Below are 115343 nucleotides of genomic sequence, written 5' to 3' on the forward strand. Positions count from 1 at the left end.
AAATCGGCGAAATGGTTGTCGGATGCTGAAAAAGCGCTGATCGAACAGGATTTGCAAAAAGACCAGCTTGATAAAGTAGCGGCGAATGCGGGAATGCCGCAGCACAGCCTGTCTGCCATGTTCCGCAACCGGTTCGTCTGGCTGCTGGCACTGATCTTCTTCAGCTTCAATATCGGCTATTACGGCATTAACTTCTGGTTGCCATCGATCATTAAAAGCTCCGGCGTACAGGATGATTTTGCTATCGGCCTGCTGGCGGCGGTGCCGTATATCTTCGGCGCGGTCTGCATGTTGTGGAACAGCCGTCACTCGGACCTGAAGCAGGAGCGCCGTTGGCACATTGCCATTCCGGCGATAGTCGGTGCGATTGGCCTGACGTTTAGCGCCCTCAATGAAGGCTCCACGTTCTGGATGATGGCATGGATTTGTGTCGCGATGTCCGGAACGTTATCGCTGATTCCAACCTATATCAGCCTGCCAGGGACGCTGCTCTCGGGTACTGCTGCAGCAGCAGGCATCGCGTTAGTGAACTCCATCGGCAACCTGGCCGGGTTCTTTGGTCCGACCGTACTGGGCTGGCTGAAAGACACCACCGGCAGCACCAGTAGCGGGCTGTATATTCTGGCGGGATTCCTGGTGCTCTGCGCACCGCTGATCTTCCTCATCCCGGCACGCCTGATTAACCCCCGCGATCGAAAAGCGACGACACAGGCAGAAAGCAGTGTATTAACGAAAAGAGGTCATATATGAGCAGTTGTGGCAGCGGATGCGCAGGTTGTGGTGGCGAACACTTCAACCCGATCCTCAGCGGTGATGACGGCGCCTTAAAACGTGCCCTGTATAAATCAATGGGACATACCGACGAGCAACTTCGCCGGCCAGTGATTGCCGTCGTCAACAGTTATACCAATGCAACGGCAGGGCATGCCAACCTGAATGAACTCACGACACATGTGCTAAAGGGCATTGATGAAGCGGGTGGCGTAGGCATGGTGTTTGGTACCATCGCTCCTTGTGACGGTATTGCAGAAGGGCATCTGGGCATGCGCTACATCCTGGCGGCGCGGGAAATTATCGCCAGCTCGATCGAAGTGATGATGCGTGCCCACCGCTTCGACGGCATGGTGCTATTGGGGTCATGTGACAAAATTGTCCCCGCCATGTTGATGGCGGCGGCTCGACTTGATATTCCGGCCATTCTGGTCAACGGTGGGCCAATGTATCCTGCTGAATACAAAGGTAAGCATTGGGACGGCAATATTGTCACTGAGGCAATAGGCTGGAAACGTCGCGGGGAAATCGATGAGGCAGAGTTCCGGCACATTGAAGATATTGCCGAACCAGGGCACGGATCCTGCACGATGTACGGAACGGCCAATACAATGTGCTGTATTGCTGAGGTTTTGGGTATGAGCCTGCCGGGGAGCAGTACGCTGCCCGCGATTTCACGCGAACGCCGTGATTGCGCCTATGCGACAGGAATGACCGCAGTGGACCTGGTAAAGCGCGGCGTGAATGCGCGGCAGATCATTACCCGCGACGCGATCCGCAATGCGATGACCTATCTGTTGGCTACGGGGGGCTCAACCAACGCAATTCTGCACCTGCAAGCTATTTACTATGAGGCGGAACTGGGACATCTGCCGCTGGCTGAGTTTGATGCTCTGAGTCATCAGGTACCGCTGGTGGCTTCGCTCTATCCGGCATCGGAATACGACATGATCGACTTCTGGGAAGCGGGGGGCGTCGCTGCGGTGGAAAAAGAGATCGCCAACCTGTTGGAACTCAATTGCCTGACGGTCAATGGACAGAAAAAAGGGGAGTGGCTAATGGATGTTCCTGCCACTCGTCGCCCGGAAGTGATTCATACGCTGGCGATCCCGGTACGCAATGAATCCGGTGTCGCGGTGCTGCATGGCAATTTGTCGCCTATGGGGTGTGTGGTGAAACCCGCTGCGGTTCCGGAGCATTTGATGGTCTTTACCGGACCTGCCGTGGTGTTTAACAGCGAGGATGAGGCCGTCGAGTCGATCCTCTCCGGTGATATTCAACCCGGCAGCGTGTTGGTTCTGCGTTACGAAGGACCGAAGGGGGGGCCGGGCATGCCAGAGATGTATAAGCCGATGAAATTCCTCGAAGGGATGAATCTCTCGGACTCGTGTGCGCTGATAACCGATGGGCGTTTTTCCGGTTCAAATCGGGGGCTATTCGTTGGGCATATTTCGCCAGAAGCCAGCGATGGCGGCGTGCTGGCACTGGTTGAAACGGGGGACACTATCAGCATTGATATTCCGCAGCGGACATTAACGCTGAATGTGGCGGATGCCGTACTGGCAGAGCGTCAAAAAGTCTGCCAACTGGTGCATAAAGAGGTGCCACGTGGATTCTTGCGGCTGTATCGTCGTTGGGCGCTACCTGCGGCGCAAGGGGCTGTACTGGCCGATAGGGAGGATCTCTGATGTCATCAGTCGCAATGATCCAGGGCGTCAATCCCATCGTCGCCATGCCGTTTACCGCACAGGGTGAGGTCGATTTTACGAGTTTTCGTCGGCTGGTGGCTCACCTTTCCGGTCTCGGTGTGAATGGTTTAACGTTGTTTGGTATTGCCAGCGAGTTTCCCAAGCTGGACGATGGCGAACGGTTGCAATTGGCAGAAATCTATCTTGATGAATTGTCGGGGAAGCGACTGTTTCGCGCACTGTCGATTACCGATCATAGCACCGACCTTGCAGTACGGCGGGCGCGGCTGTACCAAAGCATGGGGGCTGACGCGTTGATGTTGCTCCCGCCATTTTTCCTGCAACCGTCACTGGCAGCTGTACAGGCGCACATCTCTGCCGTACTTGAGGCGGTAACTATTCCGGTGATGGTGCAGTACGCGCCAGGCGAAACAGGATTCCCGGTTACGCCACATCAACTGGCCGAGGTCGCAAAACGCTATCCACATGCGGTGTTTAAGATTGAATGTAATCCGCCTGTGGATTACACGCGTGAATTCCTGCAACAGGCTCCAGACGCTCACGTTCTCAACGGTTACGCAGGTCTCTATATGCTGCATATGCTGGACGTGGGCGGAAAAGGCGTGATGCCAGGCTGCTCGTTTAGCGAAATTTATGTGCGTATATATCAACACTGGCTGGCGGGGGAACATCAGCAGGCGGTGCAATTACACAACGCGCTGTTGCCGTATATTCAGCACTGGATGCAGCACTGCGAATATATTATCCAGATTGAAAAAACGATATTGCAGCGACGCGGGATCATCGCCGATGACTATTGTCGTAAACCCGGTTGGCAATTAGCGGATGAGGATTTAAAAACCATCGATAGTTTTATTTCACAGTTCAATTTGTCGGTCTGAGTCATCTCCAGCAAGTGGATCGGGTATGGCACATCCATACCCGATTAAACACCTGTTCGTACTGGCGTTCTATAGCGCGCAGCATGCGAGGTTAACATGCAAAATGATATTCATGATTCAACGATTAAGAGAGTGAACAAACGGCTTATTCCCTTCCTGATGTTGCTGTATCTTATTGCTTATATTGACCGTTCTAACATTTCAGTCGCCGCATTACAGATGAACGCCGATCTTGCGCTAACCGCTGAAATGTATGGTATTGCTGCTGGTATTTTTTATATTGCTTATATTCTTTTTGAAGTGCCCAGCAATGTCATTCTGACGCGCGTTGGCGCGAAACTGTGGATCGCCAGGATTATGGTGACCTGGGGCATGATTGCTGCGGGTATGAGTCTGGTGCAGACGCCAACGCAGCTATATATTATGCGTTTTTTACTCGGTGTCGCGGAGGCGGGATTTACCCCCGGAATTATTTATTATCTTTCCTGTTGGTACCCGCGAAATAACCGGGCACATGCCATGTCCATGTTTTATATCGGCGCTGCGCTGGCATCAGTCATTGGCTTACCAATTTCCGGCTCTATTTTAAATATGCATGGTTTTTTCGATATTGCGGGCTGGCGTTGGCTGTTTTTATTAGAAGGTATTCCGGCGGTTATCCTCGGTGTGGTCGTTTGGTTTTATCTTGATGATTCTCCCGCTCAGGCGCGTTGGCTCAGTGTACAGGAACGAGACTGGTTACAACGGAAACTCTCGTCCGAAGCCGGGGCAGACAATCATCACCATCAGTGGCATCAGGCTCTCACCAGTAAAAAGGTATGGTTGCTGAGTGCCATCTGGTTGCTGCAGGCCTTTGGTACGATAGGCATTACGTTGTTCCTGCCGCTGATCGTTAAAGGTGTCGTCACGGAGCAAAGTAACCTGATTGTCAGCTTACTCTCCGCGGTACCTTTTTTGTTCGCATGTCTGTTTATGTGGCTCAATGGTCGCCATTCTGACCGTAGTGGAGAGCGACGTCTGCACCTTGCAATCCCGCTGATGTTAGCCGGCGGATTACTCCTTGTCGCGGTTTATACCCAGTATCTGCTGCTGGCATACCTTCTGCTGGTGGTAACGGTCGGTCTGAACTGGGCAATTACCCCAATATTCTGGGCGGCAACCACTGAATCCTTAACCGGGGTCGCAGGCGCAGCGGCCATCGCACTGATCAATGCTGTTGCCAACGTGGCAGGCCTGGTGTTTCCGCCGCTCATGGGACGGTTGAAAGATCTGACAGGAAATTATGATGCGTCTTTGGTGATTGTTGCGTTTGCCCTGGTGAGTGGCGGTGGGTTGGCACTGTACGTTCTGTCAATATCTCCCACGCGTAACTCGCGAGTTGCTGGAAAAGAAGAAAGCCTGCGTTAAGTCAAAAATCGTCGTTTCCACTGGTGCGTACCTGGGCATAAACGCCAACCAGGTGCGCACCAGCCATCTCATCCCGCCAACGCTGAAAATCTCTCGTAACTCACTCTATGTGTAAAATAAATGTTAGCAAACTGAGTCATATCCCCGTCCATTCAGGAACGTGATGTGCGATTTGTTTTAACAAATATGCGACAAAATCACTATACATATAACTTAATATCTTTTATACATTAATTGTTCAACCCTGCGACTATTCCACAAAAGAGAAAGAAATATGGAACAGACACCTGATAAGAAAAACGATAATTTTCAAAAAGATGGCAAAGAACAGTTCAACCGCTCGATCGGGCTTATTTCAAATTTTGCGTTGGGTTTTACCTACCTGTCGCCGCTTACCGCTGTTTATTCGCTGTTCGCGTTGGCAGTGACGTTGGCAGGACCACCCGCAGTGTGGTGGATTTTGATCGTCGCGTGTGGGCAGTTGTTAGTCGCCCTGGTGTTTGGTGAGGTTGCGTCTCAATATCCGATCACCGGGGGACTGTATCCCTGGGCGAGAAGGTTGTGGGGTAAGAAATATGCGTGGATCGCCGCCTGGATCTACCTGTGGGCGCTGGTGGTGACCATTACCTCGATCGCGGAATACACATCAACATTTGTTGAATCACTCTTTCATTATGGCCAGACACCCGCCACCATGCTGGTGACTTCCGTTTTGCTGCTGCTCTTGATGATGGCCGTCAATATGTCCGGGACCAGGAATCTGGCCAGGGTCGCCAAAATTGGTTTCTGGTGTGAAATCGTCAGCGTGATTGCGCTGGGTATTTACCTGCTGATTTTCCACCGTTCACAGCCTTTCTCCGTCATCTTTGATTCGATGGGGGTACTGGCGCATGACGGAAGTTATTCCACCGCCTTTATGTCCGCCGCGCTGATGGGCCTGTTTATGTTCTTTGGCTTCGAGGCGTGCGGTAACGTGGCAGAGGAAGTGCAAAATCCAAGCAAAAAAATCCCGGTAGCCATGATTTTAAGTATCGTGTTTGGCGCGATCTCCGCCATTATCTCCGTCATGGGCTACCTGCTGGCGTCACCGAACCTGGTGAGTATCGTGAATGGTAAAACCGCCGATCCGATCCCGGCAATCCTTAATGAAGCGCTGGGGGAAACCGGTGCGACGGTCTTTATTATTGTCGCTATTATCGCGATGCTGTCGTGCATTTTGTCTCTGCAAGCAGCATTAAGTCGTCTTATCTTTTCTTTCTCCCGCGACAGAATGCTGCCGGGCAGTGAGTGGATGGCCAAAATTTCTAAAAATGGTGTCCCGGATAATGCCATGGTCGTCAGCTGTGTGTTGCCCGTTATCATTTGTGTCTGGGTCTATTTCCAGCCAGATAACTTATCGCGTATCACCGCATTTGCTGTTATCGGTATTTATATTTCATTCCAGATGGTGGTACTGGCCGCGCTGCGTCAACGCCTGAAAGGCTGGAAACCCGCCGGAGAGTGGACGATTGGTGGTTGGGGTGTGATTGTCAACGTGCTGGCGTTAGCTTACGGTCTGTGTGGGATCTGGTTACTGGCACAGCCTGCTGACAGCAGTGATTTCATCGACCGTTGGACAGTACTGTTTGGTCTGGCGATTGTGGTAGGTTCAGGATTGATCTACATGTTCCTTACCCGACCCTTTGGCCGCTCGGCTGCACCGGAAAACGATGCCATTGCCTACGCCACGAAACTCAATATGGGGCAGGATAACTAAAACTAAGGGCCTTCGGGCCCTTAGTTTCGACCGTTTTACGCGCCGGATACGACGCTGGCATCCTTATCCGGTAACGCTCAGCCTTGAATTGACTATTTCTGGTAGTGATAAAGGATAAAGTAGTCGCTTTGATACACCACCGTGCTGTGCGCAGGTGACAATAATTCACCGACGCGAAAGCGCGGCCAACTGGAAAAGATGATCCGGTTTTCCAGATTGGTCAGAATGACATAATCAGGGTGAGGGCAGGAGAGCAGTTCGGCTTCTATCTGACTGACCAGCAGATCGACGGCGGCGACGCCGAGAAACTGATCATGATAGTAAACTGGCACCGCTGAGGTTAGGGTATAGGAGATGTTACAGATATAGTCGACATACGGGCCATGGATATACGCTTCACCTGCCGGAGGCGAATGCTTAAACCACTCAAAGGTTCTGAAATCCAGCCGCTGTTGCGTCGCCTGATCCAAATCCAGATGTGCCTGACTCAATCCATTATCTTTCTTATACCACCATTCCAGCAGCCAATATTCTTTGGTGGTTTCTGTACTCCCAATATGGCTGGCGAAACCTGCGCCCGAACAGTAGTGGTTGTTGTTCAGTGTGCTCTTGATGTGTTGTTGAACCGTTGATCTGACAGCAGGGTCGAGGACAACTTCGGCTGAAGCTTTTTGCACACCAGCAATGGCCTCGTGAATGCTCCTCGCCAGCGCAACGGTAGACTCTACGGTAGAGGCGGTAATATCATCAATTTTACGGATTAATGCGCTTAAGGATGTCGAAGAGCTCATGGTCTGTCCTGCCTTCACTGATTGTCAGTTCGAGTTATATTTCAGCTTTTTTTCAATAAGGTAATAGGTAAACGTGTCGATGATCTGCGTGGCGTACTGGACTGACTCGGTCTCGTTATGGGCGGCGAGCGCGTCGGCCAGCGCCGAATAAAGCGCAATAATTTCCGCATGAATATTGTCGGCGCGATAGAGTATTGCCACCAGTGATGCCCACTCGGCCTGGACCTGAAGCTCCTGGTTGGCCAGCCGTGCTGAATGAGAGCTGGCCGCAATTGCCAGCAAACAACGCATATCGGCCTGAGTCATCAGTTCAGGTGAATCGGCTTTCCTCAGTACGTCTACAAACTCGCGAAATTTGGCAATGTCCGCCCCGGTCATGCGTCTGGAGGCTAACCTGGCGCTGTGGCTGATAATGGCGCAATGCATTTCGCCTAAATCCGAAAGGTAATCGGTACTGATCGATTTAAACGGATGCAGGGCGCTATTTTTGCCATCAATATTCTCGCAAACGAAGCTCCCGCCATTACGGCCACGAACCGTATGGATAAGATTATTAGCCCGAAGCGTGTTGAGCGCTTCTCTGATAGTGATATGTGAGACACCCATCATCTTTGCCAAATCGGTTTCATTGGGCAGCTGTTCTTTTGGCTCCAGCAACCCGGTAATAATGGCGTTTGAAAGGCGCTGCACTATCTGGTCTGAACGACTGACCTGCCCGATAGGCGCAAATATGACCGCATGAGTAATCATAATCTTTTCTGCACTCAATTCCCTGAAACAACGACCATTTTTAACACATGCCCGCGGGGCACGAAAGGTCAGAATGGCCGCGTTATTTTACCAGCCCACGCGCAACATCGCTGCACAGGCGGATGTGTGTCCCGATAGCGTCAAAACGCATTCCGCGCTGACGATAAATAACCTTACCCTGAAAATGTAAAATTTAAGTTAAAAGTGCGAGGCTTATCATAGTGTCAATGTTGCGCATTTGAAAAATTTTTACAATATATATATTACATAAGCTTCTTTATGTATTAATTGGCGGGAGAAAGGCATGAGAACCCTGAAGCATTTTATAAACGGGCAATATGTAGCGGGTAACACAGAAGACACGTTTGAGTTGGTGAGCCCGGTTGACGGTGAAACGTACGCGTTATCGCCTAATGCCGGTGCGACTGAGGTGGCGCTTGCCTACTCGGCGGCCGCGGCGGCATTTAACATATGGAAAAAATCGACACCTGCCCAGCGACAAAAAGCACTGCTGCAACTGGCGGATGAGATAGAAAAAAATGTTGAACGACTGGTCAACGCGCAAAGCCAGGAAACCGGTCAATTGCGTCATTTTATCGAGAAAGAAGAGATCGCTGCGTCGTGCGATGCGATCCGTTTTTTTGCCGGCGCAGCACGTTGTCTGGAAGGGAAGGCCGCCGGAGAATATTCCGCCGGGTTCACCTCAACGATTCGTCGTGAGCCGTTGGGCATTGTGGGACAAGTCACACCGTGGAATTACCCGTTTATGATGGCGGTATGGAAGATTGCACCGGCGCTTGCCGCTGGCAATACGGTGGTTTTAAAGCCGAGCGATACCACCCCGGTAAGTACGCTGCTCCTGGCTGAACTGGCGGCACCCTTATTTCCGCGAGGGGCGTTTAACGTCGTGTTGGGCAAGGCCAGTACTGGCTCGCTGGTGGTTTCTAACCCGACGGCTTCATTGGTGTCGATTACCGGTTCGGTACGCGCTGGTCTGCAGGTTGCGGCATCAGCAGCAGCTAACCTGACAAAGGCCCATCTTGAACTGGGTGGCAAAGCGCCCGCCGTCGTATTCGCTGATGCCGATATGGACAAGGCGATTACTGCTATCACTACCGCAGGATTTTTCAATGGCGGACAGGATTGTACTGCCGCCACGCGCATCCTGGTGGAAGATTCTGTCTATGCGACGTTCCTGGAAAAACTGATCCAAAAAACGAAAAGTATCAAGTTTGGTCCTCCGCAGGATCAGGATGCGTTATATGGCGCGCTGAATAGCAAAAATCAGCTTGAGCAGGTGAAGGGGTTTATTGAGCGTTTACCTGCACATGCGAAAATTGAAACCGGTGGTCATGCGGGGCCTGGGCCGGGTTTCTACTTTGAACCGACGATAATTTCCGGCCTGCATCAACACGATGAAGCCATTCAACACGAAGTGTTTGGCCCGGTAATGACCATTCAGTCGTTTTCTGGTGATGAAGAAGCGTTGCGCAAGGCGAACGATGTGGAATATGGCCTGGCCGCGAGCGTCTGGACCAGCAATCACAGTCGCGCGCAGCGTTTCAGTATTGATCTCGATTTCGGCACAGTTTGGATTAACAGTCATATTCCTCTGTGCGCCGAAATGCCACACGGTGGATTCAAAAAATCCGGCTACGGAAAAGATCTCTCCTCTTATTCGCTCGATGAGTATACCCGGGTGAAACATATCATGTGTGATATCTCCGAATAACAGGTAATACGATGAAAACATTAAAAATAGCCGTACTTTCATTGGTGATGTTCTCAGGATTCAGCCTGGCAGAAAGCTCACCGCTGAACACGGTAAAAGCGTATATGGCAGCATGGAATGCGCATAATGCGCCGCTGGCAGCCCAGTACCTGGCGGACGATGCCGTTTATTACGATGCCGCTGCAGGGGAGCCGGTAAACGGGCGGGAAAAAGCTGAAAAAGATGTGATCGGTGCATTTATTAAGGCGGTCCCGGATCTGACCTGGAAAATGGTCGGTAAACCTGTTGCTGATGAAGATACTGTGGCATTTCGTTGGGAATTCTCGGGTAAAAATAGCGGCGAATGGGCGGGAAGCCCGCCGACAAATAATCCGATCAAATTTGAAGGTGTCAGCTATATTCATGTTAAGGCAGGAAAAATCACCTGGCAGGGTGATTATTATGACGCTAAAAAACTGGATGAAGAGCTGAAGCCAGTGAAGTAGTCGGCGGTGTCCTCCTTGTATCTACGAGGGGGAACCTCTCATTTGTAGTGTTTTTTAGGACAATGTGTCAGTGGCAAAAGGACAAAGTTAATGGCAATTACCCGACGTGATTTTCTCAACGGCGTGGCGGTGACGATCGCTGCGGGACTGACCCCTCTGGATCTGGTCAGAGCGGCAGGAAAGGGGCACGAATTTATTGATGGAAGTTATTATCCGCCGGCGTTAACGGGGCTACGCGGCAACCATCCGGGTTCGTTTGAAATGGCCCATGCGTTAGGCCGTGAACATAAGCACTTTGATTTAAGCGCTCTGCCCGTAGAGGAAGAGTACGATCTGGTGATTGTGGGCGGCGGTATCAGCGGACTGGCCGCAGGTTGTTTCTGGCATGAACTGGCCGGGAAAAACAGCAAGGTGCTGATCCTTGATAACCATGATGATTTTGGTGGTCACGCCAAACGCAACGAATTCACCTCCGCAGGCAAAAAACTTATCGGATATGGCGGGAGTGAAGCCTTTCAATCACCCGCGCATAACTTCAGCCCCGAAGTGAATAAGCTGATGGAAACTGTCGGCGTAAGCGTCACGCGGTTGAAAAAGAGTTTTGACGTTAATTTCTACCCCGACTGGCAGCTTAGTCGCGGCGTCTTCTTCGATAAAAAGAATTTTGGTGAGACGAAAATAGTCAGCGGTGATCCGGGTCGTGCGGTATCCGATGATATTCCGCCAGATCGGCTCAATGGCCGTAATATCGAAGACTTTATCAATGACTTCCCATTGAGTGAGGAAGATCGTAAAGCGCTAATCGATCTGCACGTACGTCCGGTTGATTATCTTCCAGGGATGACGGTTGATGAGAAAACGGAATGGCTGGATACCCACAGCTATAGTGAGTTTCTTGCCACCAGGGTTGGTTTAAGCAAAATGGCGCTGCTCTATTTTCAGCAGCGTTCCAACGATTTCTTTGCCATCGGTATTGAAGGCATATCCGGTAGTGATGCTCGTGCGTGCGCATTGCCGGGAATGGAAGCGTTAGGGCTGCCGCCGCTGGACGGTGAATCGCTGGCCGACCTCGAAGAGCCCTATGTCTATCATTTCCCGGATGGCAATGCGGGTCTGGCACGGTTGCTGGTCAGACACATGGTACCGGACGCGCTGCCGGGCAATACCATGGAAGATTCTGTCCTCGCCAGACTGCATTATGAAAAGCTCGACCTGCCGGAAAACGCCACGCGTTTGCGCCTGAACAGCACGGTGATTAATGCGGCGAACGTGGAGGGGGGCGTTGCCGTCACGTATCTTTGCGACGGCAAAATGCATCGCGTGCGCGGTAAGAACGCCATTATGGCGGGCTATAACATGATGATCCCGTATCTGGTACCGGAAACGCCAGAGCAGCAGCAGGCCGATCTCAAACTGAACGTGAAGGCGCCGCTGGTGTACACCAATGTGGTGGTCAAAAACTGGCAAGCATTTAAGCAATTGGGGGTTCATGAGTTTTATTCACCGGCCGCGCCTTATAGCCGAATCAAGCTCGACTATCCGGTCAGTATCGGTGGATACCAACACCCGGCCTCGCCGGACGAGCCCATGGTGATTCATATGGTCTATGTGCCCACGTATCCTGGCAGTAATCTGTCCGCGAGGGAGCAGTTCCGTTTGGGGCGTGCTTATCTGCTGGGGACCACGTTTGCCGCACATGAAGAGATGATCCGTTCTCAGTTGCAGGAAATGTTTGGCTCAACCGGTTTTGACAATCAGCGGGATATCGCGGCCATTACTGTTAACCGTTGGGCGCATGGTTATGCGTATTACGCTAATTCACTGTTCGACGATATGGAAAAAATGCCGGAGATTATTGAGCGGGCGCGTAAACCTATCGGACGTATTGCCATCGCTAACTCTGATGCTGACTGGAGCGCTTATGCTCATGCTGCTATCGATCAGGCATGGCGCGCGGTCAATGAACTCAAGGATATGGGGTGATCTATGCGTAATGTAACCGTTCTAATCGCCTGCCTGTTTACTGCTTCTGTCTCTGCCGCTGAATCTAACGGTGAGTACATCGCGAGGATCTCCGACTGCGTGGCATGCCATACCGCGGAAGGCGGAGCGGCGATGGCGGGAGGCAAGAAGTTCCCCACGCCGGTTGGTGATATCTATTCGACGAATATTACCCCGGATAAGACTCACGGTATCGGCAACTATTCTTACGATGATTTTGAGAAGGCCGTGCGCCAGGGGATTGCCAAAGACGGTCATCCCCTGTATCCGGCGATGCCTTATCCTTCTTACTCGAAACTGTCCGACGCAGATGTTCAGGCGCTGTATAGCTACTTCATGCATGATGTTAAGCCGTCAGCAGAGCCCAATAAAGAGAACGCCATTCCCTGGCTTGTCTCGGCCCGCTGGCCGCTGCATATCTGGAATTGGTTGTTTACCGATGCGCCGACTGCCGCTGTTGAAGATAACAAAGCGGATGATACGGCAGCACGGGTAAAACGGGGTGCTTATCTGGTGGAAGGTCCGGGTCACTGCGGGTCATGCCATACCCCGAGAGGGATGGCGATGAACGAAAAAGCCTATACCAATGCCGATGCTGAGTACCTGAGCGGGGCGATGATCGACGGCTGGTATGCGCCATCGCTACGGGGAACCGGGATGTCTGAGCAGGAGTTAACGTCATTGCTGCTGACGGGGAAAAGCAAACATGCTGCAGTATCGGGATCGATGTCTGAAGTCGTCAGCCAGAGCACACAGTATCTGACGGACGAAGATGCCACGGCGATTGCACAATATCTGTTGAGCCTGAAAAGTGAGAAGACGGAACCGGCACGTACGGTAGCTGCCACGGCCTCCTGGTCGAATTCGCCTGAAGCGGGTAAAGTGACTTACAACCGCTACTGCTCGACCTGTCATGGTCTGGAAGGGAAAGGAACCGATGATAATGCACCTTCGCTCATTCACAACCCGTTAGTGATGGTAGACGACCCAACGCCGTTGTTCAGGGTGATTGCCCACGGCGCAGAAACACCGACGACACGGGGGAATGTCTCCTTTAAGATGCCAGCCTATGGTGGGTTGCTCAGCGACAGCGAAATGCGCGACGTGATCAATTACGTGCGTAAAAGCTGGGGTGAGGGTAATGGTGAGGTAAGCCAGGACGATCTGTCCGGGATTAAAAAAGCCTCACATTAATCGGTGCGATGATGCCGGATGGCGCTGCGCTTAGCCGGCCTACAAAAATGCGTAATTAGTAGGCCGGATAAGGTGCTTGCACCGCCATCCGGCAGTGCTTACTCGGTGTTTATTCTGATAATACCTGCCAGTCGGGTAAACGCCGCAGCCATCTCATGTTCTTCAATACTGGCAAAGCCCAGTAGCAGACCGCTGCGTTTTTCTTCTTTCACGTAGTAGCGCGAAAGTGGGCGAACCAGAAGACCTTGTGCGTTGGCCTGTTGGGCAATGGCGCTATCATCAGTACCCGCAGGTAGCTGTAAAATCAGATGTAGCCCGGCGTTGCTGCTGTAAGGCCCCAGATAATCCTCACCAAGCTGGCTGACAATGAGCTCTACCAACGTATGTCGTCGGCGGCTATATAACTGGCGCATTTTACGGATGTGCGCCGCATAGTAACCCTCACGAATAAACTCAGCCAGCGCCGCCTGAATCAGGAGATGCCCACCACGATAGAGATCGTTATGTACCTTCATCAGTGGGGCGGCAAGCGGTTTAGGTATCACAACGTACCCGAGCCGCAGTGCCGGATAGAGGGTTTTGCTGAAGGTGCCGATATAGATAACCGGAGCATCTTCTTCCAGTCCCTGCAATGACGGGATGGGTTGGCCGGAAAAACGAAACTCGCTGTCGTAGTCATCTTCCACAATCCAGCTGTGCGTTTCACGTGCCTGATAGAGTAGCTGCCGCCGTCGACCAAGGCTCATTACCGGGCCAAGCGGATATTGATGTGACGGTGTCACAAAAATGAGTTTCGGTGCCGGGTCGACGCAAGCAGGCGGAACCATGCCTTGTTCATCCACCGGGATGGCAGAAAAGTTGACCGCATTGATGCGCAGAATGTTTTTTATTCCCCAGTAACCGGGTTCTTCGATCCACGTATTATCACCAGGATTACATAAAGAGCGAGTTACCAGATCCAACGCCTGGTGAATGCCCTCGGTAATCAATATTTGATCTGGCGTACAGCGTACGCCGCGTGCGGTGCGCAGATAGTCCGCCAGCGCTTCTTTCAGTTCAATCAAACCACCCGTGGCATCGTAGGTGAGAAACTCCGGGCGTAGCCGCCTTGCCAACCGATCCTGAATCTTTTTCAGCGTGCGATGCGGGAAAGAATGCACGTCCGGTACACCAGGAATAAAAGCCCCCCACTGGCGGGGACTGGCGCTGGCATGCCCTAGCAGTTCAAGGCTACGGGTGGACAAACTGGTGTGATCTTCATGTGTCGCAGGTGAAACCAGTTGTTTATTAGGGGCCTGGCCGAGATTGTCCAGCACGCTGTCGGTCACAAATGTGCCGCTGCTGGTGCGCGCGGAGATATAGCCTTCGGCCTGCAACTGCTCGTAAACCCGCAGGACAGTATTCCGTGATAACGCCAACTCACTCGCCAGATCGCGTGAAGGAGGCATGCGGGTAGCGGGTTTCAGGTTCCCCTCAAGGATGCAGCTACAGATGGCGGCATACAGGCGACGATGCAGCTTCTCGTCCGTCTGCTGGCTAAATGCATGCTTGATCACATCTCCGGCAAGTGAACGCATTTGGATCCTTAAAATAAAACGATTTGGCTCTCGATTAAAGTACCAGATGGCGTCTAAATTTAAAGGGTAATTCAACCAATTGTGTTTATGGACAAGGTGTAGAGAATGAACAATAAAAACCTGCAACAACGTCGTCTGGATGCCACCCCACGTGGCGTGGGTGTGATGTGTGATTTTTATGCCCAGTCGGCTGAAAACAGCACGATTACCGATATAGAAGGCAATCAGTATATCGATTTCGCCGCCGGGATTGCCGTGCTGAACACCGGGCACCGCCATCCTCGTCTGGTGCAGGCCGTTGAAGCGCAACTGCAAGCCTTTACCCATACGGCTTATCAGATTGTTCCCTACGAAAGCTATGTGTCGCTGGCGGAGAAAATCAACGCCGTGGCGCCAATTGACGGTAAGCGTAAAACGACATTCTTTACTACCGGGGCTGAGGCCGTGGAAAATGCGGTTAAAATTGCCCGCGCTCACACCGGTCGCCCTGGCGTTATCGCCTTTGGCGGTGGTTTCCACGGGCGGACATACATGACGATGGCATTAACCGGCAAAGTGGCGCCATACAAAAAAGGCTTCGGCCCGTTCCCGGGGTCCGTTTACCATGCGCCGTATCCTTCTGCGCTGCAGGGGATTTCAACTGCAGACTCGATTAAAGCGATAGAACGTTTGTTTAAAGCGGATATCGATCCGAGCCAGGTCGCTGCGATTATCTTCGAACCCGTCCAGGGTGAAGGCGGCTTTGTTGTCGCACCGGCGGAGTTTGTCGCGGCAATTCGCCGTATCTGCGATGAGCATGGCATCGTGATGATTGCCGATGAGGTGCAAAGTGGTTTCGCCCGTACTGGGGAGCTGTTTGCGATGGATCACTATGCGGATAAAGCAGACCTGATGACCATGGCGAAAAGCCTTGCGGGTGGGATGCCGTTATCGGGTGTGGTAGGCAAAGCCGATATTATGGATGCGCCTGCGCCGGGTGGACTGGGGGGTACTTACGCCGGGAACCCGCTATCGATTGCGGCAGCTCATGCGGTGCTGGATATTATTCGTGATGAAAAGCTGTGCCAGCGTGCAGCAGCGCTTGGCGAGCAACTGCGTGCTGTGCTGACCGATGCGCGTGCAGCGTGTCCTGAACTTGCTGAAGTGCGGGGATTAGGCTCGATGATTGCCGCTGAATTCTGCGATGCAGCCACGGGTGAACCCAGTGCCACCGCCGCACAGCGCGTGCAGAAAAAAGCGCTTGAACAGGGGCTGCTGCTGTTAACGTGCGGTCAGTATGGCAACGTGATCCGCTTCCTGTACCCACTGACTATTCCGCAGGATCAGTTTGCAAAAGCGTTAGAGATAATCAAAACGTCGATGAAGTAATCTCGTTCAAAACCGATCGTGTGTAAAGCCGACAGTAGCCATTACCGTCGGCTTTTTTGTTGTCAGCCATTCGCCAATCCCTTTCGTTATATATTTACATATATATCGATTAAGCCTATTCTATTCATCATACAAATATAATAAACGTGCCCCGCAAGAGAAGGCGCTTGTGTTAGCGACCGCCAGTCTTTCTATCTAACGAATTGAATCAACACATGTTAAATTGCAAAATCACCCCAATTGCCTCCGGGTTGCTGACTTTTTCTTGTCTTGCTGCCCCCCTGTCGGCCCATGCTGATGACACCATTACCGTGACTGCCTCCGCGCCTGCTCAATCTTCGTTTCCCGAGCAGGAGCCTGCGGCGGCTGAAAAAAAGGCGACGATCGGTAGCCTGGGCCAGCGAGAGTTAATCGATGTTCCGTGGTCGGTACAAACACTGTCGAAAAAGGTGATTGATCAGCAACAAATCAAAGATGTTAAGGATGTTTATCGCTACATACCGTCCGTTCAGGGAGAGGGTGTTCGCCCACAAACCCGTGGCATGCAAGGGAGCGTGGTGCAAAACCATATGATTGATGGGCTGAATGCCGTTTCCACCACCGAATATCCGACAGAGCAGTTCCAGAATATAGACGTACTGAGCGGTATTGCGGGTTCACTGTACGGGCCAGCCAACCCGGCGGGGATGTTTAATCTGGTCTCGAAACGCCCTCTGGATACGCCACTGCATCGGGTTACCGTAGGGCAAGGTACAGGGTCAGGAACGCTGGCATCAATGGATTTCAGCGGGCCTGTCGACGAGGGAGACAGAGTGAAGTACCGCCTCAACCTGATGAATGATGAAGGGCACAGTTACACCACCGATAGTCATGTTCGTCGGCAGTACGCGGGGTTGGGCCTGGATTTTCAGTTGACCGAGAAAACCGTGCTGGAGAGTAATTTCAGCTATTACCATTATTACGAAAAAGGCATGCCGGGCAGCTTTGCGCTGGCAAAAGGCGTGCAGTTTCCTTCGGCATTCGATCCGACTAACAGTAAATATGGTCAGTCGTATGCAGGTCATGATGATGAAACGACCACCGCGGACATGCACATCAAGCATGATTTTGACGGTAACTGGATGCTGGATCTGGGGGCCTTGCACCAGGTGGCTGACCGCGAATCGACGGCGGTAACCAATACCCTGACGGATAATCGGGGTCACTACACCACCACGACCTCGAATTCAGCGGCCAGTCGTTTTACGATCAACAGCTATTTAGCGAACCTGACCGGCAGCATTGATTCCGGCTGGTTGACGCAGGATATCGCGACCGGAATGCGCGGATTTGTATGGAAAAACTATAACCCGAGAAATGGGGGAACCTTTACGCTGGGGCATTCTTCACTTGATCAACATCCCGACTATCCACGCCCGCCTTATCCTGACTTTACTCATCGCTATCATTCGGCGACCACTACGCAGCATGCATTTCTGTTAAGCGATACGCTGCATTTCACTCCGCAATGGAGTTTGTTGCTGTCAGGTAGCGAAAACCTGTTTACCGTCAGCAACTATAACAAATCCGGTCATGAAACCAGTCGCCAAAAGGATAACGGCATGAGCGGCTCCACCAGCCTGATGTATAAACCGGTTGAGAACGTCACGTTGTACACCACCTGGGCTGACAGTTTGCAGCAGGGGGATACCGCACCGGCCGGGGCCAGCAACGCAGGACACGTACTGGATCCGTATCGCAGCCATCAGGTGGAGGTGGGGGCAAAATATGCGCCCGTCAAAGATCTGCTGCTCACCGCTGCACTATTTGAAGCAAAACGTCCCTTTGCTTATACCAACGACAACGGTGAATTTGCTCAGGACGGTACGCAGAAAAACCGCGGGCTGGAACTGATGGCTGATGGGCATATCACGGAAAATTTACGGGTGTTAGGGGGAGCCGCCTGGTTGGACCCCATGCTGCACAACACTGCCGCCAGTAATGCAGATGGTAAGCAGGTTGTCGGCTTGCCACGCTTTACCTCGAATGTGCTGGCAGTCTATAGCATTGAACAGGTTCAGGGACTGGATGTGGATGCCAACGTGCATTACGTCGGACGTCGGGCTACCGATAACGCGAATGATACCTGGGTAGGCAGTTATACCACGGTGGATATTGGTAGCCGTTATGCCACCAGACTGTGGAACACACCCACGACTTTCCGGTTTGATATCACTAACCTGACTGACCGCCGCTACTGGACCAACATTGTCCCCGGCGCGTTGACGGGTTATACGGGGGCCGGGGCGGCCAGCGCGCAACTTGGCGCCCCACGTCAGGCGCAGATTTCTGTTCAGGTTGATTTTTAAGGATTGCTGATGAAAACGTGCCACACATGGCTGCTCTGTGTGTGGCTGGCGTTTCCCGCCCTGGCCACGCGTCAGGTTGTGGATGATGCCGGTCACACTGTCACCGTCCCCACACAGGTTCAACGTATTGCGGATAGCTGGTTTGCCCATCACTCGGTGCTGATGACGCTGGGGGCGGGACGTCAGATTGTCGCCACCGTCAACCACCCACAGAGCCAGCCGTGGATGTTCAAAATAAACCCATCGCTTAATCAGGCCTTACAAATTCACGGGACGTCATTCAATAGCGAGGCCCTGCTGGCTCTGCATACCGACGTTCTGTTTGTCGCAAAGGGCAAGGGGGATGCGCAGAGCTACAACCAGGCGGGTATCCCGACGCTGGAAATGGCATTTACTGATTATCCGTCGATGGAAAAGTCGGTCACGACCACGGCGGACGTGTTGGGTACGGACCAGGCGCGCGCCAGGGCGGTGGCATATAATCAATTTTTAACCCGCACTATTGCGGATGTTCGCGCTAAAACGGCGACGTTAGCGGAAAATCAGCGCCCGCGGGTTCTGCACATTCAGTCGCTAAACCCACTGAAAGTCGACGGTAGAAACACGTTGATTGATACCTGGATTGCGCTCTCTGGTGGGCGGAACGTCGCCGGGGAAGTGGACGGTAACATGAAAGAAGTCTCACCCGAGCGGGTGCTGTATTGGCAGCCGGAGGTGATTATTCTCGGGGCGGGATGTGGCGATATTGCCCGTTCACCTTATGCCGCGTTGTTCAAAGAACTTAACGCGGTGAAACAGGGCAAAGTCTGGCGCAATCCGGCGGGCGTCTTCCCCTGGGATCGCTATGGAACCGAAAGTGCGTTGCAGTTGCTGTGGGCCGCGTCAAAACTGCATCCAACACTGTTTAGCGGTCTGGATATGGTTAACGTAACCCGCGATTTTTACCGCCAGTTTTTTGATTATTCGCTTAGCGAGGCGCAGGCGATGCGGATTTTAGCCGGCCTACCCCCACAGGGGTAAAGCGGGAAGCGCGGGCGGGCAAATGCAGGCCAGTTCAGGTTTACACGCTGTATTTGCCGCGACGAACCGCGTGGCGGTATACCGTGCCTGGCGATAATGGGTTGCCAGCTATCACGTTATATAATTTAATGCATATCGAATTTTTCCCAGTCCAGATGGTATCTATGTTAACGCTTCGCTCTTTTGTGCTGGTTTGCGCCAGCATGTTTTTTGCCTTTTCCGCGCAGGCGGATCGTACTATCACCGATCAGCTTGGGCGTCAGGTTACGATCCCTGACCATGTCGATAAGGTGGTTGTTCTGCAACACCAGACGCTGAATATACTGGTGCAACTGGATGCTGCGCAGGATATCGTCGGCGTGATGTCGAGCTGGAAAAAACAGCTTGGGCCTGAGTTTGCCCGGTTTATGCCGACAATAACTACGCTGCCTACGCCTGGCGATCTCACCAGCGTGAATATCGAAAGTCTGCTGGCGATTCATCCGCAGGTGGTGTTTGTCGCCAACTATGCGCCCGCCGAGATGATCCAGCAGATTCAGAATGCCGGTATCCCGGTGGTGGCTATCTCGTTACGTCAGGATATTGCCGGGCAACAGAATAAAATGAACCCGACGATGGCTGATGAAGAGCAGGTCTACAACGACGGTTTAAAGCAGGGGATCCGCCTGATTGCGGATGTGGTAGGGCGTAAAACGCAGGCGGAAACGCTGGTCAATTACGTCTTTACGGCGCGAGCAAAATTCAATGCGCCAGTTGCGGCCATACCGGAAGCGCAAAAGGTTCGCATTTATATGGCTAACCCTGACCTTATGACCTACGGTTCCGGGAAATACACCGGCCTGATGATGCAACATGCGGGAGGGTTAAATGTGGCGGCGGCCAGCGTGAAAGGCGCACGTCAGGTGGCGCTTGAGCAGGTGCTGGCGTGGAACCCGCAGGTGATTTTTGTTCAGGACCGATATCCGCAGGTGGTCACTGAGATCCAAAACGATCCTAACTGGCAGGGCATTGATGCGGTGAAAAATCATCGCGTCTGGTTGATGCCTGAATATGCCAAAGCCTGGGGCTATCCAATGCCGGAAGCGTTGGCGATAGGTGAGCTGTGGATGGCTAAAAAACTTTACCCGGATGCCTATAAGAATGTCGACGTGGATGCGCAGGCGCAGGATTACTACCAACGTTTTTATCGTGTGAACTGGCAGTCTGATGCTGCTAAGTAAACGGGGTTTCCCCCTGCAATCATTACTGATAGTAGGGGTGTTGGTGCTGGGGGTTAGTTCGCTGTGTCTCGGACAATATCCGCTGTCGCTACGTGACGTGTTTTATCAACTCACCCATTTTGGCGATGCGCAGGATATTGCCAGTCAGGTGATATGGACGGTCAGACTACCGCGTATTCTGATGGCGTTGCTGGCGGGTGGCGCGCTGGGATTGTGTGGTGCTACCTTGCAAGGGGTGTTTCACAACCCATTGGTCGACCCGCACATCATAGGCGTAACCTCGGGGGCGGCTTTCGGCGGGACGCTGGCCATTCTGCTGGGCCTTGAGCCGTGGCTGATGATGGGGTCAACCTTCTTCTTCGGTCTGGCGGCGCTCATTCTGGTGTATGCCATTGCGGCCTTACAAGGGCTGGAAAATACGCTGGTGCTGATCTTGTCTGGCATTATTTTAAGTGGTTTTTTTGCCGCGTTGGTGAGCCTGATTCAATACCAGGCCGATACGGAAGAAACCTTGCCGAACATCGTATTCTGGCTGCTGGGCAGTTTTGCCACGGCTAACTGGCATAAAGTCCTGCTGCTGGCGATCCCGGTATCCATTGCGGCGACGATGTTGTACCAGTTGCGCTGGCGGATAAATCTGTTATCGCTCAATGATAAAGATGCTAAGGCGCTGGGCGTGGCGGTGGTCCCGCTGCGGCGTAGCGTACTGGTGTGCTGCGCGTTTTTAGTTGCCGCTCAGGTGGCGGTCAGCGGCAGTATTGCCTGGGTCGGGCTGGTTATTCCCCATCTTGCGCGGTTGCTGGTGGGGGTTGATCATCGTCGCTTGCTCCCGTGTGCATTCTGGATGGGGGGCGGCTTTATGATTGCGGTCGATGATATCGCCCGCACCCTGATGCATGCGGAAATACCGCTGGGGATTATCACCGCGTTGCTCGGCGCACCGCTGTTTGCCTTCTTGCTTATTCGTACCAGTCGTCGGAGGAAACAATGATATCTGTTGCGCTCTGCGTGAATCAGCTTAGCTATGGCTATCGCTCTCCATTGTTTGATCCCCTCACTTTTCAGTGTGAGCAAGGCCAGATCTGGGCGGTGCTTGGGCGAAACGGTCTGGGCAAGAGCACGCTGCTGGATACGCTCACGGGCACGCGACCCGCACTGGGCGGGAGTATTGACGTTCATGGGGGGATAGGCATTGTGGCCCAGCATTGCCATCTGCCGTTTCCCTATACGGTGAGCGATGTGGTGTTGATGGGGCGGGCGCAGCACGTAAAATTGTTTGCTCAGCCCAGCCGTCAGGATCAACAACGGGCGGAGCAGGCGCTGGAACAGCTAAACATTGCGCATCTCGCCGCCACATCGTTTAGCTCACTTTCTGGCGGTCAGCAGCAACTGGTGATGATTGCCCGCGCTCTGGTTACGGAATGCCAGACGCTGTTGCTTGACGAGCCATGTTCAGCGCTGGATCTTGCTAATCAGCAGGTCGTGCTACAGCTCATCAGCGATTTGGCACACCGGCAGGGCTGTAGCGTGCTTTTCTCGACGCACGATCCGTTGCACGCCTTACAGATTGCAACCCATACGCTGCTGTTGCTTCCCGAGGGCAAATGGCTGGCAGGGCCGACAGACGGCGTGGTGACAGAAGACAATCTGTTCCAGGCCTATGGCCTGCCATTGCGAAAATTTAGTGTGGAAAACTATCAGACTCCGTTTATTGCGCCGCTGTTTGCGATCCAGCGCTAACGGGCAAGAAACCGGCGGCGGTCAGCAACGCCTGACCGTCGTGGGCAAGCATAAATTTAACCAGTCTCATCACTTCCTCAGAAGCATCGAGCACCGCGAGTTGGTATTCACACAAGATGTTCTGTGCAGCAGGAATAGCAACGTAGCGAACATCGGACTGTGAACCGAGTGCTTTTGCATAATGCGCGTAACCAATAAACAGATCGGCCAACCCCTGGCGAAGAATCCAACTGCTTGCCAACTCACCAGGCGGGATGCTGAGCGTATCGCGGCCGCCAACCAGTGGCAGGGCGCGTGCACGAAGCTGTCGTCCAAGGCCCGGTTCCAGTGCATCCATGTTGTCGAATAATGCCCAGGTATAATCACCGGAAGGGTCGCAACCCGGTGTGGATGTGCCAATACGCAGTGCCGGGTCGCGAAGTAAATCCAGCCATTCACCGCGCCGGTTGGTGACCAGACCCAGTTGATTCCAGCACAGTGTATGCGTGGAAACGGCCTGGCGTGTGTCCAGTAGCCGTTGCGGATGTGCCCGATTTGCACTGGCGAACAGTGCACACGGTTCCCCGGCTTCAATACGCTCGCGTAGCAACCCTGCCGGGCCATAGCCAACGTTGACCTCAATGCCGCTAAGGTGGGTGAACTGATTGAGCAGTGGGGTAAATGCCAGTCGTAAACTTCCCGCAGCAAGGAGGGTGATTGAAGAGGGCATGAAATCTGATCTCTGGGCTATGGCGGTTATGCGAAGAAGATGAATGATACGCTCTGCACAAGGGATTTTGAAGGCATCTGGTGACGCGGTTCCGCTTGTATCATTTGGTGTCGTAGTCACATTCATCGGGGTATTTGATCCAGGGTGCGGTGGGATGCTGACGCTATCTTTTTTTGTTCTATGCTTTGACCGTAATGAAAAGATCCTGAACGGGAACGGAAGAGGGCATGCGTGCAGGGGGAAGACAAATGACAATCTTGTGTAAGACCTGCGGGACGTCCTATGACGATGCGCAAGGGGCGATAACGCATTGCAAAATCTGCGAAGATGAGCGCCAGTATGTTCCCGTTAGCGGGCAATCATGGATCGATCCAGCCGTGCTTCACGCGACGCATACGAATAAATGGCAGCAGCATGAGCATTTGCTACTGAGCATTCAGACTGTGCCACGGTTTGCCATTAACCAGCGGGCATTTTTGCTACGCACCCCGCAGGGGAATGTGCTCTGGGATTGTATTGCGAATCTGGACCCGGCCACGCAGACGCTCATCACCGCGCTGGGTGGGGTGAGCGCTATTGCTATTTCGCATCCTCACTACTACTCCACGATGCAGGATTGGGCGGCAGCATTCGATGCACCAATCTATCTGCATGCCGACGATCGCCAGTGGATTATGCGTGACAGTCCCTCTATTCGGCTGTGGGAAGGCGATGTGCATAAATTGCTCCCTACCGTGACGTTGTTACGCCTGGGCGGACATTTTGCGGGGGGGAGTATTATGCATATTGATGATGGAGAGGGGATAATCCTCGCGGGCGATATTCTGCAGGTCACTCCCGGTGCGGATGCCGTGTCGTTTATGTGGAGCTACCCCAATATGCTGCCATTGCCGGCAAGCGCGGTTATCCACATTATGCACGCGTTGCAGGATGTCAGATTCGACCGACTCTATGGCGCATTTGAAGGTCAGGATATTAAATTCAATGCCAGACAGATTGTGGAGCGATCGGTGCAGAAGTATCTTACTTGTCTGCGCAAAGAATAGGGCGAATTTCAGGAGAACGTTTGAGAATTTTCGAAGTAGAAAAGCACCAAATCAAAGGGATATGATTTGGTGCGTCCGAGTGGACTCGAACCACCGACCCCCACCATGTCAAGGTGGTGCTCTAACCAACTGAGCTACGGACGCAAATGGTGCGTTCAATTGGACTCGAACCAACGACCCCCACCATGTCAAGGTGGTGCTCTAACCAACTGAGCTATGAACGCAACGTTGTAGGTGACAACGGGGACGAATATTAGCGGCACAGACCGAATGAGGCAAGAGGGAATTAGCATTTTTCTGCATGTTTTCACGCGATTGCAGAGTAATTAAGCAAGTTGATTATATTTTGTTGATTTTGCAGCGTGTTTTTTATTCAGACAGCGAACTGGAGCAGGCAGGGTCGGATTGAATTACAGGGGCGCTCAGACTTTAAGCGCGGTAAGGATAGTGGTTTCTATTTTCTCTGGGGTAGTGAAGGGGTAAAACGCTTGAGCGGCTTGCCGTCACGCCCGATCAGGAACGTAGTAAAATTCCACTTGATCCGCCCACCCAGCGCGGCGGATAATTTGTCTTTCAGGTAACGAAATACCGAGTGCGTAGCGACACCGTTGACTTCCACTTTCTCAAACATCGGGAAGCCCACACAGTACATTCCATCATTTATATTAACCAACCTGACGAGCGTTCCATTCGTCGCGCGTGATTTCCCAAAGTTCAGAATCCAGCAACCCGCTGACATACTCTTTTTTTTCCGTCTTGATAAGCCGCATGCCGCTACTGTCTGATATACGTTTGGAACGGATATTGAGAGATGCTTTCGGCGCACGCAAAACCGTCTTATTTAACGTATTAAACCAGTAATCCGTAGCGACATTACTGGCCTCACGCATAAAACCCTGCCCCTGATATTCCGGATCTAACCAAAATCCACGGTTATTATCCTCAACGTCATAAAGGCAAATTAAACCTATTAGAGCGTCAGGGGCCTCACGGAGTCTGATAGTCCAGACCCACGCAATCCCTTTTTCCATATCAGGCAGGGCAACGTTATTGACGTAATTCTCCGCGCCGTTATCAGGATAGGGCCAGGGTACTGAGGAAACCATATAGCGAACTATCTCCCAGCGTGGATAAAGCACCTGAATCTGCGAGGCATCTTCGGCTTCTAATGGTTTTAACAGCAAGCGTTCCGTATGGAGTTTTGGTATTTTCATATGCGCTTTTCCTACTTGAGCAAGATAAGAGAATCAATGTGGGGTGGATTTTGAAAAAATATTAATAACCAGAACCCCAGCACAAATAAGAAGCATGCCTGCGATCGCTGGAAAATCAAGTTTTTGCCCACTGACCAACCAGCCCAAAAGGCTGATTAATACGATTCCAGCACCTGACCAAATTGCGTACGCAATACCCGTCGGAATGGTCGACAGAGTCTGGGAGAGAAGATAAAAGGCGGTGCAGTAGCACACAATAGTTGCTACAGATGGCCATAGGCGTGTGAATCCGTCAGAGAACTTCATCAGGGTTGTACCTATGACTTCAGCTACGATGGCCCCGGCAAGGAAAATGTATGAATTCAAAATCTGATCCTATGTGACAATCTAAAGCAAATATCGTAGCACAAAGGGGTGGGTGAGTTTGAACACAACCCGAACGACTACTGAAACGTCCGTTTCATGGCATCTGGCGAAGCACTGCAAGGTCCGCTTTGAGCGGGAGCAGATATTCAATGGGGATATAAAATGTAGCTAGTAAAACCGTCAACAAGTAATCTGGCAACTCGTGAAACGTGCGCCATCAGTATTGCTGCTTTATCGCGTCTTTAAATGTATAGGAGGGTTCAATGTCTTCAGCTTTTCAACATCGTTTCATTCTTACAGGTGGTCCTGGGTCAGGCAAAAGCACGATAATTGATACGATTAAAAAACGAGGGTTTTGGTGCTCTAAAGAAGCGGGAAGAGGCGTTATACAAGATCAGGTGAACATAGGTGGCAATGCATTACCGTGGGCCAACCAGACTGCATTTGCAGAGCTCATGCTATCCTGGGAAATGCGTTCGTGGCACGAAGCTGAAGGGCAAACACAACCATGCTTATTCGACCGTGGCGTTCCTGATGTTGTAGGCTATTTAAGCCTTTCTGAACTTACCATACCGAGGCATTTGGAAAATGCCATCGAGAAATTTCGCTATAACCGAACCGTATTTATTGCACCACCCTGGCGTGACATATATGTACAGGATACAGAGCGTAAACAATCTTTCGATATCGCCATAGCGACATATCAGGCAATGGTGAAAACATACCGTACGTATGATTATCAGTTGATTGAATTGCCATGTGTTTCTGTAGAGGAACGTGTGGATTTTATCCTTTCCAGGATAGTACGTTGATAAAATATCAACTACGCGTAATGACGAATCACCATACCTGAATCTGTCGCATTCCAGTGAATATACAACTTCCGTTCCCGGCACGGAGTGGACTAACTAACGGATCTGAAGGTCCGCTGTGAGCGAAGAGCGGAATTTAAAAGTTCACCAAGTACCAGCCTGCCAATAGAAGAGGCAGGCTGGTTTCAGTAGTATTGGATGGATACAGGTTTTAGCTGTAGCGCTGCCCGTCCTCCTCACCAATAGCTCTAATTATTCTGGCTGGATTTCCGGCGACAAGTACGCCGTCAGGCACATCTTTAAGCACCACTGCCCCCGCACCGATCACGCTACCTTTACCTATACTGACGCCAGGTAGGATATTGACTCCAGCACCGATCCAGACATCATCTCCGATGGTTACAGGAAGAGCATATTCAAGCCCCTGATTTCTGCGTCGGGAATCAAGGGGATGACCGGCGGTATAAATCCCGACGTTTGGAGCAATAAATACGTTGTCACCGATCCGAACTTTTGCCCCATCGAGTATCGTCAAATTCACATTAGCGTAAAAATTTTCACCGATTTCAATGTTATAGCCATAGTCACAGTAGAAAGGACCCTCAATGATGTAGTTTTTTCCATGCTTGCCGAGGAGGCTGGTGAGGATTTCCTCTCTTTTTTCCTTTTCCGTAAATGGCGTATGGTTAAAGGTAAAAAGTTTCAGCTTGGCATCATCTCGTTGCTTAAGTAAATCAACGTCATAATTTGCATCGTACAACAATCCCGCTGCTGCTTTTTCCGCTTCTTTCATTTAAATCTTCCTCTGAGTTGCTCGAAGTAAAGGACTTAAAGTGTTTGAAATGACAGTCATAATTTGTTTCCGACGTCATAAATTCTGCCAGGAATCCGACAAACCCAGATACCCAGACTATAGACAAAGCAGAACCCCTATATGTACGATTGTACATATAAAGTCATCAATGTATACCCGGTAAATAAGGAGTGAATTGTGAATGAGGAAAATAAGAAGGATTCTGGGCGCCGAAAACGTCGTTACGATCCCATGCGCCGAGAACGATTGATTGCTGTCACGCTTGAGGTTATCGAACAATATGGCGTGGCTGGAACGTCCACACGTAAGGTAGCTGAAATCGCTGATGTCTCTCTGGGGTCGCTTACATATTACTTTGAGAGTATCAATCATCTTCTCGAAGAAGCTTTTACTCATCTGTCCATCAAGATAAGTAATGCGTTCAGTGAGCGGCTCGGTGCAGCGAGGAACAGAGAAGAAGCGCTTACAGCGGTGGTGGATATTATCGATCAGAATATCTGGGGCTCACCACAGACATTGACACTCAGCTTCGAACTCTACTCGTTTGTTTCCAGAAATCCCCATTTACAGTCACTTCCACAGCGATGGATGGAACAGAGTCGTCAGGCGTTGGAACAACATTTTACGCCTTCGACAGCAAGGGCGCTTGATGCACTGATTGAAGGTATCGGCATACATAATCACTTTGATGAAGAGCCAATGCCTCGTGTAGAAATTGAATCGTTGATCCGCCAGGTGGCCTCCCGCGATTAATTTGTCAGCAACTACAGCTTTACCTTATTTCTGATTTATCATCTGGATATCGTATGAGTAAGTTACTTATCGTTTCTATCCTCTAAGCACTTCAGGCGAGCGGGTAACAGGTTACGGAGGCTGCGTCAGAGCCCATTCAGTGCAAAAAGGTAAATTCGTTGCAAACGATCAACCAGCGAATCTTGCAGGTATCCTGGGTCCGCTATTGGCACAGAACGGACCAATCTACTGGTTGTCAGGTCCGCTGTGAGCGGACAGCGGAAGTTCGAATTTTTATGAAGGCATTACTTAAATCGTAGCGTGTTAAACAAAGGGGGCAGTTCGCCCCCGGTTCTTTCCGCAAATTGATGTAAAATACTATTGAAGAGCTTTAAACAACGTCTCAATATGAATATCAACCGTGTCCAGTGCTTTAACAGGTAACTCTGTACCCGCAAACAAAAGGGGAAGCTCTGTGCATCCCAGAATGATGGCTTCAATGCCTTCATCCTGATACATCCGCCCAATGATCGCGGTAAACGTGTCTCGCGTCTGTGACTTAATAATGCCTCTTTCGAGTTCATCGTGGATTTTTTCTGCGATGTAATCAACCTCGTCAGCATGCGGGACGACCACCTGGATGCCTGCTTCAGTGAAAGGCCGTTTGAAGAAGTCACCCTCCATTGTAAATCGTGTTCCCACGAGACCTACTTTTTTCAGGCCCAGAGTCTGAACTTCTGCACAAGTGGACTCGATAATGCTGACAAGAGGAACTTTTGTACACGACTGGAGTTCATTGAAGACGATGTGTGGTGTGTTACCGGTCAAGGCGACGACTTCAGCCCCGGCGGCCACCAGATTCCCGACAGCCTTGGCCAGGTACTTCGTCAGCGCTTCATAATCTTTCCGTCCACACATGGTCAGGACGTCATATACATTGATACTTTCAATAGTTAGAGACGGGAAGAATGTATCGCCAATTCTTTTGTTAGCTTCATAAACAAATTTGCGATAGTAGAGCAATGTTGATTCTGGTCCGGTGCCGCCGATTAATCCAAGTTTTTTCATTTTACCCTCAATAGCTCCCGTATTAATCAAACGTGACCATTTTGCGATGATCAACAAGCGCTTGAGACTAGCTGGGAGGCTGGTAGCTGTTTAAATAGAGTAAATAAATTAAAAAACATGTAGATTCATTTCAATTGAATAAAATAGAATCCAATTTTCAATTATGGTGAAAATATGGATATAGCTGACTTCCGAACCATCATTGCACTGGTAGAAACAGGTACTATTACTGCAGCAGCAAATTTGCTCTGCCGAGTCCCCTCCGCAATAACCACTCGCGTTCAGAACCTGGAGAGCCAGCTCGGAACCACACTGTTTGTAAAATCTGGCCGTAGGTTTCTTCCGACAAATGAAGGCCAGGTGCTTTATAACAATGCATTGAAGATTATCGAGCTGGTTACCTTAGCAGAACAGCAGATGGTAAAGCCGGTGCCTGGCGGTCGGTTCCGACTGGGTGCGCTCGATAGTATGGCCGCAACAAGGTTGCCTGAGCCGCTGGCGCGCCTCTACCAGCAACATCAATCAGTAAAGGTGGAGCTGGTTACCGGGATAAGCCGCACACTGCTCGATGCCGTGCTTAGTCACGAACTTGATGCAGCCTTCATTGCTGACGCACCGGTTGATGACAGACTGGAACGTATGGCTGTTTACAAGGAAGAACTGGTTATTATCGCCGCAGCAAATTTCCCGCCAATACGTTCTGCTGCCGATTTAACTCACACAACGTTGCTGGTATTCAGTGACGGCTGCTCCTATCGCGACCGGCTAACAACCTGGTTCAGAGATGCAGGGATCAGACCTTACAGGCTGGCAGAAATGTCTTCCTACCATGCCATTCTGGGTGGTGTCAGTGCAGGAATGGGGGCGGGCGTGATACCAACACCAATCCTCGATACGTTTCCGACACAGGAACTCATCACAATCCATCCCTTTGAAAGTGAAAACAGCCAAATAACAACGGAACTGATATGGCGTAAGGGAGGGCTCACGGCTAATACCTGTGCCCTGATTGATATCTTGTCTTCAAACATTGGAATTGCCTGACAACTGCAACTAGTTTTGGATTATGACCGCCTGACAGTGTCTGCAATGTTGAGATCCCTACTGAGTGAAATGATACTACTAACTTTTTCCACCCTGCCATACGCCAATGCCCGGCTTTAATCCGCTCCCCGTTTGTTAAGCTAAAACTATCAACATCCGCTTATGGCACGGAGCGGCCGGTCACACGCTAGACAGTGATCCCCATGATCCTGATGACGCTCTGCTGTGAAGCAGTTTTGAAATAGTCGCTTTTAATTAAGGTCATGCCCTGTTTGCGGTAGAAATTACAGGCGCGTTCGTTCTGTTCAAGAACCTCCAGCCATACAAAGTCTTTCCCCCTGGCCCGGGCCAGCTCTTTGACGGTGTCAAACATGACCTGACCGTAACCTTTATGGGTGTCAGCAGGATCAAGATAGAGTTTGTTAAGCAGCATCCCTGATATATTCGTATCAGGGATGCTGCTTTCATAGGTCACTTTCGCAAAACCAATTGGCCTGTCGGTCTCTGCAACATACCAACAAACCGCTTGCTCTTTCAGGCTCTGTTCCAGCTCGTCCAGAGAAAATTCGCTTGCTAAAAAAGCTTCCAGTTCAGACTCAGACTCCCACAGATGTTCGAAGTGTGCGCGGTAGATGCGGTAACCCAGCGCATTAAGCAACATCGCGTCGGCCGGTGTGGCTTCACGGATTTGTAATGACATGAATGATACCCGTCCTGGTAATAAATTAACGATTACTGAACTATATCAAAATTGTCAGTGATACAGTGGTATGCGAATATTTCAGAGGCTTATCAGTATGAAGATTGTTTTTATCCCTGCGTTGATCGTTGTCCTGATTGATAAAGAACAGGACATGGGGCGGGAATTGATCCGCGATGAGGTTGAGTCCATCCGCGATGGCGCTACAGCCATCCGCCTGTCGGCCGAAGCAGCTGAGGATATAATCAGAGAGCGCGGCTACCGCGATATTGATCCTGAGAATGTCTGGCGCGAGTGGCTGGCGTATAAAGCTGACTGAATGTCTACGGGAACTCGCTGCTTTAGTGGCATATGAAAATTGTGCACTTACACGGATGCGTTTACTCCGCGCCAGGCGTGGAGCTGAGGGTCACCATTGATATGACCTTGACAGATGGATGGGAGAGTTTTTGGGGGCAAATTTGGGGGCATTTCTAAGGGCAGGGACATAAAAGGGACACATTAATAGCTGCTACACCCTGCTATTAACTGTCCCTGCAATTTTTTATCTTACTGATTTATATGTATGTATTTGAGTTTTAGGTTGATTGTTTTTTCCTGTGTAATCGCAGAGTAATTAAGCAAGTTGATTATCGCGCAAAGGGCGTGACAGGGTGCATGTGGGTGGTGAGTCAAAACACCGAAGCACGGTGCTGCGACTCCTCAATGTTATCCCCGTGCTGATTTCTTACTCTGTGTTCGATCGGATGAAATAACAATGGCTATGCCAGCCAGAACGATCAGTGTGCATACCAGAATTCTCAAATCAGGCAATTCGCCAAGAAATAGCACCCCACCTACCGCAGCAATACAGGGCACGCTCAACTGAAGTGTGCTGGCGGTTGCGGAAGACATACTGGCAACAAGTTGATACCAAAGTACGTAAGCCACACCAGAAGCCAGTCCGCCGGAGAGCAGGGCAAGGATGACGCCGTTGGCGTCAGTATGCACGGGTTCCTGTCGTACCAGATTCAGAATGAGAATAACCGGAAGGCTCAGAATGAAATTTCCCGCAGTCGTCCCGGCAGGAGAGAGAATGTTTTTCCCTCGCACAGAGTAAGCTCCCCATGCCAGGCCTGAAGCAACCATCGTCAGGGCAGGTATAAAAGGGGGAGCGGTTGCGCCGGGGAGCAGCAGCATAATGATCCCCACAATGGCAATGACGATCCCGGTGGCTTTGTATCCGCTAAGTGTTTCGCCTTTAATTAATCCCCAGCTAATCATGCAGATCTGCACTGCGCCAAATAGCAGTAATGCGCCTGTTGCGGTATTGAGCTGAACATACGCGATTGAGAAGAATAATACATAGGCACACAGCAACAGGGCATCGATGATTTTCCAGCGTATGTCTTTCAGTTTTCCCAGGGCTATATGCCAGATAAACAGCATTACTGCACCACCGAGTAATCTCAGCACGCTGAAGGTCTCAGGATCCGAATATCCATTCTTTAAGGCAATACGACAGAGGATAGAATTGGCTGCAAATGCAGTTAACACCAAGATAACCAGCAACAGCTTTTTCATACCCATCCTTAATGTTGACGATCTGTTGCTGAGTATAGAGTGCGTACATCAGGACAGGCATGCTAACGATGCTTTTGGTTATAATCCAACACGCCAAGGTTGCGCAAGGTGCGGGCGCTATCCCTAAGTGATGTTCAGGAAAGTGAGAATGGAAAGAATTGATACACGGCCACCATAGCGGAGGTACTTAATATCACACTGATGATGAAGTAAGTTTTGAAGGGCTGCTTTTGTGTTTTATGGCGAAAGAGTTGTTGGCCGACAATAGCGCCAGCCCATCCGCCCACAACGCCAAATACCAGCAACGTGGATTCCGGCACTCTGCGCCAGGCCTTACGCGCTGCCATTTTATCCACGCCGTAAATCGCCAGCGTCAATATATTGGCGAGCAGGCCCCATATTAGCAACGGATGTGGGGCAAAAAGGCTACCGACCGCAGCGCACACCAGTAGCAAATAACAACAACGATTGAGATTCATATCATTAACCACAGCCAGAACGGAGAGGCGGTTATCTTAACCCAGAACCGACACCGATAAATGGACATAAGATTCTCAGAAGCCAGGGTTATCCAGATTTCGAAGCAGAAAATGTCGGGATCGCATGGTCAGCCTGGAAAATAGAACATTATGAAAAGTAATGATATTGTTCTACAAACCACGCTCATAACGAGGTTATATGAAAATCAGAAGGTTCAGAAATGGAGATGAAATTTCGTTATTCAGCGTATTTTTATCTTCTGTACATACCCTCGCATCCCACTACTACACACATGAACAAATAGCTGCCTGGGCCCCATCAGATATCGACCCGGACCACTGGACCAATCGCATGAGGGCACTACGTCCCTTTGTTGTTGAAGTGGAGGGTGAAATAGCTGGATATGCGGATGTTCAGCCCAATGGGTACATTGACCATTTCTATGTCTCGGGAGCCTACCCGAGACAGGGCGTAGGGACGCTACTGATGGACCGTATTCATGAAGAAGCCAGAGAACGTGGAATGGGTGAACTTACTTCAAATGTCAGTAAGGCTGCGGAAGCATTCTTCCTACGGCACGGCTTTCATGTCGTGGAACGAGGTTTCCCTGTGTGTCGTGGCGTGACACTACAAAATGCACTGATGCGGAAATATTTGGCGAAACAATAGAACACCGGCTGATTCCTACCCGGCACGGTCCGTAGTGAGCGAATAGTGGAAGTGAGTCACGCACGGGGGAATTACTTATATTGCCATGTATTATAAACGGTGAGCAGGTAATAGCCCCTTAATGAGTCGATTATTAAATGCAAACGGAGCATAGTAAGTCATTCGGTACAAGATTATGCAGCCCAATCCATCTACACAAAAGAACTGTGAGGCCACAAATATGACGCCTACTTTACAAGGGGCTCTTGTAACGCTCCGTCCTCTGCTTAAGACGGATGCTCCGCTATTGATTGATGCGGCTGAAGATGGGGAACTTTGGTCTCTGTCATTTACGGTAGTTCCATCTGCTGACACTGCTGATTCGTACATTCAGAAAGCCCTGAAGGGGCAGGCCGAAGGCACCGTCATGCCGTTTGCTGTAACGCTCTCATCCGACCAACGTGTCATTGGGTCAACGCGTTTCTGGAAGATTGATCGCGAAAACCGAAAGCTCGAAATTGGTCACACCTGGTATTCACAAAGCTGGCAAAAAACAGCTGCAAATACCGAGAGTAAACTGTTACTGCTGCGATATGCCTTTGAGCAACTTAAGTGTGTTCGCGTTCAGTTTACGACTGATGTATTGAATGAGCGCTCTCAGGCTGCCATTCTCCGTATTGGTGCGGTCCAGGAAGGTATCATCAGAAATGAACGAATTATGCCTGATGGTCGAAAGCGTACCTCCATACGGTACAGCATAATCGATGATGAGTGGCCGCAGGTTCAGACCAACCTTGAGCGCCGTCTTTCCGGTCACCGGTAAGAAAAATTATCGAAGAATTGCCGACAGGAGGTAGGGGATACTACGTGTTTTACCTCGCAATCGACGCCTTTGAACGCCTGACCTCAAAAGCAGTATCGCGGTCACTCTCTTGCTGGCAGGAAGAGATCGATCTGCGTTCTTTCAATTGATGTAGGGCGGACATCACTCACCAGGCAGAAGTGCAAGAAATATCGCAGGATCTCAAACTCAGTTCATTAAGGGCTTGACCTGAATTGCCTGCGCCAGACTTGCGGACTGATAGTAAATCGTTTCTGAAAGTGATGCCGTAGCGTGCCTGCGCTACCAAATCCGTTTTGTTCTGCAATGTGTTCAATGCTTAGACTGCTACTTCTTAATGCTAGTTGCACACGTTTAAGCCGCTCTTCAAGCAACCACTGAGTAGGAGTTAGCCCTGTAGCTTCCAGAAAACGGCGCTGTAAGGTGCGTGGACTCATACTTGCACGATTCGCTATGGTTTCTAAGGTATGAGGCTCGGCGATATGTGTATGCAGCCAGTCAAATAATAAACCCAGACGGCGGCTTTCCTGAGCACGAGCGACAGGATGTGCTATCTGCTGAGACTGATCACCATCACGATGAAGTTGGATCACCAGCCGGCGTGCCACATTATTGGCAATTTCAAGGCCGTAGTCGCTGCGCACTACGTGAAGACAAAGGTCGATACCAGCAGCACTGCCAGCTGATGTCATCAAATTGTCATCACCGATGTACAGCACATCATTGACCACTTCTATTTCCGGATAACGCTGCTGTAACTCGTCAGTATATCGCCAGTGTGTTGTCGCCTTTCGTCCGTTTAACAGACCTGCGGCGGCAAGGACAAACACGCCTGAACAGATAGACATGATACGACAACCGCGCTGGTGAGCCTGGCAAAGAGCAATACAAAGCGCTTCAGGTACCGGAGTTTGAACTCCGCGCCAACCAGGAACTACCAGCATATCCGCTTGTTCAAGCAACTCATACCCACCATCCACCATCACCCTTATTCCACCCGTTGCCCGCAATTCGCCATCATCAATGGAAGCGACAGCAAAGCGATACCAGTTTTCTTTCAGTTCAGGGCGTGGCAGACCAAAGATTTCTACGGCAATGCCAAATTCAAAAGTACATAGCCCGTCGTAAGCCAGAACGACGACCTGCGGGCGGGGATCTGTTGTCATAATCCTGGCGATTTCTGTCATGGTTGGTAGCGGTGGAGGTAACTGATATCTGGTGAGATAAGAGGTAACACAGTACACCACACTACAACAAGAGAGAAATACCATGAGTTCAGTAACAGCGATCCCCGCCGCCAGTGCCCCTGAAGTTATCAGCCATTTTTCCCGCCGCCTTAGCGTGGAAACAGACTGTTCGGATGTCAACGCAGCCATGAATGCAGGAGAAGTGGACTTCGTGCTGTTGCATGTCGTTGGCAGCCAGGAATCTTTTGCTCGTCGCCATCTTCCCAACGCCATTCATCTACCACACAAAATGATAACCGCAGACATGATGAGTAAATGGCCTGATGATACGCTGTTTGTCGTCTATTGCGCCGGGCCACACTGCAACGGAGCCGATAGAGCTGCACTGAAACTGGCTCAGCTTGGCCTGGCAGTCAAGATAATGATTGGTGGACTCACTGGCTGGGAAGATGAAGGACTGGCCTTCGCAGAAAACGCGGTTGGCAGTTTACGGCGGTGTTGAATTTTTCGGCTGATTCGCACAATTTATTAATGCAACCGGATATGACCGACGCCAGTTTATGGCACGAAGCCGCCTGTTATGCAGTAACTGTGTACCAGACATCGACAGGCGGCTTTGAGCAGCAATATTGTGCTGCAGAGGAGGTGGTCGCTCCCTCCGACAACTCCCAAATAGCTCAACCACAAAAAACAAACCATTTGATTTTTCGCCGCGTTCACGAGAGAGTCCTTATAAAATACATGGGATAAGGAAGAAACGGAATGTTCACTCTTTACATGAGGTGGGATGCCGAGCGAGAACTGGCTCCAGGCGATATTCAGTTCATTCTGTCGCCACGAGATACACTGGATATGGCGGGCATCTTTTATGAACTGGATTACCTGGAATACGACCAGTGCAACCGCATTCTGCCTCACAGCGTCCCGAAGCGACAGAGAGGGGTTTACCACCGATACGCGACACAACCCTACAAACGCAAGCGTCTTACTGAATACGACGGACTCTATGATGAGGTGAAATGGAATCTGGAACACGGCGGGATGGTTGGCGTTGACACCAGCGAAAAATGGGAGCACTTCCGCAATCCGTTCTATTTCGATGATGACAGTAATCTGATTTATGACTGCTTCATGGATACCTACAGTGAGGGTTTTCAGCAGGCAGTGCGTCAAATCTACGAATATAGCCTCAACGAGCATCAGGGAAGAAAGCCGCCTCCGACCATTAAACATCACTATGCCGATGCCCCTATACAACGCGCCCAGGCGGGTAAAACGATTAACAGTAAAGCAGCCGGACGTCTTCTGGCTGCGGGTGGTATCTACAACGGCAATGTTGAGGGATTCCGGCGGACAGCCGAACAGTTGGGCGGCGATGCAATGAAGGGGTATGACGGCGTTCTTAACGAAACTACATCCGGGATGATGGTAGCTGCGGCTTCGCTGCTGGTTATACGTAACCCAATGGCGGCAGAGGAATTGACAAGCTATCTGGGCAAATACAAAAAGGCACACGTTCTGCTTGACGATGTGAACGTGTCGAATCTGAACTATGTCCGTCGCGACCGCGCTGAATATGCCGTGCTCCGGCGGGATTTTAACAGCGCCGTACGCCCAAGTTTCCTCAAATCGCTTTCCGATCACCCTGACGCACTATCAACGTTTGATTCCAACAATCTGCTGCGTCTCGCTGATGGTAAAGTACCGTCCGGGTGGCAAGTTCACCACAAGATCCCCCTGGATGATAGTGGCACAAATTCCCTGGATAATCTGATACTAATCCAAAACTCGCCATATCACTCAACGCTATCAAAGACACAGGCGATAATCACCAAAGACCTCCCATACAACGCTAGTACTAACGTTGTATGGCCTTCGCCGAATGGCGTAATTTACCCAGTAGGGAAATAAGCACGCTATGAACGATACAAATAAGATGATTGGTATTCTCAATACGTTGATGGTTTCCAATAATTACCCGGTAGCCAACTCCATCGCGCCTGACACCATGACGGACTTAATGTGCAATTCTGCGCCAGCGGAGTGGGATGAGGTGAAACGCGGTGTTTACGCAGATATTCAGCGTTTAGTAATAAATCGCCCGGATTACGCTGATATGTTCAACATCATGGACGGATTGGAGTACAACGGACTCACTCTGTACGGTATGACGCAGGCGGAGAATGGCGAACTACTATGGTCAAATATCTATATCCGTAACATTGATACCCGCACCGACGAAATCTATATTGACCCAAACCTGACCGATAAGGTGCTGATTGGTCAAGATGGTATGTCCGTGTTCGTATTCAACCCCAAAGACGACTGTTTCCAGATCCGCGATAGAGCATCAACAGATTACGTTATTGAGTCACACTCTACCTTTGGTAATCTGCTGTCAGCACTTATCGATACCGTAAAATAATAGTCACATTCTACAAACAGTTAGCCAGTCAATAAAAGGATGAATGATGTTTTTATAAAAATAATTGAAGTGTACAGAAAAGCGTTTTGCTACAAAGGAGTTGCAGACTGTGAAAGGTATTTCTTTTTTATGGTTGTTCCAACAGCCGGCCTGTATTGTAGTGCCATACCGATTTTGGCCACATACGCAAAAGTACGGAATGTCCGCTTCTGGCACCAGGCTGACGGTTCAAATGATAAGAATACCTAGATTTCAAGTGCGGCAAGGATGACGGTTTCCATTTTTTCTGGGGTAGTGAACGGAGCAAAACGCTTTAGCGGCTTGCCATCGCGACCGATAAGGAATTTTGTGAAGTTCCATTTTATCCGTCCCCCCAGTATGCCGGGCAATTCATCTTTTAGATAACGAAATACCGGATGCGTAGCGGCACCGTTAACCTCCACTTTTTCAAACATCGGGAATCTTACACCGTAGTTGACGTGGCAGGTCTGCGCGATTTCGTCGGCGTTGCCGGGTTCCTGCTTACCGAACTGGTTACAGGGGAAGCCAAGGACCATCAGTCCCTGGGCTGCGTACTTTTTGTAAAGCGCTTCCAGACCTGCGTATTGTGGCGTGAAGCCACAATGGCTGGCGGTATTTACCACCAGAACCAGCTTGCCAGCATAGTCAGCCATAGAGATAAGCTGGCCGTGCAGGCTGGTGGCTGTCAGTTGATAAAAGGTGGTCATAGCGAACTCCTCAGAGCAGGACCGGTTAGACATCGGCATAGCCATACAGCACGGTGCTGCTGGGGCAAGTGAGAAGCGGAGGTGAGTCCGCTCGGTTTAGTGCTGTCAGATTCCGTCCCTAATGCTCCAAATCTTCGCGAGTGGGTCCTTGAAAGTAAAGGGTACTAATATGGCAACTACGCGGTTGAGTCAGCACGAAACGAAGCGTTTCCCAGACAGTACGCCCATTCATTAGACGCTAGCCCATTTTGGATTGATCGTCGACAAATACATCTAACCCGCTAAGTAAGCTCACATCCGCTGGATATGTCGCTAACTCACCGAACGGCGCATTAGTCGCGATCATCTTGTGAGTTAATAGGTTAACGTAATCACTACCGTGTCAGTATACACGCCTGCCGATGGCCATTTCTGCGGCGGGACTGAACCGTAAACCACCAGGCTCTGCGCTTGCCCATCACCGGAATACTGCTTTTCCGGGTTGTCCGGCGTCCACGCTATAGAATGGGCAGCATCCTGATACAGGGCATAGCTTACGCACTCACCGTTATGGCACAGTGCGCGTTGGTTCCCCTCGGGGTGCAGACCATGACCGATGCTGACGGAATAGTCCGTCCCGGTTGGGCACTGGACGGTAATATTCGCTGTGGATGTCGCGTGAAGCAGATCGCCCTGAGCGGGGCTTTTGCTGCCGAATGCCATATCGTCCACGCTGACCACCTCACAGCCATTTTTCACCGTAGCAGAGGCGCTAATCTGGTCTGTAATGGTTGTCCCATTCAGGGCGCCACAGGCTGGGAGCGCTTGTAATGAACTGGCTGAGGTGTAGGCAATTTGTATTGCCGTGGCGTAGTCATAGTACATCCCGGCGCTGACATTCGTCTGACCGGGATTTATCTTGCCGATAAGCGGTATATCATGTTCAGCCGTCCCGCCTGCCGACAAGGCAAAATCGATTTGCGCATACACGTTGTTATTCTGACTCAGCGGCGAACGCTGATCGTAAATCGAATAGACCGAAAAATAGAGCGGGGTGCTTGCAGGTTCGTTCTGGCTCATCGCCAGCGGATCGTTTGCCATTACTTTCAGACAGGCGCGGACATACTCGGCCTGACCATCGTAGTTATTGCAGGTAAACGAAAGACGGGTTGCGGTGGTGCCAGTTTGTCCGGCGGTTACGGTACCAAAATCCAGTCCTGCGGGGCTGCCGTTCCAGCAATTAGCGGCTACGGCGACTGGACTGAATGTAAATATCAGTACCACGAAAAGGATGAGAAACCAGAGTGAACGAATTACTGACATAGTGCGTTTATTTTCTCCACTGCGCGAGAGGCGCTAAATTGCGTCGGCAGTTTTAGCGAACAAGAAGAAGATGCCCATTGAATGCGCAGTGCTCCGCCAGCAGGGGGATCTTCCAGATAAATTTTACCTTCATAGCCGACAATGGATTGCGCAGTGCCCAGAGCAGGTGCCTGTTCATGACGATCCCGTACGCTAACTTCTGCAGAGAAGGGCGCATATTTGCCATCGGGTGTCGTGACGGTTAGCAGAACGGCATGCGTGCGATAAATGTTAAAGCTGGCGACGGCACCGCGTCCGGTTTGTGGGATCAGGATTTCATTGGTGTAGGGCGCGCGATAGTCTTCATCGAGACCGAGAGGGTCGATATCGATATGGTTTGCCTGATAGGGATTCAGGTTATTCAGGAACAGCATGCCATTATTATCCGTATGACCAACCGGGCGATGCTCCAGATAAACCGGTACATTGGCTACCTTCGCCGTATCGACAAGGGCGAAAGCGCTACCCAGTTCGCGGGTGGCGTAGAAATGCCCCATAAACAAACCCACGGCACCGGTCATTGAACCGTAGTCGTTATTGTGTTGTTCATCGCGATTGTAGCCTAACGCCAGATCGCTCCAGGTGTTGCGGCGCTGGAGACTGGCATGGATGTTTTGATTCTTGCCTTGTTGCGCAGAAAGATTCCAGCCCCAGCCCGGTTTATTGGATTCCAGCGAGTGCGACAGGTTGGCCTGCACGGAATTTCCGTCTTTATCATGATTATTCTGCAGTGAGAGGTAATCCTGATGACGAAATAGCGGAATACTGAATGTGACGTACACGGTGGTGTTGTGTTCGTCGCCAAGTGATTGTGTGATGCTGGATGAAAGATTGACCTGATTTTCAAAACTTTTTGACCAAGAAATTCCCAGATAGCGTTCCGCATACTCGGGGAATGTCTGGCTGACCCAGCTAGCACCGAAAGTACCCGTCTTATCAAACGATATGCTGGCAAAGGCAGAATCTTCACGGGTGGCAATGTCGTTATCCGCTATGGATGAAATGTCGCGAAACCCTCGACTCGCCTGCGAGTGTGAGAGCGAGAAATTAAAAATCTGATTGTTCCACTGCCAGCCGGAACCCCATTGGTTACCACTGTTCGCCTGATAACGGCTGGCGGCTGCATTAGCATGAAGTGTACCCAGCGACGGAGAGAGCAAATAATCCCAACCTACCCCCTGATTATGCAGACTACCACTCTGCTCGGTATGCATGCCGACGGTGGTGGTGTCGTTCAGGCCGTGACGCCAGTCGCCCACGCCGACCAACTGAGGATCATAGCCAAAAGAACGGTAAGTGTAATCTTCCCGTACCCAGCCCAGGCTCATGCCCCAGGTTGTTAGCCCATCCGAAAGGAGTTGATTGGTGCCGTAGAGATTCAAATCCACCACACGTTGTTTACCATTCACATCGGTAATTACCACTTGCGCGCCTTCGCTGCCAGTAAAAACCGGTGCTGTATTAAGCGTAAATTGCCCGGGCTGAACCTTCTGTGAGGAGGTTCTGATTCCTTTGAGGTACAGATCAACGGTGGACGGTAGCACGACGCTATCGGTCAGAATATCCTGCGATGAGGTGTTAAAGTTGGGTTGAGTACTGTAGTTATGCGCAAGGCTAATGCCACCAAAACGGACGCTATTCGTCCATGATTGTGCGGATGTATAACCATCCCCGAGCCTGAATGTGAGCAGTTTATCCACGTTTTCGTAGTTCCAGTTGCTCATCAGGCGATGCGTTCCCGTTTGCGCTTCGTTGCTGCTGCTCGACTCTTGCGTATTGAAGGATGTGGAGAAAAAACCAGGGCCAACGCCAAAGGTGCGAAACTCGCTATAAGCTGAAGTCTCTTGTACGCCGTTTTCGTTGCTGGCGAATAAATCGTAATTTAACGCGAGCCCCCGCACTTCGGGTGACAACTCGGACGTACGGATAAGGCGCGAACCATTGCTGCTGGAAAGATGGCTTTCTTTGTCGAGCCAGTTTTTACTGGCGGTAATGGTCAGGCTTTGATTAAGGTTGTCGAAAGTAACATTGAGGCCATCCTGTGAACTGATATCAAAATAACCTTTTTGCTCCGGCAGAGATGACACTTTCAGGTTAAGTTTATCCATATCCTGACCAGCAATATAGAGTTTGTTATTGATGTTCCTGGCCTTAATAAACCCCCTAACCGGTTGCTCATTTATCGTTGCAGTCAGATACAGAGTTTCATTTTCTGCTGCCTGGACAGAAGTACAGACCACTAAACAAGAAATAATGGATTTAAGGTGTAATGTTAATGTTCTGCTTTTGAGCATTGTCATTCAAATTAAGTGATAAAGATGACGCGGTTGTTATTCCATTCGGTAACGGCCATTCCTTTTCACTATGCGGTAATACATAGCCAAGTAATCCCTTGTTCATGACAATATTCTTAGTACCCGAAACAAGAAATACATCACTTAATTTAACATGCTGGTTACCATTGTTTTTTATTTTCAACATTAATGGTTGGGCGGTACGAACGATGGATACAGCGAGTTGGCTGCTGGCAGGGCGGGTCTCTTTACAGTTCACAAAAACCGGAATGGAATAACGTAGCAGGAAGCGTACCCCATCTTTATCTGCCATATTATTTTCGCCGGGGAGTTCATCAACGATAATACGGTAGGCCTGTTCGGTATCACCACTGTCTGGCGTTGCTAAGATAACCCGAACCAATTGCTGACGAGAAACTGGGATCGTGGTCATGGGAGGGCTAACCATTACGTCCTGGGTCTCGGTCAGGTTATCTTTATTGTTCTGTTGATGCCACGCATAAACGCGGATCTGCGCCCCAATAGTGGCACTACCGGTATTACGTACATATATGGCCTGAGCAGATTCATCTCCACAGAACGCCAGCGTTACGGGGTAAACCTGCAGGGTGGCAGCGTATGAATTCACCGTGCAGGCCAGGCCAACAATGCTCATGCCTGCCCATAAAATAAATCGCTTCATATGCTGCACCTTTAAGGATGAATCAATACGTTACGGTTAAGGTTACGGTATCGGTATAGTCCCCGGCCGGGGCCTGTTTCAGGGCATTTGCCGTTACTTTCCCGAAGATAGGCAGTGCCTGCTGTTCACCGGTACCGATGCCTGAAATGCCATTATCCACCAGGGAGGTGCCACCCGGATGGTCGGTCGAAAGGGTGTAGGCTACTTTTGTGGTATCGGCGGTGTCGTTAGAACTCATTTCGAAATCATGCGTTTTATCCGTTCCGAGCCTATATCCGGTGCCGTTAGTACAGGTGACATAAGCTTTGGCTGAAGCGGTAACCGCCCCATCATTACTGCCATGAGAACCAAAATCCATATCATCCACACTGACCTTGCAGGATTTTTCTACGGTCAGTTTTACCATCATCTGATCGCTAACACTGCCTGAATCATCAGCAAAAACAACGGATGAAAATAAAATGCTAATCGCAGTCAGAGATAATGCAGTGGCTTTACGGTTAATCATTTTAAAACTCGCTAAGGTTATATAATCGATTTTATAAGGGTGGAAAAGGCGAGGAAGGATAGAGATTACTCATTCTCTTTGATTATGTATTTGTGCTATGTGCAGATCATGTAAATAATTGGGAACGCTATTTACATTTAGCAGAGCGAAATTTAATCACTGCCAAGTGTTATCGTGTAGTGTTGGTAAAAACATAACGGAAAATATACCTAAAAAGAGTCATCCCTCCCGGCGGTTATTTTCCGCCGGGTGGGACATCAATCCAGATTAAAATACCGACAGCCCCAATCCTTGTTTTACTTCTCTTAGCGTTTGCTGCGTGATGTCGTAGGCCCGCTCGCTTCCTTTTTTAAGCATCGCCATCAGCATACCTTTATCCTGAATATAGGTTGCCCGACGCTCACGCATTGGCGCGATGAGTTCTTGCAGGCACATCTCCAGCTCATTTTTACATGCCCGATCACCCAATCCTCCTTGCTGATAATGCGCTTTCATTTCTGCGACTTTGGCCTTGTCCGGATGAAAAGCATCCAGATAGGTGAACACAACATTGCCCTCAATTTGCCCCGGATCGGACACTTTTAGGTGGTTAGGATCTGTGTACATTGCGCCGACGGCGCGATGGATAGTCTCTTCACTTGCCGACAGGAGCAGCGTATTGCCAAGTGATTTCGACATCTTGGCGTTGCCGTCAATACCCGGAAGACGGCTGGTTTCGCTTAACATAGCTTTACAATGATGCAAAACGGGGGCCGGTAACAGGCTATTCATCTTGTGCACGATTTCATTAGTTTGCTCGATCATCGGCAACTGATCGTCGCCGACGGGTACAAGGCTGGCTTTGAACGCCGTAATATCTGCTGCCTGGCTGATCGGGTAAACCAGGAAACCGACCGGCAGCGAACGGGCGAAACCTTTTTGCGCAATTTCATTTTTGACCGTTGGGTTGCGCTCGACGCGAGCCACGGTAACGATATTCATATACAGTGCGGTGAGTTCGGCAAGGGCAGGCAGTGCCGATTGTAAACAAAGGGTGGTGAGTGAGGGATCAATACCTGCAGCGAGATAATCGGCCAACACTTCGGGTATGTTATTTTGGATCTTTTGTGGATTACTGCCGTTATCGGTCAGACCTTGCAGGTCTGCTACCAGAACAAACTGCTGATAATCGTGTTGCAGTATCGCGCGTTGGCGCAGGGAACCTACATAGTGGCCGAGATGCAGCGGCCCAGTAGGGCGGTCGCCGGTCAGGATGATGGATTTGTTGTACATAGAAGACTCCTTAAGTATAAAACCGAAAGGGGTCTCAAAATGCAAATAACCGCCTTTCGGCGGTTATTTAAAAATGGATAAACACATTCTGACCGCCTTTAAGAAGGCAGCCACCAACGCTTGTGATTAAAACCGTTGCAATCGTGTTTTATATTCATCAAATCAACATATCACTGTCAGGCGCTGAGGTAAAGTAATGCTCTGCCCGGACGGGGTGGCAACATCATTTTGGCTTTACGGGTAGGGTACCCATTGTTATGTTTGGAAATCCCTTTGTAATCATGGTGATAACTTTCGGCAAGGAAGTACAATGCATAAAGAAGTTCCTGTGAAACTCGATCTAGCAGCATTGCAAAGTAGTGGGCCATTGCTGTGGGAGAAAAAGCTGCGTCCAGGTGACGTTTTGTTAGTTTGTGGAAACAGTCCATTCAGTTCACTAATTGTGAAAGCGAGCGGCGGACCATACTCTCATGCCGCTATCTGGATTCATGGTGGTGATTCAGGCATTGAAAGTCTATATCTTGCCGAATCGGATACATCGGGTGTTGGATTTACTTTTTTATTGCCAATGCGTCTGTATCTCGGGGGGCAGCCCACTGCAGAAAAGGTTATTTGCATCCCCGAAAATCCGAGAGAATGGATTTTATTGCGCCATCCTGAATGCGAAAACATTGATCTCTCCAGGATGATTCAGGCTTCGAAAGACCTACAAGAAAATGATTTTTATAAAAGCTACTCTGCTGTACCAAGACTTCTTGAGGCCATAACGCTACCAGATTTTCCACATTTACTGGCAAAACATGTTGCGCAAGCAATCGAGTCCTGCCGTTTTGATAAAGGAACGCGGGGCGCATTTTGTTCTGAGCTTGTCGCTACATTTTTTTCCAGACTCGGTCTGGAACTGTTTACCGATGGACGTGATCCGCAGACCGTTTCGCCAAATGATTTTTTATTGCCAGAATGCCGATTAACCGTGGTTACGGATGCGTTTGTCGATGCTGGTAGTCTGCTGCCGGGAACCTATGGCTACGGAACGCCTTATCAAAAACGGAGTAACGATCCTTTTTTGCGTACGATGATAAGCAATCGCGACGTCTACGATAAAATCGCCGCAAGTATGAAGGGTGCAGAGAGCGCTCAGCAAGAAGCATACACCTGGATTATTACACCGCACATTAAGAATGCCAGTGCTATGGAGCACCAGTTTGCTGAGCAGATTGCGCTGGCAGAACGGTGGCATGAGAATGAACACGTCGAGAAATTACAGCATTATGCGATAATGTTTAAATATAGCCACCGCTTACTACAAAATTTATATGAACTTAATCATCACTATTGGTTCGGAAATAATCCCCTTATCGACATTGCTGCCTGGAATCAGGCGAGTGCAACGCTTCAATTTAGCGCCAGCCAGATGCTATATTGTGCCCAGCGTGCACTTATTAGAAACACGGCACTTTCAGGTCTGCGCAGAATAAGAAGCATACACAAAGTTTCACCGCCTGGCCGAATACAGTTAGTTAAATTTAGACGCTTACGTGCTAATAATTTGAAACTTTGGTGCCAGTATAAAAAAGACAGTTACGCCAGTCTTGACTCCTGTATAAAATTCTCTTCTGCAGGTGTGCCAGGTGAGCAGGCAACTGCCTATATTCAGGATGTAATCCAGAAAACTCACCAGTCACTTATCGATGAATATACCCATTAATGGGGGTACTTCCTCGGGTGAGATATTTCAGGAAGTACCCGTCTGGACTTACGCACCGCTTTTTAGCTCGCTTCCAGCATCCCAAAGCTCACTATTCGCGAACGTCCCAGCTCTTTTGCACGATACAGCGCGACATCCGCGGCACGTAACAGGTTATCGCTCTGGGCGTGCTGCGGGTAGCTGGCGACACCAATAGATACATCAACGTGACCGATATCAGAGACGCCAAAGCTGAGCGTCAACTCGCGTACGCCGTTGTAAATGTCCGTCGCAAAGCGATTGGCCGCTTCTTCATCCATACCGGCAAGCAGAACCAGAAACTCTTCACCACCGTAGCGGAAGGCCATTCCGTGGTCGTGAACAACGCGCTGAATAATTGCAGCGATACTTTTTATCACACCATCACCTGCCTCATGACCAAAACGGTCGTTGATGCTTTTGAAGTGATCGATATCGATCATCAGGCAACTGATCGGTTCCTGGTTGTGGACAGCCTGACTCATCTGGGTACGCAGAGTGTCTTCAAGGTGATGGCGATTGCGCAGACCGGTCAGTGGGTCATAAAGCGCTTTTTCCAGTAGTGCATCGCGCAGACGTTGGTTGGCCAATGCCAGTCCAAGTGCCTCGGCCAGCAGCTCCAGATAAGCACGGGAAGGGGCAGAATTGTCGCTGAGATTCTGGAATGAGAGCAAGCCGATGGCTTCACCCTGGGCGATCAACGGTACGCACAGGGTATGATCCTGACAGGACTCAGGCAGGTGGTAGCAGGCGATATCCGGCTCGCCCTGCACGGGAGGATGACTTTGCCCACGGCGCACAGCCCAGCATTCATCCGGATGGAAAGAGTCTGCTTTGCCTTGCGGAGAGAGCCAGTCGGCGGCACAGCGCATGTGCCAGGCCTCCCGGTCAAGAATGTAGAGCCGCCCGGCAACGCCTGGGGCAATGTTCGGGGCAAAAAGCTGTGCGACATTGATAACATCGGCAAAGTTTTCGCAGCCCTGTAAACGCTGGGTCATACGAGCCAATAGTTCGCGGATCGCCCAGTCGGCATCCCGCTCTTTCTCCAGTCGCTGCCGTGCAAGGCCGTTCTCGCGAAAAATGCGAATGGCTTGCGCCATGTCGCCAATCTCATCAATCTGATTAAAGTTAGGCGTCTCTACGGCGTAATCCTGCGAGGCGAGGCGGTGAACTACGTCGCTGAGACGCACAACCGGACGCAGTACGCGGCGTTTCAAAATAAAACCGAGGACAAACAAAAACAGCAGCGCGGTTAATCCGACCATAACTTCAGAGAGCGTACGCAGTATGCGGGATGTCCTGGTGGCATCGTCAATGCTGTTACGTACACGGTTATCGAGCAACTGCCGGAAATGATCTATCCGCACCTGCGCCCGTTCCAGCTCCTGTTCATAGGCTTTGCCGTAGAGCAGCGCGATAGCCTGTGACGTTTCTCCGCGGGCCATACTGGCGAGCGCCGTTGCTTGCTCTTCCTGTAGTGCATCGACAATTTGTAATCCTTCATGCAGCAGCGCCAGTTCTTCACCTGTCGCACCGACGTCTTTTAATTTTGTTAACCGCAGCTCAACCGCTTTTAGCGACGACGCCTTCTGACGATAGGCGTTCAGCGCCTCTGGATCTTTAGCGATCACGTACTCGCGAGCTAAATCGGACAATGACCAGGCATCGAGCTCTACCTCTTCGGTTAGCTGATCAAATTTATACCGTTGCTCTACCACCTGACGTTCAGTATTGTCTGCTCCGGATGCCATCAGCATAACAACGCCGGAGGCAATGGTCAGGCATACCGTCGCACTGTAAGCCCAGTTGGTGATTGTGGCTATTCGCACTTTTTCGTTCCTTCTGCGACGATTAATGAATAAGCATGATTGAAATTATAGGAAACGTATGATTTTGCGTGAAAACAAAAGGCGACCCGAGGCCGCCCCTTGTTATCGTCATGCCATCATAAATCTGGAGGGGTTTTTCCTTCTTCCATGAACGCTTCATCGATACCTTCTACGTTGCCTTCATGGTCACGTCCGGAGAACAGATTCCAACTGGCCAAAAATAGTGCGGCGATCAACGGGCCAATCACAAAACCGTTGATACCGTATATCTCCATCCCACCGAGAGTGGTAATCAATATCAGGTAGTCCGGCATTTTGGTGTCTTTTCCTACCAGTAACGGGCGCAGGATATTGTCCACCAGTCCGACAATAATGACGAAAAATCCGACAATAAACAGCCCTTGCCACAGCTGGTGGGTGGCGAAGAGGAAAATGGCGGCGGGGACCCAGACTATTGCCGAGCCAACCGCGGGCACCAGCGAGAGAAATGCCATTAGTGCGCCCCACAAAATGCTGCCGTCGATGTCGACAATGGCAAAAGCAATGCCGCCAAGCGTGCCCTGTACGACAGCAACAACCGCCGTGCCTTTGACTGTCGCCCGTGTGACACCCACGAATTTGGCAAACAAGTGCTGCTTGGCAAAATCGGACAGCGGTAAGGAATCCAGAATCTGACGCACCAGATACGGTCCATCTTTCAGCAGGAAAAACAGCAGGTACAGCATGATGCCAAAGCTGATGGCGAAGCCAAAGGTTCCTTTACCAATCAGGAAAGCACTGCCTGCGAGGTACTGCCCGCCCTGCAGCGCAATGTCGGAGAGTTTTTTCTGGATCTGCGCAACATCATCCAGATTGTGTTCTGCGAGGAACCCTCTGGCCCAGTCAGGAAGATAAGAAAGAATAGAACTGACCACTTCCGGAAACTGTGTATTGTTTTGCTGCAACTTGGTGTAAACCACATTCAGTTCGATTGCCAACGATGACAGGATCACCATCAGAGGAATAAAAACAATCAAACAGATAATCCCGATAGTGATTAACGATGCCAGACCGTTACGTTCGCCAAGCGCACTGCGCAGTTTGTTTTTCACCGGGTTAAAGATAGTCGTCAGAATTGCAGCCCACAAGATTGCGGAGAAGTAGGGGGACAACACGTCGAAAAACGCCCAGGTCACGAGGGCAAGAATGAAAATGAAGAAACCTTTGGTCAGTCCGTTAAATCGCATTAGTGAATCCTGTAACTGAGAAGCAGTCTCGACTATAGAACTGTTCAGCAGAATTACCAACTGTGGATGTTGAACGATGTAACCAGGTTGTTGATAGGTAATGTGACGCAGGGCTGGCTTGATTCGCCAGCCGGTTGAAAATTCGTTATGATCCACCCCCACTTTTTAGTCTGGTTGTCTGATGTCTACGATTCTCGACTCCTTTGTTGCTCCGCCGTGCCATGATGAAATAGAGATCCTTTACCAGGATGAACATCTGCTGCTTATCAATAAACCCAGTAGGTTACTGAGTCTGTCGGGGAAAAATCCGCAAAATCTCGACTCAGTGCACTATCGCCTGGTACAGATATACCCGGGCTGCACGCTGGTGCACCGGCTTGATTTCGGTACTTCAGGTCTGATGGTCGTTGCACGCAATAAAGCAATCAATGCTGCGCTCTGTCAGCAGTTCAGCCAACGCTCGGTGACTAAGGTGTACAGCGCATTGTTATGTGGACACCTTAAACAGGATGAAGGTGTGATCGATGCTGCCATTGCCAAAGATCCTGCACTGTTTCCGTTGATGTCGATTAGTGCAATTAGCGGTAAGCCTGCGCGTTCCCGTTTTCGGGTGATTGAGCGCTTCAATCAACGACTGAAGGATGGAAGGTCACTGCCCCTGACGCGGGTGCAACTGATGCCGGAGACCGGACGAACCCATCAGCTACGTCTTCACTGTCAGCATTTGGGTCATCCGATCTGGGGCTGTGATCTTTATGGTGGCCGCGAGTGGCCTGGCACGGAGCAGACGTCACGGCTGATGTTACACGCCAGCGAATTGCGCCTGGTGCATCCCATCAGCAAAGAACAAATCAATATCTGCCATGCCAGCCCATTTTAACCCGGCGGCTATTACGGTGTTATCTTGCTGCACGTTGCAGAATGACGGCTGACGGCTGGCGTTGCAGAAAACGCATCCGCAGCATCATCAATACCGCGGCAGAGGTCAGGCCAATAATAAAGCCCATCCAGAAGCCCGCTGGCCCCATGCGGTCGACGACCAGATCGGTGAGCGCAAGAATATATCCACTTGGCAAACCCAGCACCCAGTACGCCGTGAAGGTGATAAAGAAAATGGAACGCGTATCTTTATAACCACGCAGGATCCCGCTGCCAATAACCTGAATTGAGTCCGAAATCTGGTACACGGCAGCCAGTAACATCAGCTGTGCAGCCAGTGTGACAACTTCAGGATTATTGTTGTAGAGCAGGGCGATGTGCTCGCGCAATGTGACGGTGAAAATGGCGGTCATCATCGCCATACATACGCCGACACCTAAACCTGTTCTGGCAGCGGTCTGTGCATCCAGGGTTGATCCCTGACCCAGGCGGTATCCCACACGAATGGTGACGGCAGCAGCCAAAGACATCGGCAAGACAAACATGAGTGAGCTGAAGTTCAGCGCGATTTGGTGTCCGGCGACGTCGACAATCCCCAGTGGGGAGACCAACAGCGCCACCACGGCAAACAGCGTGACTTCAAAAAATAATGCCAGCGCAATGGGCAAACCCAGCTGCACCAGGCGTTTCATCACTACGGTGTCAGGTTTCTGGAAGCCACTGACATTACGGATGTCGCGCATTGATCGGGCGCGTTTTACGTAAGAAAGCATGGCGGCAAACATCACCCAATATACCGCCGCCGTTGCCACACCACAGCCTACGCCGCCCAGTTCTGGCATACCTAAATGACCATAGATGAAAACATAGTTAACCGGAATGTTCACCAGCAGGCCGAGAAAACCCATTACCATTGCCGGTTTGGTCTTGGCCAGACCTTCGCACTGGTTACGGGCAACCTGGAAGAATAAATATCCGGGCGCACCCCAGAGTAGCGCACGCAGATAACCAACGGCTTTGTCGGCCAGTGCAGGATCAATGTTATGCATCGAGCGGATAATGTGACCCGCATTCCAAAGCACAATCATAATCAGAACGGATACCATCCCCGCCAGCCAGAAACCCTGGCGTATTTGATGAGCAATACGATCGCGGCGCCCGGAACCGTTAAGTTGCGCAATCACTGGCGTCAGCGCCAGCAACAGGCCGTGGCCAAACAAAATTGCGGGTAGCCAGATGGACGTACCAATAGCAACGGCAGCCATGTCCGTCGCGCTGTATCCGCCGGCCATCACGGTATCGACGAACCCCATTGCGGTTTGAGCGATTTGCGCAAGAATCACCGGAATTGCCAGAGCTAATAACTGACGCGCTTCACTTACATACTTTTGCACGTGTACACCACTATATTGTTGTTATTTGAGAGACTAAAAAAGCCGCCTTATATGGCAGCAAGGAGAAAATGCAGGGGAAATTTCAGTCTATTGTAGCGAGGAATCCGTATTTCTCCAGTGAAAAAATAGGTGGGAGTGGCGCATTGCTGGCAACCTGATTTTCCACCTGCTATTGTGCACAGCAGAGATGTCTTAATTGAGTTCAGGAGTTACAGGTATGTTTACGGGTATTGTGCAGGGCACCGCGAAACTGGTGTCGATTGATGAAAAACCGAATTTTCGCACACATGTAGTGGAGTTACCTGAATACATGTTGGATGGGCTGGAGACCGGCGCATCGGTGGCACACAACGGTTGTTGTCTGACGGTGACCGAAATTAACGGTAACCAGATAAGCTTCGATCTGATGAAAGAGACGCTGCGAATCACCAATCTGGGGGACCTGAAAGTCGGGGATCTGGTCAACGTTGAACGTGCGGCAAAATTCAGCGATGAGATTGGCGGACATCTGATGTCGGGCCATATTATGACTACCGCTGAAGTATCTAAAATTCTGACCTCTGAAAATAATCGTCAGGTGTGGTTTAAAGTTCAGGATCCGTCGCTGATGAAATACATCCTGTACAAAGGATTTATCGGTATTGACGGTATTAGCCTGACGGTAGGTGAGGTAACACCGACACGTTTTTGCGTGCATTTGATTCCGGAAACTCTGGAACGTACGACGCTGGGCAAGAAAAAACTGGGTGCACGAGTCAATATCGAAATTGACCCGCAAACACAGGCCGTTGTTGATACGGTTGAACGTGTACTGGCCGCGCGTGAAAGCGCTATAAGTAACGTTACTGGCGAAGCGGGCGTTTAAGTCGGAATAAAAAGCCCCCGCGAGTTCGGGGGCGATGCTGTCTAACGGGGAACGCGGAGCCCGTGTTCAACGCCACGAGAGAACACAACCTGCCACAGCTGAATGTCGCGCGCGCGAAATGCGCCAGCACACGCATTCAGGTAATAACTGAACATCCGTTTAAAACGCTCACTATAGTTGTCGGCAATTTCTGGCCAGGCGGTCATGAAACGCTCATGCCAGGCCATCAGAGTGGTATCGTAATCCGCACCAAAGTTATGCCAGTCTTCCATCACGAAATGTGGCTCGCTGGCGTTAGCAATCTGGCGAACTGACGGTAAACAGCCGTTCGGGAAGATGTATTTATTGATCCACGGATCAACATTATTGTCAGTTTTTCTAGAACCGATGGTATGCAGCAAAAAAAGACCGTCTTGCTTTAAATTGCGGTCAACAACGTCAAAATAGGTGTTGTAGTTTTTCGGTCCCACATGCTCAAACATACCAACGGAAACGATACGGTCGAACCGGTCATTCAGGTCGCGGTAGTCCTGCAGCAAAATCGTGACATCCAGCCCTTCACAGCGCGTCTGCGCCATTTTTTGCTGTTCTGCTGAAATCGTCACGCCAGTCACGCTCACCCCGTATTGTGACGCCATGAACTGGGACAAGCCTCCCCAGCCGCAGCCAATATCGAGTACGCGCATACCAGGCTTCAATTGCAATTTCTCGGCAATCATTTTTAGCTTCGCCTGCTGGGCAGATTCCAGGGTATCGGCATCTTTCCAGTAGGCGCAGGAATATTGCATGTAGGGATCAAGCATGCGGGTAAAGAGATCGTTGCCAAGATCGTAGTGTTCTTTGCCAACGACCCAGGCACGTTTTTTGGTTTGTAAATTAAACAGACGGGCCGTTGCGATACGTAGCGTATCTCTGAAGTGGCGGGGGAGTTGGCTTTCAAGACCTGCACGCAGGACTTTGCTAAAAAACATATCCAGCCGATCACATTCCCACCAGCCGTCCATATAACTTTCACCTAAACCCAACGATCCTTCCTGCAACACGCGTTTGAAAAAGTCGGGGTTTTTAACGCGAATATCTGCCGGTGCCGGGCCATTAATGGTAATGCCTGCACGGCTCAATAACTCATTGGTGATTCGGTACCAGTCATCATCCGGTACGCTGACGTCTTCTATACATGATGAACTCATAGCTTCTCCATCACTGGTCGGTGATCAGAACCTTAAAACAGCGTAGACGCTTTTTTGGGCTTTGTGAGAAATCTCACGGAATTAATCCGCGAATCTATAATCCGACGTAGAACAGAGGAAGGGAGGAACCCTTGCCGAAAAGGCCATCCATGGAAAAACGGGAACCTGCTTGTTCCCGTTACTCTATAAATCTTATCGTTTTATTAACAACCGAAAATCAGTATAGGCCTGAATTTTTGGCTATTCAACCGATAATTGTTAGCGGGCTAACTAAATGCCCGCAACAATGATTAATGTGACTCACCGTGGGCAATTTGCGCGCTCTCATCCGGCAAGGATGTGTTGTCAGTCTGTGACTGCATTTTGTAGCCTAGCGCGGCCAGCAGCACTGTCGTCAGCATAACGCTGGTGGTGGTGAGCAGCGGCGTGCTGATTAGCCACGAAACGACCAGGCTTGCCAGGAAGCATAGCCCCAGTTGCAGCGTGTTCTGCAGCGCAGCGGCACGCCCTGTAGCCTGAGGGAATGGACGCAGCGCCTGGGCGACAACGATAGGGTAGATTGCCCCGTTTGCAATGGCCATCACGCAGAATGGGATCAGGATTTCAGCCAACGCAACGTGATGAATAAAGCCAGTAGCCCAGGTGGCGATAACGCTAATGGCATACAGGATAAGTAACCACGGCAGAAGCTGGCGACCCTGCCATTTTTGCAGTGCCGCACGGCAGCCGTAACCACCGATCAAAAATGCAATAGTTTGCGGGACATAGCTCAGACCAATCACCGCCGGGCTATAGCCCATTTCACTAAGGATAAACGGTGAACCCGTCAGCCATGCGAAGAAGCTCGCGGAACATGCTGCGTAAATCAGTACATTTCCACGGTATGTTTTGGAGCGCAGCAACGTCGCGAACGTCAGTTTATCCTGGCTATCATCGCGCGCTTTTGCCGTTGGTTTTAAGCGCAGGGCCGGCAACATCAGGATCAGGGTAATCGCAAAAAGGGTGGCAAAAATGGCCTGCCAGGAAAAATGTACCAGGATCCAACTGCCCAATAACGGTGCAAGTGCAGGAGACAATCCGACCAGCGGCATAATGGTGGCAAAGATGCGGTTTACTTTTTGTGAAGGATAATAATCGGTAACCAGCGCCTGCCAGATAACCGAAGCCGCACAGACACCAACGGCCTGAATAAAGCGCAGCACCAGTAATCCAGTGGCGTTTTCTACCCACAACATACCCAGGCTGCCCAGCGCGAAGATGGATAAGCCCAGCATCAAAATCGGTTTACGACCATAGTGGTCGGAGAGTGGCCCCCACAAAAGTTGTGCAACGGCAAAACCCGCTAAGAACAAACTAAGGCTGGCACTCACGGCAGAAGCGGGTGTCTGTAAATCGGACTGAATAGCAGCAAAGGCGGGCAAATACATATCCGTTGCCAGAAAACCTAGCACGCTAAGACCTGCCAGCCAGACTAAAAACCCTTTTCCTGGTTGCATTATCGTTTCTCTTTTTAGCAATAGAACATTGCCGCTGAGTGTAGTGAGTGTAATTCTCGCTGTGAAACGCTAATATTTGCTTACTGATTTCAAATTTTTTGCAGGCAGAGCATGTGGTCGGAATATTCACTTGAGGTGGTTGATGCGGTGGCGCGTAACGGTAGCTTTAGTTCCGCTGCTCAGGAGTTGCACCGCGTACCTTCGGCGGTAAGCTACACGGTGCGCCAACTGGAAGAGTGGCTGGCTGTGCCTCTTTTTGAACGCCGTCATCGGGACGTGGAATTAACGCCTGCTGGCGCGTGGTTTTTAAAAGAAGGTCGGTCTGTTATCAAAAAAATGCAGATCACTCGTCAGCAATGTCAACAAATCGCCAATGGGTGGCGAGGACAGCTGGCGATTGCGGTAGATAATATTGTGCGTCCAGAACGGACCCGACAGATGATTGTGGATTTCTACCGCCATTTCGATGATGTGGAACTTCTGGTCTTTCAGGAGGTGTTTAATGGCGTCTGGGACGCGCTGTCGGATGGTCGTGTGGAGTTAGCTATTGGAGCAACGCAGGCCATTCCGGTAGGGGGACGCTATACGTTCCGGGATATGGGAATGCTGAGCTGGAGTTGCGTGGTAGCCAGTCATCATCCGTTGGCGGCGATGCCGGGACCGATCAGTGACGATACGTTGCGCAACTGGCCATCGCTGGTACGCGAAGACACCTCCCGCACACTGCCGAAACGTATTACATGGTTGCTGGACAACCAAAAACGCGTTGTGGTTCCTGACTGGGAATCCTCGGCCACCTGCTTGTCAGCCGGGCTTTGTGTCGGGATGGTACCGACGCATTTTGCCAAACCGTGGCTCGATAGCGGAAAATGGGTGGCGTTACAGCTGGAAAATCCGTTCCCGGATGCCGCTTGTTGCCTGACCTGGCAGCAGAACGATACGTCGCCTGCACTGAGCTGGTTACTGGACTACCTGGGGGATAGTGAGACGCTGAATAAAGAGTGGCTGCGGGAACCGGATGAGGCTCCCGCACAACTGACTTAACGACGATAATCGCGGAATGGACCGTCGGCAACGGAACGACGTTCTACCAGGCGTGGGTGCACCTCGATAGACTGCGATTCTTCACGTTTATTCACGATTCGGTCTAACAGCATGTTGAAGGCCGTTTCACCCAGTGAATCTTTTGGCTGATGGATGGTTGTCAGCGCAGGGGTGAAGTATCGGGCGTTGCGTACGTTGTCGTAACCGATAACTGAGATATCCTGCGGCACGCGCAGTCCCATCTCGTCTGCGGCACACAGCGCACCCATCGCCATAATATCGCCACCACAGAATACGGCGGTTGGGCGATGCGACTGGGAGAGGATTTGCTGCATAGCGCGATAGCCGGATTCAGGTTCGAAATCACCCTGGACAATCCAGTTCTCGGGAACTTTAATCAGAGCCTCTTCCATCGCTTTCATGAAGCCAGCCAGGCGGCCTGCGCCGGTATTACGCTCCATGGGACCTGGGATCACGCCGATCTCACGATGACCGCGTTCAATCAGATACCGGCCTGCCATGTAACCACCTTCAAAAGCGTTATCAATGACGGTATCGGTAAAGTCGGCTTTTGCCTCGCCCCAGTCCATGACCACCATTGGAATATGGCGATACTCTTCGAGCATGGAAAGCAGTGATTCCGGATACTCTGAACACATTACCAACAGGCCATCTACGCGCTTTTGCGCCATCATAGACAGGTAGGCCTGCTGTTTTTCAAGACTGTTCCAGGCGTTGCCCAGAATCAGCGTGTAGCCTTTCTGGAAACAATTATTCTCAACAGCCTCGATAATTTCGGCGAAATAGGCAGCTTCACTGCTTGTTGCCAACAAACCGATCGATTTGGTGTGATTCACCTTCAGGCTACGTGCAACTGCGCTAGGGGAGTAGTGCAGTTCTTTAATCGCTGCCCAGACAGCGTTGCGCGTTTCTTCTGCGACAAAGCGCGTTTTGTTAATTACGTGTGATACGGTTGTAGTGGAAACGTTTGCTCGCTTCGCTACATCTTTAATAGTTGCCATTACATCTCACTCCAGACCATATCCTAAGCTCCTGAGAATACTCCAGGTAAACGTTTGCCTTCACACACCCTCAACGCAACGTCAGGGTTGCGGCACGCCGGGAAAACGACACGGAACGTCAGGAAGGGGTCAATGGCCGGTACGCTAATCAAGTAAGCGTGGAATTTTGTCTGATCTTAACGAAAAGGGGAAGAGTTAAAAGCAGTTATCAATATAAATCGTGAGAGATTTTTGCTTTCAAGTGTGTAAAAATGCGCAATATCACTTTTTGTGTGGGAATAAAAAGGAGAAAACTTGATGAGCACCGATCTGAAATTTTCGTTAGTGACGACCATAATTGTTCTGGGCCTGATTGTTGCGGGTGGCCTGACTGCAGCACTGCACTGATTTCCCCCGAGGGAGTTCACTCTCCCTCATCCTTTCTGCTTGTCTTTCCCTCCCTATTTTTTGCAAATAAGCAAAAGTCTTTTGCAGTTTTGTTAACTTTATTAATTTTGCGATCAATGTCATGCTTTTGACTCTTATGATGTGTCGTGCCAAGGCTCGACGTTACGGAGTCGATAGATGAAAATAAATTATCCTTTACTGGCGCTGGCGATAGGTGCGTTTGGCATTGGAACGACCGAATTCTCTCCCATGGGATTGCTACCCGTCATTGCCAAAGGCGTGGATGTTTCCATTCCGGCCGCAGGGATGTTAATCAGCGCGTATGCGGTAGGCGTGATGGTTGGCGCACCGCTGATGACCTTACTGCTGTCCCATCGTGCGCGTCGCAATGCGCTTATCTTCCTGATGGCCATTTTTACATTGGGTAATGTGCTTTCGGCGATATCTCCGGATTACACGACGCTGATGCTGTCGCGCATTTTGACCAGTCTTAACCACGGGGCATTTTTTGGCCTCGGTTCGGTTGTGGCGGCAAGCGTTGTCCCCAAACATAAACAGGCCAGCGCCGTTGCGACTATGTTTATGGGGTTAACGATCGCGAATATTGGCGGTGTTCCCGCGGCAACCTGGCTTGGGGAAACCATCGGCTGGCGTATGTCCTTTATGGCGACGGCGGGACTGGGCGTCATCGCGATGGTCAGTCTGTTCTTCTCGTTACCGAAAGGCGGGGCAGGTGAGCGCCCTGATGTGCGCAAAGAACTGGCTGTATTAATGCGTCCACAAGTGGTGTCAGCTTTACTGACGACCGTTCTGGGGGCCGGAGCGATGTTTACGCTTTATACCTACATCTCACCGGTGCTGCACAGTATTACTCATGCTACGCCGGCGTTTGTCACCGGTATGCTGGTGCTGATTGGCGTTGGGTTCTCTATCGGTAACTATCTGGGCGGTAAACTGGCTGACCGTTCGGTTAACGGTACGCTGAAAGGCTTTTTATTGCTGCTGATGGTTATTATGCTGGCGATACCTTTCCTTGCACGTAATGAGCTGGGTGCGGCCGTGAGTATGGTGGTGTGGGGCGCAGCAACGTTTGCGGTGGTTCCGCCGCTGCAGATGCGTGTGATGCGCGTTGCCAGTGAGGCACCTGGATTGTCATCGTCAGTGAATATTGGCGCGTTTAATCTGGGGAATGCCCTGGGAGCGGCCGCCGGTGGGGCGGTAATTTCCGGAGGGTTGGGCTACAGTTTCGTCCCGGTAATGGGGGCGATTGTGGCGGGACTTGCGCTACTGCTGGTCTTTGTCTCGGCAAGAAAGCAAGCGGAAGAAGTCTGCAACGCAACGAATTAAAAACAAAAACGCAGAAGGGAACCCCTTCTGCGTTGTCATTTTATGCTGCGAAGTTTTTCGCAACAAATTCCCAGTTCACCAGTGCCCAGAAGTGTTCCAGGTAGCCAGGACGGGCATTACGATAATCGATGTAGTAAGCATGTTCCCACACGTCAACGGTCATCAGAGGCGTCGCGTCAGTCGTCAGCGGCGTACCTGCGTTGGAGGTGGATACGATAGCCAGTTTGCCATCCGTTCCTTTTACCAGCCAGGTCCAGCCAGAACCGAAATTCTTGATAGCGGCATCGGTGAATTGTGCTTTGAAGTCTGCAAAGCTGCCAAAGGAGGCGGCAATCGCTTCGGCCAGTTTACCGGTCGGCTCGCCGCCTGCGTTTGGTGCCAGGCAGTTCCAGTAGAACGTGTGGTTCCATACCTGTGCTGCGTTATTGAATACACCACCTTCAGAGCTACGTACGATCTCTTCCAGTGATTTACCTTCAAACGCGGTGCCTTTAATCAGGTTATTCAGATTGGTCACGTAGGTTTGATGGTGTTTGCCATAGTGGTATTCCAGCGTTTCGGCAGAAATGTGCGGTGCCAGAGCATCTTTGGCATACGGTAATGCAGGTAATTCGAACGACATTGCTTCTCTCCTTATTATTTATATTGAGTACACACAATAGCCTCATTGTGAGTAAGGATAGGGTAGCAAATTGAAAGGTTATGCAAAAGAAGAACTTACCCTACAGCATATTCTGTAGGGTAAGTTTTTAGCGAATTGTTTTCGGCGTCATCACACGACGAGCGCCCACGTAGTGGCGTTGCCAGTAATCTTCGCTCAGAGAGGTTATTTGAATTTCCTGACCGCTGCGTGGAGACTGGATAAATTTACCATTGCCAACATAGACGCCAACGTGGTCGGCGGTACCGCGACCTTGCGTGCGGAAGAAGACCAGATCACCGTTTTTCAGTTCACCACGTTCAATCGGCGCAGCGTCGCGCAGGTGATACATTTCATTGGCGGTACGCGGAATGCGGAACTTCACCAGATCTTTATATGCGTAATAAACCAGCCCGCTGCAATCAAAACCGGTTCTGGGCGAGGTGCCCCCCCAACGGTAAGGTTTACCGATTTGGTTCATCAGGGTAGACATGGCGGTTTTGGTCGCTTTCTGTACTTTCACTTTATGCACATCCGCAACGGCTGTTGGTGCAGTCGTCTTCACTTTTACACAACGTGGCTTATGACCTTTGCGCGGGGTACATTTTTCAGTCCAGGTGACGGCAGGGGTTTGTATTGCCGCTGTTTTACTGCGACGGTTTGCTGTTTTCGTCGATTTTGCCGGAGTTGCTGTGCGTTTTTTGGAAGAGGAGGCCGTTTTCGTACTGGTTTTACTGGAGTTTTTTGTCGCCGTTTTCTTGTTGGTTTTTGTTGCTTTTTGGCTGGTTGTTGCGCTTTTCTTTTTATCTACCGTCTTGACAGTGTGGGAAGCGGTAGGTGTCGTCCTGGCCTGCTTGGAAGCATGAGCCATAGGCGTAAAAGGCAGTGTGGTAAAAAGTAAAGCACAGAGCGTGATCGAGATTCGGTTTATCCGCGCCACTGAGCAGTCCTCTGGTAAGGCAGGTCTATCGTGCCTGCGTGTGATTTTCAAAACTTGACGATTCTAATCTATAGAAAGAGGGAAAGTTAATAGCTTTTTTCGTTTAAAACTACGTTTCGTAACCGACCGCAAAAAAAAACAGCAATTCAAGGCGTAATTGGTGAACAGATAATCAAATCCCCATGCTTTACGCGGATAAGTGAGATTGTGAATGCAACTTTTAACGACAGGCGATAAAATAATATCGCGTAATGAAAATGTTATTTTCCGTTACCTGCCTGACCCGCTACAATGTCAGACTACTGCCGTAAAAGAAGTTTAAGGAAGCAAGATAATGAGCACCACTATCGAAAAAATCCAGCGCCAGATCGCTGAAAACCCGATTCTCCTGTACATGAAAGGTTCCCCAAAACTGCCAAGCTGCGGTTTCTCTGCTCAGGCTGTGCAGGCGTTGTCCGCCTGTGGTGAACGTTTTGCTTATGTTGATATTCTGCAGAACCCGGATATTCGCGCCGAGCTGCCGAAATATGCCAACTGGCCGACTTTCCCACAGCTGTGGGTTGATGGTGAACTGGTAGGCGGCTGTGACATTTTAATTGAAATGTACCAGCGTGGTGAGTTGCAGCAGTTGATCAAAGAAACTGCGGCGAAATACAAAACCGAAGAGCCGGACGCTGAGTAACCAGCAAAAATAAAAAAGCGACCTACGCAGGTCGCTTTTTTTATGCCGCCGTTACGCCTCTTCGGGCACTGGCAGAGGCCAGCCGCCGAGACGTTTCCAGCGGTTAACAATTTCGCAGAACAGAACGGCTGTCCGTTCTGTGTCATACAGCGCCGAGTGCGCCTGAGTCCCATCAAACTCCATACCTGCAGCCAGACAGGCTTTTGACAGTACGGTTTGCCCCAACGACAGGCCGCTTAATGCTGCCGTATCAAAGGTGACGAAGGGGTGAAACGGATTACGTTTCAGAGAGGCGCGTTCTGCCGCAGCCATCATAAAACTGTGATCAAATGTCGCATTGTGCGCCACCATGATCGCCCGATTACAGCCGCTATCTTTGATACCCTTGCGCACCATTTTAAAGATGGCATGTAGCGCGTCGTACTCGCTGACGGCACCACGCAGCGGGTTGCTGGGGTCGATGCCGTTAAATGCCAGCGCTTCGGGTTGTAAATTCGCCCCTTCAAACGGTTCAACGTGGAAATGTAACGTCATGTCCGGCATCAGCCAGCCCTGTTCATCCATTTTCAGTGTGATGGCGGCAATTTCAAGCAGCGCATCGGTTTTGGCGTTAAATCCTGCTGTTTCGACGTCAATGACGACAGGATAAAAACCACGAAAACGGTCACACAGACCGGAAAGTTGAGCGTTATCGGACATCTGGGTCTCTTAATACGGGAAAATTGCAGCGCGTATTATGGCAAAATGATGAGTATAAAACTACGGGCACAGACGATCTGCGCCCGAGGAGAGTTTAGTCGCCCAGACCGCGGCCGGCGTCTTTTTCTTCGATCAGCTCAATTTTATAGCCATCTGGATCTTCAACAAACGCGATGACCGTCGTACCGCCTTTTACCGGACCGGCTTCACGCGTCACGTTACCGCCGTTTTGACGAATACGTTCACAGGCCTCTGCCGCGTTATCTACGCTCAGGGCAATGTGGCCATATGCGGTACCCAGTTCATACTTGTCAACGCCCCAGTTATAGGTCAGTTCGATCACGGCTTCGCTGGTTTCAGGGCCGTATCCGACGAATGCCAGAGAGTACTTATATTCAGGGTTTTCGCTGGTACGCAGCAGCTTCATGCCCAACACGTTGGTATAAAACTCGATGGAACGCTGCAGGTCACCCACGCGCAGCATGGTATGAAGTAAACGCATCTTTCTTCCCCTTCAAAAATGGCTAATACATTCAAAATGTTGTTTTAGTATAGCGGCGTTATAACGCCGCTATCAATGAACGATTAGAAATCGATTGGCAATTCTCAGGACCTTACAGGGTAGGGTAATCGGTATAGCCTTCAGCACCGCCGCCGTAAAAACTTTCCGCACGCTGTGGATTGAGCTCGGCTTTACGCTGCAGACGTGCAACCAGATCCGGGTTAGCAATGTAAGCACGACCAAAGGCAACAGCATCGATCAGACCTTTCTCGATCAGTGATTCAGCTTTCTCTGGCGTATAGGCACCCGCACCAATAATCGGACCGTGGAAACGTGCGCGAACTTTCTCGCGAAACGCGTCTGAATACGGTTCGCCACCAGCCCAGTCTGGCTCGGACATATGCAGATAAGCAATGCCGCGCTTGCCCAATTGTTCGATCAGGTACAAAGCATCAGCCTCTTCATTCGGACCGTTGTCGACGTTCTGGAACGAGCCGATAGGGGAAACACGGATACCAATGCGATCGGCACCCCATTCTTTAATACCTGCATCGACGACTTCCAGTACCAGACGAGCGCGGTTTTCAACGCTACCGCCGTATTGATCGGTACGCTGGTTTGAGGTTGGCGACAAGAACTGGTGCAGTAAGTAACCGTGAGCAGAGTGCAGCTCGACCAGGTCAAAACCGGCTTCACGCGCATTGGCAATCGCCTGGCGGAAATCATTCACGATACCCGGGATTTCTTCGGTTTCCAGTGCACGTGGCATTGAGGTATCGGCACGTGTGGCCAGTCCATTTTCATCGCGCAGAGACGTTCGGGTTCCGGCACTGATGGCGGACGGGGCAACCGGAGCCTGACCGTTTGGCTGCAGGCTGGAGTGGGAGATACGCCCGGTATGCCACAGCTGAACGGCAATATGGCCCTGCTCAGCATGTACAGCCGCCGTAATCTTTTTCCATGCAGCAATTTGTGCATCACTGTGCAAACCTGGCGCTCCGGCATAACCTTTCGCCTGCGCAGAAATCTGTGTCGCTTCGCTAATGATAAGACCCGCACTGGCGCGTTGGCGGTAGTACTCGGCCATCAGCGGAGTAGGGATGTCGCCAGGTTCGATGCTGCGCAAACGCGTAAGTGGGGCCATAAACACGCGGTTTGCCGCAGTGATCGCACCCACCTTCAGCGGGGAAAAGAGTTTTTCAGATGACATGTTACACTCCTGAATAGACCGGTCGTCTAGTGATAAATTAAATAAAAACGCCTGTTAAACGACAGGCGCTGCAATGATGGTTTTGACGTGAGCCAGCGCGTTTTCCAGCGGCGTGGCACTACGCGACATTTTGGCCTGCAGGTTGGCACCCAGCCACAGCGCATACAACACCTGCGCCTGCTGCAAAGGTTCGCCAACAAACGACAGACAATGATTCGCCTGACCTTTTTCCAGCGCCTGCGCCAGCAGCGTAATAATGTGCCGGGCGCCTTTGTCCATTGCTGTACGCATATCTTCGGAAAGATCGCACACTTCGGCAGACAATTTCACAGTTAAACAGCCACTGATGATGCCGTGCTGGCTAAACTGGTTCAGAGTTTCCTGATAGTAGGCCAGAATACGGTCGCGGTAGTTTCCTGCACCCGTCTCAAAATGCGTAGCCAGTCGCTGATGATAGCTCGCGTAATGGCGCTCCAGCATCGCCACACCGAACGCTTCTTTTGAGCGAAAATAGTGATAAAACGAACCCTTGGGAACCTCCGCGGTTTTCAGTAGCTCGCTCAAACCCATACCGGTGAAACCGCGCTGCATACACAGTCGCTCGCCGGTCGCCAAAAGATGTTCGCGTGTATCGTGTTCAGTTACTTTGTTCATGTCGAGGAGTGTAATAGACCAGTCGGTCTAATGCAATAGCGCTTGCCAGATTTTCAGTTACCGTCTTCAATAGGTATATCAATCTTACAAAAGGAGGGGATGTGGCCGAACAGCTGGAGTTTTTCCCCGTCCAGAGCCCATGCCGCGGTATATGTCAGTCTGACGATCGCGGTTTTTGTCGTGGATGTTTTCGCAGTCGGGATGAGCGTTTTAACTGGCAGAAAATGAGCGATGCCCAAAAGCAGGAGGTGCTGCGACTCTGTCGCCAGCGTCTGATGCGTAAATTACGTGCAAACAAATCCAACCCACCGGAAGAACCGCAACAACCTTCACTCTTTTAAAAGCGTAATTGCGTATACTCGATGCACATTCACTTATAAGGAAGCTGCTATGGTTCAGCGTATTACTATTGCGCCGCAAGGCCCGGAATTTTCGCGCTTTGTGATGGGGTACTGGCGTCTGATGGACTGGAATATGTCCGCGCGTCAGCTAGTCAGCTTTATTGAGGAACATCTCGATCTGGGTGTCACGACTGTCGATCACGCGGATATTTATGGCGGATACCAGTGTGAGGCGGCGTTTGGCGAGGCAATGAAACTGGCACCGCACCTGCGTGAAAAAATGCAGATTGTTACCAAATGCGGTATTGCCACGACAGCGAAAGAGGAAAACGCGCTGGGTCATTACATCACTGACAGCGCCCATATTATTGCCAGTGCCGAACAGTCGCTGAAGCTGCTGGCAACCGATCGCCTTGATCTGCTGTTGATCCACCGCCCCGATCCGTTAATGGATGCAGATGATGTGGCGGAAGCTTTCAAGACATTACATCATAGCGGTAAGGTGCGCCATTTTGGTGTCTCTAACTTCACGCCAGCACAGTTTTCACTGCTGCAATCGCGATTACCTTTTACTCTGGCAACCAATCAGGTCGAAATTTCACCGGTGCATCAACCTCTTCTGTTGGATGGGACGTTAGATCAGCTGCAACAACTGCGTGTCCGCCCAATGGCCTGGTCTTGCCTGGGAGGTGGGCGTCTGTTCAATGATGACGCCTTCCAGCCGCTGCGCAATGAACTGGCCGTGATAGCAGAAGAACTGAATGCGCAGTCCATAGAGCAGGTGGTGTATGCGTGGATCCTGCGTCTACCGTCGCAGCCGCTGCCGATTATTGGCTCGGGTAAAATCGAACGTGTGCGTGCTGCAATTGAATCAGAGTCATTGAACATGTCTCGCCAGCAGTGGTTCCGTATTCGTAAAGCGGCTCTCGGTTACGACGTACCTTAATCACGTATTCAGCGTTCCGTCGTTCAAATTTGTGTCACTGGATTACACTTATCAGTCAGATACCTGGATGACGGAGGTTGTATGAAACGTTTGAGTTTAGCCATCATCACATTACTAGCCTGTGCAGGTGCACAGGCTGCCAGTGAGAAAGTGGTGATGAATCTGGTGACGTCGCAGGGCGTTGGCCAGGAAATTGGTACTGTCACCATTGCCGAATCCGCAAAAGGGCTGGAGTTTACGCCTGATCTTAAAGCGCTGCCGCCGGGTGAACATGGTTTTCATGTGCATGCTAACGGCAGTTGCCAGCCCGCGATTAAAGAGGGGAAAGCCTCGGCAGCAGAATCGGCTGGCGGTCATTATGACCCGCATAAAACTGGCAAGCATGAAGGTCCGGAAGGTGCAGGCCACATGGGCGACCTGCCTTTACTGGTGGTAAATAACGAAGGGAATGCCACGACGACAGTGACAGCCCCCCGGTTGAAATCACTTGATGAAATTAAAGGTAAGGCGCTGATGATCCACGTTGGTGGCGATAATATGTCCGATCAGCCGAAACCACTTGGCGGCGGCGGGGCACGTTACGCCTGTGGTGTTATCAAGTAATCAGCGACTCAGCGTGCCCGGTGGCGGCGCTTGCTCAAGTTGTGAAAGTGAGCAGTGTAGTCGCCAGATAAGGGCCGATAACTCCTGCGCTGCGGGCTGATGATGATGGGCCAGTGCATCACAGATGCGCTGGAGTTCATTAAGCGTGGCATTCAGCGGACGTTGCTGCACGCCACGTTCACTCATTACATCGCGTAACAGTGAGATACACACATCCCTGACGCGTGCCAGCGGATCTGATCGCGCCTCCCAGACGCGAAGTTGCCATACGACGTGTGAGCAGTTCAGTAACACCACTCCCCAGCGTAGTAACCAACGTCGCGCCAGTGCATCCTGGCTGTTGCTGAGCTGGCTGACATGATGATAGGTCAGCGACTCAAACTCGTTTTCACTGAGTGAAGGATGGCGGCTAAGTTGGTCGACAAAGTTACGCCGTAACGCGCGAATATGGCGGCGGCTTTTTCTCGCATCAGAACCTGGCCGTAGAATAGCAAAAGCCAGCCACGACAGCGCGACGCCGGTGATCTTCGCCGTATTGTCATTCAAAAAACCTGCAAAATCATAGACAGGAGGATTGGTCACCGCGATAAACGATCCCATAAAGACGATCAGCTGTCCCCAAAGGCCCGCCAGTTTCGGCATCTGTAATTTTAACAATTGCATGGTGGCAATCAGCGGAAAGAGAAACAGAATGAACTGCCAGAGATCGGTAATTTGTACCATCAGACCGAATTTCACCACAAAACTGAACAGCGACAGCAGGACCAGGGTGCGCATCAGCAAAGAGAGTGATTTGAATGGGGCCGCTACGGCGGAATACAACACGCAACTGATGGCGGCAAGCGTCAGAGCCCCGGAGCCTGACTCCCATTGTGCACCAATGCTCCACGCGCCGATGGACATCAGCGTAATGAAGGTACGCAATCCGCTCCAGAGAGCCTCCGCATTATCGGTATGACGGGCAAGACCCGGCGTACGCTCAATATTGATACGATCGGCCGTGACGCCCTTTTCCAGTAAGCCCAGATAATGACTGCTTTTCAGATAGATGCGGCAAAAATAGCGCAGACGCTGCCAGAAGGCGACGTGCCGATAGTCATGCTGATCGACGGGGCACAGCGGGGCGATAATCCGCGCGACGGCGTAGCTGTCGGTATCAGGTTTGACTAACGCGGTCAGCAACTGCTCGATGACATCCCGGGTATTAGCCGGAGGATTAGGCCAGTTCAGTAGCATTCGCCGCAGACTGGAAATAACGCTGGTCAACCGCAACTGTTGGTGTAACAACGCATTGAGTAAGGTATTTTGACGGCGAAAACGGTAGTGGCTCCAGAACGCCTGAATACGTAGCAGATTCATTGTCAGGATTTGACCGATCACCCCTTCATGGGCGGTGCGGATAGCATCTGTGGTTTCTGGTTGCCAGAGCAAGCTGGCATGCTCCAGCAAACGTGCATGCATATTTTTCAATGCGGTCAGCAGCGTGGTGCCATCGGATGTGCTGGGCAGGATCATCATCATCAAGCCGCCACAGAGGATCCCGACGATGACTTCGCACACGCGTGCCTGGGCGATATCCCACAGTTGCGTAACCTCTGTAATATGCACCATTGGAAAGGCAATAATCGCCGCGGTATAGCCTGCCAGTTGAAAAGCGTAGGCCACGTTGTTGGTGAAATGTGCACACGCCCAGGTACAAAAACCGATCCAGACTGACATGCTCAACAGAAACAGCCAGGGTTCATTGAGGGTATGGCCGGCTATAATCAATGCGGCCGTTGCACCGAGTAAACTGCCCGCGATACGCCCCAGGCTTTTGCTGATCACGCCACCAACGGTTGGAAAACTGACCACCGCTGCTGATGTCATCGCCCAGTAGGGTTCGTCCAGGTTCAGGTAATAGGCGAAGGTTAACGCCAGACACATCGCGATAGTATTACGCAGCGCGTAACGCCACTGTCCACCCGTGGCTTTAAACCACGGCAGACTGGCAGGTGTCAGGCGGGGCAGTTTCATTTTTGCTGACCGATGGACACGCTACAGGTTGTCCCCGAAACCAGCGTAACATCGTGCGGAAGGGTATCAAATTCGATACGAACGGGAACCCGCTGCGCCAGACGAACCCACGGAACGTTTGGTTTGATGTCAGGAACCAGACCGGAATTGCTTTCCACACTCTGATCATAAATGGCGCGACCAATGCCGGAAACGTGACCCTGTAACTTAATATTGCCGCTGTAGAGCGTGATAAGAGCAGGTGCCCCGTCTTGAATATGGCGTAGTTTGGTTTCTTCGAAATAGCCCATGACATAAAAAGAGTGACTGTCGACCAGGGCAAACAGAGGTTTACCCGTTGAGGCGTAGTCTCCGGTACGGGTTGATAGATTGGTGACCCAGCCTGTGACCGGGGCTTTGACTACCGTTTGCGCCAGTTGCCACTGAGCATGGCGCAAACTGGCCTGGGCTGCGGCAACGGTCGCCTGCATGGCTTTTACATTGAGCAGTGCGCTGTCCAAATCTTCGGCCGAGATGAAATTTTGCGACAAATTGCGGCGACGTTTGGCTTCATTATTGGCTTTGGTCAGATCGGACTGCGCTTTGGCCAACTGAGCCTGTGCGTTCAGCTCAGCAATCTGGAAAGGGGTCTTGTCGATAACAAAAAGAACATCGCCTTTGTTAACCAGTTGATTATCTTTAATGTTGAGTTCACTAATGCTGCCAGAGATCTGCGGAGTGATGCTGACCTGTTCAGCGCGGACTTTTCCGTCACGCGTCCATGGCGATTGCATATAGTAATTCCACATCCACCACCCGGCGAGGACGGCAATAACAGCGACTATAATAGTGGAGAAGTATTTAATGGTTTTAAGCGACATAATCACCACGCAATCAACATGACAAAGGCCAGACACACGCAAAGCGTAAAGAGGGACAGATCCATTAACAGGGGATGCCAGATTTCGCCAGAATAGATCCCGTCGCGTAGCAGGCGATGAACAACTAGCCAGAGGATAAATCCTGCAACAAACGCCTTGAAAATAGGGGGGAAGTAGACAGATGCTCCGATCATTAAATCTTGTAGGGGCAATCCTGTTGCATTAAACATAAACTTCACGGGCAAAATCCTTGGCGAAAAGAGCGTTGCTATAGGTTTAGCAAAAAAAGGGACAATGTGTCTCTGTAAGGCATAATGTCTGAAAAAATGTCATCCGGTAAGCAAATTTGGCAATACATTTGTTTTGGGAATACAAATGCTGCACACTATTCTAAAATCAGCACAATAACTTAGCAAGCTAATTATAAGGAGATGAAATTGGAATCGCCATTAGGTTCTGATCTGGCACGGTTGGTGCGCATTTGGCGTGCTCTGATTGACCATCGCCTGAAACCTCTGGAGTTGACGCAGACGCATTGGGTTACGCTGCACAACATTCATCAGTTGCCACCGGATCAATCACAGATCCAGCTGGCTAAAGCGATTGGTATTGAGCAGCCTTCATTGGTGCGTACGCTCGACCAGTTAGAAGAAAAGGGACTCATTTCACGACAGACTTGCGCCAGCGATCGTCGGGCAAAGAGAATTAAATTAACGGAGAAGGCCGAACCGCTGATTGCTGATATGGAAGCGGTTATCAACAAAACGCGCGGCGAAATTTTGGAAGGGATTTCCGCTGAGGAAATTGATCTGCTGATAAAACTGGTCGCCAGACTGGAACACAATATCATTGAACTGCAGTCGCAGGGCTAAAGCGATCAAAACGACGTGTGGCCAGAGGCTGACCACACGTGAATTCGATTAACGTGGAGACACGGTAACCTGGCTACCATTGTTAGCCATAACAACGCGCTGACCTGCAGAGAATTTGGTCGCACCCTGCTTCTGAACCACCATGATGGTATTACCGTCATCCTTACGAATTTCCAGTTCTACGCCCTGGGTTTTATTCATCGCGCCTTGTACGCCCTGGCCTGCTACGCCACCGGCAACCGCGCCTGCAGCTGTCGCTAATGAACGACCGGTACCGCCGCCTACTGTGTTACCGAGGAACCCACCCAGCACAGCACCACCAATAGCGCCAATCACGTTTGCGTCGTCACCACCCTGGATTTGCACCGGACGAACATGAACAATCGTACCGTAGGTAACGTTCTGAACTTGTTTCGCTTCGGATGCGGTATACACGTCACCTGAAAGGCTATCATTGTTAACGCAGCCCGCTAAAGATACGCCCATTAATGAAACAATCAGCACACGTTTAATCATTTACAAATCTCCTTTGTCACCACGAAACGCTAATAAAGCACTCCTCATGGCTAAATTATATGGCATTTGTGAGTCTAAGGTCACATGTTCTACTGGAACAATATGAAAATCTTAACCGAAATCGGGTTAACCGAGTATAAACGAATCATTCATCACGTTAATGGAATTTAGGGGTTACTGGAAAGATCAACCCACAAAAATCATTAAGGAAGCATGGAATTAGTCGACACTTTATGGTGGAGTGTCAAGGCTAATTTGCTTAAAAGGATGACGTATGAAATCGGGCCGTTTTATCGGAGTGATGTCTGGAACCAGTCTTGATGGTGTGGATGTTGTGCTGGCGGCGATAGATGAAACGATGGTTGCGCAGCAGGCAAGTCTGACATGGCCCATCCCCGTTCATGTAAAACAGGCCATTCTGGATATCTGCCAGGGGCAGCAACTGACGCTTTCCCAATACGGTCAACTGGACACGCAGTTGGGGCGTTTGTTCGCCGATGCGGTCAATGCGTTGCTGCAGCAGGAAAAATTAAAACCGCAGGATATTGTTGCTATCGGCTGTCATGGGCAAACCGTGTGGCATGAACCGACAGGAATTGCGCCCCACACGCTACAAATTGGTGATAACAACCAGATTGTTGCGCGTACCGGGGTAACGGTAGTCGGTGATTTTCGTCGGCGCGATATCGCGTTAGGCGGACAGGGGGCACCGCTGGTTCCAGCTTTTCACCAGGCGTTGCTGGCGCATCCAACGGAGCGCCGGATGGTGTTAAATATTGGTGGTATTGCCAATCTGTCACTGCTCATCCCAAAACAACCGGTTCGGGGATATGACACCGGTCCGGGCAATATGCTGATGGATGCCTGGATTTGGCGGCAATGTGGCCAACCTTATGATAAAGATGCGCAATGGGCCTGTTCGGGTACAGTGATTCTGCCGCTGCTGCAAACGATGCTTAATGACCCGTATTTTTCTGCACCAGCGCCAAAGAGTACGGGGCGTGAGTATTTTAATTATGGCTGGATTGAACGCCATCTGGCGCAGTTCCCGGGAATTAGCCCACGAGACGTACAGGCGACGTTGGCTGAACTGACGGCCGTGACGATTTCCGAACAGGTCCTGTTGAGCGGAGGGTGTGAACGGTTGATGGTATGTGGCGGCGGAAGCCGTAATCCACTTCTTATGATGCGTCTGGCGGCGCTGTTGCCGGGTACGGAAGTGACCTCCACCGATGAAGCAGGGATCAGTGGTGATGATATGGAAGCGTTAGCCTTTGCCTGGCTGGCGTGGCGTACACTTGCGGGACTGCCGGGGAACCTGCCTTCGGTGACCGGCGCATCTGAGCCCAGCGTTTTAGGGGCTATTTTTCCCGCCAATCCACGAACTCAGAGTTAACTGAAATTATTCCAGGCGGTATACCGATAAACTAGGGATGTTAGGGAGGGTGTTTTTGCCCTCCGGGACCAGGAAAGTCTTCAGGATATGGCTATGAAAAAACTGTTATTAGTGTGTCTGCCCGTATTGCTTACCGGTTGTAGTGTGTACAACCAATTTGTCGAGCGTATGCAAACGGATACGCTCGAATATCGCTGTGATGAAAAACCGCTTACCGTAAAATTGAATAATACCCGACAGGTGGCGAGCTTTGTTTATGATAATCAACTATTAAATCTCAAACAGGGCGTGTCGGCATCGGGTGCACGCTACACAGATGGTATCTACGTCTTCTGGTCTAAAGGAGACAACGCGACGGTATATAAACGAGACAGAATTGTGCTGAATAACTGTCAGTTACAGAACCCGAAGCGTTGAGATTTTCACCTGGGCGGCGCACAATAGCGTCACCCACTGACAATCCGTAGCCCAACATCATGTCTGATAACGACGAATTGCAGCAAATCGCGCATCTGCGCCGTGAATACACGAAAGGCGGTCTTCGCCGCCGCGATCTTCCCGCCGAACCCCTCGCTCTGTTTGAGCGCTGGCTGGGGCAAGCCTGTGATGCAAAACTGGCAGACCCTACCGCTATGGTCGTCGCAACAGTCGATGAACACGGCCAGCCGTACCAGCGAATCGTGTTGCTCAAACATTATGATGACAAAGGGCTGGTGTTTTATACCAACATGGGCAGCCGTAAGGCGCACCAGATCGAGAACAACCCGCGCATCAGCCTGTTATTCCCCTGGCATACGCTGGAACGGCAGGTGATGGTTATCGGTAAGGCCGAACGCTTGTCCACGCTTGAGGTGGTGAAATATTTCCACAGTCGCCCGCGCGATAGCCAGATTGGCGCCTGGGTTTCTAAGCAGTCCAGTCGGATCTCCGCACGTGGAATTCTGGAGAGTAAATTTCTTGAGCTGAAGCAGAAGTTTCAGCAAGGGGAAGTGCCGTTGCCAAGTTTCTGGGGCGGCTTTCGCGTGAGCATTGAACAAATGGAGTTCTGGCAGGGTGGCGAAAACCGTCTGCACGACCGTTTTTTATACCAACGTGAAGATGACGCGTGGAAAATTGACCGTCTGGCCCCCTAAAGATGCAAAATTCTTGTTTTAAGCGCTGGTGCTGATGAATCCGGCGCTTTATTCTATGTCTCTTTCGCATCAGGCGAAAAGTCGTGTACCGGCAAAGGTGCAGTCGTTTTATACATGGAGATTTTGATGGCAAGCAGTAACTTGATTAAACAATTGCAAGAGCGGGGGCTGGTGGCCCAGGTGACGGACGAGGAAGCGTTAGCAGAGCGACTGGCGCAAGGCCCGATCGCGCTCTATTGCGGCTTCGATCCTACCGCTGACAGCTTGCATTTGGGGCATCTGGTTCCATTGTTATGCCTGAAACGCTTCCAGCAGGCAGGCCATAAGCCTGTTGCGTTGGTAGGCGGTGCAACGGGTCTGATTGGTGATCCGAGCTTTAAAGCCGCCGAGCGTAAACTGAATACCGAAGATACCGTGCAAGAGTGGGTGGATAAAATCCGCAAACAGGTTGCACCGTTCCTCGATTTCGACTGTGGCGACAACTCGGCGATTGCTGCGAACAACTACGACTGGTTTGGCGGTATGAACGTACTGACTTTCCTGCGTGATATCGGCAAACACTTCTCCGTAAACCAGATGATCAACAAAGAAGCGGTTAAGCAGCGTTTGAACCGTGACGATCAGGGGATCTCCTTTACCGAGTTTTCTTACAACCTGCTGCAAGGTTATGATTTTGCCTGCCTGAATAAACTGCATGGCGTGGCATTGCAAATTGGTGGTTCTGACCAGTGGGGGAACATCACCTCTGGTATCGATCTGACCCGCCGCCTGCATCAGAACCAGGTATTTGGCCTGACGGTTCCGCTGATCACTAAAGCTGACGGTACCAAGTTCGGTAAAACGGAAGGTGGCGCAGTTTGGTTGGATCCGAAGAAAACCAGTCCATACAAGTTCTACCAGTTCTGGATCAATACGGCTGATGCGGACGTATATCGCTTCCTGAAATTCTTCACCTTTATGGACATTGAAGAGATCAATGCGCTGGAAGAAGAAGATAAGAACAGCGGTAAAGCACCGCGTGCCCAGTATGTTCTGGCTGAGCAGGTAACGCGTCTGGTTCACGGCGAAGAAGGTTTAGTGGCGGCGAAACGCATTACCGAAAGCCTGTTCAATGGTAACCTGAGCGATCTGAGCGAAGCGGACTTCGAACAGCTGGCGCAGGATGGTGTACCAATGATCGAAATGGACAAGGGTGCCGACCTGATGCAGGCGCTGGTGGATTCTGAACTGCAGCCTTCGCGCGGTCAGGCGCGTAAGACCATTGCGTCTAATGCGGTCACCATTAATGGTGAGAAACAATCTGACCCGGAATATTTCTTCCAGGACAGTGATATTTTGTTCGGCCGCTACACCTTACTGCGCCGTGGCAAAAAGAACTACTGTCTGATTTGCTGGAAATAAGTAAAAGTCAGCAGGGGCGTGGGAAACTACGCCCCTTTATTTTTTAGGGTTGTGGTAAGTAAAATGAAGAATATCCTCGCCATCCAGTCCCACGTTGTTTTTGGCCATGCCGGCAACAGTGCTGCCGAATTTCCGATGCGTCGTCTTGGCGCGAATGTCTGGCCGCTCAACACCGTTCAGTTTTCTAACCACACGCAGTACGGTAAATGGACCGGCTGTGTTATGCCGCCCAGCCACCTGACTGAAATTGTTCAGGGTATTGCTGATATCGATAAACTAAAGACCTGCGATGCGGTGCTGAGTGGTTATCTGGGATCCGCAGAGCAGGGCGAGCATATTCTGGGTATTGTGCGCAAAGTGAAAGCGGCAAATCCTCAGGCGAAATTCTTTTGCGATCCAGTGATGGGGCATCCTGAAAAAGGCTGCATCGTGGCACCTGGCGTTGCGGAATTTCATGTTCGTCACGCACTTCCGGCCAGCGACATTATCGCGCCAAATTTGATTGAACTCGAAATTCTGTGCGAGCATGCGGTTAACAATGTTGATGAAGCGGTGATGGCTGCCCGTGAACTGATTGCTCAGGGACCGGAAATTGTGCTGGTCAAGCATCTTGCCCGTGCAGGTATCAGCGCAGATCGTTTTGAGATGCTGTTGGTTACCGCCGATCAGGCGTGGCATATCAGCCGTCCGCTTGTCGATTTTGGCGCACGCCAACCGGTTGGCGTTGGTGATGTCACCAGTGGCTTGCTGTTGGTTAAATTGTTGCAGGGGGCTTCATTGCAGCAGGCGCTGGAGCATGTGACGGCGGCGGTGTACGAAATTATGATCGCCACCAAAGAGATGCAGGAGTATGAACTGCAGGTGGTTGCCGCCCAGGATCGTATCGCGAAACCAGAACACTACTTTAGCGCCACTCAGCTGTAATCAATGTGCAATGGCGCTCACGCTTATCGGGCCTACGTTTTTCTGTAGGCCGGGTAAGCGCAAGCGCTACCCGGTAACAACAATTAATTTAACCCTTCCGCTTTAAGCGCTGCGGCAACTGCCGGACGCTCAGCCATGCGCGTCATATACGCCTCGATATGGCTTAATCCTGCCATATTCAACTTAACTGCATACGCCCAACGTAGCACGGTAAACAGATAGGCATCAGCAATGCTGAAGCGTGCGCCGCAAATCCACGGGTTGTCTTTCAGCGATTCGTTCACATATTGCATTTTTTTCTCAAGCAATGCGCGAACGGTTGGTTTGTACTCCTCTGGCGTATCCGGTCGGAACAGAGGGGTAAAACCTTTATGTAGCTCTGTAGCGATATAGTTAAGCCATTCGATAGTTTTGTAGCGGGAGAGGCTGCTGGTAGGGGCCAGGAGATGACGGTCTGGAACGGTATCTGCCAGATATTGCATGATGGCAACGCCTTCTGTCAGTAGTGTACCGTCATCCAGCAACAGTGCGGGAACTTGTCCTTTCGGGTTTACCGCGAAAAAATCGTCGCCGTTTTCCAGACGTTTCTTCATCAGATCAACACCATCCAGCGTGAAATCTTTACCGCTCTCACGAAGTGTGATGTGGGAAGCAAGAGAACAAGCGCCCGGTTTGTAGAACAGTTTCATCGGTAACTCCTTTTGGCTGAGGTATACCGTATGGTAGTGCTACCTGGAACAAAAAAAAAGCCGCTAACAACAGTTAGCGGCCTGAAATTAAGTTTCCCTGAGAATTACGCTGTTGCGGCCTTAGAGGCTTTCTCACTGACGTCGTCATCTTGCGTCATGCGGTTCAGTTTCGGCGCAGTCAGCAGCATCAGAACGGCGATAACTGCGGTAGCAACACCAATCTGCAGGAACACGCGACCGTAGACTTCAAGGGACATCAACGGGTCAGTCACATTCTCTGGAACCGCCATCATGTTAGCCACGTAACCACCGATGATGTTTGCACCCGCAGTTGTCAGGAACCAGCTACCCATAATGAAGCCCATCAGACGCTGTGGAACCAACTGTGCCACCATCGCCAGACCCAGACCAGAAATCATCAACTCACCAATACTTTGCAGACCGTAGCAGATGATCAGCCAGTTAACAGAAACGATGCCCGCATCGGTCGCAAATTTCGCACCCAGCGGCAGGATCAGGAATGCGCCTGAGCACAGCACCATACCGATAGCGAACTTGGTAGGCATTGGCAGAGTGTCGCCCATCTTGTTATAGATAGCGGCAAGAATTGGGCTACCGATGATGATCCAGAACGGGTTCAGTGCCTGATACTGTTCTGGTTCGAAAGCAATACCCAGAATAGAGTGTTCAACGTTACGAATCGCGAAGAAGTTCAGGGACGTCGGCATCTGGCTGTACAGTACGAAGAAGATAATGGCTTCCAGCATCAGAATAAAGGCGACGATCATCTTACGACGTGCAGCACCCTGCATAGAGAACGCTTCTTTCGCAAAAATAACCACGATACCCATGGCGATAACACCCAGAACCATACGTGCGATGCCCTGGTTGTGCAGCAGCCATGTTGCGATAGCGATAAGCACCACAACACCAACAATGGTCAACAGCAGGTTGCGGAAGTTGATAGGTTCAAAGTCAGGCTTGGAGCCGTACTGTTTAACCCAACGCTGGCAGAATGCGAAGTTAACAACGGTGATCAGCATACCCACGACGCTCAGGGCGAACGCGGTGCTCCAACCGTAACGTGCTGCCAGCCACGGTGTTGCCAGCATAGAGAAGAATGAACCGATGTTGACGGACATGTAGTACATGGTGAATGCACCATCAAGACGCGGGTCATCTTTGGCATAGCAGGTAGAAAGCAGAGAGGATGGGTTTGCTTTAAACAGGCCGTTACCGACCGCGATGGCCGCCATACCCATATAAACGATACCCGCATCGTGACCAGACCATGCAACCAGTGCATAACCAATAGCCAGGACAACGGCACCCAACATAATCACACGCTTTGTGCCCAGAACTTTATCACCTAACCAGCCACCAATAGCAACAAGGCCATATACCAGGGCGCTAAAGGAGGAGAAAAGAGTGATGGAATCCGCTTCTGACATACCCAGTTGCTTCACCAGGTAGACGGCCATAATCCCTTGCAGGCCGTAATAACCAAAACGCTCCCACAGCTCAATTGAGAAAATGAGATAGAACGCTTTTGGTTGTTTGAAGGCGTTTAAACTGACGCTTTCTGTTGGTTTATTGTTTGCAGTAGACACTTTTACCTCTTTTTTTACATCCCATATCAACGGGGGTGTTCTGGTACGTGATGAGTCAAGTTCATCCGTCCGATTGTTATAGTGGGAGGGGAAACGGCAAGTAATGTTCACTATCTTGACCATTCAGACAAGGGGTTTGTAATAATCTGTTACATATAACTCAGGTGGTGAAATCGTCGGGGCTGAGAAATGTTATCCAGCGTTAAATTTCTTCATTTGAAGAATGGCAGATTTTTACACTGTCAGGATGGGGTTAAAATGGGAATGTGGCGATATGTTCTGCTATTTTGGCCTGAAGGTAGTGATATAGCCCATTATCTGAAAAATAGCCAGTGTAATGTTTTGTATCGAAACGAGCCTGTCAGGTCATCTGATTGTCATTTTAACTGCAAAATAATAAATATTTTACATAATGTTATCAGGGTGATCTTGATCACGGATGGATAGAAATTTCTACTATTAAAAAAACGATTAACCTGCTCAGGTGTTAGTTCACAAGAATATTACATTAGATATGCCGGAAGGTACGGCATCATTGTCGGGAAATGAACGATTGAGAAGTGCATAACTAATCGTTATGGAATAGGGGCCAGCGTTATGGCCCCATACTGTCAGATATCGACTTTCTCTTTGAATTCACAAAGATCTTCAATAATACAGGAACCGCAGCGTGGTTTTCTGGCTATGCAGGTGTAGCGACCATGAAGAATTAACCAGTGGTGACAATCGACTTTAAATTCACTGGGGACGACTTTCAGCAGTTTCTCTTCGACCTGTTCGACGTTTTTACCTGGGGCAAATTGTGTACGATTGCAGACCCGAAAAATATGGGTATCTACGGCAATCGTTGGCCAGCCGAAGGCGGTATTCAATACCACATTGGCCGTTTTACGACCAACGCCTGGCAGCGCTTCCAGTGCCGCCCTGTCTTCTGGTACTTCGCCATTATGCTGTTCCAGCAGGATACGGCAGGTCTTAATCACGTTCTCAGCTTTGCTGTTGAACAGACCAATCGTCTTGATATACGACTTAACCCCCTCAACACCGAGCTCGAGCATGGCAGCAGGGGTATTGGCGACGGGGTATAGCTTAGCCGTTGCTTTATTGACGCTGACATCGGTGGCTTGCGCGGAAAGCAAGACCGAAATCAGCAGTTCAAACGGTGACGTAAAGTTGAGTTCGGTAGTGGGATGCGGATTGTTGTCACGCAGGCGCGTCAGTATTTCCAGCCGTTTCGTTTTGTTCATTACACATTCCCTGTTTCACCCGCCGGGTCTGCTGCCATAGCGGCCTCAGCACGACGTTTCTTCATCTTTTCATCAATCAGATATTTAACAGCCAGCATCAGCCCAAGGCCAATGAATGCACCCGGCGGTAGCATGGCCAGCAGAAATGGTGTGTCAGTATGGAAGATCTCCACGCGCAGGACTTTGGCCCAATTGCCCAGCAGTCCGTCTGCACCGTCGAACAATGTACCGTTACCTATTATTTCACGCAGCGATCCGAGAACAAACATGGCACCGGTCGCACCCATGCCAATAGAAAAACCATCGAGAGCGGATAAAGCGGGGCCCTTTTTCGCAGCAAAGGCTTCAGCACGGCCAACGACAATGCAGTTGGTCACAATCAACGGGATAAAGATACCCAGTGATTGATACAGGCCAAAGGCGTAGGCATTGATAAGCATTTGTACCGCACTCACCACGGAGGCGATGATCATGACATAAATTGGAATACGGATTTCGGGTGGCGTCCAGCGGCGCAACGCTGAAATAGTCAGGTTTGTCAGGGTCAACACCAGCGTAGTCGCCAGCCCCAGACCTAACGCATTGGTTGCGGTAGAGGTAACGGCCAGCAACGGACACATGCCGAGTAACTGGACAAGGGCGGAGTTATTTTTCCAAAGTCCCTGAACAATGACGTCTTTAATTTCGCTCATGGTTACTCTCCACAGGCGCTAAGTTGAGGAAGTTGCGCAGGCAGCGTCTGCGCAAACAGGCCAGCACGTTTCACAGCATTAACCACTGCCCGGGGCGTAATGGTCGCGCCGGTGAACTGATCAAAATCGCCACCATCTTTTTTCACCGCCCAGTGAGGGTCGTTTTCCGCATTAATCGTTTTGCCGCTAAAGTGGGTTATCCAGTCTGACAGACGTAACTCAATTTTATCACCGAGGCCGGGTGTTTCATGATGTTCCGTCACCCGCGTACCCAGCACAGTACCGTTGAAATCTACACCAACCAGCAGTTGAATTGCACCGGAATAACCATCGGGTGCCGTGGCCTCCAGAATTGCCGCAACCGGACGGTCGTCCTGGCGGGCAATATAGACACGATGTGTACCTTTACCTAATGCCTGCGCATTCACCAGATAGCAACTTTCTGGCAGATTGTTATTGTAGCGATCGCCAGGTAGTACCTGATCAAACAGCGCCTTTTGTTGAAGAGCCGCTTGTTCATCAATGGTAGACTTGGTTAACTGATTAATCGCCGCCGTTAACCCTGTAGAGCCCGCGGCAAACAGTGCCAGAGTGATACCGTGTTTACGAATCGTTTTCAGCATGCGTTGTCCTTAGCGATGTCCGTACACACGAGGACGGGTGTAATAATCAATCAGCGGAACGGTGATATTTGCCAGTAACACGGCAAAGGCCACGCCATCAGGATATCCCCCAAAACTACGAATCAGCCAGACCAACAGGCCCGCAAGCGCGCCAAAAATCAGGCGACCACGGTTGGTTGTTGATGCCGTAACGGGATCGGTGAGAATAAAGAATGCGCCCAGCATGGTAGCACCGGAAAGCAGATGTAACTGCGGTGATGCCAGCGACGCCGGAGAGAAAAACCAGCCTAACGTTGAACAAACGGCAAGTGACAGCAGAAAACTAACCGGGATATGCCAACGAATTGCTTTTTGCCATAACAACACGATGCCGCCCGCCAGCCAGGCAAGGTTAACCCACTGCCAACCTGCGCCCGCGAGCATGCCGCTGTAAATCGGATACTGCATCACCTGCTCAACAGTATGTCCCGCGTGCAGGGAGGTCTTAAAGGTGTCCAGCGGTGTTGCCTGACTGATACCGTCAATCCCTATACGGAGCGTGTTCATATCGCTTCCGCCAGCGGTATGTCCGGTAAAGATAACGTTTAAAGCATCAAAAAAGCCGGGCACCGTAGCGGCAATTTCATGCGGTGGCAGCCAGCTTGTCATCTGCACCGGGAATGAGATCAACAGCACGACATAACCAATCATTGCCGGATTAAATGGATTCTGCCCAAGACCGCCATACAGTTGCTTGGCAATGATAACGGCAAAGACGGTACCCAGAATCACCATCCACCACGGAGCCAGGGGGGGGATACTGACGGCAAGCAGCAACCCTGTCAGCAGGGCGGAGTTGTCTTTCAGGGTCGCGGCTACGGGCTGTTTACGTAGTTTAAGCACGCCCGCTTCTGCAGCGATGGCACTGACCGATGCCAGCGCTATCTGGAACAATGTACCCCAGCCGAAGAACCACCATTGAGCGGCAATTCCTGGTAATGCAGTAATCAGAACCAGCATCATGATACGCGATGTCTGACGCTGGTTATGGGTATAAGGGGAGCTAGCTATTCTGAATACCATTTATTCCTCGTTTACAACCTGCTGCTGTGCGGCTTTTTTGGCCTGAGCGCGTGCAATAGCGGCCGCAACGGCAGCTTTGCGCGGGTCAACCGGCTCGGCGGGGTCTGTGGTGGCTTGTTGCTCAAGCTTCCGGGCTTTGGCGCGGGCAATAGCGGCTTCGACGGCGGCTTTGCGCGGGTCAACCGGCTCGGCGGGTTCTGTGGTGGCTTGTTGCTCAAGCTTCCGGGCTTTGGCGCGGGCAATAGCAGCTTCGACGGCGGCTTTGCGTGGATCCATATCCGCGCTGCTGTCCTCTTCTTTTGACAGATTTTCACTGCGTGCGGCGCGGGCCTGCGCTTTTCGCGCTTCACGTGCGGCAATCACTGCGCTGTTATCAGGTTTTTCACCCGCCTGGATGACAACCGGCTGCATCGCCTGAGCCTGTTTCTCTTTTACGCGAGCCAGTGCGGCAGCGATGGCATCATGATCTTTCGCTGCAGGTTGTACAGCTGCGCTTTTATGCCGTTCAAGACGTGCCGCTTTTTCACGCTCAAGCCGGGCCTGGCGGGCCTCAAAGCGTGCTTTTGCTTCTGCAGCACGTTTTTCTTCCTGACTGATGGCGTAAATCTCCGCCTTTTCCTGACGGAAGTACTGTACCAGCGGGATATTGCTTGGGCATACCCATGCACATGCGCCGCATTCAATGCAGTCAGCAATATTGTGGGTTGTCGCTTTATCATGCTGCTGGCCTTTACTGAACCAGTAAAGTTGCTGCGGCAGAAGATCGGCAGGGCAGGCATCGGCACAGGCGCTACAGCGAATACAGCCTTTCTCTTCCTGCGGTTCACCCATTTCACTGGCAGAGGGCGCAAGCAGGCAGTTGCTGATCTTCACGATAGGGACATCCAGCCAGGGCAGGGTAAAGCCCATTAGCGGACCGCCCATGATCACCATCTGGTCAGCAGAAGGACAGAAACCTGCATCGTTGAGCAGGTGACGAACAGGTGTACCCAATCGCGCCCAAACATTGCCTGGGCGACTGACTGCTTCGCCCGTTAGCGTGACCACTCGCTCTGTGATTGGCTCGCCGTCAATAACGGCCCGCTTGACAGCATAGGCAGTCCCCACGTTTTGCATCAGCACCCCGATATCGGAGGAACGTCCACCGTGAGGCACCTGCTTCCCGGTCAGGATTTGCGTCAGTTGCTTGGCGCCGCCTGACGGGTATTTGGTGGGGATGACACGTAAGCTGATATCGTGAGAATCAGCCAACACAGCGCGCAGCATGGAGATGGCCTGCGGTTTGTTATCTTCAATACCCAGCAGAACTTCACGCGGTTGAAGAATATGAGCAAGTATGCGGATACCTTCGACTACCTGAGCCGCACAATCTTGCATTAAGCGGTCATCGGCGGTGATGTAGGGTTCACATTCAGCGGCGTTGATGATCAGTGTTTCAATTTTATCACCGCCACCTTGCAATTTGACGCCAGTTGGAAAACCGGCGCCGCCGAGTCCGGCAACACCGAATTGGTGAATACGGGCTATGAGCTCCTCGCGGCTGTGGGCACGATAATTTGCCCAGCCGTCACGCTCAATCCAGCGATCCTCACCGTCCGCATCAATGATGACGCTAAGTTCAGCTAAAGCCGAAGGATGCGCGGTGGAGTGCGGGGCAATGGCAACAACGGTGCCGGATGTTGGGGCGTGCACGGGCAGCATTCTGCCGCGCCCACGGGTCAGCGCCTGACCACGCAGCACGGTATCGCCCACATTGACACACAGTTCACCTTCAGCGCCAATATGCTGCTTCAACGGAATAATAAAGCGCGGAGCCAGCGGAACCTGCCGCAGCGGTGTCCCGTTAGATTGGGTCTTCATTTCTGGTGGGTGAATGCCGCCATCAAAGTCCCAGATTTTATTTTTTCTGAATGCGGAGAATAACTTAAGCATGTTGTTCCACAGGAATGATGCGCACAGGAATAGTGTTTAAATCCCACTTCCAGCTGTCAGGTGTTTCGGCGACCGGGCGTAATTCGATACATTGGGTCGGGCACGGATCAACGCACAAGTTGCATCCGGTGCACAGATCGCTCATCACCGTGTGCATGGCGCGCGTCGCGCCCACGATGGCATCGACCGGGCAGGCCTGAATACATTTTGTGCAGCCGATACAGTTATTTTCATCAATTACCGCCAGCATACGGACGGGGGTAGCATCCTGCTCATCACCATCAATAGGTTGCGGATCGACGTTCAACAGGGCCGCAATTTTTAGCATCACCGCTTCGCCACCAGGGGCGCAGCGGTTGATTTTTTCACCCTGGCAACCAATCGCTTCAGCATAAGGACGGCAGCCCGGGTAACCGCACTGTCCACACTGGCTTTGCGGGAGAATTTCATCAATTTTCTCCACGACCGGATCATCCTCGACGGCAAATCGACGAGAGGCATAACCCAAAATAGCGCCGAACGCCAGACCCAGCAGACTTACTGCGGCAACGGCAATCCAGATAGCATTCATTACAACTTCACCAAACCACTAAAGCCCATAAAGGCCAAAGACATTAAACCAGCGGTAATCAGCGCAATCGCATTACCGCGGAACGGGGCAGGAACGTCTGCCACGGCGAGGCGTTCGCGAATTGCGGCGAACAGAACCATCACCAGTGAGAAGCCGACGGCGGCGGAAAAACCGTACAGCGCCGACTGTAAAAAATTATGCCCAAGGTTGATGTTCAGCAACGCCACACCCAAAACCGCGCAGTTAGTGGTGATCAGCGGTAAGAAGATCCCCAGCAGGCGATACAGCGCAGGGCTGGTTTTGCGTACAACCATCTCGGTAAATTGCACTACCACGGCGATGACCAGAATAAACGCCAGCGTGCGCAGGTAGATGAGATCGAGAGGGATAAGGATCCAGGTGTCAATCAGCCATGCGCAAATGGATGCCAGCGTCATTACAAAGGTCGTGGCGAGGCCCATACCCATTGCGGTTTCCAGTTTTTTGGAAACGCCCATAAAGGGGCATAAGCCCAGAAACTTGACCAGTACAAAGTTATTGACCAGTACAGTTCCGACAAACAGCAGCAGGTAATCAGTCATTTTTCGGCCTGAAATAAAAAAGCCGCCTATTATCTGACAATCTACAACAGGCGACAACAGGTTAACTGTAGGGTTATTACGGGTTCACAAACGTTGTCTTAACGCGTTGCGAGCGTTTGAAATAGGGCACCAGCAGCGCAGCCGCCAACAAGGGGAACAGCAGTTGACGCACGGCAAACGCATCCGGAACAGGAGAGAATGCAAACGCTTTAATCGCCAGCAATACCGAGATCAGCAGCCATATAATATAGTGCTTTGGCACACAGGCTCTGCGTTTGAAAAACGCGATGGTCAGCCACAGCGTGTAGTACCACATGGCGATAGCGGTAATAAAGGAGACGCCCCATAGCAGTAAATTCGTCGTGCTTTGCTCGCTCAGCGTGTGGAATGTCTGCGGTGTAGCCAACGCAGTGACATACAGCAGTAACGCCAGCGAAGCACTTAACAACGCGACTAACAGCCAGGCCAATGGCCCAAGTAGCCAGCCTCCGATACGTTGTGCCGGTGTTGTAGTCATTTCATCTCCAGGTTTACGCGCGCGAACAGACGTGCCGTTCATTTTGGGGCAATTATTATAAAGCTTTTAACGTCAGACGCTACTTTCTTGTTTATTGCACGTAATGCCAGACGGATTTTGGCACCTGACCGACATCGAACAGGCGACCGCCCGAAATGAGCTCGGCACGACGGTGGTCTGCAGCGCGATACATATTGATAATGTCGCTATCGTCAGTAAGTGTGTAGTTAAGATGATCGAACAATTTTTCCAGACTTTCTAGCGAACTGATTTTGCGGAATTTTAATAAGTAATCCTGAACAGTCATAAAAGGCAATCCATATTAATAAAATAATACTAACGGAGTAGTAAATATTAAAAAACAACCAACGTTGTACAGGTAAACGCGAATTTGCACGCAAATGTAAGAAGAGTTTTCAACCCTGTGGGAAACCAGGCGCTATTCGCGCCTGCGGAAAGGGTAACGCGCTTCACGATCGCAGGCAATACGCGCTGGAGCGGGATGCGGCATAATTCGCTTTTTTTTTGACAAAAACTGATCTTTTACAGCCCTACCCAGCAACCATCGCGGAGTTAACTGCCAGGCTATAACGGGCTGCGTATATTTATTTTTTCTGTACTGCAGCGACGGGTTCCGGTGGTTGGTAGTTGTCAATATGATTGGCAACACCCAACAGGATCACGGAGACCACGAGAACAATCCAACCTGTTAACTCAATAAGACGATTCATTACTGACGACATTTGCTTTGATTTATCCATAAACACAGGGAGCAAATGTTACTTATCAATAAATAATACAGCAAGAGCATTGGGAACGATTTCGATGACTTTTTCGCGGCAAGTTAACTCTAAGTGGCATATGTTTGACTTAAGTTAAGCAACAGCCTTTGTAGCACAAAGGTTATTAAACTATTGTGGCGCTACTGTCTATGGTGTGAAATAGGCCAGATCTGAATTGAGAGGCAAAAACATGAGTGACAACATCCGCGTTGGGCTAATCGGTTACGGTTATGCCAGTAAAACTTTCCATGCCCCCCTGATCGTGGGCACTCCGGGTCTGGAACTGGTTGCGGTGTCCAGTAGTGATGAAACAAAAGTGAAGGCGGACTGGCCTTCAGTGGCAGTTGTTACTGAGCCCAAACACCTGTTTAACGATCCGAGTATCGACCTGATTGTGATCCCTACACCCAATGATACACACTTCCCGCTGGCGAAAGCGGCGCTGGAAGCAGGTAAGCACGTGGTTGTTGATAAGCCTTTCACTGTGACACTGTCACAAGCACGCGAGCTGGATGCGCTGGCCAGAAGCGTAGGTCGCCTGCTTTCTGTCTTCCATAACCGTCGCTGGGACAGCGATTTTCTGACGCTGAAAGCCTTGCTGGCGGATGGCGCGTTGGGTGAGGTGGCTTATTTTGAATCTCATTTCGATCGCTTCCGTCCGCAGGTCCGTGACCGCTGGCGTGAACAGGGTGGCCCGGGGAGTGGTATCTGGTATGACTTAGCGCCGCATCTTTTAGATCAGGCAATTAACCTGTTTGGCTTACCCGTGAGTCTGACGGTCGATCTGGCACAGCTCCGCCCGGGGGCGCAGTCGACAGATTACTTCCATGCCATCCTGACGTATCCGCAGCGTCGGGTGATTCTGCACGGAACGATGCTGGCAGCCGCTGAGTCTGCGCGTTATATCGTTCACGGATCGCGTGGCAGCTATGTGAAGTATGGTCTGGACCCACAAGAGGAACGGCTTAAAAATGGTGAACGCCTGCCGCAGGAAGACTGGGGTTACGACATGCGTGATGGTGTACTGACACGTATGGAAGGCGATGAGCAGGTGGAAGAAACCTGGCTAACCGTGCCAGGCAATTATCCGGCATACTATGCGGGTATCCGTGATGCGCTGAATGGTAACGGCGAGAACCCGGTTCCAGCCAGACAAGCCATCCAAATCATGGAACTGATTGAGCTGGGCATTGAATCGGCGAAACACCGTTCGACGCTGTGCCTTGCCTGATAATGTCCAGGCATCTTATCCGGCCTACATTGTAACGTAGGCCGGATAAGCGTTAGCGCCATCCGGCAATAAAACCACTACGCTGCGGCGACTTTCTCACGCAGTGCTTGTTTCTCTACATTGCTCAGGAACGCCATTTCCAGACCATTGATTTGCGCCTGGCGAATCTGTTCACGCGTTAATCCTGAAGCCGGGGCGGCTACGGTGTATTCGTGAATAATATCCACGCCCTGAACCGCCGGATCGTCCGTATTCAGACTGGCCAGTACACCGTGCTCGAGGAATGTTTTCAGCGGATGCGTCGTCAGTGAGGCGACGGTACTGGTTTGAATATTCGATGTCAGGCAGGATTCAATACCGATACGCTGCTCGGCGAGAAAATCCATCAGGGCGCGATCTTCGACGGCTTTTACACCGTGGCCAATACGCTCTGCTCCCAGTTCTCTGATAGCTTGCCAGATGCTTTCCGGGCCTGCCGCTTCACCTGCATGAACCGTGATATGCCAACCTGCGTCGCGCGCACGGTTGAAATGGGACAGGAACAAACTGCCCGGGAAACCGAGTTCATCGCCGGCCAAATCCAGTGCTGTGATGTGATCACGGTGCGCTAGCAGTGCATCCAGTTCCTGCAGACAGGCAGCTTCGCCGAAGGTACGGCTCATAATGCCAATTAAACGGGCTTCAACGCCAAAGGTCTTGCAGCCCTCGCGTACGCCGGCAATAACGGCTTCAACCACTCCTGCAACGGGGAGTTGATGCGCCATAGCCATGTAGCCTGGAGAAAAACGTAATTCAACGTAATGCAGACCATTACGTGCGGCATCCTCGATATTTTCAAATGCGACGCGACGACAGGCATCCAGCGATGCCAGCACTTTCACACCCCAGTCAAGCTTTGACAAAAAACTGACCAAATCAGGCTCAGTTGACGTTACCTGCACGTGAGGGATCAGCGTTTCAAGTGTTTGAGCAGGAAGCGTTAAATTAAACTGACGACCAAGATCCAGGATCGTTTGGGCACGGATGTTCCCATCAAGGTGGCGATGGACGTCGGTTAAAGGAAGGGAAGTATCAATCATGGTCGCACTCATGTTTTTAGGTAAAGTGCGCAGTATTATAAGAATAAATCGGGATAAAAATCTATGTTGCGCAATGATTAATTTCATTGCGCGACTTTAGTTAGCGCAGAGAGCGCAGGGCGTTAATTAATCCCTGAACGCCTTTTTCAAGTTTTGAGCGGGGGCATCCGGTATTCAGGCGTACAAAACCGCACCCTTCCTCTCCGTAAGTCGACCCCGGCATAATCGCCACTTTTTGCTGGTGGATAAGCGCATTTTGTAACGCCTGGTCATCAACCTTGAGCGGACGTAAGTCTATCCAGGCCAAATAGGTGGATTGTGGGATCTGCCAGTTAAGTTCAGGGAATGCGGTATTAAGTTCATCAGCAACGTAATGCAGGTTGCCGGCAAGATAATCCCGTAAGGCATCCAACCAGCGTTCACCTTGCTGATAGGCGGCAATATGTGCGGTGAGCGCCAGCACCGCAGGAGAAGACAACCCATCGCGTCCCTTTAGCGCACTGAGATAATCGTTGCGGCTACTGGCATCTTCGATGATCCCATACGCGCCGGTTAATGCCGGGATATTGAAACTCTTGGAGCCGGAGGTGAGTAGCGCCCAGTCGCCGCGTGCGACATTGATCCACGGAATATGCGGTTGGTCTCCCCAAACCATATCCATATGGATTTCATCGGAAATGACGTTGACACCATGTCGCTGGCATAAGTCAGCCATGGTTTCCAGTTCCTCGCGCGTCCACACTTTGCCCGTTGGATTTTGCGGGCTACACAGCAGAAGAATTTTACTCTCTGGCCGTGAGAGAGCAGCCTCCAGCTTTGCCATGTCGCAATACCAACCGTCGCTCCGCTTTTCCAGACCGACGGGGAGCACTGTGCGCTGGTTGCCTTCAATAGCTTTGTAAAATGCATCGTAAGCTGGTGTATGGACAACGACCGCGTCGCCAGCAGACGACCACTGGCGAATGAGTTCAGAGACCATATAGATAACTGAGGGGCCATATACCAGCGATTGAGGATCGATCCGGGTATTGTGACGAGTGAGAAACCAGTGGCTAATGGCCGCCAGAAATTCGTCATTTTTCCAACGGCTGTATCCTAATACACCGTGTGAAAGGCGCTGGGTCAGCGCCTCCAGAATGCAAGGGGCCGTTGCAAAATCCATATCAGAGATGGTGAACGGCAGCAGATCGGCAGTGCCAAAACGGTCAGCGACATAATCCCACTGGGTGCACCATGTTCCTTGCCTGTTCACAACCTTTGAAAAATCAAACATGTCGTTGTCCTCACGCCTGTACTGTATTCATCAGAACCGCGATTTCGTCTTTCACTGACTGGACCTGCGGGCCAATAACGACCTGAAGGTTATGCTGATTGAGCTGTACCACGCCAATGGCCCGGTTGTCTTTCAGTGCCTGGACATTTACGCGTGACATATCTTTGACCGACAAACGCAAACGGGTAATGCAGTTATCCAGACTAACGATATTCTCTGCGCCGCCCAGTGCCGCCAGAATTGCCGGGACATTGTAGCCAGATTTACCGGGTGTGCCTGCCATCACTTTCTCGATATTGCTGGCAACTTCGACATCACGGCCCGGTGTTTTCAGATTAAAGCGGGTGATCGCGAAGCGGAAGATAACGTAGTACACCGCAAACCAGATGGCCGCGACAACAGGGACCAGGTACCACTTGGTGGACAACCCGTGCAGGATCCCGAACACCACGAAGTCAATCAGGTTACCGTCTGTGTTGCCAATAGTCACACCGAGCACCGCCATCACGGTAAAGCCGAGGCCGGTCAACAAGGCGTGGATCACGTACAGAACCGGGGCAACAAACAAGAACAAGAACTCGAGTGGTTCAGTGGTACCGCCAATGACGCAGGCAATCAGACCAGAAATTAATAGCCCTTTAATTTTATGTCGATTCTCAGGACGAGCACAGTGATACATTGCTAATGCAGCACCCGGCAAACCGCCGAGGAATGCCGGCATTTTGCCCTGAGAGAGGAAGCGGGTTGCGCTTTCAGAGAAGCCTTGCGTGGTTGGGCAACTCAGCTGCGCCTGGAAAATAGTGAGTGCGCCACTGACGCTATGACCACACACTTCCTGGGTACCGCCCGCTTCAGTAAAGCGAATGAGAGCCACCAGAATATGATGCAGGCCAAAAGGCAGCAGAAGACGTTCACCGGTACCAAACAGCATCGGACCAAATTCACCTGCGCTGTTGATGATATTGCCGAGCCCGGTAATACCCATCGCAAATACAGGCCAGATCAGAGGGATAACTAATCCAACCAGCCCCATGACCAGTGAAGAAATGATGGGGACAAAACGGGTGCCGCCGAAGAAAGCCAATGCGTCCGGCAGACGGATATTGTGGAAGCGCTCATGCAGCATCCAGACAATGATCCCGGCGATGACTGCACCGAGGATCCCGGTGTCGATCGACTGGATCCCCAGGATGTTTTGGATGTTATTGGCCTTCAGGATTGCCGCATCAGTGGTTGGTAAAATCCCTTTCGCCGTCAACCAGAAGTTAACGGCAAGGTTCATGACCGCGTAGCCAACAAACCCAGCAAATGCCGCCACACCTTTGTTCTCGCGCGCCAGACCGAGAGGAATAGCAATACAGAACATCACGGGTAAGAAACTAAAGGCGAAAGAGCCGACTTTACTCATCCAGGTAAAAAGAGCCTGAAGCACCGGGCTACCCAATGCGGGGATCAGCGTTAAGACATCATGGCTGCTTAACGAACTGCCGATCCCCAACATGATCCCGCAGAAGGAGAGCAGAGCCACGGGCAACATAAAGGTTTTGCCCAACTGCTGGAAAAATTCCCATAACGTTATTTTTGGTGTGGTTCTCGTCGTCATCTAACGACTCCTCGTGAAAGCTCGGTGACTAATGATGGCGAGAAGATAAAACGTTTTACCTAATTTTAGTGCGGTATAAATCACATTATCGAATGATAATAGGGGGTATAACTATAACCGATTGATAAAACGTTTTATCCGTCACGTTATCAGGGAGTTTTCTGTTTTTATGGCTATAGCCAAAAAAATAACCATCCATGATGTTGCGCTGGCTGCGGGAGTTTCGGTCAGTACAGTCTCATTGGTGCTTAGTGGAAAAGGGCGTATCTCATCCGCAACCGGGGAGCGGGTAAACGCTGCCATTGAGCAGTTGGGGTTCGTACGTAATCGTCAGGCATCGGTACTGCGTGGCGGTCAGAGTGGTGTGGTCGGGCTGATTGTACGCGATCTGTCTGCGCCATTTTATGCGGAACTGACGGCAGGTCTGACGGAAGCATTAGAAGCACAGGGTCGGATGGTCTTTCTTTTACACGGCGGTAAAGACGGTGAGCAATTGGCGCAGCGTTTCGCGATGCTACTCAATCAGGGCGTGGATGGTGTAGTCATTGCGGGTGCTGCTGACAGCAGTGATGCACTGCGACAGCTGGCTGAAGAAAAAGGGATTCCGGTCGTATTTGCCTCCCGAGCCAGTTATCTGGATGACGTCGACACGGTCCGACCCGACAACATGCAGGCAGCGCAATTGTTGGTTGAGCATCTTATTCGGCACGGTCACCAGCGAATCGCGTGGCTGGGAGGACAGAGTTCTTCTTTAACCCGCGCAGAGCGTGTCGGCGGCTATTGTGCGACGCTGCTAAAATATGGTTTACCGTTTCATAGTGATTGGGTTCTGGAGTGTTCATCCAGTCAAAAACAGGCAGCCGAAGCCGTTACTGCACTGTTACGCCGCAACCCGACGATCAGCGCCGTTGTGTGTTACAACGAAACCATCGCTGTTGGCGCCTGGTTTGGTCTGATGAGAGCGGGGCGTCAGAGCGGTGAAATTGGCGTCGATCGCTATTTTGAACAGCAAGTTTCACTGGCTGGATTTGCGGATGTGGCGGAAAACGCGCTGGATGACATTCCCATTATCTGGGCCAGTACCCCGGCACGCGAAATGGGTTACACCCTGGCTGAACGTATACTGCAGCGCATTGGTCATGATGACAGCCATTCCCGCAATCTGACGCTTTCCGCCCGACTGGTCACGCAGAAGTAGCTTGCCGAAAAGCAAAAGCCCGATAAGCAGTATTATCGGGCTTGGTTCAGAGCATCATTACTGTTGTGGAACTGACGGAGCATCCGGTTCGCCAAGGGTCGGCATACCGAACATACCAACAAACTCATCCAGTGGCATCTTCTGCCCGTTGAGTGTTACCTGGCCATTGGTGTACTGCAGGCTGGAACCGATGGTGTTGTCCTGCATCGTGGTAATGCGGAACATCTGCCCCATCGCTGCCAGGCCATTGACCTGCTGTTTAGCCAGACCCGCGGCTTGCTCCTGCTGATAGCCTTCAATTTTGGCTATCTGTGTCATGAACTCAGTCGCCATATCCACAGGAATAGTCAGCTTTGCGTCCAGTGATTTGACAGAACGATCCACTTCCTGAGCCAGCGTTTGTGGCTCTTCTTTGGTCGCGGTTGGATCTTTAAGCAGCAGCGACAGGTTAAACGTCGTTTCGCCTTTCGCATTTTTCCAGCTTAACGGCGCAATGGTGATTACGGGTTCACCCTTCATCAGAATGGGCAGCGCATTAAAGAATGCTTCCGTCACTTTCTGCTGATAAAGCTCTGGGTTTTGGACGACATCAATCTGCGACATCAGTGCCTTGGTTTGGGCACTGTACTGCTGGCTGAACTGATGCAGGGCTTCACCGTCAATCTGACCCACTTTCAGCGTCAGCTTACCGCTACCCAAATCCTGACCCTGTAATTTAAGGCTGTTCAGGGTGTAATCCAGCTGGCTGTTCACGGTTTTTCCATCGTTAATCAGATCGGATTTACCATCAATTCCCATGCCTTCCAGCACGGCCAGCTCTTTGCCTTCGACTGATATCGACAGTTTATCGAGAGACAGCTTCTGGTCGCCGATGCGTTCACCAAAACTGGCGACACTGCTGGACCCTTCGGTTGTCAGGTTATTAAAGGTAACTTGCACCTTCTGGTCGTATTCGTTGACTGCATTAACCTGACCGCTTTGCGCAGCGCCCGTCAGGGAAACCGCGTTACCGTCTTTATCTGCGGTGAACTGGAATTCCCCACCGCTAAAGGCCACTTTTTCGTCGCCTTTCTCGTAGTTCAACGGTTTGAGGGAGAGGTCTGAACGGGTGTCACCACTATAGCTAATTCGGGAGTTGATAACGAAAGGAGACTCGCCTTTGGCTATATCAAACAATGGCTTAGTGACATCGTTATTCACCAATGTTGTTCTCACCGAAGCCATAGCAGGAATGAGGTTCAATGACTTAAGCTGGGTTAACGGGAAAGGGCCGTGATCCACCGTTTCATCCAGGACGATAGTTTGGCCTGCTTTCAGCCATGCGTTTTCCTGTCCGGCGATGGGTTTCACTACCAGTTGCAGTTGGCTATTGAACACGCCGCGCTGGTAGTTTTGATAACTCAGTTCAATTCCTGCCTCAGGTGAGTAGCGTTTGATCTGATCATTTGCCTGCGTCACCATCTCGGCGAGATGCGTTTCCAGTTTCTTTCCGGTGTACCAGGCGCCGCCCGTCCAGACGATACCCAGCGCAACCACCACACCCGCAGCTACCAGCGATTTTTTCATTTCGATATCCATAAAATAAAACCAGGCGTTTGAAGACGCCTGGAGGAGTGACATGTTTTTAACTCTCTACTAGCTTAGCAAGAGTTGTTAAAAATATCAGTATCTTGCTAGAGCTTGTTGTAAACACGCGCTAAACGGCCGACGCCGCTGACACTTATTGGCGATTCATTCGCACTAATAAATGCGGATTCACCCGGTTTTAGTACCAGACGTTGATCGCCTTTGCTCAGTAGCGCTTCACCTTCTATGCAGAACAAAATCGCCGCGCTGTGCTGGCTAATCACGGCTTCCCCGGCAGACAGTTCATGCAGGGAGAAGGCGAAATCATCAACCGGGATCGGGAAGTCGAGTTCACCACCGGTTTTGACCGGAGTGGTCAACAGTTGGTTCGCCGGTTTTGCGACAAATTTAACGTTGGCCACCAGCTCCGGAATATCAATATATTTCGGTGTCAGCCCAGCACGCAGCACGTTATCAGAGTTTGCCATGACCTCAAGTGCCACACCTTGCAGATAGGCGTGCGGCGTTTCCGCGAACAGGAACATCGCTTCGCCAGGATTTAGCTTCACCACATTCAGCAGCAGTGGGGAGAAAAGACCGCTGTCGTTCGGGTAGACATCAGCGATAAGGCGAATAGTCTGCCACGGTTCGCCTTGCTGGCTGTTAAGGGCTGATTTCAGTATTGCCAGTGCATGCGATTTTTCCTGGTCCTGCATATTTAACAGGCTGGCGAAAAGGTAGCTCAGGCGCTCGGCACCGGGTTCCTGTAAAAAGTGAGCAATGGCAGGGTGTGCGCCAGCAACTGGTTGTAACAATGCAACGATGTCAGAGAACTCGCGAAACGCATTCATCGCCAGGAATGGCGTCAGGGCAAAAACCAGCTCTGGTTTGTGGTTCGGATCTTTGTAGTTACGCTCAGCGGCATCCATTGGGATCCCGGCTGCGTTTTCTTTGGCAAATCCTATCTCAGAGTTGTGTTTGTTCGGATGGACCTGAATAGAAAGCGGTTGAGCGGCGCAGAGCACTTTAAACAGGAAGGGCAGTTCGCCAAAGCGTTTTGCTACGGCATCGCCTAACAGTGCGGATTTATCGTGCTCGATAACATCGCGCAGAGCAACGGGTTGGCCATCGGCCCCTTGAACCTGAGAGCTGCTTTTCGGATGAGCACCCATCCACAGCTCGGCCATTGGCTGCTGGGTTGGGTTGGCAATGCCATAAAGTTCCGTTAACGCAGTTTTACTTCCCCAGGCGTAGTGTTGCACTGAGTTGATCAGTTTTTGCATTATCAATGCCCTGTTTCAATGTTGAAAAATCTCTGGCTATTAAACCAAGAAACCCCGGACGAAGTAACCTGCACGTGCAAAAAGTCGTACTAGTCTCAGTTTTTGTTAAAAAAATGTGTAGGATATGGTGACTCGCTTTTAATACCCTGAGTAATTCCGGTTGCAGAAAGCCATACCTTCTACAACCCGATCTGCGGCAGGGAAGCAGGGCAATGGAACATCTGCCCAGAGAATAACCAGACCGAGCAGTAAGTGAGAGCACAATGTCAAACAAACCCTTTCATTATCAGCATCCTTTTCCCCTCAAAAAGGATGATACCGAATACTATCTGCTGACCAGCGACCATGTTTCCGTTGCCGAATTTGAAGGGCAGGAGATTGTCAAAGTTGCGCCTGAGGCCTTAACTTTGCTGGCTCGCCAGGCGTTTCATGACGCATCGTTTATGCTGCGCCCTGCACATCAGCAGCAGGTTGCAGACATTCTGCGCGATCCGGATGCCAGCGAAAACGATAAATATGTCGCCCTGCAATTCCTGCGTAACTCTGATATCGCAGCAAAGGGCATTCTGCCGACATGTCAGGACACCGGCACAGCGATTATCGTGGGTAAAAAAGGACAGCGTGTCTGGACCGGCGGCGGTGACGAAGCGGCGCTGGCGCGTGGGGTTTATAACACCTACATCGAAGACAACCTGCGCTATTCACAAAACGCCGCGCTGGATATGTACAAAGAGGTGAACACCGGTACCAATCTGCCAGCACAGATTGACCTGTATACCGTCGACGGCGATGAATACAAATTCCTGTGCATTGCCAAGGGCGGTGGTTCGGCGAACAAAACCTATCTGTACCAGGAAACCAAAGCGCTGCTCACACCAGGCAAATTAAAAAATTACCTGGTGGAGAAGATGCGAACGCTGGGAACAGCAGCTTGCCCGCCATACCACATCGCGTTTGTGATTGGTGGAACGTCCGCAGAAGCCACGCTGAAAACGGTGAAACTGGCTTCGGCGAAATACTACGATGAGCTGCCGACCGAAGGTAACGAGCACGGTCAAGCATTCCGTGATGTTGAACTGGAAAAAGAACTGCTGATAGAAGCGCAGAACCTTGGTTTAGGCGCCCAGTTTGGCGGGAAATATTTCGCACACGATATCCGTGTGATCCGCTTACCGCGTCACGGCGCGTCGTGCCCGGTTGGCATGGGCGTTTCTTGTTCAGCGGATCGTAATATTAAAGCCAAGATCAACCGTGAAGGGATCTGGATTGAGAAGCTCGAACACAATCCTGGCAAATATATCCCGGAAGAACTGCGTCAGGCAGGCGAAGGCGAAGCCGTGCGTGTCGACCTGAACCGTCCGATGAAAGATATCCTGGCACAGTTGTCGCAATATCCGGTTTCTACCCGCTTGTCGCTGAATGGTACGATCATCGTTGGACGTGACATAGCGCATGCGAAACTGAAAGAACGTCTGGATAACGGCGAAAGTTTGCCGCAGTATGTTAAGGATCACCCAATCTATTACGCCGGACCGGCAAAAACGCCGGAAGGTTATGCATCTGGCTCGCTTGGCCCAACCACCGCCGGTCGCATGGATTCCTATGTTGATCAGCTTCAGGCCGCGGGCGGGAGTATGATCATGCTGGCAAAAGGAAACCGCAGTCAGCAGGTTACTGACGCTTGCCATAAGCATGGTGGTTTCTACTTAGGCAGCATTGGTGGTCCAGCGGCCGTGCTGGCCCAGGGCAGTATCAAGAGTCTGGAGTGTGTGGAATATCCCGAACTGGGGATGGAAGCCATCTGGAAAATTGAAGTGGAAGATTTCCCGGCGTTTATCCTGGTGGATGACAAAGGCAACGATTTCTTCCAGCAAATTCAGACGTCGCAGTGCGCACGCTGCGTTAAGTAACGTCAGCCGCCCTACGGGGCGGTTTTTTTTACCGCACGAACCACCAAACGACAGTTTTTTCCTCGTTAATACTCATAAGACCAATGCAAGTGGGCAATGTCGAAACATAACCTAATCAATCGTTAATATAAGGAGCAGGTAATGGTAACGGTACGCCGCGAGAATGATTCAATGGGTGCGATCGATGTTCCGGCCGATAAACTCTGGGGCGCGCAAACTCAACGATCGCTGGAGCATTTTCGCATTTCAACAGAGAAAATGCCGGTCTCGCTGATCCACGCGCTGGCGCTGACTAAGCGGGCCGCTGCGAAGGTTAACCAGGATTTGGGTTTGCTGGCTGCGGAGAAAGCCTCCGCCATCATGCAGGCTGCAGACGAGGTGCTGGCAGACAAACATCGTGATGAATTTCCGCTGGCTATCTGGCAGACCGGTTCCGGCACGCAAAGCAATATGAATATGAATGAGGTGCTGGCAAACCGGGCCAGCGAATTGTTGGGCGGCGTGCGGGGAATGGAGCGAAAAATACATCCGAACGATGACGTCAACAAAAGCCAAAGTTCAAATGATGTTTTTCCCACGGCAATGCATGTCGCCGCGCTGTTGGCTTTGCGCGAGCATCTGATCCCTCAGTTGAATGTGTTGACCACCACGTTACGTGAAAAATCGCATGCCTTCGCCGACATTGTCAAAATCGGCAGAACCCATTTACAGGATGCGACGCCGCTGACGCTGGGCCAGGAGATCTCTGGTTGGGTGGCAATGCTGGAACATAACCTGAAGCATATCGAACATAGTCTGCCGCACGTTGCTGAACTGGCGTTGGGCGGTACAGCGGTAGGGACCGGGCTGAACACCCACCCGGAATATGCCGAGCGGGTTGCGGATGAACTGGCTGTGTTGACCTCTGCACCTTTTGTCACCGCGCCAAATAAATTCGAAGCGCTAGCCACCTGTGATGCACTGGTACATGCCCACGGTGCGCTCAAAGGCCTGGCCGCATCGCTGATGAAAATCGCCAATGATGTACGCTGGCTGGCATCCGGTCCGCGCTGCGGCATTGGCGAAATTTCTATTCCTGAAAATGAACCGGGCAGTTCCATCATGCCGGGCAAGGTCAACCCGACACAATGTGAAGCCCTGACTATGCTGTGCTGTCAGGTCATGGGTAACGATGTTGCCGTTAATATCGGCGGGGCATCAGGGAATTTTGAACTGAACGTCTATCGCCCGATGGTTATCCATAACTTCCTGCAATCGGTTCGTTTGTTGGCAGATGGTATGGAAAGCTTCAACGAGCACTGTGCGACAGGGATCGAGCCAAATCGTGAACGCATTGATCAGTTGCTCAACGAGTCACTGATGCTGGTGACCGCGCTAAACACCCATATTGGCTACGATAAAGCGGCTGAGATTGCTAAAAAGGCGCATAAAGAAGGACTGACCTTAAAAGCGTCAGCCCTGGCGCTGGGATATTTAACCGAGGCCGAATTCGACAGTTGGGTCCGCCCGGAACTGATGGTCGGTAGCATGCGACCGGGTCGTTAATCCGCTACATACAGGTGCAGCCGTGGGATAATCAGTCTTAACGGTTGCGCCTGAGGTTTAAAACGGTGCTGAACATTGTCAGCATCGTAGTTCAGTAATCCTCCGATATCCGGCACCGTCATGCCGTTTTCGTTATTTATTAGCGCAATTAATGGCGTCGGGCAGGCATATTGCACCTGTTTTTGCTGCCCTTTGTACCAGACGCGGGCGATGGGTTGTACTTTGACCGGGCGTTTGATCTTCAATTTTGCCTGTTGTGGTAGGGCAGCGATGTCCTGGTATTCGCGCTCAAGCCTGGCCTGCCACTCTTCGCGTGTCCACGGATGCACGCTGCGTGGTGACGTCAGGCTCTTTTCCAGTTGTTGCAGTACCTCATCACGCGTCAGGTTCTTAATAATGTGCTTGTTGGCCCAGCCAAATCGCAGGGTAGCCGGTTCTCTGACAACCGTTAGCGTCCGATAGGCGTTCAACGTAATCAGCCCTGGTAAGTGGCGGTGCACCCATTCAAAACGTGCGGCCGATGGCAGACCAGACTCTACGGTGACAATGCGCTCAAAGGTGGTTTTAAGCTGATTAATACGTTGTATTTGCTCTTCCAGCATGGTTTGTGTGCCGGTATCCACCTGATAGCAGAGTACCCCCGGCAGGCGGACAGCCGCTTTGCTACTGCGATTCTCGGACTGCTGTTGAATAAACAGGTGGCGATAGTGGCGTAGTGCCAGGGTTTCCGCCTCTTTACCCAAGTGCTGTTTTACGTCGATGGTTTCCAGTGGCGCGTGTTCTGCCTCTTTCACCACTTCCGGCAAAGAGAACACGCGAGCAATCAGTAGTGTCTGCTGTTGCAATTGCGCGGTGAGGTGTGCCAGTTCTTGTTCCATCTGGCGAAAGGTTCCGTTTAAGCGTTCGACGAGATCGTAGTGAGCCATAGGTTTACCATTTTAGTTACAACATACTTTTTTATAGCACAAGATACCCAGCCTGACCACCGAGCCGTGTAGGTCAGGCAGCTGAAAATTCAGGTATGTTATGCCAGACAGGCCAACTGAAGGAGAAGCGGGCACCACCCAGTTCACTTTCATCACAGACCACCGTACCGCCCATTGCCAGAGCGATAGAGTGGACGATGGCGAGGCCAAGTCCGCAGCCACCAGTCGCCCGGTCACGGCTGGGGTCCAGACGTACAAACGGTTCAAAAATTTGCTCACGCGCAGCTGGCGCGATGCCGGGTCCATCATCTTCGACGATCAGTGTTGCCTGACTCCCATTGAGTTGCAGGCTGGCTTGAACAGTCGACTGGCAGTATCGCAGAGCGTTATTTAACAAATTATCCAGCACACGCTCCATCAAGCGCATATCCAGTGCGCCGTAGTCTCCGATCTGAAGATGGCGCAGGCGTACCGCACGATCAGGGTTGACGCTTTGTACATCTTCCAGATGGGTTGTTAGCCACACGGGCAGGTTCGGAACACTGAGTTTTAGCTCATTTTGTGGCCTATCCAGACGAGCATAGGTGAGCAATTCTTCAATTAACGCTTCCAGTTGACCAATATCGCGGTTTAGCGCCTGCGATTCCTGCTCGGTGAGGTTATCGCTCATCTCAAGGCGGTAACGTAATCGCACCAGCGGTGTACGAAGCTCATGGGCAATGCCGTCAATCAGCTGTTTCTTACTGGCTATCAGGGCATTGATATTGTCCGCCATTTGGTTAAACGCCACGCCCAGACGCTCAAAGCTTGAGCCGCTGTCAAAGTGCAACCGTTCATTAAGATGTCCTTCACCAAAACGCTGTGCTGCGGCCTCCAATCTGAGCATCTCTTGCCAGTGTGGACGCATCCAGATCAGCACAGGGAAGGCCAATGAAATAGCAATGAAGGCCATCAGCGCGACGTCCAGCAAGCGCATCTGGTGCAGGAAATAGAGATAAGGTACGGGGCCGACAGCCAGTACATAGTGGCTTCGCGGAATTCGTTGAATAAAGGTGTACTGATCGTCGAGCGCAACGATATCGCCTTCCCGTAAGCGCTGCATGGTGGGAGCATCAAGATGGTATTTATTCAACGGTTCTACGCGAAGATCAAAAGACAGATTTAAATCCATCTCTTTCAGGGTTTTCCCCCAGTCTCGCGGTGGGATTTCGCGTAATTCGCTGCGCATCAGATACAACGAACTTTTCATCAAGTCGTCGAGCGACTGTCTACCCGCACGTTCTGCGGTGAATTTGTACACCAGGCCAACCAGCAGGGTCATCACCAGAAAACAGACAAACAACAAGAGATAAAACTGCACAAACAGTTTTTTCATACAAATCACCAAACACTCAATAGGTTAGCTAATGTGCAGTTGCCAGCGGAACAGGTGGGCGGTATCACTGTATCCACTGACGCACAGGGTGAATATCAATCCGACCACCATCAACGCACTTGTCCTGGCAGATTACACGGTATAAACCATTTCTGCATTCTTATGAGCTACCATGCGACTATACAGGATCGCCATTTAATGAGCCTAACGCAACGCAAGACCAACCACTCAATAGGCCTGCATCCGTGAAAAAAGTTCGTTTTATACAACAACGAGATCCTGCGCCGACACAATAGCGAAACCACTTATATGAGTATGTGTATTTTCACCGACAATCAGGTGGCTTATTTTTGAGCGGAACCGATAAGGTTATATATACCTAAAATAGCAACACTGACCTTCTTTAAATAAATTTAAAAAGTAGAAGTGGGTTGCTTTTTTGGATTCTGATCGGTTGTGATGAAAATAAACGAATAGCTTGATAAGTGAGGGGGGGCAGAGGCCGTTATTCGAGGGTATCGAATAATGCCTCAAGATCTCCATAGAATGAAATGCTGTCATTCTCCCATCTTCTGTAAACGGCGATACCGGATTTATTCCCCGTTTTCGGTCATGCAGATCGATACGGCTGTCTACACCCGTCGGCTTGCAGTTGTAAGTTCTTAGGGGGGCTACACTCATGGAACTTAGCGCGGTACTAGCGCAGAAACACCTTTCCAATCATATAGGTCGTTGCCTGTCCACCTATATAGACACGATCGCCCACGAGCTGGCAGCGTAACTCTCCGCCGCGTTCGAATCCCTGGTGTGCCAGCATCTGCATTTTGTTTAGCTGCCTGGCCCAGTAAGGGATGAGCATCGTGTGCGCTGAGCCGGTGACAGGGTCTTCTGCCACAGCCTCCCCTGGGCAGAAGAAACGGCTGACAAAGTCGTATTCGCCTTCACCTGGCGCGGTTATACAAACCATTTTCCCGAGAGGGATCATGGCATTAATATCCGGTTTAACCGCTTCAACTTGCTGCTGATTCTCCATCACGACCATATAATCGCGCGCCATGCGTACTTCTTTATATTCCGTGATACCTAACGTTTGCAGTAGTAATGCCGGCGGTACAATAGATTCAGTTTCCCATGCAGGAAAATCAAGCGTCAGCCATTTGCCATTGCGACTTACCGACAGTGCGCCGACAAATCGGGTTTCAAAATGAATAATGGTGTTCGGGTAATTAAGGTGTTCAAAGATGACATGTGCCGCAGCAAGTGTGGCATGGCCACAGAGGTTGATTTCGCCCTGAGTCGTAAACCAGCGTAATTCAAAACCTTTCTGTGTCGGGACGAAAAAAGCGGTTTCCGACTGGTTATGCTGCTTTGACATTTTTAATAGTGTTTCATCAGGCAACCATTCTGTGAGCGGGCATACTGCGGCAGCGTTTCCGCCAAACGTGGTAGTGGTAAAGGCATCTATCATAAAAAAATCAATTTGCTGCATAGCGTAAACCTCTCATCAGTTCTGGCGGAAATCGCACTCTAGCACGCCATGTTAATCCGGTATTTAGAATTTTTTATCTATCTGAATTATTTTCTATTTCGCTACCCGCTATGATTTTTATTTAATGTAAAATTTCATTTGAAATACTACTTCTTGATAATTCTGAATGCTGGAAAATTACCCTAATATACTTTTGCGATGTGATTATAAATTCAGTTGATTATTCTGATTTGTTACTTATTGATGATAGGAATGGTAATGGGATTGTTAAATTTCAACAGTGGTTTGTTCATTGTGGTATTGGCATTGTCTGCATCTGTTCTGGCCGGTGAAAATGTGATTACCGGCGGTTATGTTCATACCAAAACAGCAGGAAAAAGCCTGAGTGGTTTTAATGCGAAGTATGGATACACGCCCGATGAAAGTGATTTGGGTGTCATCTCCTCGCTCACTATTTCCGCTGACAATGAAAACGATATTGACCGTGGATATGGTTCTGCTCTGGTGGGGGCAAGTTATCGCATAAACGATGTCCTCAAACCTTACGTATTGGCAGGTATCGCAAGGGGAGCAGTAAAGGCTGATGGTGATACAGATACGTCTACTGGCTTTGCATATGGGGCGGGTGTTCAGTTAACCCCCATTGCAGGTTTCACTATCGATGCGGGCTATGAAGGTTCTAAGATCTTTGGTTCACAAGCTAATAGTGTGGTTCTGGGTGCGGGCTGGAAATTCTAAGGTATCTATTTTGAAAAAGTTAATGATGACGGTTTTATTCACCTCTGCCATATCCTTATTATCCGGCTGCGTGACTGAACAACAACGAGTAGACAGATGCGTAGCAACAGGCGTAAGTCGTGATACTTGCTACCATGAGGAAAAAGAATACTGGCGTTCGGTGAATGCTAACTACGCGACCGAGCGTGCAGCGGAAACCCAGGCTGATGCTTTCAGAGAAGGCATGGGAAACAATAAACATAAAAAGAAAAGGTAGGGAAGTTAGGTAAGCTATTGGGTTATGGAAACGATGATTAATTATAATGTCAACGGTTCACGGCAGGAGGTATGACGTTGGCATTATTTCTGGGCGCGGCTTTGTCGACTGAGAGATAACGACAAAGCCTGCGCCTTATTGGACAACTCTCATTTTTGTAGCCAAATGATTTAATCCCGTTTGTGGGTATTTTCCGCGAGGAAAGCCGGTATATCCGCCAGTTTAATGTTCTCCGGGACAAAACCGTGTTTCGGGCAGGCAACACGCTGAGAACGATAAATACCGGTATAACCAGATATCAACCAGGCAACCGCGCAGGCCAGTGCGGCATAAATTCCCGTGTCGGCTCCAAATAACTCAATGGCCATCAGTGTTGAAGCGACAGGCGTATTTGCGGCCCCGGCAAAGACAGCGACAAACCCCATACCCGCAAGGAAACTGACAGGTAAATGCAGTAGTGGTGCAAGTGCATTACCCAGTGTGGCCCCAATATAAAAAAGTGGGGTGACTTCTCCTCCTTTAAAACCTGTGCCCAGTGAGACCGCGGTAAATACCAGTTTGCCCAGAAAATCCCAGGAGGGCAGCTGTTGCCGGAAAGCATCCACGATCACCGGAATGCCGAGGCCGATATAGCGATCTGCCGCCAAAAAGTACACCGCGACGGCCACGACAAGTCCCCCAATGAACGGCCTAAACGGTGCGTAACGAACGGTTCGCTTCATAACGCTACCAATGGTATGCGTGAGGTTAGCGAAGACCCGCGCGGTAAAACCAAAGCAGCAACCAGCGATAATTACGGCAATCAGTGTCCATGCAGAGAAATCAGGGACCTGAGAGATGACGTAATGTGTATGTTTTACACCCCACAACAAACCTGTCTGATCGGCGACGATAGCAGCAAAAATACAGGGAATAAGTGCATTGTAATTCATGCGGCCGATCGCCAGCACCTCAAGACCAAAGATTGCACCCGCAAGCGGGGTGCCAAATACGGATGAAAAACCCGCGCTGATGCCCGCCATTAGAACAAGACGCCGGGAGTCAGGTGTCAGTCTAAAAATACGCGTAAACTGATCGGCGATGGATGCACCCATTTGTACTGCCGTTCCTTCACGCCCAACTGAGGCACCAAACAGATGAGAAATCACGGTGCTGATAAAAACCAGCGGCGTCATGCGTAGGCGGATGATGCTGTGAGGATGGTGGATTTCATCAAGAACGAGGTTATTGCCACCCTCAACGGCGCTTCCGTACAACAGATAAATCCATCCTACAATGAAACCGGCGACAGGAAGTAACCAGATAAGCCAATGGTGGTTGACTCGGGTCGTAGTGGCCCAATCAAGAGAAAACAGGAATAATGCAGAGGCTGTGCCGGTTAGTACGGCGATGAGCAAAGCAAGGCCAAGCCATTGCCCGAGTGCAGTTATTGAATTATTGAGCAGAAAGTGATTTGAGCGCATTGACGCATCCTCAGATGAGTTATCATCCCGGACACACAGCGCAGCATGGTTAAAAATACGTGCACCTGCTTCTTCCCGGTCCGGGAATATAAAGCAGGCATCATTAGCCACATGGCGGTTCAAGGGGGAATGCCATCCCCTGTGTGCGCTATATTACTATAAGAATCGATTCAGCAAAAGAGCGTAGACTCTTGGCTAACATGAGGGAACACAGTGGAAAAATGCATGTTTCAAACCTGGCTTCGCCACTGGGCGCTCATTCCTGACGGCAATCCGGTTATGACGCGAACGTCAGCGCTATTACCCGTTACCACAATCAAAGAGGGTCGGAAAGCCATGCTTAAGCTCACCGATGATGAAATTGAGCGTACTGGTGGTGAGCTTATGGTGTGGTGGAATGGCAGCGGTGCGGCGCAAGTGATCGCTCATGATCATGGCGCGACCCTGCTAGTACGCGCAACAGGAGCGGATTCGTTATCCGCGATGTCCCGAACGGGGGAGGATGCGCAGGCATGCCGTATTCTTTGCAATACCGCCCGACAACTCCATCGACCAGCCAATGCGTCCACACCGGTATTAACACCGCTGCGGCACTGGTTTCGCCATCTTGCCCCTGCGGCGAAAATTTATGGTGGAGTCATGACGCGCTGTGCAAAGATCGCAAACGAATTGTTCTCTTCTCCTCAGGATGAGGTCGTATTGCATGGTGACTTACATCACGGCAATGTCCTCGATTTTGGCCCGGCAGGCTGGCTGGCAATTGATCCCAAGGGGCTGCTGGGTGAGCGAGGGTTTGATTACGCTAATATATTCACGAATCCTGACCTTGCCGATCCCCGCGTTGCTATCGCGACAGACCCAAATATTTTTAAGCAACGCGTACAACTTGTCTCTGAGATAGCCGGGATTGAACGACAGCGACTGCTGATGTGGATAGCCGCATGGTGTGGTTTATCTTCTGCATGGTTTCTGGAGGATGGGGAAAATGCGGCGATAACCTTGCGTGTTGCGGAATTAGCGATTGCTGAACTGGACGAAGAGAGCAGGCAACTTTGATCTAAGACACTGGGCTGGTAATTCTTAAACGTTATCATTAGGCTGGTAAACGTTTTATTAATCTATCAGTGTACGGCGGTGATGTTGTGTTGTTTATTACAAAACGAGTGGGCCGGAAATAATGACTTCGTTGTTTTCATTAATAAAAAAACGGCCAAACCTCATATTGCTGGTGGTTTTTCTCATCGGAGCAAACATAGTCGCCTGGCTTTGGGCATTCACCGCGTTTAGGCATAATACGTCACTTCTGGCACTGAGCCTTATCGCGTGGTGTTATGGTTTGCGTCATGCAGTTGATGCCGATCATATTGCTGCCATAGATAGTGCGACGCGAAAGCTCATGCAGCAAAAGAAACGCGCACTGACGACGGGGGCATGGTTTTCTCTGGGACACTCCACCATCGTCGTGCTGGCAAGCATGGGTATTGCTCTGACCACCAGCGTGTTTAAGCAGCATATGGTATGGTTTCAGAATATTGGTGGCATTATTGGTACCACCGTTTCTGCCGCATTTCTGCTGATTTTGGCTACCATCAACCTCATCATTTTCTGTCAGGTCTGGAAGGCGTTCCGTCATCTGAAACGCACCGGTATTTATGATCTCTCCACGGAAGATGTCACGGTTTCAGGTCCGCTGAGTTGGCTATTCCGCTCAGCCTTCAGGCTAGTTGGGAAAGACTGGCACATGTATTTTGTTGGTTTCTTATTTGGTCTGGGCTTTGACACTGCGACTGAAATCTCGTTGTTGGGCATATCAGCTTCAAGCGCCTCCAACGGGATGTCTGTCTGGTCCATTTTGGTCTTCCCGGCACTGTTTACCTGCGGTATGGCGCTGATTGATTGTCTCGACAGTATACTGATGGTTGAGGCCTACGGTTGGGCATTCAATAAGCCACAACGTAAGCTGTATTACAATATGACCATTACCGGAACCTCAGTGATTGTGGCGCTGTTTATCGGCGGACTGGAGGGGTTGAGCCTGCTGTCTGATGCGTTTTCGTTACAGGGCGGGCTGTGGGACACGGTCAGTAACTTAAGCGACCACATGGGCAATGTCGGGTTTGCCATTATTGGTGTCTTTATTGCCTGTTGGATTATTTCCGCATTGAACTACCGCTGGAAAAAATATGACGGTCTGACGTTCAGTTGAGATAGAAAAATCGATATGCAACTCAACGTGACACTGTCACGTTGATGGCGTCCACACGATTGGTTATGTGGTTCATTCGGTGGGTTATTTCTGAGACTCGTCGTCCCAGGCATGCGGAGCGAACAGATAACCTTTGTTGCGTACCGTTTTGATTCGATAGGGTTCAGTCGCGTTATCAAGCAGTTTTTTGCGCAATCGGGAGATTGCGACATCGACACTGCGGTCCATACCGTCGTAGCTTACGCCGCGCAGGTTTTTCAGCAAGGCATCGCGATCCATAATCTGCCCCGCATGGGTTGCCAGTTCCCAAAGTAACTCAAAATCCGCTGTAGAGAGGGCGACTTGTTCACCGCCGAGCAGCACAGACCGATTCGTTGGGTCAATGGTTAGTGCGCCAAAACGCAGAGTGGTGTGCGGGGTGATGGTGGCAGCCTGAATCCCTTTTGCCTGGGCTGAATGTTCGTTTTGGCGTAAATGCAAGCGCAGGCGAGCCAGCAGTACTGCCGGTGGTGTGGTTTTCAGGATATAGTCGCAGGCACCCATTTCGAGGGCCAGAATATGGTTCATGTCGCTGTCCAGCGAAGTCAGCAGGACAATTGGACCTTGCCAGCGCCCACGCAAATCACGGCAAATAGTCATACCGTCTTTACCTGGAAGCATAATATCTAACAACACCAGATCGGGTTGCACTTGCAGGATTTTCTCTTCGGCCAAATCACCACGAGGTTCGACGATAACCTCAATATCATGCCGGGCCAGATAGGCCGCAATCAGCGAACCTACTTCGGGATCATCTTCAACAAATACGATGGTGTTCATATCATTCATTTTGAATATAAAACGCCAACATACACCGCCATCGTTTTTCCTTCCATTAATCTTTTCTAAACGAGAACGCTTCCGTTATGCTAGGGACTGGTGTTATTGATGTGTTAAGGCAAAACGATGGGGCTCGTAGTAAAAGCGGCGCTGGGTGCGCTGGTAGTGGTGCTGATTGGTTTACTGGCTAAAACAAAGAATTACTATATTGCGGGGTTAATTCCACTGTTCCCAACCTTTGCGCTGATAGCGCACTATATTGTGGCCAGTGAGCGTGGAATAGAGGCATTACGTACAACCATCGTATTCAGCATGTGGTCGATTATTCCCTATTTTGTCTACCTCATTTCACTGTGGTACTTCACCGGTTTTATGCGTCTACCCGTCGCGCTCATTGGCTCGGTAGTGTGCTGGAGCCTGAGCGCGTGGTTGCTGATCTTTTGTTGGATAAAATTGCACTAGCGTAGGTGGCGACCCCCGTCAACGGCAAAGCTGCGGCCGGTGACAAAACAACTGGTAAACAGATAGTCTATTAAATCAATGACTTCTTTTTCGCCGGGTGCTGTTTTCATCAACGACTTATTCAGCGCCTGCTGGCGATATTCTGCATCGTCACCTTCGTTAAACAGGATTAGTGAGGGGGCGATTGCGTTAACTTTCACTTCCGGGGCCAGTTTGCGGGCGAATGAGCGGGTCATATTATCCAGAGCCGCTTTACTGGCAGCATACGCAATATGCTTGTCGCTGCCGCGTTCTACGACGTAATCAGTAAAATGGATAATATCGCTGGCCGCATGCCCATGTCCGCGCAGCAGGCCTTCCAGCGCGTGATTAAGCAGGTAAGGGGTATTCACGTGGATCTGCATCATGCTGGACAGCACGTCAGAAAGCGGCAGCCCCGGTTTTTCGGCAATCCAGGCGCTGGCATTGTGCACAATAGCGCGTAAACCTTCGGTACGGGTTTTCACTTCATTGGCAAAAGCAAGGACCCCTTCGTCGGTCGCGAAGTCAGCCTGAATACACAGTGCCCCCGCCTCTTGCAGGCCTTCAATAGCCGGGTAGTGTGTCCGGTAGCTGACGATCACCGGCTGCTTTTGATTCAGAAAATGCCACGCGATGGCGAGACCGATGCGACGGCCCCCTCCGGTGATAAGTATTGGCAAAGCGGGCTTTTTACCCATCGAGATCTCCATGAGTCGCAAACGATGGGTCAAACATTTAACCCATCAGCATCCAGGTCGCTGGAACAGCTGCTACAAGAAGCAGGCCGATCAAAGCCATTTCCTGGCGTTTTAATACGTTGTCATGCGCGTGAGTTTTGCGGGTATAAAGGAAAACCAGCAACCCCGGAGCATACAGCACCACGGACAACAGCAGGTGCATCGGACCTGACGCGTACAGTAACCATAAGCCATAAATGCATGCACCGACACCAACAGCCTGATGAATTGGACGGGTCGCTATCTTCAGCAAAAATGCGCCGACGAGGAAATAGGGCACCAGAATCATCTCTGAGGCAATAGTCAGCAGCGTATTGTAGTCAGAACCTGTGAGCCAGATCAGCACCAGACAGACCTGTACGCAGATGTTCGTCAGCCACAGTGATGCAGATGGCGCACCTTGCGCATTTTGACGCGCAAAAATACGCGGGAATGCTTTGTGAGTGGATGCCAGAAACGGGACTTCCGCCGCCATAATCGTCCAGCTCAAATAGGCGCCGCAGACAGAGACTATCAACCCCGCGGCGATAATGATTTCGCCCCATGGCCCCATCATTTTTACCATCAGACCAGCCATTGATGGGTTGCGGATTTCAGCCAGTTCCGGGCGTGCGACCACGCCAAGAGAAAGCAGGGTCACCAACAGATATACGCCAAGTGCGGCAAGTACGGCCAGCAACGTTGCGCGTCCGACATCGCGTTTGTTCCTCGCCCGTGCGGAAACCACGACAGCGCCTTCCACACCGATAAACACCCACAGGGTGATAAGCATGGTGTTTTTAACTTGCTCCCAAACAGGAACACCCAGTTTCACACCGGTAAAGTCGAGGCTAAAGGTGTCGAGCTTAAATAACATGAATGCCAGCACGATAAACAGGCCGAGCGGCAGTAGCTTCGCCAGTGTCGCCACCAGATTAATGCTGGCGGCTGTCTGTACGCCACGTAACACCAGAAAATGCACGATCCACAGCAGTACCGATGCGCCAACAATAGACTGCCAGGTATTCCCGTCGCCAAACAAACGCAACGCAGGTGTATCGGTAAAGAAGCTAAGTGCGGAAAAGACGATAACCAGATAGGAAACGTTAGCGATAACGGCACACAGCCAATATCCCCACGCGGAGCAAAAACCGATCAGTTCGCCGAAGCCTTCGCGCGCGTAGGTAAAGATACCACCATCCAGTTCCGGGCGGATACGTGTCAGGATAAGCATGGCAAACGCGAGCAGCAGGATCCCCGCACCCGTAATCGCCCAACCAATCAATAACGCTGCCGGGCTGGCTACCGCAGCCATATTTTGTGGCAGGCTGAAAACACCAGCGCCAAGCATTGAGCTTAGAACCAGCGCTGTCAGTGCGCTCAGACCCAATTTCTTTTCCATTTGTATCCAGTTACAAAAACGAGAGTGAGAGAATAATTATTTTGGCAAATCGCATAAAAATGGTGAAAGCGACTCAAGGCGCGGGATTTTACGGAGAGAAGACAGCGCATGCAATGGGGACAGGCAGATTTGTGACTAAAAATGCTAAAAGCGGCATAAAGCCGCCTTTTATTATTACTATTGTCTGTTACTTATACAGGTCGGCGCTGATGGTCATGTTGTTACCACGTTCCGACCACTGGCGGGTGATGTGGTAGTACTTGGCCCCTTTTTTCGCTGCGCGTTTAGCAACCTGGTAAGAGACTTCGGTCATGTTGCCATAGTTACCGGTGAACTTGATGCTGTCGAATGGCACCATCATCGCGGCGGTAGCTTTGTTCAGCTCTTCAACTTTAGTACCGTCAGGCAGGGTGACAGTGTAACGTCCGCCTTTAGTTGATTGAGTTTCGAAGAAACGACCCACTTCGGCACTCGGAGACGCGGTTGTTGCCACGCCAGGAATTTCAACTTTCTTCGCGGCTTCGCCACCGGCTGCTAACGCAGCACGTCCGGCATCAGAATCAGCAGGGATCGCATCAGGGCTTTGAACAACACGTTTTTTCGCATCTTCTTTGTAGATGAATGCGGTAATACGTTGGTTACCCCCCTGGTTGGCATCAACCTGGCGTACGATATAGAAAGAGTAAGCCCCTTTTTCTTTCGCCACTTTGGTGATGGCATCATTTACTTCAGGCTGGCTGCGGTAGAACCCCTGAACCGTAACGGTATCGAAAGGTTCAATCAGAACGGCCTGGTCTTTCGGTAATTCCATAACGCCGTTGATGACGCGATTTTTGGTGACTTCTGCTTTTTCAGCGTCGGCTTTATAGATATCGGCGACGACGCGCCAGTTACCGCCACTGCCAAAATCTGAGGTATCAACAACATAAAAGGAGGCTGCACCGTCTTTATCTGCACGACGGGATACGGCGTCTACCGCATCACCGATAGCATTAAAACGACCGGTAACCACAATGCGGTCATAGGGTTTCAGGGCAGCTGCTTGCTCCGGCGTCAATTCTGTCGCTGCATTTACAGAAAAAGCAGTCGCAGAAAGAAGAGCGGACGCCAGGAGAGTGTTCTTAAGCTTCATAAAAATAATCCTTCGCCTTGCGCAAACCAGGTACTGGTATTGTTATTGACTAGAAACGTGGCTGATTATTGCATTTAAATTGTGTCAGTGTCTGCGTGATTTTTCACTCATCGTGCCACCCATGCTAACAACATCGATAACATTTAGTGATATGTCTAAAAATTCGGCGTTTGGCGGCTAAAACTGATAAAACAGTTGAATTTCATAAGTTAATTTAATGTTAATCAATTGTTCTATGGTGGCGCTTAATCATGTTTTGCCGCTTCGCTTGAGCGAATTATCAGCCTTTGTGGGTTATTTAAAGGGCATTATCCCTGCTTGCGAGTGAATTCATTCCTGTTTTGCAAATTTCATAATAAATACTGTTTTTTGGCGCTAGATCACAGGCGTCATTTTCAGTAGGTTATACAGAGTTTGTTACTGTTTTATTTTATTGAGGTAACACTGAGCTCTCTCGGGAGTGTGCGCATGCCTCTTGCGAACATTGATAAACCATCATCAAAAATACAGATGGAAGGGAACATTATGCGAATTGGCATACCAAAAGAACGGTTAACCAATGAAACCCGTGTTGCAGCCACACCGAAAACGGTTGAGCAGCTGCTGAAGCTGGGTTTTAGCGTCGCGGTTGAAAGCGGCGCAGGTCAACTGGCTAGTTTTGACGATAAGGCGTTTGTGCAAGCAGGCGCAGAAATTGTTGACGGGAATGCTGTCTGGCAGTCAGAGATTATCCTGAAGGTCAATGCGCCAGAAGCGTTTGAGATTCCGTTGCTTAATCCGGGTACCACGCTGGTGAGTTTTCTCTGGCCTGCGCAGAACCCTGAGCTACTGCAAAAACTCGCTGAGCGAAATGTAACGGTCATGGCGATGGATTCCGTGCCGCGTATTTCGCGTGCGCAGTCACTGGATGCCTTAAGCTCGATGGCTAACATTGCCGGGTATCGTGCAATTGTAGAAGCTGCACATGAGTTCGGACGGTTCTTTACCGGGCAAATTACCGCGGCGGGTAAAGTTCCACCTGCCAAGGTGATGGTGATCGGTGCTGGTGTGGCGGGATTGGCTGCTATCGGTGCGGCAAACAGCCTCGGAGCGATTGTTCGCGCCTTTGACACACGCCCGGAAGTAAAAGAACAAGTTCAGAGTATGGGCGCTGAGTTCCTTGAGCTGGACTTTAAAGAAGAAGCGGGCAGCGGCGATGGCTACGCCAAAGTGATGTCCGAAGCGTTTATTAAAGCGGAGATGGAGCTGTTCGCCGCTCAGGCAAAAGACGTCGACATCATCGTTACTACCGCGCTGATCCCAGGGAAACCTGCGCCGAAACTGATCACGCGAGAGATGGTTGATTCGATGAAGTCCGGCAGCGTGATTGTCGATCTCGCCGCGCAAAACGGGGGTAACTGCGAGTATACCGTTGCCAATCAGGTGACCACCACCGAGAACGGCGTCAAGGTTATTGGCTATACCGATTTGCCGGGTCGTTTACCGACTCAGTCTTCGCAATTGTATGGCACCAACCTTGTCAACCTGCTGAAACTGTTGTGCAAAGAGAAAGACGGCAACATCACCGTTGATTTTGACGATGTGGTGGTGCGCGGCGTGACAGTGGTTCGCGATGGTGAAATTACGTGGCCTGCACCACCCATCCAGGTTTCTGCTCAGCCACAAGCGGCACCTAAAGCTGCACCTGCACCACAGGAAGAGAAAAAACCTGCATCCCCATGGCGAAAATATGCGCTGATGGCGCTGGTGGTGATTCTGTTTGGCTGGCTAGCCGATGTCGCGCCAAAAGAGTTCCTCGGACACTTTACGGTGTTCGCACTTTCCTGCGTGGTGGGTTACTACGTGGTGTGGAATGTCTCGCATGCGTTGCATACCCCGCTGATGTCCGTGACGAACGCTATCTCCGGAATCATCGTCGTGGGGGCATTATTACAAATTGGCCAGGGCGGCTGGGTGAGTTTCCTGAGTTTTATCGCGGTGCTTATTGCCAGCATTAATATTTTCGGTGGCTTCACCGTGACTCAGCGCATGCTGAAAATGTTCCGGAAAAACTAAGGGGTAACATATGTCTGGAGGATTAGTTACAGCTGCATACATTGTTGCCGCAATCCTGTTTATTTTTAGTCTGGCGGGGCTTTCCAAACACGAAACGTCTCAACAGGGTAACAACTACGGCATCGCCGGGATGGCGATTGCGCTGATTGCCACGATTTTTGGCCCGGATACCGGCAACGTCGCCTGGATTCTGGTCGCAATGATCATCGGTGGTGCAATTGGTATTCGTCTGGCGAAAAGAGTCGAGATGACCGAGATGCCGGAGCTGGTGGCGATTCTGCACAGCTTCGTCGGTCTGGCAGCGGTACTGGTTGGTTTTAACAGCTATCTGTATCACGATACCGGTCTGGAACCGATCCTGGTGAACATTCACCTGACTGAAGTGTTCCTCGGTATCTTTATCGGTGCAGTAACTTTCACCGGTTCTATCGTGGCGTTTGGTAAACTGCGCGGCAAGATCTCATCTAAGCCGCTGATGCTGCCGAATCGCCATAAGTTGAACCTGGCGGCGCTGGTGGTTTCTTTCCTGCTGCTGGTCGTGTTTGTTCGTACCGAGAGCGTGGGCCTGCAGGTCCTGGCGCTGCTGGTGATGACCATTATCGCACTGGCGTTTGGCTGGCACCTGGTCGCATCCATCGGTGGGGCCGATATGCCGGTCGTCGTCTCTATGCTGAACTCCTATTCAGGATGGGCGGCGGCAGCGGCAGGCTTTATGCTGAGCAACGACCTGCTGATCGTTACGGGGGCGCTAGTCGGTTCCTCGGGTGCGATCCTGTCTTACATTATGTGTAAGGCAATGAACCGTTCTTTCATCAGCGTTATTGCAGGGGGATTTGGCACAGACGGCTCCTCAACTGGTGATACCGAAGAAGCAGGCGAACATCGCGAGATCAATGCCGAAGATACCGCTGAAATGCTGAAAAATTCGCATTCCGTGATTATCACCCCAGGCTACGGTATGGCGGTGGCGCAGGCGCAGTATCCGGTGGCGGAAATTACTGAGAAACTGCGTGCCCGTGGTATCAAAGTTCGCTTTGGTATTCACCCGGTAGCAGGGCGCTTGCCTGGTCATATGAACGTGCTGCTGGCGGAAGCCAAAGTGCCGTATGACATCGTGTTGGAAATGGATGAGATCAACGATGATTTCGCCGACACCGATACCGTGCTGGTTATTGGCGCGAATGATACGGTAAACCCGGCAGCGCAAGACGATCCGCGCAGCCCGATTGCCGGAATGCCAGTACTGGAAGTGTGGAAAGCGCAGAATGTTATCGTGTTCAAACGCTCAATGAACACCGGTTATGCAGGCGTGCAGAACCCACTGT

110 protein-coding genes, 2 tRNA genes, 3 pseudogenes and 1 riboswitch (2 of these 116 running past the window's edge) are annotated in these 115343 nt (G+C 50.9%); of the genes and pseudogenes, 52 read left to right on the forward strand and 63 right to left on the reverse strand.

Going from position 1 to position 115343, the window contains the following annotated elements; translation table 11 throughout:
• From QMN38_RS02495 to QMN38_RS02515, 5 genes are all read left to right on the forward strand, one after another.
• Positions 1 to 750, forward strand: partial view of an MFS transporter gene (locus QMN38_RS02495; protein ID WP_323604408.1) — the 3' portion only. Its footprint begins 621 nt before the window's first position; the window shows 750 of its 1371 coding nt (coding positions 622-1371); the start codon falls outside the window, past its left edge; the stop codon is at positions 748 to 750.
• Positions 747 to 2459 (forward strand): dihydroxy-acid dehydratase, encoded by a 1713-nt coding sequence (ilvD, locus tag QMN38_RS02500; protein ID WP_271440808.1) that lies wholly within the window; start codon positions 747 to 749, stop codon positions 2457 to 2459. The genes QMN38_RS02495 and ilvD overlap by 4 nt, the downstream gene beginning before the upstream one ends.
• Positions 2459 to 3361 (forward strand): dihydrodipicolinate synthase family protein, encoded by a 903-nt coding sequence (locus QMN38_RS02505; RefSeq protein WP_271450258.1) that lies wholly within the window; start codon positions 2459 to 2461, stop codon positions 3359 to 3361. Before ilvD ends, QMN38_RS02505 begins: the two co-directional genes overlap by 1 nt.
• 96 nt (positions 3362 to 3457) lie before the next feature.
• Positions 3458 to 4768 (forward strand): MFS transporter, encoded by a 1311-nt coding sequence (locus QMN38_RS02510; RefSeq protein WP_271440810.1) that lies wholly within the window; start codon positions 3458 to 3460, stop codon positions 4766 to 4768.
• Positions 4769 to 5042: 274 nt separating this feature from the next.
• Entirely contained in the window at positions 5043 to 6524 is a 1482-nt protein-coding gene (locus QMN38_RS02515) for an APC family permease (RefSeq protein ID WP_137383305.1), read from the forward strand.
• A 92-nt stretch (positions 6525 to 6616) separates the two neighbouring features.
• Here the strand turns inward: QMN38_RS02515 and QMN38_RS02520 are convergent, their stop codons facing one another.
• Both QMN38_RS02520 and QMN38_RS02525 read right to left on the reverse strand, forming a co-directional pair.
• Entirely contained in the window at positions 6617 to 7315 is a 699-nt protein-coding gene (locus QMN38_RS02520) for a cache domain-containing protein (protein ID WP_271455372.1), read from the reverse strand.
• 24 nt (positions 7316 to 7339) lie between these two features.
• Complete coding sequence (locus tag QMN38_RS02525) at positions 7340 to 8065, reverse strand: FadR/GntR family transcriptional regulator (RefSeq protein ID WP_271440812.1); 726 nt, start codon at positions 8063 to 8065, stop codon at positions 7340 to 7342.
• Between the two features lie 304 nt (positions 8066 to 8369).
• Between QMN38_RS02525 and QMN38_RS02530 the strand changes: the two genes are divergently transcribed.
• The 4 genes from QMN38_RS02530 to QMN38_RS02545 all read left to right on the forward strand — a co-directional run bounded on the left by QMN38_RS02530 (position 8370) and on the right by QMN38_RS02545 (position 13477).
• On the forward strand, positions 8370 to 9797 hold the full coding sequence (locus QMN38_RS02530; protein WP_271450256.1) for a gamma-aminobutyraldehyde dehydrogenase: 1428 nt from the start codon (positions 8370 to 8372) through the stop codon (positions 9795 to 9797).
• An 11-nt stretch (positions 9798 to 9808) separates the two neighbouring features.
• Positions 9809 to 10282 (forward strand): ester cyclase, encoded by a 474-nt coding sequence (locus QMN38_RS02535; RefSeq protein ID WP_323604409.1) that lies wholly within the window; start codon positions 9809 to 9811, stop codon positions 10280 to 10282.
• 90 nt (positions 10283 to 10372) lie between these two features.
• Entirely contained in the window at positions 10373 to 12265 is a 1893-nt protein-coding gene (locus QMN38_RS02540) for an NAD(P)-binding protein (protein WP_323604410.1), read from the forward strand.
• A 3-nt stretch (positions 12266 to 12268) separates the two neighbouring features.
• Entirely contained in the window at positions 12269 to 13477 is a 1209-nt protein-coding gene (locus tag QMN38_RS02545; RefSeq protein ID WP_271456382.1) for a cytochrome c, read from the forward strand.
• 98 nt (positions 13478 to 13575) lie between these two features.
• Here QMN38_RS02545 and pdxR read toward each other — a convergent pair whose 3' ends face one another.
• Positions 13576 to 15054, reverse strand: a complete 1479-nt coding sequence (pdxR, locus tag QMN38_RS02550) for a MocR-like pyridoxine biosynthesis transcription factor PdxR (RefSeq protein ID WP_323604411.1) — start codon at positions 15052 to 15054, stop codon at positions 13576 to 13578.
• A 105-nt stretch (positions 15055 to 15159) separates the two neighbouring features.
• Here pdxR and puuE point away from each other — a divergent pair, with 105 nt between their 5' ends.
• From puuE to QMN38_RS02580, 6 genes are all read left to right on the forward strand, one after another.
• On the forward strand, positions 15160 to 16422 hold the full coding sequence (gene puuE, locus QMN38_RS02555) for a 4-aminobutyrate transaminase (RefSeq protein ID WP_323604412.1): 1263 nt from the start codon (positions 15160 to 15162) through the stop codon (positions 16420 to 16422).
• Positions 16423 to 16637: 215 nt separating this feature from the next.
• On the forward strand, positions 16638 to 18770 hold the full coding sequence (locus tag QMN38_RS02560; protein WP_323604413.1) for a TonB-dependent receptor: 2133 nt from the start codon (positions 16638 to 16640) through the stop codon (positions 18768 to 18770).
• Positions 18771 to 18779: 9 nt separating this feature from the next.
• The gene (locus QMN38_RS02565) at positions 18780 to 19790 is read left to right on the forward strand and encodes an ABC transporter substrate-binding protein (protein WP_323604414.1); all 1011 of its coding nucleotides are present in this window, start codon (positions 18780 to 18782) and stop codon (positions 19788 to 19790) included.
• A gap of 164 nt (positions 19791 to 19954) precedes the next feature.
• Positions 19955 to 21010, forward strand: a complete 1056-nt coding sequence (locus tag QMN38_RS02570) for an ABC transporter substrate-binding protein (protein WP_323604415.1) — start codon at positions 19955 to 19957, stop codon at positions 21008 to 21010.
• Positions 20997 to 22001 (forward strand): FecCD family ABC transporter permease, encoded by a 1005-nt coding sequence (locus tag QMN38_RS02575; RefSeq protein ID WP_323604416.1) that lies wholly within the window; start codon positions 20997 to 20999, stop codon positions 21999 to 22001. Before QMN38_RS02570 ends, QMN38_RS02575 begins: the two co-directional genes overlap by 14 nt.
• Positions 21998 to 22750, forward strand: coding sequence for an ABC transporter ATP-binding protein (locus QMN38_RS02580; protein ID WP_323604417.1), 753 nt, complete (start codon positions 21998 to 22000; stop codon positions 22748 to 22750). The genes QMN38_RS02575 and QMN38_RS02580 overlap by 4 nt, the downstream gene beginning before the upstream one ends.
• On the opposite strand, the gene QMN38_RS02585 is transcribed toward QMN38_RS02580, so the two are convergent.
• Positions 22719 to 23459, reverse strand: coding sequence for a substrate-binding domain-containing protein (locus tag QMN38_RS02585; RefSeq protein WP_271456390.1), 741 nt, complete (start codon positions 23457 to 23459; stop codon positions 22719 to 22721). The genes QMN38_RS02580 and QMN38_RS02585 overlap by 32 nt on opposite strands.
• Before the next feature lie 248 nt (positions 23460 to 23707).
• Here QMN38_RS02585 and QMN38_RS02590 point away from each other — a divergent pair, with 248 nt between their 5' ends.
• A complete protein-coding gene (locus QMN38_RS02590) occupies positions 23708 to 24505 on the forward strand; it encodes an MBL fold metallo-hydrolase (protein WP_323604418.1) in 798 nt (265 codons plus the stop codon).
• 67 nt (positions 24506 to 24572) lie between these two features.
• On the opposite strand, the gene QMN38_RS02595 is transcribed toward QMN38_RS02590, so the two are convergent.
• The 5 genes and pseudogenes from QMN38_RS02595 to QMN38_RS02615 form a co-directional block, all read right to left on the reverse strand.
• A tRNA-Val gene (locus QMN38_RS02595) sits at positions 24573 to 24649 on the reverse strand.
• 3 nt (positions 24650 to 24652) lie between these two features.
• Positions 24653 to 24729 (reverse strand) — tRNA-Val (locus QMN38_RS02600).
• A gap of 198 nt (positions 24730 to 24927) precedes the next feature.
• Positions 24928 to 25154: pseudogene (locus QMN38_RS02605) on the reverse strand (thioredoxin domain-containing protein); the annotation flags it as partial.
• Between the two features lie 16 nt (positions 25155 to 25170).
• Positions 25171 to 25719, reverse strand: coding sequence for a GNAT family N-acetyltransferase (locus tag QMN38_RS02610; RefSeq protein WP_323604419.1), 549 nt, complete (start codon positions 25717 to 25719; stop codon positions 25171 to 25173).
• Positions 25720 to 25752: 33 nt separating this feature from the next.
• Positions 25753 to 26085, reverse strand: coding sequence for an EmrE family multidrug efflux SMR transporter (locus QMN38_RS02615; RefSeq protein WP_271456393.1), 333 nt, complete (start codon positions 26083 to 26085; stop codon positions 25753 to 25755).
• A 263-nt stretch (positions 26086 to 26348) separates the two neighbouring features.
• Here QMN38_RS02615 and QMN38_RS02620 point away from each other — a divergent pair, with 263 nt between their 5' ends.
• The gene (locus QMN38_RS02620; RefSeq protein ID WP_323604420.1) at positions 26349 to 26897 is read left to right on the forward strand and encodes an AAA family ATPase; all 549 of its coding nucleotides are present in this window, start codon (positions 26349 to 26351) and stop codon (positions 26895 to 26897) included.
• A gap of 211 nt (positions 26898 to 27108) precedes the next feature.
• Here QMN38_RS02620 and QMN38_RS02625 read toward each other — a convergent pair whose 3' ends face one another.
• Positions 27109 to 27690, reverse strand: a complete 582-nt coding sequence (locus QMN38_RS02625; RefSeq protein WP_119922010.1) for a sugar O-acetyltransferase — start codon at positions 27688 to 27690, stop codon at positions 27109 to 27111.
• A gap of 198 nt (positions 27691 to 27888) precedes the next feature.
• Here QMN38_RS02625 and QMN38_RS02630 point away from each other — a divergent pair, with 198 nt between their 5' ends.
• Entirely contained in the window at positions 27889 to 28464 is a 576-nt protein-coding gene (locus tag QMN38_RS02630; RefSeq protein ID WP_323604421.1) for a TetR/AcrR family transcriptional regulator, read from the forward strand.
• Between the two features lie 357 nt (positions 28465 to 28821).
• Here QMN38_RS02630 and QMN38_RS02635 read toward each other — a convergent pair whose 3' ends face one another.
• A complete protein-coding gene (locus tag QMN38_RS02635; RefSeq protein WP_323604422.1) occupies positions 28822 to 29511 on the reverse strand; it encodes an amino acid racemase in 690 nt (229 codons plus the stop codon).
• 174 nt (positions 29512 to 29685) lie between these two features.
• Here QMN38_RS02635 and QMN38_RS02640 point away from each other — a divergent pair, with 174 nt between their 5' ends.
• The gene (locus QMN38_RS02640; RefSeq protein WP_323604423.1) at positions 29686 to 30555 is read left to right on the forward strand and encodes a LysR family transcriptional regulator; all 870 of its coding nucleotides are present in this window, start codon (positions 29686 to 29688) and stop codon (positions 30553 to 30555) included.
• A 187-nt stretch (positions 30556 to 30742) separates the two neighbouring features.
• Here QMN38_RS02640 and QMN38_RS02645 read toward each other — a convergent pair whose 3' ends face one another.
• Positions 30743 to 31255 carry a GNAT family N-acetyltransferase gene (locus QMN38_RS02645; protein WP_271440601.1) on the reverse strand — a complete coding sequence of 171 codons (513 nt, stop codon included), beginning with the start codon at positions 31253 to 31255 and terminating at the stop codon, positions 30743 to 30745.
• Between the two features lie 97 nt (positions 31256 to 31352).
• On the opposite strand from QMN38_RS02645, the gene QMN38_RS02650 reads away from it, so the two are divergent.
• On the forward strand, positions 31353 to 31574 hold the full coding sequence (locus QMN38_RS02650) for a hypothetical protein (RefSeq protein ID WP_271440600.1): 222 nt from the start codon (positions 31353 to 31355) through the stop codon (positions 31572 to 31574).
• A 389-nt stretch (positions 31575 to 31963) separates the two neighbouring features.
• On the opposite strand, the gene QMN38_RS02655 is transcribed toward QMN38_RS02650, so the two are convergent.
• The gene (locus tag QMN38_RS02655) at positions 31964 to 32818 is read right to left on the reverse strand and encodes a DMT family transporter (RefSeq protein WP_323604424.1); all 855 of its coding nucleotides are present in this window, start codon (positions 32816 to 32818) and stop codon (positions 31964 to 31966) included.
• Between the two features lie 134 nt (positions 32819 to 32952).
• Positions 32953 to 33297, reverse strand: coding sequence for a DUF1294 domain-containing protein (locus QMN38_RS02660; RefSeq protein WP_323604425.1), 345 nt, complete (start codon positions 33295 to 33297; stop codon positions 32953 to 32955).
• Positions 33298 to 33496: 199 nt separating this feature from the next.
• Here QMN38_RS02660 and QMN38_RS02665 point away from each other — a divergent pair, with 199 nt between their 5' ends.
• Both QMN38_RS02665 and QMN38_RS02670 read left to right on the forward strand, forming a co-directional pair.
• Entirely contained in the window at positions 33497 to 33967 is a 471-nt protein-coding gene (locus QMN38_RS02665) for a GNAT family N-acetyltransferase (protein WP_271440597.1), read from the forward strand.
• Positions 33968 to 34187: 220 nt separating this feature from the next.
• Complete coding sequence (locus QMN38_RS02670) at positions 34188 to 34769, forward strand: GNAT family N-acetyltransferase (protein ID WP_271440596.1); 582 nt, start codon at positions 34188 to 34190, stop codon at positions 34767 to 34769.
• 215 nt (positions 34770 to 34984) lie between these two features.
• Here QMN38_RS02670 and ftrA read toward each other — a convergent pair whose 3' ends face one another.
• Positions 34985 to 35974, reverse strand: coding sequence for a transcriptional regulator FtrA (ftrA, locus tag QMN38_RS02675; RefSeq protein WP_323604426.1), 990 nt, complete (start codon positions 35972 to 35974; stop codon positions 34985 to 34987).
• 82 nt (positions 35975 to 36056) lie between these two features.
• Here ftrA and QMN38_RS02680 point away from each other — a divergent pair, with 82 nt between their 5' ends.
• The 3 genes from QMN38_RS02680 (at position 36057) to QMN38_RS02690 (ending at position 38399) form a co-directional block, all read left to right on the forward strand.
• Positions 36057 to 36476, forward strand: a complete 420-nt coding sequence (locus QMN38_RS02680) for a rhodanese-like domain-containing protein (RefSeq protein ID WP_323604427.1) — start codon at positions 36057 to 36059, stop codon at positions 36474 to 36476.
• A gap of 260 nt (positions 36477 to 36736) precedes the next feature.
• A complete protein-coding gene (locus tag QMN38_RS02685; RefSeq protein ID WP_323604428.1) occupies positions 36737 to 37885 on the forward strand; it encodes an HNH endonuclease signature motif containing protein in 1149 nt (382 codons plus the stop codon).
• Between the two features lie 7 nt (positions 37886 to 37892).
• Positions 37893 to 38399: a YrhA family protein gene (locus tag QMN38_RS02690; protein WP_271450030.1), complete on the forward strand. Its 507-nt coding sequence runs from the start codon at positions 37893 to 37895 to the stop codon at positions 38397 to 38399.
• 245 nt (positions 38400 to 38644) lie between these two features.
• Here the strand turns inward: QMN38_RS02690 and QMN38_RS02695 are convergent, their stop codons facing one another.
• From QMN38_RS02695 to trpS, 7 genes and pseudogenes are all read right to left on the reverse strand, one after another.
• Positions 38645 to 39127: a glutathione peroxidase gene (locus QMN38_RS02695; RefSeq protein ID WP_323604429.1), complete on the reverse strand. Its 483-nt coding sequence runs from the start codon at positions 39125 to 39127 to the stop codon at positions 38645 to 38647.
• A 118-nt stretch (positions 39128 to 39245) separates the two neighbouring features.
• Positions 39246 to 39434 (reverse strand): annotated as a pseudogene (locus tag QMN38_RS02700) (deoxygluconate dehydrogenase); the annotation flags it as partial.
• 47 nt (positions 39435 to 39481) lie between these two features.
• A complete protein-coding gene (locus QMN38_RS02705; RefSeq protein ID WP_323604430.1) occupies positions 39482 to 40429 on the reverse strand; it encodes a Csu type fimbrial protein in 948 nt (315 codons plus the stop codon).
• A complete protein-coding gene (locus QMN38_RS02710; protein ID WP_323604431.1) occupies positions 40420 to 42576 on the reverse strand; it encodes a fimbria/pilus outer membrane usher protein in 2157 nt (718 codons plus the stop codon). Before QMN38_RS02710 ends, QMN38_RS02705 begins: the two co-directional genes overlap by 10 nt.
• A gap of 151 nt (positions 42577 to 42727) precedes the next feature.
• Positions 42728 to 43444 carry a fimbrial biogenesis chaperone gene (locus QMN38_RS02715; RefSeq protein WP_323604432.1) on the reverse strand — a complete coding sequence of 239 codons (717 nt, stop codon included), beginning with the start codon at positions 43442 to 43444 and terminating at the stop codon, positions 42728 to 42730.
• Between the two features lie 22 nt (positions 43445 to 43466).
• Positions 43467 to 43952 (reverse strand): Csu type fimbrial protein, encoded by a 486-nt coding sequence (locus QMN38_RS02720; protein WP_323604433.1) that lies wholly within the window; start codon positions 43950 to 43952, stop codon positions 43467 to 43469.
• 267 nt (positions 43953 to 44219) lie between these two features.
• The gene (gene trpS, locus QMN38_RS02725) at positions 44220 to 45224 is read right to left on the reverse strand and encodes a tryptophan--tRNA ligase (RefSeq protein ID WP_323604434.1); all 1005 of its coding nucleotides are present in this window, start codon (positions 45222 to 45224) and stop codon (positions 44220 to 44222) included.
• A 310-nt stretch (positions 45225 to 45534) separates the two neighbouring features.
• Here trpS and QMN38_RS02730 point away from each other — a divergent pair, with 310 nt between their 5' ends.
• Complete coding sequence (locus QMN38_RS02730; RefSeq protein WP_323604435.1) at positions 45535 to 46932, forward strand: hypothetical protein; 1398 nt, start codon at positions 45535 to 45537, stop codon at positions 46930 to 46932.
• 62 nt (positions 46933 to 46994) lie between these two features.
• Here QMN38_RS02730 and QMN38_RS02735 read toward each other — a convergent pair whose 3' ends face one another.
• Positions 46995 to 48779, reverse strand: coding sequence for a diguanylate cyclase (locus QMN38_RS02735; protein ID WP_323604436.1), 1785 nt, complete (start codon positions 48777 to 48779; stop codon positions 46995 to 46997).
• Positions 48780 to 48895: 116 nt separating this feature from the next.
• Entirely contained in the window at positions 48896 to 50005 is a 1110-nt protein-coding gene (locus QMN38_RS02740) for an AI-2E family transporter (RefSeq protein ID WP_271440582.1), read from the reverse strand.
• A 181-nt stretch (positions 50006 to 50186) separates the two neighbouring features.
• Here QMN38_RS02740 and QMN38_RS02745 point away from each other — a divergent pair, with 181 nt between their 5' ends.
• Positions 50187 to 50885, forward strand: a complete 699-nt coding sequence (locus QMN38_RS02745; protein WP_323604437.1) for an RluA family pseudouridine synthase — start codon at positions 50187 to 50189, stop codon at positions 50883 to 50885.
• A 19-nt stretch (positions 50886 to 50904) separates the two neighbouring features.
• On the opposite strand, the gene mdtK is transcribed toward QMN38_RS02745, so the two are convergent.
• Positions 50905 to 52278, reverse strand: a complete 1374-nt coding sequence (gene mdtK, locus QMN38_RS02750; protein ID WP_271456418.1) for an MdtK family multidrug efflux MATE transporter — start codon at positions 52276 to 52278, stop codon at positions 50905 to 50907.
• Positions 52279 to 52495: 217 nt separating this feature from the next.
• Between mdtK and QMN38_RS02755 the strand changes: the two genes are divergently transcribed.
• Positions 52496 to 53143 carry a riboflavin synthase subunit alpha gene (locus QMN38_RS02755; RefSeq protein ID WP_202038734.1) on the forward strand — a complete coding sequence of 216 codons (648 nt, stop codon included), beginning with the start codon at positions 52496 to 52498 and terminating at the stop codon, positions 53141 to 53143.
• Positions 53144 to 53184: 41 nt separating this feature from the next.
• Here QMN38_RS02755 and cfa read toward each other — a convergent pair whose 3' ends face one another.
• Together cfa and punC are read right to left on the reverse strand one after the other, a co-directional pair.
• Entirely contained in the window at positions 53185 to 54333 is a 1149-nt protein-coding gene (gene cfa, locus QMN38_RS02760) for a cyclopropane fatty acyl phospholipid synthase (RefSeq protein ID WP_271450041.1), read from the reverse strand.
• A 290-nt stretch (positions 54334 to 54623) separates the two neighbouring features.
• Positions 54624 to 55829, reverse strand: coding sequence for a purine nucleoside transporter PunC (gene punC, locus QMN38_RS02765; RefSeq protein ID WP_271454405.1), 1206 nt, complete (start codon positions 55827 to 55829; stop codon positions 54624 to 54626).
• Between the two features lie 111 nt (positions 55830 to 55940).
• Here punC and punR point away from each other — a divergent pair, with 111 nt between their 5' ends.
• On the forward strand, positions 55941 to 56873 hold the full coding sequence (gene punR / locus QMN38_RS02770) for a DNA-binding transcriptional activator PunR (protein ID WP_323604438.1): 933 nt from the start codon (positions 55941 to 55943) through the stop codon (positions 56871 to 56873).
• On the opposite strand, the gene purR is transcribed toward punR, so the two are convergent.
• Positions 56870 to 57895 carry an HTH-type transcriptional repressor PurR gene (gene purR, locus QMN38_RS02775; protein ID WP_323604439.1) on the reverse strand — a complete coding sequence of 342 codons (1026 nt, stop codon included), beginning with the start codon at positions 57893 to 57895 and terminating at the stop codon, positions 56870 to 56872. The genes punR and purR overlap by 4 nt on opposite strands.
• A 297-nt stretch (positions 57896 to 58192) precedes the next feature.
• Here purR and cydH point away from each other — a divergent pair, with 297 nt between their 5' ends.
• Positions 58193 to 58282, forward strand: a complete 90-nt coding sequence (gene cydH, locus QMN38_RS02780) for a cytochrome bd-I accessory subunit CydH (protein ID WP_003029209.1) — start codon at positions 58193 to 58195, stop codon at positions 58280 to 58282.
• 177 nt (positions 58283 to 58459) lie between these two features.
• Entirely contained in the window at positions 58460 to 59629 is a 1170-nt protein-coding gene (locus QMN38_RS02785; protein ID WP_271440576.1) for an MFS transporter, read from the forward strand.
• Positions 59630 to 59669: 40 nt separating this feature from the next.
• Here QMN38_RS02785 and sodB read toward each other — a convergent pair whose 3' ends face one another.
• Entirely contained in the window at positions 59670 to 60251 is a 582-nt protein-coding gene (sodB, locus tag QMN38_RS02790; protein ID WP_048211764.1) for a superoxide dismutase [Fe], read from the reverse strand.
• A gap of 127 nt (positions 60252 to 60378) precedes the next feature.
• Positions 60379 to 61209 (reverse strand): C40 family peptidase, encoded by an 831-nt coding sequence (locus QMN38_RS02795; protein WP_271454404.1) that lies wholly within the window; start codon positions 61207 to 61209, stop codon positions 60379 to 60381.
• A gap of 334 nt (positions 61210 to 61543) precedes the next feature.
• Here QMN38_RS02795 and grxD point away from each other — a divergent pair, with 334 nt between their 5' ends.
• The gene (gene grxD / locus QMN38_RS02800) at positions 61544 to 61891 is read left to right on the forward strand and encodes a monothiol glutaredoxin 4 (protein WP_003832760.1); all 348 of its coding nucleotides are present in this window, start codon (positions 61544 to 61546) and stop codon (positions 61889 to 61891) included.
• Positions 61892 to 61942: 51 nt separating this feature from the next.
• Here the strand turns inward: grxD and rnt are convergent, their stop codons facing one another.
• From rnt to QMN38_RS02820, 4 genes are all read right to left on the reverse strand, one after another.
• Positions 61943 to 62590, reverse strand: coding sequence for a ribonuclease T (gene rnt, locus QMN38_RS02805; protein WP_137381280.1), 648 nt, complete (start codon positions 62588 to 62590; stop codon positions 61943 to 61945).
• Positions 62591 to 62684: 94 nt separating this feature from the next.
• Complete coding sequence (gene gloA / locus QMN38_RS02810) at positions 62685 to 63092, reverse strand: lactoylglutathione lyase (protein ID WP_003029198.1); 408 nt, start codon at positions 63090 to 63092, stop codon at positions 62685 to 62687.
• Positions 63093 to 63204: 112 nt separating this feature from the next.
• Entirely contained in the window at positions 63205 to 64302 is a 1098-nt protein-coding gene (nemA, locus tag QMN38_RS02815; RefSeq protein WP_005127184.1) for an alkene reductase, read from the reverse strand.
• 54 nt (positions 64303 to 64356) lie between these two features.
• Positions 64357 to 64956, reverse strand: a complete 600-nt coding sequence (locus QMN38_RS02820) for a TetR/AcrR family transcriptional regulator (RefSeq protein WP_271440574.1) — start codon at positions 64954 to 64956, stop codon at positions 64357 to 64359.
• A gap of 101 nt (positions 64957 to 65057) precedes the next feature.
• Between QMN38_RS02820 and QMN38_RS02825 the strand changes: the two genes are divergently transcribed.
• The 3 genes from QMN38_RS02825 (at position 65058) to sodC (ending at position 66846) form a co-directional block, all read left to right on the forward strand.
• Positions 65058 to 65297, forward strand: a complete 240-nt coding sequence (locus tag QMN38_RS02825) for a DUF1289 domain-containing protein (protein ID WP_137381278.1) — start codon at positions 65058 to 65060, stop codon at positions 65295 to 65297.
• Between the two features lie 49 nt (positions 65298 to 65346).
• Positions 65347 to 66243 carry an aldo/keto reductase gene (locus QMN38_RS02830; protein ID WP_271440573.1) on the forward strand — a complete coding sequence of 299 codons (897 nt, stop codon included), beginning with the start codon at positions 65347 to 65349 and terminating at the stop codon, positions 66241 to 66243.
• Positions 66244 to 66324: 81 nt separating this feature from the next.
• Positions 66325 to 66846, forward strand: a complete 522-nt coding sequence (sodC, locus tag QMN38_RS02835; protein ID WP_271450044.1) for a superoxide dismutase [Cu-Zn] SodC — start codon at positions 66325 to 66327, stop codon at positions 66844 to 66846.
• Here sodC and QMN38_RS02840 read toward each other — a convergent pair.
• The 3 genes and pseudogenes from QMN38_RS02840 to QMN38_RS02850 form a co-directional block, all read right to left on the reverse strand.
• A pseudogene (locus QMN38_RS02840) lies at positions 66822 to 68862 on the reverse strand (FUSC family protein). The gene sodC and the pseudogene QMN38_RS02840 sit on opposite strands and share 25 nt — an antisense overlap.
• A complete protein-coding gene (locus tag QMN38_RS02845; RefSeq protein ID WP_271440571.1) occupies positions 68859 to 69722 on the reverse strand; it encodes an efflux RND transporter periplasmic adaptor subunit in 864 nt (287 codons plus the stop codon). The pseudogene QMN38_RS02840 and the gene QMN38_RS02845 overlap by 4 nt, the downstream one beginning before the upstream one ends.
• 2 nt (positions 69723 to 69724) lie before the next feature.
• Entirely contained in the window at positions 69725 to 69961 is a 237-nt protein-coding gene (locus tag QMN38_RS02850; protein WP_202038724.1) for a DUF1656 domain-containing protein, read from the reverse strand.
• A 192-nt stretch (positions 69962 to 70153) separates the two neighbouring features.
• Here QMN38_RS02850 and slyA point away from each other — a divergent pair, with 192 nt between their 5' ends.
• A complete protein-coding gene (gene slyA / locus QMN38_RS02855; protein ID WP_019076732.1) occupies positions 70154 to 70594 on the forward strand; it encodes a transcriptional regulator SlyA in 441 nt (146 codons plus the stop codon).
• 48 nt (positions 70595 to 70642) lie between these two features.
• Here slyA and slyB read toward each other — a convergent pair whose 3' ends face one another.
• Positions 70643 to 71110, reverse strand: coding sequence for an outer membrane lipoprotein SlyB (gene slyB / locus QMN38_RS02860; protein ID WP_003029175.1), 468 nt, complete (start codon positions 71108 to 71110; stop codon positions 70643 to 70645).
• 274 nt (positions 71111 to 71384) lie between these two features.
• Here slyB and anmK point away from each other — a divergent pair, with 274 nt between their 5' ends.
• The 5 genes from anmK (at position 71385) to pdxY (ending at position 75964) form a co-directional block, all read left to right on the forward strand.
• Positions 71385 to 72506 carry an anhydro-N-acetylmuramic acid kinase gene (anmK, locus tag QMN38_RS02865; protein WP_271450045.1) on the forward strand — a complete coding sequence of 374 codons (1122 nt, stop codon included), beginning with the start codon at positions 71385 to 71387 and terminating at the stop codon, positions 72504 to 72506.
• 87 nt (positions 72507 to 72593) lie between these two features.
• Complete coding sequence (gene mliC / locus QMN38_RS02870; RefSeq protein ID WP_202038722.1) at positions 72594 to 72923, forward strand: C-type lysozyme inhibitor; 330 nt, start codon at positions 72594 to 72596, stop codon at positions 72921 to 72923.
• A 59-nt stretch (positions 72924 to 72982) separates the two neighbouring features.
• Positions 72983 to 73639, forward strand: a complete 657-nt coding sequence (pdxH, locus tag QMN38_RS02875; protein WP_048211753.1) for a pyridoxamine 5'-phosphate oxidase — start codon at positions 72983 to 72985, stop codon at positions 73637 to 73639.
• Positions 73640 to 73765: 126 nt separating this feature from the next.
• Entirely contained in the window at positions 73766 to 75040 is a 1275-nt protein-coding gene (gene tyrS, locus QMN38_RS02880) for a tyrosine--tRNA ligase (RefSeq protein ID WP_020996426.1), read from the forward strand.
• Positions 75041 to 75103: 63 nt separating this feature from the next.
• A complete protein-coding gene (gene pdxY / locus QMN38_RS02885) occupies positions 75104 to 75964 on the forward strand; it encodes a pyridoxal kinase PdxY (protein WP_271440570.1) in 861 nt (286 codons plus the stop codon).
• Between the two features lie 83 nt (positions 75965 to 76047).
• Here pdxY and gstA read toward each other — a convergent pair whose 3' ends face one another.
• The 12 genes from gstA to blr form a co-directional block, all read right to left on the reverse strand.
• Complete coding sequence (gene gstA, locus QMN38_RS02890; RefSeq protein ID WP_202038721.1) at positions 76048 to 76653, reverse strand: glutathione transferase GstA; 606 nt, start codon at positions 76651 to 76653, stop codon at positions 76048 to 76050.
• Positions 76654 to 76757: 104 nt separating this feature from the next.
• Complete coding sequence (dtpA, locus tag QMN38_RS02895; protein WP_271440569.1) at positions 76758 to 78263, reverse strand: dipeptide/tripeptide permease DtpA; 1506 nt, start codon at positions 78261 to 78263, stop codon at positions 76758 to 76760.
• 611 nt (positions 78264 to 78874) lie between these two features.
• Positions 78875 to 79510, reverse strand: coding sequence for an endonuclease III (gene nth / locus QMN38_RS02900; protein WP_137381266.1), 636 nt, complete (start codon positions 79508 to 79510; stop codon positions 78875 to 78877).
• Complete coding sequence (locus QMN38_RS02905; protein WP_048211748.1) at positions 79510 to 80202, reverse strand: electron transport complex subunit E; 693 nt, start codon at positions 80200 to 80202, stop codon at positions 79510 to 79512. Before QMN38_RS02905 ends, nth begins: the two co-directional genes overlap by 1 nt.
• Positions 80203 to 80204: 2 nt before the next feature.
• Positions 80205 to 80825 carry an electron transport complex subunit RsxG gene (gene rsxG / locus QMN38_RS02910; protein WP_271440568.1) on the reverse strand — a complete coding sequence of 207 codons (621 nt, stop codon included), beginning with the start codon at positions 80823 to 80825 and terminating at the stop codon, positions 80205 to 80207.
• Between the two features lie 9 nt (positions 80826 to 80834).
• Positions 80835 to 81887 (reverse strand): electron transport complex subunit RsxD, encoded by a 1053-nt coding sequence (gene rsxD, locus QMN38_RS02915; RefSeq protein ID WP_323604440.1) that lies wholly within the window; start codon positions 81885 to 81887, stop codon positions 80835 to 80837.
• Positions 81888 to 83819, reverse strand: coding sequence for an electron transport complex subunit RsxC (rsxC, locus tag QMN38_RS02920; protein WP_323604441.1), 1932 nt, complete (start codon positions 83817 to 83819; stop codon positions 81888 to 81890).
• Positions 83812 to 84390: an electron transport complex subunit RsxB gene (gene rsxB, locus QMN38_RS02925; protein WP_271454397.1), complete on the reverse strand. Its 579-nt coding sequence runs from the start codon at positions 84388 to 84390 to the stop codon at positions 83812 to 83814. Before rsxB ends, rsxC begins: the two co-directional genes overlap by 8 nt.
• Positions 84390 to 84971, reverse strand: a complete 582-nt coding sequence (gene rsxA, locus QMN38_RS02930) for an electron transport complex subunit RsxA (protein WP_005121199.1) — start codon at positions 84969 to 84971, stop codon at positions 84390 to 84392. Before rsxA ends, rsxB begins: the two co-directional genes overlap by 1 nt.
• 76 nt (positions 84972 to 85047) lie before the next feature.
• On the reverse strand, positions 85048 to 85488 hold the full coding sequence (locus tag QMN38_RS02935; RefSeq protein ID WP_040233903.1) for a DUF2569 domain-containing protein: 441 nt from the start codon (positions 85486 to 85488) through the stop codon (positions 85048 to 85050).
• Positions 85489 to 85579: 91 nt separating this feature from the next.
• On the reverse strand, positions 85580 to 85795 hold the full coding sequence (gene ydgT, locus QMN38_RS02940) for a transcription modulator YdgT (RefSeq protein WP_003832804.1): 216 nt from the start codon (positions 85793 to 85795) through the stop codon (positions 85580 to 85582).
• Between the two features lie 298 nt (positions 85796 to 86093).
• Positions 86094 to 86219, reverse strand: a complete 126-nt coding sequence (gene blr, locus QMN38_RS02945; protein WP_040233850.1) for a division septum protein Blr — start codon at positions 86217 to 86219, stop codon at positions 86094 to 86096.
• Positions 86220 to 86460: 241 nt separating this feature from the next.
• Here blr and QMN38_RS02950 point away from each other — a divergent pair, with 241 nt between their 5' ends.
• The gene (locus QMN38_RS02950; protein WP_048211743.1) at positions 86461 to 87501 is read left to right on the forward strand and encodes an oxidoreductase; all 1041 of its coding nucleotides are present in this window, start codon (positions 86461 to 86463) and stop codon (positions 87499 to 87501) included.
• Between the two features lie 77 nt (positions 87502 to 87578).
• Here the strand turns inward: QMN38_RS02950 and add are convergent, their stop codons facing one another.
• The 3 genes from add to malX form a co-directional block, all read right to left on the reverse strand.
• The gene (add, locus tag QMN38_RS02955; protein ID WP_323604442.1) at positions 87579 to 88580 is read right to left on the reverse strand and encodes an adenosine deaminase; all 1002 of its coding nucleotides are present in this window, start codon (positions 88578 to 88580) and stop codon (positions 87579 to 87581) included.
• Between the two features lie 100 nt (positions 88581 to 88680).
• The gene (locus tag QMN38_RS02960) at positions 88681 to 89853 is read right to left on the reverse strand and encodes a MalY/PatB family protein (protein ID WP_323604443.1); all 1173 of its coding nucleotides are present in this window, start codon (positions 89851 to 89853) and stop codon (positions 88681 to 88683) included.
• A gap of 10 nt (positions 89854 to 89863) precedes the next feature.
• A complete protein-coding gene (gene malX / locus QMN38_RS02965) occupies positions 89864 to 91456 on the reverse strand; it encodes a maltose/glucose-specific PTS transporter subunit IIBC (protein ID WP_323604444.1) in 1593 nt (530 codons plus the stop codon).
• A gap of 169 nt (positions 91457 to 91625) precedes the next feature.
• Between malX and QMN38_RS02970 the strand changes: the two genes are divergently transcribed.
• On the forward strand, positions 91626 to 92654 hold the full coding sequence (locus QMN38_RS02970; RefSeq protein ID WP_137381259.1) for a Mal regulon transcriptional regulator MalI: 1029 nt from the start codon (positions 91626 to 91628) through the stop codon (positions 92652 to 92654).
• 57 nt (positions 92655 to 92711) lie between these two features.
• On the opposite strand, the gene QMN38_RS02975 is transcribed toward QMN38_RS02970, so the two are convergent.
• The gene (locus tag QMN38_RS02975; RefSeq protein WP_323604445.1) at positions 92712 to 94220 is read right to left on the reverse strand and encodes a YdgA family protein; all 1509 of its coding nucleotides are present in this window, start codon (positions 94218 to 94220) and stop codon (positions 92712 to 92714) included.
• 107 nt (positions 94221 to 94327) lie between these two features.
• A complete protein-coding gene (gene manA / locus QMN38_RS02980) occupies positions 94328 to 95503 on the reverse strand; it encodes a mannose-6-phosphate isomerase (protein WP_005121190.1) in 1176 nt (391 codons plus the stop codon).
• Positions 95504 to 95766: 263 nt separating this feature from the next.
• Between manA and fumB the strand changes: the two genes are divergently transcribed.
• Both fumB and fumC read left to right on the forward strand, forming a co-directional pair.
• A complete protein-coding gene (fumB, locus tag QMN38_RS02985; RefSeq protein WP_271440560.1) occupies positions 95767 to 97413 on the forward strand; it encodes a class I fumarate hydratase in 1647 nt (548 codons plus the stop codon).
• A 141-nt stretch (positions 97414 to 97554) separates the two neighbouring features.
• Positions 97555 to 98958, forward strand: a complete 1404-nt coding sequence (gene fumC, locus QMN38_RS02990; protein WP_271440559.1) for a class II fumarate hydratase — start codon at positions 97555 to 97557, stop codon at positions 98956 to 98958.
• On the opposite strand, the gene tus is transcribed toward fumC, so the two are convergent.
• From tus to QMN38_RS03005, 3 genes are all read right to left on the reverse strand, one after another.
• Positions 98955 to 99884: a DNA replication terminus site-binding protein gene (gene tus, locus QMN38_RS02995; protein WP_271454392.1), complete on the reverse strand. Its 930-nt coding sequence runs from the start codon at positions 99882 to 99884 to the stop codon at positions 98955 to 98957. The two genes, fumC and tus, sit on opposite strands and share 4 nt — an antisense overlap.
• Positions 99885 to 99957: 73 nt before the next feature.
• Positions 99958 to 101259 (reverse strand): two-component system sensor histidine kinase RstB, encoded by a 1302-nt coding sequence (gene rstB, locus QMN38_RS03000; protein WP_323604446.1) that lies wholly within the window; start codon positions 101257 to 101259, stop codon positions 99958 to 99960.
• A gap of 697 nt (positions 101260 to 101956) precedes the next feature.
• Positions 101957 to 102748, reverse strand: a complete 792-nt coding sequence (locus QMN38_RS03005; protein ID WP_323604447.1) for a PhzF family phenazine biosynthesis protein — start codon at positions 102746 to 102748, stop codon at positions 101957 to 101959.
• Positions 102749 to 103006: 258 nt separating this feature from the next.
• On the opposite strand from QMN38_RS03005, the gene QMN38_RS03010 reads away from it, so the two are divergent.
• Together QMN38_RS03010 and QMN38_RS03015 are read left to right on the forward strand one after the other, a co-directional pair.
• Positions 103007 to 103486, forward strand: coding sequence for an outer membrane beta-barrel protein (locus QMN38_RS03010; RefSeq protein ID WP_271455391.1), 480 nt, complete (start codon positions 103007 to 103009; stop codon positions 103484 to 103486).
• A 10-nt stretch (positions 103487 to 103496) separates the two neighbouring features.
• On the forward strand, positions 103497 to 103742 hold the full coding sequence (locus QMN38_RS03015; protein ID WP_271440554.1) for a hypothetical protein: 246 nt from the start codon (positions 103497 to 103499) through the stop codon (positions 103740 to 103742).
• A 170-nt stretch (positions 103743 to 103912) separates the two neighbouring features.
• Here QMN38_RS03015 and QMN38_RS03020 read toward each other — a convergent pair whose 3' ends face one another.
• Positions 103913 to 105205 (reverse strand): voltage-gated chloride channel family protein, encoded by a 1293-nt coding sequence (locus tag QMN38_RS03020; RefSeq protein WP_271440553.1) that lies wholly within the window; start codon positions 105203 to 105205, stop codon positions 103913 to 103915.
• An 87-nt stretch (positions 105206 to 105292) separates the two neighbouring features.
• A riboswitch (Fluoride riboswitch) is annotated at positions 105293 to 105354 on the reverse strand.
• A 76-nt stretch (positions 105355 to 105430) separates the two neighbouring features.
• Between QMN38_RS03020 and QMN38_RS03025 the strand changes: the two genes are divergently transcribed.
• Both QMN38_RS03025 and QMN38_RS03030 read left to right on the forward strand, forming a co-directional pair.
• Positions 105431 to 106261, forward strand: coding sequence for an aminoglycoside phosphotransferase family protein (locus tag QMN38_RS03025; protein ID WP_416348246.1), 831 nt, complete (start codon positions 105431 to 105433; stop codon positions 106259 to 106261).
• Positions 106262 to 106382: 121 nt separating this feature from the next.
• On the forward strand, positions 106383 to 107411 hold the full coding sequence (locus QMN38_RS03030; protein ID WP_323604449.1) for a HoxN/HupN/NixA family nickel/cobalt transporter: 1029 nt from the start codon (positions 106383 to 106385) through the stop codon (positions 107409 to 107411).
• An 84-nt stretch (positions 107412 to 107495) separates the two neighbouring features.
• On the opposite strand, the gene rstA is transcribed toward QMN38_RS03030, so the two are convergent.
• On the reverse strand, positions 107496 to 108230 hold the full coding sequence (rstA, locus tag QMN38_RS03035) for a two-component system response regulator RstA (RefSeq protein WP_271455394.1): 735 nt from the start codon (positions 108228 to 108230) through the stop codon (positions 107496 to 107498).
• A 126-nt stretch (positions 108231 to 108356) separates the two neighbouring features.
• Here rstA and QMN38_RS03040 point away from each other — a divergent pair, with 126 nt between their 5' ends.
• Positions 108357 to 108692 (forward strand): GlpM family protein, encoded by a 336-nt coding sequence (locus QMN38_RS03040; RefSeq protein WP_005121178.1) that lies wholly within the window; start codon positions 108357 to 108359, stop codon positions 108690 to 108692.
• Here the strand turns inward: QMN38_RS03040 and folM are convergent.
• From folM to ydgH, 3 genes are all read right to left on the reverse strand, one after another.
• The gene (gene folM, locus QMN38_RS03045; RefSeq protein WP_323604450.1) at positions 108689 to 109411 is read right to left on the reverse strand and encodes a dihydromonapterin reductase; all 723 of its coding nucleotides are present in this window, start codon (positions 109409 to 109411) and stop codon (positions 108689 to 108691) included. The two genes, QMN38_RS03040 and folM, sit on opposite strands and share 4 nt — an antisense overlap.
• A gap of 37 nt (positions 109412 to 109448) precedes the next feature.
• Positions 109449 to 110831, reverse strand: coding sequence for an amino acid permease (locus QMN38_RS03050; protein ID WP_323604451.1), 1383 nt, complete (start codon positions 110829 to 110831; stop codon positions 109449 to 109451).
• Between the two features lie 187 nt (positions 110832 to 111018).
• Positions 111019 to 111963, reverse strand: coding sequence for a DUF1471 family protein YdgH (gene ydgH / locus QMN38_RS03055; RefSeq protein WP_005121175.1), 945 nt, complete (start codon positions 111961 to 111963; stop codon positions 111019 to 111021).
• A 525-nt stretch (positions 111964 to 112488) separates the two neighbouring features.
• Here ydgH and pntA point away from each other — a divergent pair.
• Both pntA and pntB read left to right on the forward strand, forming a co-directional pair.
• Positions 112489 to 114018 carry a Re/Si-specific NAD(P)(+) transhydrogenase subunit alpha gene (gene pntA, locus QMN38_RS03060; protein WP_137381244.1) on the forward strand — a complete coding sequence of 510 codons (1530 nt, stop codon included), beginning with the start codon at positions 112489 to 112491 and terminating at the stop codon, positions 114016 to 114018.
• 10 nt (positions 114019 to 114028) lie between these two features.
• Positions 114029 to 115343, forward strand: the 5' portion of a protein-coding gene (gene pntB, locus QMN38_RS03065) for a Re/Si-specific NAD(P)(+) transhydrogenase subunit beta (protein ID WP_005121173.1). It continues 74 nt past the right edge of the window; only the first 1315 of its 1389 coding nucleotides appear in the window; it begins with the start codon at positions 114029 to 114031; its stop codon lies beyond the right edge, outside the window.

This window comes from Citrobacter sp. R-1.5.2, from assembly GCF_035064245.1.
GTDB lineage: Bacteria > Pseudomonadota > Gammaproteobacteria > Enterobacterales > Enterobacteriaceae > Citrobacter.

What these genes read in the sequence shown, in the direction of transcription:
- cydH (WP_003029209.1), top strand. Translation starts at nt 58,193, where the DNA reads ATGAGCACCGATCTGAAATTTTCGTTAGTGACGACCATAATTGTTCTG.
- QMN38_RS02785 (WP_271440576.1), top strand. Translation starts at nt 58,460, where the DNA reads ATGAAAATAAATTATCCTTTACTGGCGCTGGCGATAGGTGCGTTTGGC.
- trpS (WP_323604434.1), bottom strand. Translation starts at nt 45,224, where the DNA reads ATGTACAACAAATCCATCATCCTGACCGGCGACCGCCCTACTGGGCCG.
- QMN38_RS02660 (WP_323604425.1), bottom strand. Translation starts at nt 33,297, where the DNA reads ATGAATCTCAATCGTTGTTGTTATTTGCTACTGGTGTGCGCTGCGGTC.
- QMN38_RS02525 (WP_271440812.1), bottom strand. Translation starts at nt 8,065, where the DNA reads ATGATTACTCATGCGGTCATATTTGCGCCTATCGGGCAGGTCAGTCGT.
- purR (WP_323604439.1), bottom strand. Translation starts at nt 57,895, where the DNA reads ATGGCAACTATTAAAGATGTAGCGAAGCGAGCAAACGTTTCCACTACA.
- pdxR (WP_323604411.1), bottom strand. Translation starts at nt 15,054, where the DNA reads ATGCGTTCACTTGCCGGAGATGTGATCAAGCATGCATTTAGCCAGCAG.
- QMN38_RS03025 (WP_416348246.1), top strand. Translation starts at nt 105,431, where the DNA reads ATGTTTCAAACCTGGCTTCGCCACTGGGCGCTCATTCCTGACGGCAAT.
- gloA (WP_003029198.1), bottom strand. Translation starts at nt 63,092, where the DNA reads ATGCGTTTACTTCATACCATGCTGCGCGTGGGTGACCTGCAGCGTTCC.
- punR (WP_323604438.1), top strand. Translation starts at nt 55,941, where the DNA reads ATGTGGTCGGAATATTCACTTGAGGTGGTTGATGCGGTGGCGCGTAAC.
- blr (WP_040233850.1), bottom strand. Translation starts at nt 86,219, where the DNA reads ATGAATCGTCTTATTGAGTTAACAGGTTGGATTGTTCTCGTGGTCTCC.
- nth (WP_137381266.1), bottom strand. Translation starts at nt 79,510, where the DNA reads ATGAACAAAACGAAACGGCTGGAAATACTGACGCGCCTGCGTGACAAC.
- tus (WP_271454392.1), bottom strand. Translation starts at nt 99,884, where the DNA reads ATGGCTCACTACGATCTCGTCGAACGCTTAAACGGAACCTTTCGCCAG.
- QMN38_RS02650 (WP_271440600.1), top strand. Translation starts at nt 31,353, where the DNA reads ATGAAGATTGTTTTTATCCCTGCGTTGATCGTTGTCCTGATTGATAAA.
- QMN38_RS02905 (WP_048211748.1), bottom strand. Translation starts at nt 80,202, where the DNA reads ATGAGCGAAATTAAAGACGTCATTGTTCAGGGACTTTGGAAAAATAAC.
- add (WP_323604442.1), bottom strand. Translation starts at nt 88,580, where the DNA reads ATGATTGATACTTCCCTTCCTTTAACCGACGTCCATCGCCACCTTGAT.
- QMN38_RS02720 (WP_323604433.1), bottom strand. Translation starts at nt 43,952, where the DNA reads ATGATTAACCGTAAAGCCACTGCATTATCTCTGACTGCGATTAGCATT.
- manA (WP_005121190.1), bottom strand. Translation starts at nt 95,503, where the DNA reads ATGCAAAAACTGATCAACTCAGTGCAACACTACGCCTGGGGAAGTAAA.
- QMN38_RS02585 (WP_271456390.1), bottom strand. Translation starts at nt 23,459, where the DNA reads ATGCCCTCTTCAATCACCCTCCTTGCTGCGGGAAGTTTACGACTGGCA.
- punC (WP_271454405.1), bottom strand. Translation starts at nt 55,829, where the DNA reads ATGCAACCAGGAAAAGGGTTTTTAGTCTGGCTGGCAGGTCTTAGCGTG.
- QMN38_RS02665 (WP_271440597.1), top strand. Translation starts at nt 33,497, where the DNA reads ATGAAAATCAGAAGGTTCAGAAATGGAGATGAAATTTCGTTATTCAGC.
- rsxA (WP_005121199.1), bottom strand. Translation starts at nt 84,971, where the DNA reads ATGACTGATTACCTGCTGCTGTTTGTCGGAACTGTACTGGTCAATAAC.
- QMN38_RS02730 (WP_323604435.1), top strand. Translation starts at nt 45,535, where the DNA reads ATGCATAAAGAAGTTCCTGTGAAACTCGATCTAGCAGCATTGCAAAGT.
- QMN38_RS02935 (WP_040233903.1), bottom strand. Translation starts at nt 85,488, where the DNA reads ATGACTACAACACCGGCACAACGTATCGGAGGCTGGCTACTTGGGCCA.
- QMN38_RS02640 (WP_323604423.1), top strand. Translation starts at nt 29,686, where the DNA reads ATGGATATAGCTGACTTCCGAACCATCATTGCACTGGTAGAAACAGGT.
- pdxY (WP_271440570.1), top strand. Translation starts at nt 75,104, where the DNA reads ATGAAGAATATCCTCGCCATCCAGTCCCACGTTGTTTTTGGCCATGCC.
- QMN38_RS02845 (WP_271440571.1), bottom strand. Translation starts at nt 69,722, where the DNA reads ATGTCGCTTAAAACCATTAAATACTTCTCCACTATTATAGTCGCTGTT.
- nemA (WP_005127184.1), bottom strand. Translation starts at nt 64,302, where the DNA reads ATGTCATCTGAAAAACTCTTTTCCCCGCTGAAGGTGGGTGCGATCACT.
- slyB (WP_003029175.1), bottom strand. Translation starts at nt 71,110, where the DNA reads ATGATTAAACGTGTGCTGATTGTTTCATTAATGGGCGTATCTTTAGCG.
- QMN38_RS02715 (WP_323604432.1), bottom strand. Translation starts at nt 43,444, where the DNA reads ATGAAGCGATTTATTTTATGGGCAGGCATGAGCATTGTTGGCCTGGCC.
- QMN38_RS02705 (WP_323604430.1), bottom strand. Translation starts at nt 40,429, where the DNA reads ATGTCAGTAATTCGTTCACTCTGGTTTCTCATCCTTTTCGTGGTACTG.
- QMN38_RS02970 (WP_137381259.1), top strand. Translation starts at nt 91,626, where the DNA reads ATGGCTATAGCCAAAAAAATAACCATCCATGATGTTGCGCTGGCTGCG.
- QMN38_RS02565 (WP_323604414.1), top strand. Translation starts at nt 18,780, where the DNA reads ATGAAAACGTGCCACACATGGCTGCTCTGTGTGTGGCTGGCGTTTCCC.
- QMN38_RS02635 (WP_323604422.1), bottom strand. Translation starts at nt 29,511, where the DNA reads ATGAAAAAACTTGGATTAATCGGCGGCACCGGACCAGAATCAACATTG.
- QMN38_RS02545 (WP_271456382.1), top strand. Translation starts at nt 12,269, where the DNA reads ATGCGTAATGTAACCGTTCTAATCGCCTGCCTGTTTACTGCTTCTGTC.
- QMN38_RS02755 (WP_202038734.1), top strand. Translation starts at nt 52,496, where the DNA reads ATGTTTACGGGTATTGTGCAGGGCACCGCGAAACTGGTGTCGATTGAT.
- ilvD (WP_271440808.1), top strand. Translation starts at nt 747, where the DNA reads ATGAGCAGTTGTGGCAGCGGATGCGCAGGTTGTGGTGGCGAACACTTC.
- QMN38_RS02530 (WP_271450256.1), top strand. Translation starts at nt 8,370, where the DNA reads ATGAGAACCCTGAAGCATTTTATAAACGGGCAATATGTAGCGGGTAAC.
- QMN38_RS02625 (WP_119922010.1), bottom strand. Translation starts at nt 27,690, where the DNA reads ATGAAAGAAGCGGAAAAAGCAGCAGCGGGATTGTTGTACGATGCAAAT.
- grxD (WP_003832760.1), top strand. Translation starts at nt 61,544, where the DNA reads ATGAGCACCACTATCGAAAAAATCCAGCGCCAGATCGCTGAAAACCCG.
- QMN38_RS02515 (WP_137383305.1), top strand. Translation starts at nt 5,043, where the DNA reads ATGGAACAGACACCTGATAAGAAAAACGATAATTTTCAAAAAGATGGC.
- QMN38_RS02510 (WP_271440810.1), top strand. Translation starts at nt 3,458, where the DNA reads ATGCAAAATGATATTCATGATTCAACGATTAAGAGAGTGAACAAACGG.
- rnt (WP_137381280.1), bottom strand. Translation starts at nt 62,590, where the DNA reads ATGTCCGATAACGCTCAACTTTCCGGTCTGTGTGACCGTTTTCGTGGT.
- QMN38_RS02535 (WP_323604409.1), top strand. Translation starts at nt 9,809, where the DNA reads ATGAAAACATTAAAAATAGCCGTACTTTCATTGGTGATGTTCTCAGGA.
- fumC (WP_271440559.1), top strand. Translation starts at nt 97,555, where the DNA reads ATGGTAACGGTACGCCGCGAGAATGATTCAATGGGTGCGATCGATGTT.
- anmK (WP_271450045.1), top strand. Translation starts at nt 71,385, where the DNA reads ATGAAATCGGGCCGTTTTATCGGAGTGATGTCTGGAACCAGTCTTGAT.
- QMN38_RS02620 (WP_323604420.1), top strand. Translation starts at nt 26,349, where the DNA reads ATGTCTTCAGCTTTTCAACATCGTTTCATTCTTACAGGTGGTCCTGGG.
- ftrA (WP_323604426.1), bottom strand. Translation starts at nt 35,974, where the DNA reads ATGACAGAAATCGCCAGGATTATGACAACAGATCCCCGCCCGCAGGTC.
- tyrS (WP_020996426.1), top strand. Translation starts at nt 73,766, where the DNA reads ATGGCAAGCAGTAACTTGATTAAACAATTGCAAGAGCGGGGGCTGGTG.
- rsxB (WP_271454397.1), bottom strand. Translation starts at nt 84,390, where the DNA reads ATGAATGCTATCTGGATTGCCGTTGCCGCAGTAAGTCTGCTGGGTCTG.
- rsxG (WP_271440568.1), bottom strand. Translation starts at nt 80,825, where the DNA reads ATGCTGAAAACGATTCGTAAACACGGTATCACTCTGGCACTGTTTGCC.
- QMN38_RS02685 (WP_323604428.1), top strand. Translation starts at nt 36,737, where the DNA reads ATGTTCACTCTTTACATGAGGTGGGATGCCGAGCGAGAACTGGCTCCA.
- QMN38_RS03040 (WP_005121178.1), top strand. Translation starts at nt 108,357, where the DNA reads ATGGGGCTCGTAGTAAAAGCGGCGCTGGGTGCGCTGGTAGTGGTGCTG.
- QMN38_RS03030 (WP_323604449.1), top strand. Translation starts at nt 106,383, where the DNA reads ATGACTTCGTTGTTTTCATTAATAAAAAAACGGCCAAACCTCATATTG.
- QMN38_RS02645 (WP_271440601.1), bottom strand. Translation starts at nt 31,255, where the DNA reads ATGTCATTACAAATCCGTGAAGCCACACCGGCCGACGCGATGTTGCTT.
- QMN38_RS02975 (WP_323604445.1), bottom strand. Translation starts at nt 94,220, where the DNA reads ATGAAAAAATCGCTGGTAGCTGCGGGTGTGGTGGTTGCGCTGGGTATC.
- rsxC (WP_323604441.1), bottom strand. Translation starts at nt 83,819, where the DNA reads ATGCTTAAGTTATTCTCCGCATTCAGAAAAAATAAAATCTGGGACTTT.
- QMN38_RS02960 (WP_323604443.1), bottom strand. Translation starts at nt 89,853, where the DNA reads ATGTTTGATTTTTCAAAGGTTGTGAACAGGCAAGGAACATGGTGCACC.
- sodB (WP_048211764.1), bottom strand. Translation starts at nt 60,251, where the DNA reads ATGTCGTTCGAATTACCTGCATTACCGTATGCCAAAGATGCTCTGGCA.
- QMN38_RS02740 (WP_271440582.1), bottom strand. Translation starts at nt 50,005, where the DNA reads ATGCGATTTAACGGACTGACCAAAGGTTTCTTCATTTTCATTCTTGCC.
- sodC (WP_271450044.1), top strand. Translation starts at nt 66,325, where the DNA reads ATGAAACGTTTGAGTTTAGCCATCATCACATTACTAGCCTGTGCAGGT.
- QMN38_RS02950 (WP_048211743.1), top strand. Translation starts at nt 86,461, where the DNA reads ATGAGTGACAACATCCGCGTTGGGCTAATCGGTTACGGTTATGCCAGT.
- gstA (WP_202038721.1), bottom strand. Translation starts at nt 76,653, where the DNA reads ATGAAACTGTTCTACAAACCGGGCGCTTGTTCTCTTGCTTCCCACATC.
- QMN38_RS03010 (WP_271455391.1), top strand. Translation starts at nt 103,007, where the DNA reads ATGGGATTGTTAAATTTCAACAGTGGTTTGTTCATTGTGGTATTGGCA.
- QMN38_RS02575 (WP_323604416.1), top strand. Translation starts at nt 20,997, where the DNA reads ATGCTGCTAAGTAAACGGGGTTTCCCCCTGCAATCATTACTGATAGTA.
- QMN38_RS02670 (WP_271440596.1), top strand. Translation starts at nt 34,188, where the DNA reads ATGACGCCTACTTTACAAGGGGCTCTTGTAACGCTCCGTCCTCTGCTT.
- QMN38_RS02505 (WP_271450258.1), top strand. Translation starts at nt 2,459, where the DNA reads ATGTCATCAGTCGCAATGATCCAGGGCGTCAATCCCATCGTCGCCATG.
- QMN38_RS02655 (WP_323604424.1), bottom strand. Translation starts at nt 32,818, where the DNA reads ATGAAAAAGCTGTTGCTGGTTATCTTGGTGTTAACTGCATTTGCAGCC.
- cfa (WP_271450041.1), bottom strand. Translation starts at nt 54,333, where the DNA reads ATGAGTTCATCATGTATAGAAGACGTCAGCGTACCGGATGATGACTGG.
- fumB (WP_271440560.1), top strand. Translation starts at nt 95,767, where the DNA reads ATGTCAAACAAACCCTTTCATTATCAGCATCCTTTTCCCCTCAAAAAG.
- QMN38_RS02695 (WP_323604429.1), bottom strand. Translation starts at nt 39,127, where the DNA reads ATGACCACCTTTTATCAACTGACAGCCACCAGCCTGCACGGCCAGCTT.
- malX (WP_323604444.1), bottom strand. Translation starts at nt 91,456, where the DNA reads ATGACGACGAGAACCACACCAAAAATAACGTTATGGGAATTTTTCCAG.
- QMN38_RS02590 (WP_323604418.1), top strand. Translation starts at nt 23,708, where the DNA reads ATGACAATCTTGTGTAAGACCTGCGGGACGTCCTATGACGATGCGCAA.
- QMN38_RS02610 (WP_323604419.1), bottom strand. Translation starts at nt 25,719, where the DNA reads ATGAAAATACCAAAACTCCATACGGAACGCTTGCTGTTAAAACCATTA.
- rstB (WP_323604446.1), bottom strand. Translation starts at nt 101,259, where the DNA reads ATGAAAAAACTGTTTGTGCAGTTTTATCTCTTGTTGTTTGTCTGTTTT.
- QMN38_RS03020 (WP_271440553.1), bottom strand. Translation starts at nt 105,205, where the DNA reads ATGCGCTCAAATCACTTTCTGCTCAATAATTCAATAACTGCACTCGGG.
- ydgH (WP_005121175.1), bottom strand. Translation starts at nt 111,963, where the DNA reads ATGAAGCTTAAGAACACTCTCCTGGCGTCCGCTCTTCTTTCTGCGACT.
- QMN38_RS02820 (WP_271440574.1), bottom strand. Translation starts at nt 64,956, where the DNA reads ATGAACAAAGTAACTGAACACGATACACGCGAACATCTTTTGGCGACC.
- QMN38_RS02520 (WP_271455372.1), bottom strand. Translation starts at nt 7,315, where the DNA reads ATGAGCTCTTCGACATCCTTAAGCGCATTAATCCGTAAAATTGATGAT.
- puuE (WP_323604412.1), top strand. Translation starts at nt 15,160, where the DNA reads ATGAACAATAAAAACCTGCAACAACGTCGTCTGGATGCCACCCCACGT.
- QMN38_RS02710 (WP_323604431.1), bottom strand. Translation starts at nt 42,576, where the DNA reads ATGGATAAACTTAACCTGAAAGTGTCATCTCTGCCGGAGCAAAAAGGT.
- QMN38_RS02830 (WP_271440573.1), top strand. Translation starts at nt 65,347, where the DNA reads ATGGTTCAGCGTATTACTATTGCGCCGCAAGGCCCGGAATTTTCGCGC.
- QMN38_RS02580 (WP_323604417.1), top strand. Translation starts at nt 21,998, where the DNA reads ATGATATCTGTTGCGCTCTGCGTGAATCAGCTTAGCTATGGCTATCGC.
- QMN38_RS03005 (WP_323604447.1), bottom strand. Translation starts at nt 102,748, where the DNA reads ATGCAGCAAATTGATTTTTTTATGATAGATGCCTTTACCACTACCACG.
- rsxD (WP_323604440.1), bottom strand. Translation starts at nt 81,887, where the DNA reads ATGGTATTCAGAATAGCTAGCTCCCCTTATACCCATAACCAGCGTCAG.
- slyA (WP_019076732.1), top strand. Translation starts at nt 70,154, where the DNA reads ATGAAATTGGAATCGCCATTAGGTTCTGATCTGGCACGGTTGGTGCGC.
- mliC (WP_202038722.1), top strand. Translation starts at nt 72,594, where the DNA reads ATGGCTATGAAAAAACTGTTATTAGTGTGTCTGCCCGTATTGCTTACC.
- QMN38_RS02745 (WP_323604437.1), top strand. Translation starts at nt 50,187, where the DNA reads ATGTCTACGATTCTCGACTCCTTTGTTGCTCCGCCGTGCCATGATGAA.
- ydgT (WP_003832804.1), bottom strand. Translation starts at nt 85,795, where the DNA reads ATGACTGTTCAGGATTACTTATTAAAATTCCGCAAAATCAGTTCGCTA.
- QMN38_RS03050 (WP_323604451.1), bottom strand. Translation starts at nt 110,831, where the DNA reads ATGGAAAAGAAATTGGGTCTGAGCGCACTGACAGCGCTGGTTCTAAGC.
- pdxH (WP_048211753.1), top strand. Translation starts at nt 72,983, where the DNA reads ATGTCTGATAACGACGAATTGCAGCAAATCGCGCATCTGCGCCGTGAA.
- QMN38_RS02560 (WP_323604413.1), top strand. Translation starts at nt 16,638, where the DNA reads ATGTTAAATTGCAAAATCACCCCAATTGCCTCCGGGTTGCTGACTTTT.
- QMN38_RS02690 (WP_271450030.1), top strand. Translation starts at nt 37,893, where the DNA reads ATGAACGATACAAATAAGATGATTGGTATTCTCAATACGTTGATGGTT.
- QMN38_RS02540 (WP_323604410.1), top strand. Translation starts at nt 10,373, where the DNA reads ATGGCAATTACCCGACGTGATTTTCTCAACGGCGTGGCGGTGACGATC.
- folM (WP_323604450.1), bottom strand. Translation starts at nt 109,411, where the DNA reads ATGGGTAAAAAGCCCGCTTTGCCAATACTTATCACCGGAGGGGGCCGT.
- QMN38_RS02570 (WP_323604415.1), top strand. Translation starts at nt 19,955, where the DNA reads ATGTTAACGCTTCGCTCTTTTGTGCTGGTTTGCGCCAGCATGTTTTTT.
- pntA (WP_137381244.1), top strand. Translation starts at nt 112,489, where the DNA reads ATGCGAATTGGCATACCAAAAGAACGGTTAACCAATGAAACCCGTGTT.
- rstA (WP_271455394.1), bottom strand. Translation starts at nt 108,230, where the DNA reads ATGAACACCATCGTATTTGTTGAAGATGATCCCGAAGTAGGTTCGCTG.
- QMN38_RS02680 (WP_323604427.1), top strand. Translation starts at nt 36,057, where the DNA reads ATGAGTTCAGTAACAGCGATCCCCGCCGCCAGTGCCCCTGAAGTTATC.